This is a genomic window from Paenibacillus sp. FSL H3-0310, from assembly GCF_038002785.1.
Classification (GTDB): Bacteria; Bacillota; Bacilli; order Paenibacillales; family Paenibacillaceae; genus Paenibacillus_AQ; species Paenibacillus_AQ odorifer.
This window is the reverse complement of record NZ_JBBODC010000001.1, coordinates 1,441,079-1,556,421: the sequence shown is the minus strand read 5'-3', so window position 1 is coordinate 1,556,421 and position 115,343 is coordinate 1,441,079. Positions and strand designations below refer to the sequence as shown.

Genomic DNA, 115,343 nt, shown 5'->3' with positions numbered 1-115,343 from the left:
AGAGGTTCAAACCTTGCTGCTGCCTTTCTCCAAAATCATAACATAAATTGCGGAAGTACCCTTCCCAATAAGACTTTGTTCCTCCAATGTTAGAACAAGCTGCTTGTACAATAGGATCTAAATCTCTCAATCCCCGCATTTTACTCTCGGCAAAAGCCTCTGCAATCTCAGAAATAGCTTCCGGTTTGTCCTCCGCAGCCTTTCGATTCACTGCCCAGACCGCAAAGGTCATCCCTAAGCCCGTCCATTCCTTCCAAACCTCAGCTAGATCAGTAACGATATAACCTTGATCCTGCCATGAGGCCTTAATAGCATTATCACCAATTAATAAACAGGCATCCGCTTCATGCATCATGTCATCCAAATCAGGATTAGCGCTAATATACTCCGGTTTATTGCCAAAAGCTTTTTCCATTAAAATTTTCAGCAAATTTACTGAGGTTGCAGAAGTATTCGTAACAGCGATCTTACCGCTGCCAATCTGAGCAAATGGCACCCTGGAAAAAAGGAATATTGATCTCACAGGACCGTCCGCGCTAACCGATAAATCAGGTAGAAGTAATAATTTGTCACTGGCCTCAGCATAAGCAAAAGAGGATAAAGCACCTACATGAATAGTTCCACGGCTCATCCCCTGATTAAGAATGGCAGGTACCTCACTCACCATCTCTGCAGGATATTTCAGTGCAGAGGGATGAAAATTGTGAAATACCGGCCATGAGTTGGTATAGCTGATTTTGCCAATGATGGTGTGGCTGTTATTGTCCATCCTTTCAATCCCCCCATCTTCGAAATAAATTGTGTTCAATATTAAAGCTGTCAAGCACTTTGCCCACCATGAAATTAATCAGATCATCCATACTTTGCGGCCCAAAATAAAAAGCCGGCATTGCGGGAATCATCCGAACTCCCAGACGGGACAGCTTCAACATATTCTCTAGATGAATAGCATGCAGTGGAGTCTCACGAGGTACAAGCACCAGTGGGCGGCCTTCCTTGAGCATAACGTCAGCAGCACGTGTCATCAGATTATCAGAGGTCCCATTCGCTACCGCGGATAATGTTCCCATAGAGCAAGGCATAATAATCATCCCTTCCACACGAAACGAACCACTTGCAATGGATGCGCCGATATCCGCAACAGGATGATAAAGCAGAGAACCGGGATAGCCTTTGAACCTTTCGTTCAAAAAGCCCTCCCGGTCTGATGCGATATAGCCAAGTTCTTCTTTAAATACGCGCCAGCCCGCATTGCTAACTACCAAATGCACGGAGTAGCCTAGTGACAGCAAGGTTTCAGTTAGACGAACACCATATATCGCACCGCTTGCTCCTGTAATTCCAACCACGATGTTTTTCGGTTTAGTAAGCGTCATTAGTAGAACTGCACCACCAAGTCAATCAAAGTGAAAGAGAACACCACGATGCTCAATACGCCGTTCATAGTGAAAAAAGCAGTCTGCAGACGGCTCAGGTCACTCGGAGATACAATGTAGTGCTCATAAAAGAGAATGATATATGCGATGATCATGCCTGCTACATACCACCAGCTTAAATCCGTCATAAACAGCAACGATACGAAACCAATCGCCGTGAGAATGTGAAATACGCGGGCAATAAAGAGTGCACCTTGAACCCCGAACCGAACCGGAATGGACTTCAAGCCCTCTTTTAGATCAAACTCAACATCCTGACAAGAATAAATTACATCAAAACCTGCAGTCCAAAACACAATAGTGAAATAAAATACCATTGAAGTCCAATTCACACTACCAGTTACAGCTACCCAACCGCCTAAAGGTGCAAGCGCAATGGTCAGACCGAGGATAAGATGGCAGGCCCATGTAAAGCGCTTAGTAAATGAATAAATGACAAGAAGGAAAACTGCGATTGGCAAGAGCTTGGCCGACAAAGGATTCAGCTTAAAGGCTGCCCAAAAGAGTAAGAAAAACGAAATGCCGATAAAAATGACGACTTCACCGATCTTCAATAATCCTGCAGGAATAGCTCTTCCCGCTGTGCGTGGATTCTTAGCATCACTTATCCGGTCAATCAGTCGATTCAGACCCATAGCAGCGCTCCGTGCCCCAAACATAGCCACTACGATCCAACCAATCTGGCTCCAGGTAGGTAGTGTGCCAAACATGACAACGGAACCAAGTAAAGCGCCCATAAAAGCAAAAGGTAAAGCAAATACCGTATGTTCAAACTTGATCATTTGTAAAAAGATACCGATTTTCTTAAACATTCCCGTTCTCCTTGAGCCCAATATGTAATGCCGCGATGCCTCCGGTCAAGGGGAAGGATTCCACTTTTTGCAGTCCGGTTTCACGGAAAATAGCAGCTAATTGCTCCCGGTCAGGGAACAGCGCCAGCGATTCTGGCAACCATTTGTATTGCTCATACCTTTTAGCGAATAACTTGCCCAGCAATGGGAGTACACGCTGAAAATAAAAGAAATAGATACCTTTAAACGGTTGTTTCATCGGCTTGGAAAGCTCCAGGCAGACCACCATTCCTCCGGGCTTCACCACCCGTTTCATCTCGTTCAGCACTTGAACAAGATCCGGTACGTTGCGGAGTCCAAAACCAATCGTTGCATAATCAAATGCGTTGTCTTCAAAAGGCAACTCCATAGCGTTGCCCTGTACGAGAGAGATCCGGTCCTGAAGCTTGCGCTCCTCCACCTTACGGCGCCCCACTTCAAGCATGCCTGCACTGAAGTCGAGCCCTATCACATTCCCTGTCTGTGAGGCTTCGGCCAAGGCAATGCTCCAATCGCAAGTGCCGCAGCATAAGTCTACAGCTGAATCCCCGCGCTTCATACCCATCTTCTTCATCGTGAACTTACGCCAAGCCTTATGCCGACGAAAGCTTAAGATGTCATTCATCAAATCATATTTACCTGCAATACTCTCAAACACCGAGTGCACAAACTGTTCCTTCGGCTTGCTGTTATCACCCACAGCAGTTGTAGTTTTGTCCATAGTCATCCACTAACCCTCCACGGCTGCTTGTCCTGAGACTTTCATCTGCAGGAGAATACGATCCAGCGCTATCTCAAGCTCTCTAAGCAGGCTTTCGTCTTTAACGCTTTGTAATAGTCCCTGAATCGACTGAATCGACTGATGGAGCTTGTCCGTCAGCAGAGAATCACATTTATATTTCATCTTCAGCATCTTCCAGTCCTTCTGATCAAGGTTCTGGTCTTGAAGCTGTTTGCGTTCTTCCTCTGTCGCTGACTCCAGCATCTTCCAGTAGCAATAACCATTGCTTGCATTCTCAAGGTTATCACAACGCTGAAGCTCTATGGCAACAGTTTCGCACTGACTGAACTCTGTCAATAACTTCTCCCACAATTCCACTAAGGAATTCTCGATCATGGGCGTAAAAGAAAGGAACAGCCGCATATTGAGCTGTACCATGTGCCGCAAGTATTGTTCAGCCGAAAGACGGATTCCTCTCATCTTCACATAGAGGTTCGCTTTCAAGACATTGAAATCAGCAATCGCCTTACTCAAGATTCCAACCATCTCAATCTGATCACTCTTTGCAAGCAGATGGTAAAACCAGCTACTAAAATAATCACCAGCCAATACCTTTAATTGACGGGAACGCATAGGATCTCCACCGCGTCTATCATTCGAGCGGTCAATTACCTCATGTGTATCTAGTCCAAGTTGAATAAGTGCGGTTACGAGCGTATACAACTCACCAGTACTTCCTTTTACAGAAGATCCATGGTTTAGAAAAATATATAACAAATGACCCCGGCCATCAGAAAACGGCGGCAAATCCGTATGCTTCTGAATCATGTCGTAGTCGGTGTAGGGTTTTGCCAGTTGCGGTATGCAGTACGGTTTCATTTCAGCCTCCGAAGCCATTGACATTTATATTAATTCCTTTGTTCACAATCTTGTCTATTATATCACATGTTTTTTTGTCACGCACTGTGATACAACTGAGTTTCTTTTATTCTTCTCAAGGATAAATGAACTGCTTCTTCCAGAGCTCAGTCTCACTAATACGGAAGCCTGTCTTGAGACGCTCGGATATGGGGAGATTACCCGCAGACTGAAGTTCATTCTGGAGTTCAACGGACCACTCCGCGCGTCTGATATCCCCTGCTAGCAGCAGCCGGCGGCTATCCAGCCATTTATCCATGACCACGATGCGCAGCAGAAGCTGATCCACATTCAAGGTTTCTTGAAAAGCAAAAGAAATAGTCTGTGCCATATTTCGATAAAGCTCCTGGGGTTCATGATCATTTCCGCTCACTTTTAAATCCAGAGACAGAACGTGATCCTCCCAGCCTACGCTATCAATGGATAAGGTCAATGGAAGTGCGCCAAGAACATCAACAAGATTATCGTTGTCTAGCACCGTGTTATGGCCGCCAGTAAAAGTCTCCACTGCACCATTTCTCTGCTGTAAGGTTGAATCCATATCTGCCACTTTGGGCAATATTACAGCAGAGGTTGCAGTCAAGAGTAATACGGCTCCAACCCACCAGGCCTTGTTCATGAACACGCCCCCCTTATCCATAATTCCCACTCTTAGCGGAATACGATCATTTCTCTTTACTATATTTTGAAAAAAAGCAGGCTATGCCTGCTTTTCAGCTTTCACTTTCCAATTGTCCGTGCTTTGTCCATATTTCAGCCTTACCGCGGATCTTCATCGCTGAGGTATGATCAGTAAACTGGGCAATCAATACCTCACCCTTATCCAGCTTCTCTGTATGATGAAAACGTGTATCTGTACCTCTGGTTAACCCAATGACCTGAACGCCATTATCTTTAGCCTTAACCACAATATAGTCGCTGCCCGTTGGAAGCGGAGTAGTACCCGTATTTTTATCCATCATCACTCATCCTCCTCTAAACCTATTATACAGTTCATAGTATTTCAAAAAACAAATGCCGCCTTGGAGGGCGGCATAGTTGTTCTTAAAAAGACTATGGGATAGGTATGTAGAAATCTTTATTTGATTCCGTCTTTCAGCGCCTTACCGGGTTTGAATGCCGGTACCTTGCTTGCAGGAATTTCGATTTCTTCACCAGTTTGCGGGTTACGGCCTTTACGTGCAGAACGCTCACGCACTTCAAAGTTTCCGAATCCAACCAGTTGTACTTTATCACCGCTTTGCAGTGCTTCTGTAATTGCTTCGAAAACCGCATCTACAGCTTTAGTAGCATCCTTCTTGGGAAGTTCAGTTGCTTCTGTAACTACATTGATCAAATCTGATTTATTCATGTTTTCTCACCTCCCTGAGTAAATTCTCCGGTATCATACACTGTTTCCGTTTCAACGTAAAATATACGTGATAATCCCGTTTAAAACTTAACTTTGGCGCCCTTAGACCTTGAAGCGCAACAAACTTATAGTAATACAGCCCATCCATAAATTCAAGCTGTTACTCAAAAAAGGAGCAGAAATTATCATCTATCCTTGCATATTTATCTAAATTCAATCTAATTTGTTAGACCTATAGGAGCATTTAAGGTCTTTATTTCATCAGAATAATTGAGTCAGAATCACCGTTATTATAGGAACTAGGAATCAAGTTTTAGGATATATACAAATAAAAAGAGCAGGATTTCTCCCACTCTTTGAATTTATTTATATTCAGCTTAGAGAATAATTGCAATAAGTCCGCCGGAACCCTCATTTATAATGCGGCCAAGCGTTTCTTGCAGTTTGTAGCGCGCATTATCCGGCATCATAGCTATCTTGCCTTGAATTCCTTCTCTTACAATGGAGTGCAGGGAGCGGCCAAAAATATCGGATTCCCAAATCTTAATAGGATCATTCTCAAAGTCCTGCATCAGATAACGAACCAGCTCTTCGCTTTGCTTTTCCGTTCCGATGATTGGCGAGAATTCAGACTCCACATCCACCCGAATCATATGAATGGATGGTGCCGTAGCCTTTAAGCGAACCCCGAAGCGAGAGCCCTGACGAATCAGTTCTGGCTCGTCGAGTGCCATTTCGGCTAAAGATGGAGCCGCGATACCATAGCCAGTAGTCTTGACCATTTCCAAAGCTTCTGAGAATCGGTCGTATTCTCGTTTCGCATGTGAGAACTCCTGCATAAGCTGGAGCAAATGATCCTTACCGCGGATCTCAACCCCAACCACTTCCATCAGAACTTGATCGTACAGCTCTTCTGGAGCATACAGGTCGATCTCTGCTACACCCTGACCCATGTTCATACCACTTAGGCCAGCTTTATCAATAAAGTCATATTCGGTGAACTGAGATACGAGGCGGTCAACATCCCTCAGGCGGCGAATGTCTTTTACCGTATCGCGAACGGAGTTCTCATAACTACTACGTAGCCAGTGGTTTTCTCCAAGCACCATAACCCAGCTTGGCAGATTTACATTTACTTCATGCACTGGGAATTCATAAAGCACTTCCCGCAGCACACCAGTTACGTCATCTTCGCTCATGTTTGCGGCGCTTAGCGTCATAACTGGGATATCGTATTTGATGGCTAGCTCGTTACGGAGCTGCTGCGCTTCCTCACTGCGTGGCCGGGTGGAGTTAATGACAAGCACAAACGGCTTACCCACTTCCTTCAGCTCTGCAATGACGCGCTCTTCAGAGTCCACGTACGAGTTCCGCGGAATTTCTGCAATCGTACCATCTGTTGTTACCACTACACCTAGCGTTGAATGCTCCTGAATAACCTTACGTGTCCCGATTTCTGCCGCTTCCTGAAAAGGAATAGGCTCTTCAAACCAAGGTGTAGAGATCATACGTGGTCCATTTTCATCCTCGTAACCTTTTGCACCCTCTACAGCGTAACCTACACAGTCTACCAGACGAACATTAACCTCAAGCCCTTCCGCAACCTTGATTTGGACTGCGTTGTTTGGCACAAACTTCGGTTCTGTCGTCATAATCGTTTTGCCTGCTGCGCTTTGCGGAAGCTCATCCACAGCTCTTACTCGATCAGCCTCATTCGTGATGTTTGGCAGGACAATTGTTTCCATGAAGCGCTTGATAAATGTCGATTTCCCCGTGCGAACCGCGCCGACGACGCCAAGATAAATGTCTCCGCCGGTACGCTCGGCAATGTCCTTGAAAATATCCACTTTTTCCAAAAGAGATCCCCTCCTCATATTACTCCGAAGAAAAAATGCCTGAAGAGCATCGACTTCGCGTTCCGCCGGTAATCTGACCCTTGCAGGACATCAACCGGACTTATCGTATGCCCGCCCGAAGCCTAGCTGCTTTCGACCGGGACGTACTTGCCCCGCGCTAAACTCCGAATGCTCGGACATGCATTTGGACTAGTATCATCATATGTATCCGGAACGAATTTATGACCCGTATTCGCGCATTTCCCAATGTAATTTCAAAAAAAGTTAAGTCTGCGCGCCGCAAGGCGTCTGACGCCCGGAAGCTTACTCATCCATCTTATGAGGTAGGATTCGTTGATAGAACTATTTTTAGTGGATGCTGAGATTAAAAGGTTATAAACAAAAAACGCCTAATGCCCCGGATAAAACCGAAGCTTAGACGCTTTTAAACTATAACTCTAACTTGGAGGCTGTGGGATCGGCTGATTATTAATCCATAGATACGGCAAAGACTTTACGGGAACGTAATATGAAGCTTCCTCCAGATCCAGTCGCAAGTCCTGATTCTTGTCGTGCTCTCCACCCTTCTTATCGACGGCAGCCATGATATCAAAAACATAATCTACGTAGACAGTTCCATCCTTATCCATGATAAAGTCAAGAACTTGACCGGAATAGACGCTAGTTAAGGTTATAGAGCTTGTACCCGCCTGCTTATGATCAATGGTATACAATCCGGGGTATAGCTCATCAAGCACAGGCAGGTTGCCGCCATGAGCTGATTTATAACGGTTAACCTGTCGTTGCACGTCATTCACCTTTTGAACCGTAACAAGGTCCATCACCTTCACCACAGGATCAATTTCCTCATTCAAAATAAGAAAATAAGCACTTCCACCCTGCTCAAAAGCGGTAGCCGGTATATCATCCAAATATCCCTTATTATTCAACTTCCCCAGGTCAATACGAAACTTCTCATACCTTGGAGTAGTTTCATCCGCATTAAGAATGGGCAATACCCCTTCCTCCTGTTGATAATCATCAACGGCTGCTTGTATCCGTTTAACACTTTCCCGATAATTAACACTAGCCCGCTTCTCTTCACCTGGGTATAGACAGCCCGAAAGCGTAAGCGCGAGCGATACCATCCCTAGCAAAAGCTTGGCCCCTGCCTTCAGTTTCATTTTATATCCTATAAACTCCAACCGAGTCCCTCCCACGGTAACATTCTTACGCTACCACAGTTCATCTTCTTCCCCACGCCGCGCTGCTTCAAGCTTACGGCGCACCGCAGCCTTCAGTGGATCTTCCGGCACCTGAACGGTTACGTCGCTCCATACGGCAGCCTGACAGGCCAGACGCGTTCCTTCTTCTAAGGCCGATCCAAGCTTACGCCGCTCAATATCACCGGGAGGCCTTACTGCAGCAGCCTCTTCCTTCGCGACTGTAACCTTGCACATCAGACAGCCTGCTTTGCCTCCGCATCTAGTTGTTATTGGCACTCCTGCTTTACGAGCAGCCTCTAATAACGAAATGCCACGGTTCACAACAGCTTTACGACCTTCTGGTTGAAATACAACGGTAACTCCTTTTTGTGATTTCATGATGTTACTTCCTTCCTCAACACTATGTAACTGCTTACATAATTGAAACAACTCCGCCCAATAGGCCCACTAACATAATGACAAAAGCAAGTATAGACAGTACAGCCTTAAGCAATCCCTTGGTTTTGCTCCGAGCAAAAGTTATAAGAAATACTGATAATCCCATAATCAGCATCGCAATCAGGGATAACCACATTTTTGTCATCGGATCCATGGTCAAAGCCCCCATTCGCCTGTAATTTATTAGGGACTATTATATCATGACCTTATCCTTTTCTGTAAAAAAACATCATTTTTAATGTATTATTTTAAATAAATTACGCTTCGTGAAAATTATCAGGAATATAAAAAAAGCAAAAGACGACGGAATCATTCATTGATCCGTTTTCTTTTGCTCACCCAACATAAAGCTATTTTTTAAGCATCATTTTCATTAAAGACTCCATTGTGCTGGAACCTGCGCCGCCTTTTTTAACGGCATTGATAATCTCCTGCACAGTAGCTTCACTGACCGGCACTTTCGCCATTGATGACACCTGCTTAATTAACTGGCGGAGCTGGGCTTCATTCTGCGTAGTTCCTGGCTTTACCGTACTGGCTAGCTTTTTGACGGCACTTTCCGTAATGTTCTTGCCCGCCTTTTTGTTAATGGCGTTCAATGCATCCTTGGAAAAATCTCTGCTCACTTTTCATCCCTCCTCCGTCAATCCCCATTACAACATATGAGAATTTGCGGAAAAAGGTGACCAGGATCAGGAATGCCACTGCTCCCAAGTTTCCTGGGAGATCGACTCAAGCTCAGGCTTACGATCACGACCCATCAAGGCTTCAACCGCACTGCGTGGGCTTCTTCCTTGAAAGAGCACATGATAAATCTGATCCGTAATCGGCATCTGCACACCCAGCTTGAGCGAAATTGCATAAGCTGCTTCGGTAGTACGAATACCTTCGACTACCATCCCCATGGATTCCAGCACCTCGGCCAGCGGCTTGCCTTGACCAAGCATGGACCCAGCGCGCCAGTTACGGCTGTGCTGACTAGTAGCCGTCACAACAAGGTCGCCAATTCCGGCAAGGCCGGCAAAGGTCAAAGGATTGGCTCCAAGCTCAACTCCCACCCGAGATATCTCGGCGAGTCCACGGGTCAAAAGGGCTGCTTTAGCATTGTCCCCATATCCAAGGCCATCGGATAGACCTGCACCAAGGGCAATAATATTCTTAAGAGCTCCGGCAAGCTCTACCCCTACCTGATCACGATTCGTATATACACGGAAATCGTTGTTGATGAACAATTCCTGCGCTTCGGCGCTACGTTTGTCATCAGGTGAAGCAACTACAACGGTTGTAGGACACCGGCGTACAACTTCCTCTGCATGACTTGGACCGGAGAGGACGACGATCTGCCCTTCGTCACAGCCTAGTTCCTCTGCAATTACGATGGACATCCGCTTATTGCTTTCCGACTCAAAGCCCTTCGTAGCATGAACACATAACATGTCATCCTTCCAGAATGGCTTCAGACTGCGAGCAACCTGCCGCATTCCTGAAGACGGAGCTACAATTACAACCGCCTTAGAACCGGACACTGCCGTTTCCATATCCGTAGTTGCAATAATGTTAGCTGGCAGTGCGATGCCAGGCAGATACTTATTATTCGTATGAGAGCCATTGATCTCGGCAGCTTGATCAGAGTTGCGTGTCCACAGATAAACTTCCGAGTGGTTTGCAGCCAGCACACTAGCCAGCGCAGTTCCCCAGCTCCCCGCTACAAGTACGGTAACTTTATCAGACAACACGATTCCCTCCTTTAACTTTTGAGCCTATCTTGTTCTCACGGCCTTCTACAATCTTTACAATATTCGTCCGGTGCCGCCAGAAGGCGAAGACCGCAATAATAATACTGGTCCAGAGCACAGGTTGTGTAAATCCTGTCAACAATAAAGCCACTGGTGTCAGTGCTACAAAAATTAATGAGCCAAGGGACACGTAACGTGTGATAAAGATAGACAGGATGGCGATGATACCGGCGAGCAGCGCTGGCCATAAACAAAGCGTAGCCATAACACCGATCGTAGTAGCAATGCCTTTCCCCCCACGAAAACGAAAATAGAGCGGCCAATTATGTCCGATGATGGCCGCGATTCCGCAAAGAGCCGGAACCCAGGTTCCCCAACCGCCGACCCAGGTTCCTAACCATACAGCGGCCACCCCTTTCAGCACATCCAGCAACAGCACTAGTATTGCAGGACCTTTACCCAATACACGCAGTGTATTGGTAGCCCCCGCATTTCCGCTTCCGTATTGACGGATATCAATTCCCTTTAGCAACTTTGCAAGCAGTACACTAAAGCTGACAGAACCAAGCAAATAGCTTACAACGATAACCAGAAGTTCAAGCGCCACACTTCTTCTCCCCTAACCTTCGTTTTCGGATTTGCGCCGTGTAAAGAGACGGATTGGTGTTCCTTCGAAATTAAATGCTGCGCGAATTTTATTCTCCAGATAACGTTCATAGGAGAAGTGCATCAGCGACGGATCATTCACGAACACCACAATCGTAGGCGGCTTAACCGCAACCTGCGTTACATAGTTAATACGCAAGCGACGGCCTTTGTCAGTTGGTGGAGGGTTAATCGCGATTGCATCAGATACAACGTCGTTCACCAAATGTGTAGTAATGCGCAGTGCGTGCTGTTGAGATACATGCTGTACAACAGGCAGCAGTTTTTGCAAACGCTGTTTGGTTAAAGCCGACAAAAAGACAACCGGTGCGTAACTCATAAACAAGAAATGGTCACGAATCTTAGTCTCGAAGTTCTGCATAGTCTTATCGTCTTTCACAATGGCATCCCATTTGTTGACAACAAAAATAGATGCTTTACCAGCTTCATGTGCATAACCAGCAATATGCTTGTCCTGATCGATGATGCCCTCTTCGCCGTTAATTACAACGAGGACCACATCAGCCCGTTCAATCGCACGCATAGCTCGCATAACACTGTATTTTTCAATGTTCTCGTATACCTTGCCTTTTTTACGCATACCTGCCGTATCGATAAGCACATAACGTTGCCCATCACGTTCAAAAGGAGTATCGATAGCATCTCTTGTAGTCCCTGCAATATCGCTGACGATAACACGTTCTTCGCCCAAAATCGCGTTAACCAGAGAGGATTTACCTACATTCGGACGGCCAATCAAAGCTACACGAATGACATCCTCATCGTATTCATCATCTATTTTCTCAGGTAGGCGTTCAACTACAGCATCTAGCAAATCGCCGAGTCCGGTTCCGTGACTACCAGAAATTCCGATTGGATCGCCAAAACCAAGGCTATAGAACTCATAAATATCATCCGCACGCTTCATATTATCCACTTTGTTGATGGCAAGAACGACCGGTTTACCTGAACGGAACAGAATCTGAGCTACCTCTTCATCTGAATTCGTCACACCACTCTTCGCCTCACACATAAATACAATAACATCCGCTTCTTCAATCGCCAGCTCCGCTTGAACACGGATTGATTTCAGAATTGTATCTTCTCCATCAATTTCAATACCTCCGGTATCAATCACACTGAACGACTTACCGTTCCAATCTGAAATACCATAAATCCGGTCACGTGTAATCCCCGGCTTATCTTCTACAATGGCTAATCTATCGCCAATCAGCCGATTAAATATCGTCGATTTTCCGACGTTAGGCCTCCCAACAATTGCCACAACGGGTCTTGCCATATTCATTCCTCCTGTCATCCTTACGTTACTCATCATAGCAAAAAACATTTAAATTGGCTAACAATCATGTTAACTCTCAATAATCCGACCAGTTCCGAAAAAAAGACAATCGGCGAACCCCCGTATCGAGGGCTCGCCGATTACTTTACCCGTATATTCAAAAGCTCGTTTAGGGATTAGTTATTACCCTTAAATTTGTCCAGCTTGTCACCAAAACGTTCAGCAAGCGTAAAGCTAAGGCCTTCGTTGCTAAGGGAAACGTTAGGGTTGTTCAGAACTTCTTTAGGAGCTCTGTCTCTGCTATTGCTGCGTTCAGGTCTAGCAGATGGAGCTGGAGCTTCTTCAGTTTCTTTGATGCTCAGGCTAACACGTTTCTCGGATGGATTGAAGTCCAGAACTTTCACTTGAACTTCTTGTCCTTCTTTCAATACTTCGTGTGGAGTAGCGATGTGTTTGTGGGAGATTTGTGAGATATGCACAAGACCTTCCACACCCGGAAGCAATTCTACGAATGCTCCGAAGTTCACAAGACGTTTTACAACGCCTGTTACAACATCACCGATGTTGATTTCGCCAGCAGCAGAGTCCCAAGGACCTGGAGCAGCAGCTTTGATGCTCAGGCTGATTTTTCCTTTTTCAGGATCAACCTTCAATACTTTAACACGTACTTTATCACCTTCAGATACTACATCAGAAGGTTTCTCTACGTGACTCCAAGCGATTTCAGATACGTGTACAAGACCGTCAACTCCGCCCACATCAACAAATGCGCCGAATTGAGTCAGACGTTGTACTGTACCTTCGATGATTTGGCCTTCAGATAGTTCAGCCATAATTTTCAGCTTGTTAGCTTCGAATTCTTCTTCAAGAACTTCTTTAGCAGACAAGATTACTTTGCTGTTCTCACGGTCAAGTTCTTTCACTTTAACGCGCAAGGTACGGCCTTTGTAATCGCTGAAATCTTCAACGAAGTGACGCTCTACCATGGAAGCTGGGATAAATCCGCGAGCTCCAACATCAGCTACGAGGCCGCCTTTAACAACGTCAGCCACAGTAACTTCGAAAGCTTCTTGGGAAGCGAAGTATTTCTCAAGATCTTCCCATGATTTTTCACTATCAACAGCACGTTTGGAAAGAACAAGGCTTTCCTTGTTGTCGTTGATGCTGACAACTTTACATTCTACTTCCTGTCCAACTTCTACTGCTGCAGCAGCGTTGTCCAGTTGTACTGCGGACAATTCGCGAATTGGAATCACACCGTCGTATTTATATCCAATGCTTACATAAGCTTGGTTATCTTCGATTTTGACGATTGTTCCTTTCACGGTATCGCCTTTTTTCAGAGAAATGATTTCCAAGTCAGCTTGGTTAGTCACTTCTTCTTCGTTAACGGCAGCAACTTCTTCTACAGCTCCGTTATTTTCTGTCACAGCGGAATCCACCGCTTCTACGGATTCATTCTTTTCCGCAGCTTCCTGATTTTTAATTTCTTCAGACATGTGATTAGCCTCCTCGATTCAAAACCCCATTTATTTAAACCTGCGTATAGCAGAGTTCAAAACAAGCAATGCATAATATTTCACTTACACTTGATGATAGTATGTTCCAAAAAATAGCGGCTATGCCGTTATTTAATCAAAACATTGAGCAAAATTTGTTGTTCTGCTCATCCCTTAACTAGCACTTGGTTTACCTGTCTCTTTCATCTCACGGATGCGATCCATAATGACATCGGTAACAGCCTCGAGAGATTCGCTCCCCGCACCGGCAAATTGACTAAGGTCTACAGGAGCACCGTAGACAACGACCATGCGTCGAAAGGGTTTATACTGGCCGATAATAGCCGCTGGAATAACTGCTGCGCCACTTCGAAGTGCAAAGCTAGCAGCACCTTTCTTGGCCACTCCGGCATCAGAGTTACGCGTACCCTCCGGGAAGATACCCATGACATTACCATTACGAAGTGTGTTAAGGGCCGTTTTTATGGATTCTTTGCTTACGCCGCCACGTTTCACCGGAAAAGCACCCAATTTATTAATGAGCCAGCCAAGCACCGGAACCTCAAACAGTTCAGCCTTAGCCATATACTTTACCTGACGGTCCAGCTTAATTCCAATAGTCATTGGATCAAGCAGACTAATGTGGTTAGCGCAGAGCAGTACCCCGCCCTCCTTTGGCACATTTTCTTTCCCCACAATCTTAAGTGGGAAAAGGATTGCGTAAATCAAGCGAAGCAATCCAACACAAATTGCATAAATCATAAATGATTTCTCTCCCCGTCAACATGAGATCTACAGTGGGATACAATGGCCTCCACAACTTGATCGATATTCATTAAGGTCGTATCCAGAAGAATAGCATCTTCTGCACGGCGCAGCGGTGAAATCTCCCGTCCTTCATCCAGACGGTCCCGCTTTGCAATATCGTGTTCAAGCTGCTGAAGCGTCACCGATTCCGCGTCTCTCAGTTCCTTATAACGACGGAGAGCTCGTTCTTCCACACTTGCCGTCATAAAAATCTTTACCTCGGCATCCGGCAGCACGGTTGTACCGATATCGCGGCCATCCATTACCACGCCTTTGCGAAGCGCCATCTGACGCTGCAATTGACTCAGTCTGGATCTTACATCCTCGATCTTCGCATACTGCGACACAAGGCCGCTAACCTGAAGGCTCCGAATATGTGGGGTCACGTCTTCCCCATTAATCAGCACCTTCTGAATGTCTCGTTCCGGAATAAGTTCAATCACCATGTCGCGAACCTTCTCGTTCACTCGATGCTGATCTTCCGGTTCAATGCCTTCTTGGATCATATACCAGGTGATTGCCCGGTACATTGCACCAGTATCGACATAGATATAAGACAACTTCTGGGCTACCAATCGGGCTACAGTGCTCTTGCCTGCCCCGGCAGGTCCGTCGATGGCGACGTTTATTCTGTCATAAGTATGTGTACCCTGCCTATCCAACGGGGCATTCCTCCTCAAACTCTCTTTCATAAAAAAAGCATCTAGCGTTACGAAAACTATTCCTGCAATATCAAGGAGCACACATAGATTGTTATGCTTGATGATATTATCAAGAAAAAAGCAGGCATTGCCTGCGACTTATAAAATTATACCACAGTTTATACTTCAGTGCAAAATCAGACAGCTTAATAGAGCTGTAAAAAATGCTTATCTGTTGCGGAAATCAAACTGACGTTCGAAGCAATAACGGATAATTTTCTGGCGTTCCAAATCTGAAATAGCGACAAATTTCAACATCGCTAAAAGCCGTCCATTCTCCAGCTTTTTAATGCGCACTACTTCACCTTCAAAATTGACGTGCTCCGTGCTTCCGTTTCGATAAGGCACCAGTACCCAGCAGGACAATTTATTACCAACCTCCAGCTTAACCTGGTTATCCACCAAAAAGGAGATTCCTCCTCCACCAATATCATCTGTACGAACCAGGAACCGTTTGCCAAGGCTATCCTTCACAGCAAGCTCTAGATCTGCATTCACTCGGAAAAAGCTTCTTCTCTGGATCTTAAAAATCGAATCTGTCTCCGGCTTTTGAATCCGGACCATACGAATTACATCTTCTTTAAAGCCCAGTACATAAGTATTAAAGTAATTTTTGATGCCACCCTCAGTTAAAAAATAAACCGAAAGCTCGTCCCCCATAAAGAGCCTTTTTAGACGACCATTGCTCTCCTGCATAGGAATTTCAATCAGGAATGCGTCTTCTTCCGTCTCTGCAATTCTTGATCTATATTCAACTTCTGCTTCAGCAGCGTCACTGGAAGCAACCTGTATGTATAGATATTCGTTAATTTTAGGATACAAAGATGTCACCGCCACATCAGTTTAGTAATTATCACTACCCCTGATTATAGCATGGGAATATCAGCCAGTCAGATATATTTTATAGATATTGCAAAAAAAAGGGACGCACCCAACTGCTGGATGCGCCCTCCCTTTATTTTGCCTCAGACCCCGAAGAAGGTCTGATTTCTTCCACAGACTCTTCAATTCCATCCTCGGCGTTAATGTAAATACGATACTTTGAGCCATTAACCCCTCCACCGAACTCGTAAGTCAAGACCTCGACGGAATCATCATTTTTAATCCAGGACAAGCGATTGTATTGCTCCTTGAAATCAGAATTCAGAAATTTTCTCGCCTCTGCAAGGGTAAGCTTTGGTTTTGGAAGCTTCCGGTTGTCCTTGTGCTCATTGACGTATTCGCTGGCCTCAAAACCGATGGTATCACCTGTATCCAGCCCCATACGAATGGTCATCTTTTCAGGATAAATCAATACATCATTCTGTTTGGTTACAAAGGTCAAATTCCCGATATTATCGTAACGATCAGCGCTGACTGCAGTCATATGGGGATATCCTTTTTTCTCAAGAAACTGCTCTGCTTTGGTAACTGCTTCTTTAATAGAAACTTTGGCAGGGCCAACCTCACGGTTGTCATAATAAGAGATCAGCAACCCGCCATTTTTGGTGAAATCCATACTAATGGTGTGCTTCTTATTCGAAGCGCTAACAGTTGCTGTATAGGATGGCCATTCGGTGTTCTTCCCATTTTCTTTAACATCCACTTTAGCATTGGAGCCCGCATCCGCGAACTTCAACGCCTTACGTTTGATATCTTCGGCAGTCACGGGGGTACCTCCGAGCATTTTGACGGAACGTTTATCGTAGATGCTTGCTACTGAAGGACCCCAGTCTAGCTCAGGGTATGCCCCTACACGTTTATCCACCGTTTTGAAGCCGTCAATAATCGTGTTGTCCTCCGCTTTATTTTCTGTCGCCAACGCCGTTTCAACATCCATCCAGCGCAGCCGATTGCCAATGACTTTATTTTGTACCTCTTGCAAATCCTTAGAGATTTCTCCTGAGTTCTTGTACAATGCTTTTAGATTGCTCAGCTCTCCATCTGTCAGAGGTTTTTTAGTGAAGTCACGAATCCCGGCTTTATAAGAAAAGTTGGAGATTTTGGACAGAAACTCCTCTGTTTTGCTAAATGGCAGCAAGGTCAGCGGCAGCTGGTTAATCTCATTTTGGGCCTCACTAGTCATCCGCCACACATTCACAAGTCCTTTGCGGTGCATCCCATTAGAAGCAGAGTTAACCGCAAGCGTATTTCCAAGCTCACCATGAAGACGGTCCACATGATAGGACAAATCATGAAAGGCGCGTTGATATTGGTTCTCCGCCTTAATTAGTATTGAATTCTTCTCCTGATTCTCCTGATAACCCCACACAAGCGCACCAATCAGCAGCAGCGCGGTCAGCGGGAACATTACAGCACTTAATCTTTTGTACATAGGGCTACAAGACTCCTTTCGATAGCTTATTGGCGTTAGTTTGACAATAAACTAGGAGTCTTATGCACTGAAGTTGCTACACAATGTGACTATAACGTCCGTTCATGCTCTCTCTTCAATCTCAAAGCCACTGCTATTACTGCAAAGGCATTGTTTAAAGCCGGTTTGAATGACACCATGCTCTTTAATCCCTCTTAATATGTAGGTCTCACCGCACTGTTTGCAAACGATACGTACTTTTATACGCAAAAAAAGACACCTCTCTCCTCTCTGGAATTCCTTACTAGGAACTGCCCTTCGAATATAAGTGTGTCCATCTCGATTATAGGTTAACCTCTTCTTCACGTTTCAGAAAGCGGAAAGGAGAACGGCTGTTGGCCCTAGCAACCTTTCCCATACCTCCATACCATAGGATAGCCATCAGAGGCACAATAAACCATATCCAATAGTTGGCTGTCGTACTCAAAATAAAGTCATATATCCCATGCCACATCCATGGCAACAGGAGAGAAAACACCAGAATTCTGCGGGTATGAACTCCTTTTGAGAACTTCGCCCTTCCCATATGGTAGCCCATGATCACACCAAACATAGCGTGTCCAGAAACCGGAAGAAGTGCTCTTAGAAACATTGATCCGATTGAAGCGTTGCTATACCAAGCGTACATTACATTTTCTATTGTTGCGAAGCCGAGCGAAATCGCCACAGCGTATAGTATCCCATCATATGGCTCGTCAAATTCGGTATGATTGTAAATCATATGGTACAGCACAAACCACTTTAGACATTCTTCCACGCCAGCGGATATGAGAAACGACTCCACGTAGGGACCACCATTTAGTCCCAGCATCAGCCCTCTCTGAATGATCATTACTGGAAACACAATCAGAAGGCCGAGCAAGAATACTTTAATGACTACATGAAGCGGTTCTTGATCATACTTGTCTTTCAGATAAAAAAAGGTCAACAGAGCAAGTCCCGGCGCTACTGCCGACGTAATGACCGATAACACGAGCACCGAATAACCTCCCTACACCCCTAAACCCTATTACTGCCGTTACACAGCAAGGTAGATGATAACTTTGATACAAGAATGACCGACATATCACCAACAACAAGACTAGGGCTGATCGGCCTAAACAATGGTCATCAGCCCCTAGATCTTGCTTAATTACTCCTGACGCTTAAAATGAGTGCACAATAACTGGACCGCATTCTCCGGCATCACTGTTTTCCCGTATTCATCGAGAACAGCTTCTGTGACCGGTGAGGAATCTCCAAACTCAGCAAGTACGCCAACAAGACCTGACAACGCCGTTTCTTCAAATTCCTTTGGATCGAAATACAGATACCATTTATTGTTATAAGAATACAGTTTCCCCTGGGAAGTAATATTACCGATGAGCACATGAGCCGCTTCAACCAGAACCTCGAAATCGCGGAATGCATATACAATGGAGTCGCTTTGTTCAAGAGTAACTTCCATTTCATAAATCTCTTCTGGCAATTCTTCTTCCCCGGACGCACCGTACTGATGGTGATCATATTTTCCTCGGGTCACTATAACGACCATGCCTTGCGCGGGCAATGCGAAAACTTCTACGGCAAGCGGACCCGTGGCATCAAAACCTAGTTCACTATATGCTTGATCCATCATCTCCGTAAACAGGTCATGAACCTTAGGAACTTCCTGCCACATGTCTTCCTTCTGGATGCCCCGCTCGCTCAGGTCGTCAAAAGTGAGGAAAATCCGTATCTTATCTTGACTTAATCGCTCTATTCTCATGACAGGATCCTCCTTTTGCAAGCTCATTTATTATAATGTATGATGAGTCCCGAGTAATGAGCCAAAAATGGTTACTATGTAAGTATGTTATCATTTTGCCGAGATAAATGCACGTAAATAAATATATAAAATCCTCTCTATTGAATAAACCATTTTCAAGGCCCTGAATAATAAAAAAGAATCATTCTGCGGAATATTTCATCCCCAAAATGATTCTGATGGAGTCCTTTACGGTTACAATCCCGGTATGGTTGTATGCGTTTCTTTAAGAATCTGCTCTACTTCGCTCTTTACTTCAGGATTGCTGCGAATGAATTCCTTTAACAATTTAAGATTGGATTCCTTCGACTTCACTGGTGATTCAGTCTTATGCTCAGAGGTTGCGCTGCTTGAACCGTTACTTTGAGCATTACTGCTTGAAACAGCAGTGTTACCAAAACCAGTCGTGGCCATACCGATTATTTTTTCTTTTGCTTTATCTGCAGCCCCACTCATGGAACCACCCGATTGCCCTAGCGAAGACATTAAAGAATTCCGCTTTTTGGACATAATCATACTGGCTGCGGCGCCCATCAGCACCCCGCATAAAAATGACGAAGTATTCATATTTCCAGCCTCCTTGTATGGTAAAATCATGTTTAGTGTTCGCGGAAAGATTCCGGCTCATACAACCTAATAACAAGAAAGCGAGTTGAAAAAAGTGGGTAAAATGACATCAGTGCTCCTATTGGCTACCTTGCTGCTTACAGCCTGTGGCAACAGCGGTGCAAATGGAAATACAGCCAAGGAAACAAACACCACAAACAATCCGCCCACGGCGGCAGCTACACAAAGCGCAGAAACTACGGCGCCAGCACCTGAAGCAACAGCCAGTCCTACCCCTGAAGCAACAGCAGATGGAGGTACTACAGGAAATAGTACAGCCAGTAAGGGTGAAGCATCCGCTGAAATTCCACTGCTGTACCATATGAACAAAAATTACGACATCGTCCCTAATGAGGAAGCTACAAATAAAAAAGTGGTTCTGCTCACTTTTGACGACGGTCCTAAAGATGCTGCAATGATTAACCCTTTGATGGATATTCTGGACAAACATCAAGCTAAAGCCATCTTTTTCGTAAATGGTTATCGTGTTAAGGAGCATCCTGAGCTTCTGGAGTTAATACATAACCGCGGTGGAATTATCGGCAACCACAGCTGGGATCATATTGTATTGAAAGACAAGTCCTATACTGAGGTTAAAAAGCAAATCGAAGATGTTCAAAATATTGTCAAAGAAACATTGGGAGAAGCTCCTCACTTTTTCCGTCCGCCACATGGTGCCGGCGGGGATGTTGGCAAGAAGGTCGCGGCTGAGAATGGAATGTTATACATGACCTGGTCTGTAGGCTCACTTGACTGGGAAATGAAAGAAAAGGAAACGGGTAAGACAGAAAAATTGATCAGTAATGTTACCGATCAGCTGCATTCCGGCAGTAATATCCTGATGCATGAGCTACCATGGACCGTTGAGGGACTGGATACCTTGCTCACTACACTTGAGGGTAAAGGCTACAGCTTTGTTGATCCGCGCAGCATTGAGCTAAAAATGCGTTGATCTTCTCATCTTTACATGTCCGATAGTTGCTTCGTCAGCGCAATTGTTTTCGAATCAAACAAAAATAGAAGGGGGTTCCAAAAGCCATTTGCATGGCTTTGGAACCCCCTTTTTACGCTACCAGTTTTTCTTACTGGAAAGAGTAAGCACTATTGGGTTGATTTACGCAGTGTCAGCACATGCATTTCAGCAGGACTGCCCCAGCGAAGTGGCAGATGTGCTGTTCCAAACCCTCTGCTGATCAGCAGCAGGGCATTTTTTGCGGAACCGTCCCCTCTTGGCCAACTAAACTTTCCAGCGTCATATTTATGATAGAAATGCTCTACATGTCTTTGACCCACAAATGGAAGGATCACCTGCCCCCCATGCGTATGACCTGCGAGAATCAGGTCCGCTGGCACACTCTGGCGCTTGGATAACCAAAGCGGATCATGTACAAGAATAATACGACAGGTACCTTCAGCAGAAGGGGTTGTGGTTAATGGCGGAAAAGGACCGTATGGAGTTTTGCCCCCATTTTTCGGAAAATCAATTCCGGTTAACCAAAGTTTAGCTCCCTCACGTTCAAAAGCCACATTTTCATCCATTAACAGTTTTGCACCACTGTCCTGAATAATCTCATCTACCCTTGAAATATTAGCCCGGTAATCATGATTTCCATGCACTACATAGGTAGATGCAATAGAAGTAACTAGAGTCATATTATCGACAAGACGATTTAAAGGGCTATCTTTTTCCGTTAGATCTCCTCCCAGAAAGACAACATCTACCCCACCCTTTAATGGTGTCAGAAGCGCGGAAGGAAGGCGGCGGCGATGGATATCTGTTATAAACAAAATACGAAATCCATCGAACTCTTCAGGTAACGAATCTAGCATTATTTCCTCGGTAATAATTCTGTTTCTAAAAGCATTAATCACCATGATTATGACAACGGCCGCAGCTATCAATAGAATGACCAGAGCCATTCCCCATACCCATGTGCTCACCATAATGTACTCAGCGGAGGCGCTCCTTCAATTCCCCACCAAAGCAGCCCGATTAGCAAAATAACAAAGATAAAAATCAAAGAATTCACAAACATCTTGCTTAGACGAACTTTTTCTGAAGAATAAGTATCTGAACGAGAAGGAACAGATTCTTCGTCCTTCTCTTTACTTCCTGTGGAAGAGCGCTTTGCAGAACCTGCTGGGCGGCGAGCTTTTCTTGATAAAGTTGCCGTAGAAACCCGAGCGGTAGCATTTTTCTTTATAGGAGTAGACTTCTTTTCAGGAGTAGCCTTTTTTACAGCCTCCGAAGTCCGCTTCTCTTTTTTACTTTTGCCAGGATGTTTGCTTTCACTTTTGTGTTGTTTTTGTCGAGACTTTACCCGGCTTAATTCCTCACTCATGATTCCCTCCTATAGCGGATCACCAGACCTGAGATCAGGTCGATGAAGAAGTGACATAGTATAGGGGCCCAGAGGCTGCCCGATTGAATGTAAATATATCCAAGACCATAACTGCTTAAGAATACCCAGCCGGTAGGTACAAAGTGACGTAAATAACGGACATGAATAAGAGCAAATACTATACTCGTCCAATAAGGGCCAATGGAATATTGGATGGCTCCGCGGAATAAGAGCTCCTCACATACCGATACAATTGCTGCTATGACGATAATATGCCACACAGGGCGATTTCGAAATAAAAGGTCGTTTATTCCACCATCATCCATGCTTTCCTCAGGGACAATATGTGTCAATAAATAGTCAACAATTAGCATTGCAGCAGCAAGACCAAGGCCCCATGCCACAAAATGTACTTTTTCTGGAATAATTAATAGCTGAAAAGGATTTCTTTTCTGAAATAATATCCATATCAAACCGATAATTAATGTGAGCCCCTGAGTGATATAGAGATTGAGCAGCAGAAGACGGTCTGTCAACTGGCCTGGTTCTACCTTTTTAACCTTAATCTCGCCAAATTTGAATTTTTTCATCGTGACCTGCCTGTTCTTTATTTTTTTCGGGCCGCTCCGAGAGAGAAACCGTCCATAGTGTTGCTATCAATACATAATACATAGGATAATCCCCCCAGAAAAAGGAGCATTTATTATGAGCAAACGTAAGTCCCGCAATCAAATGTTATACACGCTAGTTTTTTTGTTTTTCTTAGTTTGCGCCTTCGCCGCATTTTTTACTGGCGTCAAGGTTGGCGCAGACAAAACTGAAGCCAAATATGACAATCAATCAAGCATGAATGGATTAGTAGAATTCACGGGCTCGTACCAACAGCAGGATCTTGTTACTTTCTATCATAACGTATTTTTGCCCTATCGGGAATTCAAGCGGAATTGGAACATTCAAGTAGATAAGTTAGCGCGCAGCACAGATGCTCGTATGAATGCGGCAGTAATGAAGAATCTAAGTATTCTAGCAGACCAGCAATATGAAAGAGTTAATCAAGATTCAATTTTCACTAACTCTCCTCTATTACATCAGTCACAGGTCAATGTACTCAAAAGCTTAACTTTATTTTCTAAGGCCTCCGGCAAAGTCTCTACTAGTGCCTCTGGTGCAGAGACAGCCAAGTTATTGAAAAATGATGAATTTACAACCGGCGCCGTGAAGTACGGTCTGTTAGCACAAAAGAACTTCTATGATTCTATGCTAAAATGGGGCTCTAAGACAAACCAGAAAATACCTTCTGCACCTGGCGAACTAAAAACGATGTCTTTCATCCAGTGGAAAAAAATGCCGCTTCTTTTGAAGAATGCTTCTATCGCTGACATGATGCTGAATCGCGGAATTTTTGCAGGTTATGATCCTCAGGACATCACTGCTAAAATAGACGATATGATTTACTCAGGCACTGCAAGCTCATTAAATCTTTCGGATATCCAGTCCTCAGTAACCTTGTTGATTTCTACAGGTGCTGTGCAGGAACAGGATTTTGTAAAATGGCGGGAACAGTATTATAACAGGGAGACACTTCCACAGCTTCCGTTCTTTTTTGAATAGAACCAGTTATTGAATCATAACGAAAAATGAAGTTCACTTCAAGAAACGCTGCTTGCAAAGCCTATTGACACAACTTGCATACCGTGTTACATTATGAAAAAATTAATCATTCAAAACCGATGATGGAACAAAGATCCTGGAAGTCTTCAGAGAGCCGGTGGTTGGTGCAAACCGGTGACGAACAGCTATCTTTAGCGCTCCTGAGATATTGTATCGAACCTTAAAGTAGGTACAATCGGATCAACTCCGTTAACAGTGTGGCCTATGCAGGCCAATGAGGCTGCTTCTTCCAAGTTGCAGTGAATTAGGGTGGTACCACGAAGATAACTCTCGTCCCTTACTACGGCAGTAGTATGGGGTTGGGAGTTTTTTTAATTCCCTAATCCCCCATAAATACTACCTTATGCCCAAAGTTACCGATTTCGCGGTACTCTTGCACGCTGTTTCTTTTGTGCGACACCGCGTTGATCTACTATTATTACATGTTTTTCTCTACTAGTTCGTGAACCTTCTGGTATTGTGGACTGCCCATCAGGGCGTCCTCGACATATAAAGCTTTTCAACTTTAAGGGGGATAAGAAACCATGTTTAAAGTATTAGTATCGGATCCAATCAGTGATTTGGGCATTCAGCAATTGATGGACGCAACAGATGTAGTTGTAGACAAAAAAACAGGTCTCAGTGAAGATGAGCTCGTTGCAATCATCGGTGAATATGATGGTCTACTCGTCCGCAGTCAAACTACAGTAACTGAAAAAATTATCGAAGCTGGAAAAAACTTAAAGGTCATTGGTCGTGCAGGTGTGGGTGTAGATAATATCAAGCTGGAAGCTGCTACTCAACGTGGGGTTGTTGTTATCAACGCTCCTGATGGAAATACCATTACAACTTGTGAGCATGCTTTTGCAATGATGATGGCTTTGGCCCGTCACATTCCACAAGCTTACGCAAAAACAATTGGTGGAACCTGGGATAGAAAAACCTTCGTGGGTGTAGAACTTCGCGGCAAAACTTTAGGTGTACTGGGAATGGGCAGAATCGGTAGCGAAGTGGCAAAACGTGCCAAAGCTTTCGGCATGGAAATCCTTGCTTTTGATCCTTTCTTAACTGCTGAGCGTGCTGAGAAACTGGAAGTAAAATTAGCTTCCGTTGACGATGTAGTCCGCGGAGCAGACTTCATTACTGTGCACACTCCACTTACTCCGGAAACACGCCATATGATTTCCCGCCCGCAATTTGAAGTGATGAAAAAGGGAATGCGCATCATCAACTGTGCCCGTGGTGGTGTAATTGATGAAATGGCGTTAGTAGAAGCTATTGATAGCGGTATTGTTGCTGGCGCTGCATTTGACGTATTCGAAAAAGAACCGCCACAAGCAGATCACCCATTCTTGTCGCATCCAAAAATTATCGTGACTCCTCACTTGGGCGCTTCTACAATTGAAGCTCAGGAGAATGTAGCGATCGATGTATCGGAACAAGTACTGCATATTCTGCGTAATGAACCGTTCATCAATGCTGTAAATATTCCTCCAGTTGCTCCAAGCGTAATGAACAAACTCCAGCCTTACTTCACACTTGGTGAGAAGCTGGGCAGCTTTGTTACCCAGATTACAGATAGTGCTATTCGTGAAATCCATGTTGAGTATGCGGGTGATCTGTCAGATGTCGATACCCAACCACTTACCCGCTATATTGTGAAAGGCGTGCTCTCCCGCCACTTCGCTGAGGATGTTAACATCGTTAACTCCATGCACTTGGCAAAAACACGCGACGTTAATGTAGTAATAACTAAAGCTTCCAAAACTAAAGGCTTCACTAATCTGATTACCGTGACCCTTAAAACAGATCACGACCAAGAACGTCTCGTAGCCGGAACATTGCTGCAAGGTTATGGAGAAAGAATTGTTCAAGTGAACAAGTTCCCGGTTGATATCGCTCCTGAAGGACATCAAATTGTAGTATCCCATAACGACAAACCAGGGATTATCGGACTTGTGGGCACATTGCTGGGCGAAAATGATGTCAATATCGCCTCCATGCAAGTGGGACGTAAAATCGTTGGTGGCGAAGCAATCATGCTGCTGACCGTTGATAAAGCTGTACCTACTCATGTGCTTGTGAAGCTTGCTGGCCTGCCAGAAATCAACACTGCCGAAGAAATCATTCTTCTGTAAGCAATACGATAGAAATCAAACAACAGAGCAGCGATCCTCCTCTTATAGGAGTTTCGCTGCTTTTGTTGTTGATCGTTGACCCGTTTCGGCTTCATTTACAATATCGAATTGAGTACCCTCGTGGAGGCTTACGTACGCCCTTGAGGTTACGGACCCAGATGACCTTATATGCAATAATTTCGCCTTTGAAGCAGGGTTTCGGACTCTGGTGCCACTATTCCTCAAAAAGAGAGCTAAATCAGGTGCTTTGCCTATCAATAGCGTCTCTGGGGACCGATAGCGTTCTAAATATACGAAAATACTGCATTATAGATCAGCTGTGTCCTATACTGCTTCACACGCACATATGGGATCAAACAGATCAAGTTTGCTGTTTAGACTAAGAATGCGGGAACAGTCCGACCATCGATGTCTGTAAATCCATACTTTTCAGCCAGCTTAGCAACCTGCTGCGGTTGTCCGGTCATAGACATGACCTTAGGATCGGCTGCTAGAGCAGCGGCTGCTCTACCGATATAGGTTGTGGATTCAGTCATCTGCAATTCTTCAACCTCATGCCAATGCTCCTCATCCGTGTTCATGCTCTCCAACACCGCCTCTGTCCTCATCCAGCCCGGAGTAAGCGGAATAACTGCAATGTTGTCCTCTTTAAGCTCATTCGATAACCCGTAGGCCATGCGGACAAGTGAGTTTTTAGAAAGATCATAATAGAAGTTTCCAAGATATTTGTAATGATCCCAAAAGGTTGTGTGGATGATTAGACCGCCAGCTTTTGCCTCACGCATTAATGGTATTGCATAATAATTTGTTATCAACTGTGCCCTCACACCCGCATTAAACATATTGTCCCAATGCGCTGTAGGAAGCTCCCAGAAAGACTTCTGCTCAATAGGTAAATCGTTGCCGCCCCATACATTATTGACTAAAATATCAAGCTTTCCTTGCTCTGAAGCAATCTGGCGAATGACCGCCTCTGTCTCCTGATCTTTTGTATGATCACATCGTATGGCGCTGCCGGACCCTCCCTCCGCTTTTATTTCCCTAAGTACGTTATCAATGCTCCGCTTGCTATGCTCTATGCCAGAAGCCTCTGTCGTTCTGCCCGTAATATAAACGAATGCACCTTTCCTTGCCAGCTCCAATGCAATTCCTCTACCAGCACCTCTGCTGCCTCCGGTGACCAATGCTACTTTTCCTTTTAAAGTCATGTTCTCAATCCTTTCTACACTTGTTTTTCTCTAAATGTTCTGTATTTAATCCTTACCTTATATAAGTATAATTCTTTAATATGACATCAACTGACATATATAATATAATAATTAATTAAGAACTAACTAACATTTATTAGGAGGAGGAATGTTCCCTTAATGAGAGCCGATCGTTTGTTATCCATCTTACTTTTGCTGCAAAATCGTGGAAAGATGACGTCCCGTGAGCTAGCCCAGACCTTAGAAGTGTCTGAACGAACTGTGTTTAGAGATATGGAAGCCTTATGTACAGCGGGAATACCGATTCTTGCCGAACGGGGACGCGAAGGGGGTTGGATGCTCACAGAAGGATACCGGACCTCCTTAACGGGTATGAAGCCCTCAGAAATTGCTACTCTGCTGCTGTCCGCAGACTCCTCAATCTTAAAAGATCTGGGTATACAAAACGACTTCTCTTCTGCCGTGCTTAAGCTGGAGGCTGCTTCCCCATCCAGGCCGAATAATCCAGCCAGTTACCTGAGCCAGCGCATTCATATAGATGGTGCCAGCTGGCACCCTTCCGACGAGACATATCCGTTCCTATCTGTCCTGCAGGAAGCTGTTTGGGAAGACCGTAAAGTAAAGATCACTTACCCACGGAATGACGAGATGAAGGAGCGTTTCATTGAACCTCTCGGGTTAGTCGCAAAACGTGGAGTTTGGTATGTAGTGGCACGAACCGAGGGTGAAATGCGGACTTTTCGCGTGTCGAGATTAATACAAGCTGACGCAACTTATGAATCATTTGTCAGACCTGAGGCTTTTGATTTAAAAAGCTACTGGGAACAATCGACTTTAGCTTTTAAAGCAGCACTGCCAAAATATGTAGTGAACTTAAAGGTGAATGAGTCTATTCTTAAAGAATTACAACGTGAAAGATATGTAACTATAACTTTAGTAGAACCCTCTGCTAATACTGGGTGGATGAACGTGGAGGCCGAGTTTAATGCTATAGAATCTGCCTGTCGTATCGTACTCTCTTTCTCTCCTTCAGTTATTGTTTTAGCTCCTATCGAACTAGTAAGGATGGTAAAGTCTGCTATTAAAACAATTTCCACAATATATGAGGAATTTTGACATGAATTCTAAATATCTACTACTTAAAGAAGATTTATGACACTTCTCTATAGACCAATGACCTATAAATCCCCTATAATAACACCATTACATAAAATTTAATAAGGGGGACATTTTACCAATGAGCTGGATGCACAAACTTCCGTTAAAACAAAGAATTGTTGCCGGATGTTACCTCGTTGCCGCACTGTTTGCTATTCCTGTCTTAGTTACGTTAATGATTCTAGGTCAATTTCTCGTAGGAATTATACTAGTAGTTGTTCTTGCAGGTCTGACTTTACCTGTTGCTCGCTTCGTGGAGAGAACGCTTACATCATCTTTTGATGATATTGCTAATGTATCTCACAGTATTTCGAAGGGTGATTTCACTAGCAGAGCGGACGAAAATGGTTCAATGGGTGACGTAAGCCGCTCCTTTAACACAATGATTGATAAGCTCAAGAAGATTTTGACCGATGCATCGCAGATCACCCGTCAAGTTATGGATGCAAGCCGCGGAATCGAAGATAAGAACCAGAACCTGAAAATTGTCATGGCACAAGTAGCCTCTTCTTCTACTGAGCTCGCTCTTGGTGCAAATGAAATATCTACGGATATCGCTGATATGACAGAATCCATTAAAGACATTGAAACTAAAGTATCCAATTATACGAACTCCACCAAAGAAATGAACAGACGTTCAATACATACCTTAGAACTTGTCGAGCAAGGGCGCCAATCCGTAGATACACAGGCTGAAGGCATGCGTAAAAACATAGAGGCTACACAAAAAGTGGCTGATACTATTGAAGCTCTCTCACAAAATGCCCGCGGGATTACGATGATCACCAAGACCATCACAGAGATCGCTGAGCAGACCAACCTGCTGTCACTGAATGCCTCCATCGAAGCTGCTCGTGCCGGAGAGCATGGTCGGGGTTTTGCCGTTGTAGCTCAAGAGGTTCGCAAGCTTGCTGAAGAATCTACGGCATCCACAAAAGAAGTATTCGGCTTGGTCCGCAGCATTGAGTCAGATATTAAACAAGCCATCGATAATATTGCCATCAATGAAGAGGTTGTGCAGGTTCAGAATGAAATGATCACTCAATCTGCCCATATTTTCGCACAAATTGTACAAAGCGTGCAGTACATTACCGAGCAAATCTCTTCATTCTCTGCGGAGAGTGATCTTATGCTAGAAAGTGCCTTGAAAATTTCCAGTGCAATTGAGAATATCTCAGCAATCACCGAAGAAACTGCTGCTGGCACGGAAGAGGTATCGGCGGCTATGAATGAACAGATTAATGCCCTGCAGTCTGTTGCAGAAGAAACGGAAAAAATGACCCAGGCCGTATTTAATCTGCAAAAAACCATTCATATCTTTAAATTCTAGTTCAAAACTATCAACTGCCACCTAAGCTGAGTCTTAGGTGGCAGTTTTTTTCGCGAGGCAAAACTTCATCTCTTGGACAAGACTTTCGTCAAATTTCGAGTTTTTTTAGCGGATTATGTTGACAAAAATTAATGAGGAATATATTGTAAAGGAAAATTATTCTTATCAACTATAAATTAATATTGGCAAAATCCTCGAAAGAGGATGACGCAAAACCATGGATCTACAGCCTCATTTTTTCGTTTGAGGCCATGATTGCCAGGTTGCAGAGGAACCAGGACGGCTGAACTATTGTTCAGTCTTAGCGGTGCCTTATGCCACCAACCTGTGCTTACTATAGAGCACAGGTTTTTACTTTTTGAGTATATTGATCTATCGTATCTATTCGGTAGATTAATAACTAATATATATCAAAAAACTTGTGAGGTGTTTCTTTTGAAGACAGTCGCAGATTACATGGCGGAAGCACTACGTAACCTTGGAGTCACCCATTCTTTTGGGATCATTGGCAAATCCATTTGTCCAATAGTTCTAAAGATGGTGGATTACGGTATTGAATTTATTCCCGGCAGACATGAAGCAAGCTCCGGATTCGAAGCAGCAGGGTATGCGCTGAAAACGGGTAACCTAGGCGTAGCATTTGGTACTTCGGGTCCTGGGGGAACTAACCTGCTTACAGCAGCAGCACATGCGAAAGCTAACAACCTACCTGTCCTATTTATTACCGGCCACCAATCCATTACAGAGCTTGGAATTCCTCAATGTCAGGACTCCACCTCTTTTCTGGCTGATTTAGCTGATATGTTCAAACCTGCCACCTTGTTCAGTAAATTGGTTGAACGTGGGGATCACTTTGGTACTATTTTTAATCATGCGATTTCTGTGGCCCTGACCAAACGGGGTCCTGTTCATCTTTGTATTCCTTTTGATGTACAAACTGAAGTATTGGAAGAATGCAATATAGTAATCCCAGAAAGAGAATCTCTAATTAGTCAAGCTAATATCGATAGAGTCATCGATGCTATTCAAGCTGCTAAGAATCCTTTGATTATTGCGGGTAAAGGAATTAACCGCTCCGGAGCACATAAAGAGCTTGTTCAACTCGCAGAAACTTTTAATATTCCTGTAGTAACATCTCCAGGTGGAAAAGGGGCTATAGTCTGGGATCACCCACTCTATCATGGTCCTATTGGCGTTGGCGGTTCGACCCACGGGGACGATTTATTGAATAAAAGCGATTTATTTATAGTGCTTGGATCACGTTTAAGTGATATGACCATCTGTAATCTTAAACGGGAGAATCATCCAGCAACTTTAATTCAATTTGATATTGATCCAACCTTTGTCGGAAAAATACTATTGTCCAAAACGATACCGGTCACTGGGGACCTGCGCGATAATTTGGTGCACTGCCTAAATCATATTGACCCAAACACAATCACCAAACGTGAGGCTTTGGCCGATGCGGATTATTCAGAAGAGCTTCCAACCCTCAAGAATCTTTCCCTTGCTTCGGTAATGAGCACTTTAAGTGATTTGATCCCTTATAATAATTCAATTTTCGTTGATGATGGAAGTCATGGATTCCACGCTGCAAAATGGTACAAGGTTAAGAAACCGGGCAGCTTTGTTTTTGATGCGTATTTTGCTTGCATGGGTAATTCGATCGGCATGGCTATTGGTGCAAAAGTTGCTGCTCCTGAAGAAACTATCCTCTGCATTACAGGTGATGGTTGTTTCATGATGCTCGGCGCTGAGATTAACACCGCTGTCTGCAAAGATATCCCTGTCATCTTTATCGTGGTCAATAATAAGCAACTAGATATGGCTCTTAAGGGTATGGAGAAAACCACAGGTCGTATCGATGGAACTCTATATGAAGTACCAATGGACGCCGTAAAATTCGCTGAATCTCTAGGTGCTAAAGGCTACAAATGTGAGAATGCGGATGAATTCACAGCTGCAATTAAAGATGCGGTAGCTCTAAACCATGTTGCCGTTATTGAACTACTAACAGACCGTGATGAAGTCCCTCCGACTGCACACCGTACTTTGAACCTAAACTAGGAGGCTAACCATGAAGGAAAATATCAACAGTGGTCTCAACCACTTCACGAATCTATCAGGAGACTATGGCGCAAAAGCACTAGCTCCAATTAAAGACCACTTCCCTGACTTGGCTGAATTTATTATGGGGAATGCCTATGGCGATATTTTTCAACGTAATACTATAGCCCCTGACTGGAAGGAAATCGCAGTCATTTCATCTTTAATTTCAATGGGTCAATTCGAACAGTTGGGCGTTCATTATGTCATGGCCCTTCGTGTTGGAGTTACCGTAGAACAGCTTAAAGGTATTCTATTACACTTAGTACCCGTTATAGGGGCACCTAGAATCATTACAGCTTTTAATATCCTGCTTGCAACCATAGAAGAAATCCAATAACCCAACAGTTCGACAACAATATACAAAATTCGACTTTATTATTGCATACACTTGAAAAATATGCCTATAATAGAGTCGGAATATCCCATTACTTGCTGTATAGTGTCGAATTTTGACTTTTATAAAACAGCTAAATGGATATACATGGCTGGATATTGCAGTCGAACTGTTTTGGACAAATTCAATCTATGGGAGAGATTTAGGCATGGGAAGTTTCGTTTTGAAGACAGACACTACAAACAAGGTTATTAACATTGAGTTAGATGGAACATTTTCTGAAGAAGATGGTCTAAAATCTATTCAAGCTTATCAACAAACTATCAATCCAATTACTCCAGCTGACTATGAACTAAAAATCGACTGCAGAAAGCTAAATGTAACTGCACCAGATGTTGTACCTCTTTTAGAAAGCTGCTTTGTAATGTTTAAGAATGATGGATTTGTAAAAGTAAATCTAACGCTTGAAAATAACCCGATCCTCAAAATGCAGCTTTCCCGTCTTGGCCGTAAAGCTGGACTCGATAACATCGAGATCATTTCTGCGGTTACAGTCTAGATCTTTTAATCTTAATATGTAGGCCACATTTTACTGCTTTCCTGGAGGCGTATTATGACCGGAATTCGTATTAAAGGCATTGATATCTATCATCCCAGCAATATAGTTGGTAACGACTTTTTCATTAAGCATTTTGACGAAAAAGGCATTGATATTCGAGGTCTATTATCCGCATTAGGTCGTATTACACGGTATAGTATTAAGGATGCGGATGAGAATTCCCTTACGATGGCTTTTGAGGCTGCCAGGAATGTTCTGGAGAAAAGTGGTCTCACAGGTGCCGATATCGACCTTATTGCCTATGCAAGTCAAACTCCTGAGTATATCTTTCCTACCAACTCATTAATGATTCACCGTTTGATCAAAGGCGCATCCCATACGATCTGCATTGACAGTAATGCTAATTGTGCGGGTATGACGGCTTCTGTGGAACAGGTTAGCCGTCAGATGCAAGCGAATCCTAGGATTAAACGAGCGTTGGTCATCGGCTCCGATTATGTAACCCCTCATGCCGATAAGAATGATCCAGTCTATTACGCTAACTTCGGTGATGCAGCGGCGGCAGTCATTCTTGAACAAGCTGAGGATGTGGTCGGTTTCATTGACTCTATCTACCAAACGGATCCTTGTGTTTGCGATAATTCCAAGTTCCCGTGCGCAGGCCTGGCTAAACTGGGTAAACAAGGTGTAGCGGCTGGAGAGTTTAATGTGAAGTTTATTCCTTTTGATAATTCCATTTGCATAGATGCTGCTTCTGAGTCTATTCGTACTCTACTGTCTAACAACAATATCGCGCCTGAAGCCATTAAAGCAGCCTGCTTCTCACAGTTTTCATTGCCTAATATCTTAGAGATGTGTGAGAAAGTCGGCATTGATCGCAATGTAGCGGTATACATAGGGGATGAATTCGGATATACCTCTACCAGCAGCCCATTTATTGCTCTACATAAAGCTGTAACTACTGGAAAGATCGAACGTGGTGATAAAGTCCTGTTCTGGACAGTGGGTGCCGGTTGGCAAAATGTAGCATTTGTTATTGAATATTAGGAGCTGTATAACAAAAAGCGGCAAGCTAGGGATTCACCTAAGCTTGCTGCTTTTTAATATAAATATGAACGCAACATCAGGACTTACTCGCAAAGGTGAGCCCCTTTTCCGCGAGAGCACTCCGTAATAGGACGATCGCCTTTGGCCCCAATCCATGTAGCTGCAGAAGCTCTGCTTCAGTAAGCTTGCTGAATTGTTGAAGCTGAACATATCCAGCCCCATGCAGGGCTCGAAGCGCCGGCTTAGATAGTCCGCCCGGCAGATCAGATTCGGTTCCGTTGACCATAGATATATACAGCTCCTTTATCACTGATATCCTTCATGCTTCTCCCAACCCATGGTACGCGCTACAGCGTCCTTCCAGGCGTTGTAACGACCTTCCCGCTCAGTTATACCCATCTCAGGCGAGAAGACCCTCTCAGCCTTGTTGAAGCTCTCTAGCTGGGCACGTGTCCAGACTCCGGACGTTAACCCGGCCAGAAGCGCCGCACCCAAAGCTGTTGTCTCCGCATAGGTTGTTCTAGTAACCTCACTGCCCAGGATATCAGACTGGAATTGCATCAGCAAATCGTTACGCACAGCTCCGCCATCCACACGAAGGCCGGTCAATGGCATGCCTGCGTCTTTTTCCATAGCTCCTATTACATCTCTAGATTGAAAGGCTAAGGACTCCAATGTAGCTCGTACCAGATGTCCTGAGGTAGTGCCTCTAGTAAGGCCAAATATGGCTCCACGGGCATACATATCCCAATAGGGTGCCCCCAGTCCGGTAAACGCAGGCACAACGATAACCCCTTCACTGTCCTCTACTTCCCGTGCTTTATCTTCTGAGCCTGCTGGCTCCTCTATAAGACCAAGACCCTCCTGCAGCCACTGAACAGCCGCTCCGGCCACGAACACACTGCCCTCTAGGGCATAATAGAGTTCATCTCCCATACCCCAAGCTACAGTGGTCAACAAGCCATGACTGGAGGCTACAGCTTCTGTGCCTGTGTTCATTAGAATAAAACAGCCTGTACCATAGGTGTTTTTGGCACTGCCGGGTTCTAGACAAGTATGTCCAAACAATGCGGCCTGTTGATCTCCAAGTACAGAGCGAATTGGAATGTCCGCCCCGAACCACTGTTTGTCTGCTACTCCAAATTCGCCGCCAGACATTCTTACTTCTGGCAGGATGGCACGCGGAATACGGAGCTCTTCCATTAGCTCTTCATCCCAGCACCGTTCATGAAGATTAAACAGCATCGTACGTGAGGCATTGGTAACATCCGTGACATGTACGGCTCCGCAAGTAAGTCTCCAAATTAACCAGCTGTCGATCGTCCCTGCTAGAAGTTCCCCACGATTCGCCCGTTCTCGGGCGCCATCCACATGATCCAGTATCCAGGAGATTTTGGTAGCTGAGAAATAAGCATCTACAACAAGGCCCGTCTTGCTCGCAATAACTTGCTCCAGCCCTTTACTTTTAAGTTCTTCACATTGCTCTGCAGTACGCCTGTCCTGCCACACAATCGCAGGGTATATCGGTTTGCCAGTTATTTTATCCCAGATTAAAGCTGTTTCTCTCTGATTGGTTATTCCGATGGCAGAGATCTCCTCAACTGCTATGCCACCCCGCGCAATCGCATCTCTTGCCGCTGCGAGCTGTGACGCCCAGATTTGCTCAGGGTCATGCTCTACCCAGCCTGGATGGGGGAAGGATTGTTTAACTTCATATTGACCTTGTGAGACCCATTTAGCCTCCGTATCGAACAATATGGCTCGTGAGCTGGTAGTACCTTGGTCTAAAGATAAAATCATTCTATGCCCTCCCAAGCAAAACCTACAAGATATGTTCCACGATGAACAAGATTAATGTGTTTGTTTCAACAAAAAGCACCTCTGCTGTCAGAGGCGCTATCACACATTGTGTTTGGAATTACTGTTTTTCGACAGGAAGTCTTAGCGTAAAGGTTGTACTTTCGCCTAGTTTGCTTGAAGCTGAGATGGTCCCGTGATGCGACTCTACAATATTTTTAACAATCGCAAGCCCAAGTCCCGTTCCACCTGATTCTCCCCGTACACGCGCCTTATCAGCTTTGTAGAAGCGGTCGAATATATACGGCAGATCCTCTGGTGGAATTCCAACCCCTTCATCCTGAATTTTAATCTCAAGATAACGACGGCCTTCTAATACACAAGTTCCTGTATGAACCGTGATTTTTTTGCCACCCTGTGTGTGGCGAAAAGCATTATCGAGTAAATTGGTTAAGACTTGTTCCAGTTTATCCTCATCCGCCGCCTTCAGAACAGCAATATCACTCTCTTGCTGTAAGTGAAGATGGATATCGCGCTCTTTCGCACGTACAGAAAATTTACGGTAGACTCGTTCCAGCAGTTCGTTCATGTCCACCTGAGCTTTCATCATATCCGTATGTCCGGCTTCCATTCGGGCAAGATCAAGCAAATCCTTAACCAGACGCCCCATACGCAGTGATTCGTCATGAATGACCTGGATCAGCTCACTGCTTTCTTCAGGGGATGAAGCCATCCCGTCCAATAAAGCCTCACTGTACCCTTGCATCATCGACAATGGAGTACGGATTTCATGGGAGACATTAGCTACGAAGTCTCTGCGCATCTTTTCCAGACGCACCTCTTCCGTCACATCCCGCAGTACAGCAACTACTCCCCGAATGCTGCCTTCAGAATATAACGGTGCCATATGAACAGACCAGACGCCCTGCCGTACATGTACATTGGAGCGGTCATCGCCACCTTGCTTCAAGGTGCTTAAAAATAAAGGACGCAAGGGAGGAGGAACACTGCTCTCAGTCGTTTCGGGATGGAGCTCAGCATCACTCGCATGTTCCCACTGCAAATCGCTCCAGCTCTCTAGCAGAGCTTGGCCATGCGGATTGGTCAAAATAATCTGCCCTTCAATGTCAAAGGTGATCACAGCATCGCTCATACTGCGCAGTACGCTAGACAGATGCCCCTTCTCATGATGCAGACTGCGAATGTTCTCTTCAAGCTCCTCAGCCATATGGTTAAAGGAAGTCGCCAACTGGCCAATTTCATCACTTGTGACAAGCGTAAGCCTTGTTCCGTATTCACCCCGGCGAATGTTATTCGCAGCTTCAATGACACGCTGCATCGGCTGAGTGATTTTGGTAAACAAAAACAACGCAAAAAATGTCGTCAAAGAAAATCCGATCATACAAGTATACATAAATAAACGTTTGATATCTCCGGAATTGGCAAAGTTACTGTCTATGTAGGGAAGCAAAAATAACCCCAAGGTAATAAGCACGACAGCGACCAGGCAGATGATCGTAACCCACAGTTTGCCGACAAGACTTCTCCAGAAGTTCACTTATTTAGGTACCTCTAGTTTGTAACCTACGCCCCATACGGTCGTAATCATCGCTGCAGATTCCGGTGATACTTTATTCAGTTTTTCACGAAGACGTTTTACGTGAGTATCTACAGTACGCAAATCTCCGAAAAATTCATAATTCCAGACATCCTTAAGCAGTTCTTCACGAGAAAATACTTTATCAGGCGAAATAGCCAAATAATGCAGAAGTTCATATTCTTTAGGTGTCAAACTTACTTCTTCACCACCAGCAGTCACACGGTGAGCATCATGTTCAATAATAAGATGAGTAAATACAATGTTATTGCTGGAATTGCTCTCCTTGGACAAGAAAGCAGTCGCCGAAGAACGGCGCATAATAGCCTTCACCCGGTAAATGACTTCACGTGGACTGAAGGGCTTCACAACATAATCGTCTGCGCCCATCTCAAAGCCTTGAACACGGTTGATCTCTTCGCCTTTAGCTGTAAGCATTAAGACCGGTGTTGACTTCACTCCTCTGAGTCTTGTCAGCACTTCCATCCCATCGATGCCAGGCAGCATAACATCCAGCAAAATTAGACCGTAGTCATTTGCTGTTGCTTTACGAAGAGCGATTTCTCCGTCTTCCGCTTCATCGATTTCATAACCTTCTTTTTCAAGATACATCTTTAGCAGGCGGCGAATACGTTCCTCATCATCCACTACCAGAATTCTGTTTAAATGATCTGCCATTTCACTACAACCCCTTCATCAATACAGTAGAACGTAACCTTTAAACCATTGTGCAACGTTAACAGGTAAACTATGCTCAGTCCGTCCCCGCGTAAGAATGAAGTCCGGCGATGACTAAATTAACGCCAACCAGAGTAAACATTACGACCAGAAAGCCAAGCACAGCCAGCCAGGCAGATTTTCTTCCTTGCCATCCACGAGCCAAACGTAAATGAAGATAAGCGCTATAGAAGAGCCAAGTGACAAGCGCCCAGACTTCCTTAGGGTCCCATCCCCAGAATCTTCCCCAAGCGATTTGCGCCCATATCATTGCAAAGATCAAAGCGCCTAATGTGAAAATAGGAAAGCCAATGGCTATCGCCCTATACGTAATCTCATCTAGATCGCCCTCATCAATTCCGTCCATCACTGGGTGTAAAGCAGTGCCCAGCGGTTTACGTACGATCAAGCGAAGAACTCCGTAGAGGATTAATCCGGAAAGGAGTGACCAAATTACAGTATTAAACTTCCGTCCAGCATTTACACCATTCATCCAAGATGGTGCCTCAAAGAGTGGTTCTTTTATGCCAAGAAACGACTGGAAGCTCTCAATTTCGCTATTGTGAGGTGCCACAATCGGCGGCATTCGATAACTCACTTTCTCTATTGTACTATTTTCCTGCCCGGGGCTGTCAATCGTAACGTTCGGACGGACAAAAACAGTTTCATAGCCTGCTCCGCGGAATGCAAAAACAGAACCCAGAAACCCAATTATAACAATGATTGAAAAGAGAGTAAATTCGACCAGCCTCTGTTGCTTGCGATCCGCCTTCTCTTTACTGGAAAAATTGACTGTTCGCAGCAGATACATCAGTCCCGCCGCAAACCCTACTGCGAAGAAGGATTCACCTAGTGCAGCCAGTGTTACGTGAATCTTTAAGTAGTTCGATTGAAGAGATGGAATCAGCGGCTGTACTTCCTGTGGAAATACTGCGGCATAAGCCATCACAATAATACTGATTGGAACTGCAAAAAGACCCAAGATTACCTTACGATAAATAGCGTACATCACAGTAAAGGCAACCATCACCATCATCGATAAAAAAGTCATGAACTCATACATGTTGCTGACCGGAATATGCCCTGAGCCCGCCCAGCGTGTAAAGAAATAAATAAGATGAAAGATAAGACCTATTGAAGAGAAAATAAAAGCAATTTTGCCCCAACGTGCGGTATGTTCCTCCGGCTTGCGGCCTGACCACTTGCGACCCATGATGGCGATAGTGAATAACATAAACGAACCGCTGTATAATAAAAATGCGGCAATAAAGACAGCGCTGCTGATGTCGAGCAAGCTCATGAAAGGCCTCCTCCATTATCTAATGATTTTTCATCGACTACCAGATCTACTTTTTCTAAAATAGAAACGATCTCACGGCGGAACCCGAACCAGTTCTTGTTCGTATGTCCTCCGAGGATAAGCTCCCCGTTAGCAACGGTAAGCCAGATACGTCTATGCTGCCAGTAGAAGCCAAGCACTAAACCCAGCATCACGATTGCTGCACCTAGCCATACAAACGGCATTGCACGATCAATACGTATATTCAAGTAAGTAGTCGATTCCGAAAAATCAACGTCGCTCATGTTGTCCACTTCAAGCTCAAGAAATCTATTGCTCCCGCCAAGCTTATCGTTAATGGCAGCCTGTTGAAACTGCGCCTTATCCACCTGTTTAGGAAAATAGAAATACTGCTGCCCTTCCACCGGGAGATCCGGACCTTGTATCAGGAACAAAAAAGCAGGTGCATTCGGATAAGGTGATTTGGAAATCGGCTGACCCTCCTCATTTAGACCAAAATCCATATACTTTTCTTTCAAAGTTAAAGTATAAGGACCCGCCTGAATTGCCCGCTGAGGGTTCTTCATGTCCAGCTTAAATTTGCCGTACGCCTCGCCAGTGGTGGAATTCTTAAGCTCAGGCTGTACCGAACGCAGCACAGGGGTCAGATCATAATCAAACTGATACGCTTTCAATCCTTTATAATCCAAAGGTGAATTTACTTGGATATCATGTTTCGTCACCTCGGATAGCTGCGGTTCCTTCGAAGGGTCTCCACAATCCGCGGTGCATTCATAAAGCACAGCTTGGGTCTGGAATAGCTTTGGAAGTATTTTTTTGCCGCGAAATTCCTCAGGCATCTCTTCCTCCGTATAAAACTCCACGGTAAATTTCTCATTTTTCAAATAATAGGTGGTGTCCGGAATCTGTGTGATCTCCCCTTGCGGGAAAGCAAGATGCTGATCCATGTTCAGTCCCGGCAATCCTCTTGCTAATACAGCAAGTAAAAAAATAATTAAGCCAATATGTATTACATAAGGTCCCCAGCGGCTGAAGCGATGTTTCTCTGCCAGCAGAGCCCCTCCATCCGTCTTCACGCGATAGCCCTTTTTACGCATAGGCTGAATTACCCGGGCTACCCAAGCTTCTGGTTCCTCTTGTACTTCAGTCACTAACACAGCTTTTTGCCGAGTTAAGAACTGACGATGTTTCCGAATCTTCTGTCTGGTTAAAGCCTTATAGAGCGGAAGTACTCGATCCAAGCTACAGATCACAAGTGAAGCGCCGATCATTACGAGTAGAGTTACAAACCACCAGGATTCGTATGTATGTGAAAGTCCAAGTTTGTGATAAATATATCCGGCTGTTCCGTACTCTTGCTTGTAATAAACTGAGGCATCAATATTAAGAAAAGTACTCTCCTGCGGGAAAATCGTCCCCAGCATAGAGCCTATAAGTGTCAACACGATCAGATAGATCGCTATTTTGACGGAAGAGAAAAAGTTCCACACCCGATCAATAATCCCCGGGTTAACGCGCTGAGATCGGCGAGCTACGCCATCGTAACGCATTTCCAAATTCTCGCCCCAGTCTGATTCCTTCCCCAACGGCTTCCCGCATGCTTCGCATAAAACAGTACCTACAGGGTTCTGGTGACCACATTCACATTTGGTATTGGTTATAAATGCCTCGCGTTCACTCATCAATCCACCAGCTTCCCAATTTGATCATCAAGTGAATTCAAATCAAGCTGGCCGATATGAATGTTGTCAATTTTACCCTTGGAATTAATGAATAAGGTAGTTGGCAGCGGAGAAATACCATAACTTCGTACAGCATCACGTCCAGTGTCCATCAAAATCGGAAAATCGATGTTTACCTGCTTCACAAAATTCTCGACAGTCATCCGGTCTTCGCCCACATTAATGCCTAAGACCACTACGTCTTTGTCCTTCCATTTCTCCCATTGCGCTTGGAGAGCCGGCATTTCTTTGACACAAGGTGCACACCAAGAGCCCCAGAAATTAAGCACAATAGTCTTGCCCTTATATTCGTCTAGGGTATGAGCCAGACCGTCAAGCCCAAGCAAATCAAAGGAAGGTGCTTTGCTCCCTTCCTCTGGTTTGCCGCTTCCCCCAAATACAGAGGAACCGATGGCATAACCGCCCACTATAACAATTAGAAACAGAATTACGATTTGAATTGGTTTTCTTGCTTTACCCACACGTAAAGCCCCCTTCTGTGACGCAACTCATACTTATGTTGTAAGGTGTGAACATCCTATGAACATTATAGCGAATTTCGTCACAGCTTTAGGGGGTTTAATTGTGAATATTCTGTGTCTTTATGACTCTTTACGTGGAGTTCTTTCTTTAAGCAATCCTGCTTTGGCAATTTGCTGCAGATGGTTAATTTCATCCTTGGTCAAATGACGGTAAGAGCCACGTTTGAGATTTTGCAGCATAATATCCCCGAATGAAATCCGTTTCAGACGGAGTACGGGGTGTGAAATCGCATCAAACATGCGTCGTACCTGACGGTTACGTCCCTCGTGAATCGTGATGCTGATAACCGCTTCCTTATTTGCCTCATCAATATCCTTGTACTCTACTTCCGCAGGCGCTGTCATGCCATCTTCCAGCTTGATGCCAGCTTTCAGCTTGTCCAATGCAGTGCCATGCGGTATACCCTTGACCGTAGCATGATACGTCTTAGGTACATGATGCTTCGGATGAGTCAGCAAGTTAGCAAAGTCCCCATCATTCGTCAGCAGCAGCAAACCTTCCGTATCGTAATCGAGCCGGCCTACAGGGTAAACCCGTTCAGTAATTCCTTTTAGGTAGTCCGTTACAACCTTACGACCCTTTGGATCGGAAGCGCTTGTGATTACTCCCTTAGGTTTGTTGAACATAATATAGATTTTGTTCTCGCCCCGGATCAGTCTACCGGAAACTTTAATAATATCTGTTGCGGGGTCCACCTTCGTGCCAAGCGTAGTTACGAGTTCCCCGTTGACTTCCACTTTACCGGCCAAAATCATTTCTTCACACTTGCGTCTGGACGCCACACCGGCCTGCGCCAAAATTTTCTGTAATCTTTCCATATTCGACTAGTCACCTCAGATCAATGATAACCATCAGAGGGATAAATCACAAGTTCATTCCAAGGAAAAAATGCTCCTGGGCAGGAATTATTGTGGGGTTCGATGATTAAAGGGGAGATTTGGTAGCGTTCTACTAATTCTAAAACAAGTTTAGCCGTTGCAAAAAGCTGCTCCTGCCTTCCGGATATTGGAGGATCGCCCACTTCCTTACCAAAATCACCTTCCAAACAAATATGAATATACTCCGGATCTGTCAGTAGCGGTGCTGCATAAATCGCGCCATCCACTCCTACCCAGAAGTCAAAACCTTTACCGTTAATGGATGTGCAGCTAGAATGATGCAGAATAAAGCCTTTATAGTTCATTGCGGAATGCCCCCCTCCACATTGCTGCAATAGCATATGTTCAGGGGGGCAATGGGGTGACTATCCAAATAATAGCAAACACACAGCGATCGCGGCGACAAAGCCGACAACATCGGAGAACAGGCCAACCTTAAGCGCATAACGGCCATTCCGTACGCCTACAGCCCCAAAGTAAACGGTCAAAACATAAAGCGTAGTATCTGTGCTCCCCTGTATGGTGGAAGCAATCATACCAATTAAAGAATCCGGACCATGCACACGGATTAGATCCGTAGTGTAAGCAAGCGACCCAGTCCCCGTAAGCGGCCGCAAAAGACCAAGCGGCAATACTTCTGCCGGAACACCAAGCCCCCGCAGGGCTGGGGATATGAAGCCCATAAAAAAGTCCAGCGCACCGGAAGCGCGAAAAACGCTGATCGCAACCAGCATCCCCACAAGATGGGGAATAATCGCAATGGCCGTGCCAAACCCATCTTTCGCACCTTCAACAAAGGATTCGTAGACTGGCACTTTGCGCGTAAAAGCATAGAGCGGGATGAACGTGATCATGACCGGAATCGCCCATGCCGATATGAGACTGATAAACTGGTACAAATCACGTTCACCCTTTCAATGAGGAATTAGGGAGTGTTGTCTTCGCCAAAGGAGGAACCCCGGACTTTGCTGAAGGGGGCTTCGGCGGTTTGCGCAATAAAGTCAACCTTCGGAAAAACCGGTCTGCCGCAATCGCTGCAAGTGTAGCCACGGCCGTTGCTGCAAGTGTTGTACCTACTATGCCTGCGGGATCGGCTGAACCATAGTTTAACCGGATGGCAATCAGTGTGGCCGGGATAAGCGTAATGCTTGCTGTGTTAAGCGCTAGAAGAGTACACATGGCTGGTGTCGCGGTCTCTTTATCAGGGTTGAGCTTTTGCAGCTCCTGCATCGCCTTGATGCCCATTGGCGTTGCGGCATTGCCTAGTCCGAGCAGATTAGCACTCATATTGGAGAGAATATATCCTATGGCAGGATGCCCTTTCGGCACATCAGGGAATAAAAAAGCTACGACAGGGCCAAGCACCTTGGCAATCTTTTTAAGCAAACCTGCATCTTCTGCTATCTTCATAATCCCAAGCCAGAACACAAGCACACTGATTAAGCCAAAACTTACCGTTACCCCACTCTTGGCTCCGTCGAATACGGCGGCTGTAAACTCATCCATTCTGCCGTTAACGGCGGCGAACAGAAAACCGATGATGATCATTCCTAGCCAAATCCCGTTAATCATGGATACGCCTCCTTCTTCATTCATCAGCCCATTTTCTTATTTCGAACTCGCTCCCATTTCAAATAGAGCCTTCAGTGCACTGCCCAGCGCCTGGAACCAATTATTTGCCGGGTAAGCCTGTGCTAGTGTTGGACTGTACTTTTTCATATAAGCAGATTGCTCAGGAGGCAGGTTCTCAGGAGTATACACCGGCACGCGACCTATTTCTTTTCCGCCCAGCTCCAGCACAAGCGCTCCTTGCAATCCAAAATTCGCTCGTGTAGCTTCGGCTGAAGCACTTTCCTTCTGATTTAAAACAAGTTTCGTGATCACTCTATTTTGTTCACCTTGTCCAAGTGGATAAGCAAAGGTTTTGGAGGTTACAAAGTTATAGCCCGTCACGGCATCACCACGTTCGATCAGTGTTTTGAGCGGATAGTGATTAAACCCGAAGTTTAGCAGGGAAGCATGATCATTCCAGTCATCGCCGTCATTTATAGTAACTGCGACAAGCTGCTGGCCGTTTCTGGTGGCAGAGCTGACAAGGCAGCGCAGTGCTTTTTTTGTATAACCTGTCTTTACACCGTCCGCTCCCTCGTATAAATACAGCATCTTATTTTTGTTTCTCCATTTGTAATCCCATTTCTCATTTGGATTGTCTGCAGTTTTCTCCTGCGTCTTCACAATTTCTTTAAATACAGGATTATGAAGAGCATAAGCGGTCAGAACAGCCAAGTCGTTAGCACTAGAATAATGCCCTTCAGCGTCAAGACCATGGGGATTAGCAAAATGAGTATGGGTTAGCCCTAGCTCCTCAGCCTTAGCGTTCATAAGGTATACAAAACCTTCCTCAGAACCACCGATATGCTCAGCGATCGCCGTTGCTGCATCATTCCCTGAGCGCAGCATCAGGCCATACAGCATATTTTCCAGCGTCATCTCTTCTCCCTGCTGCAAGTAAATAGAAGAGCCTTCTTTCGCATAGGCATTTTTTCCTACTTTGACTTTAGAGGCTAAATCACCATTCTCAATGGCGACGAGGGCGGTCATAATTTTGGTCAAGCTGGCAATAAGCATAGGCTCATCCCCACGGCTGCTGTACAAAATACGCCCAGATTCCACATCAATCAGTGCCGCTGCTCTTGCATGTGTAGAGATAGAGCTGTTCTCGGCCTGAATTGAAGATAGCGGCGCCAGAAGCAGCAGCGAAAGGCACAATATTAAGGCGAATGGCCATTTACGGGTTATTGTCTTCATGTTCATCCTCCGGCTTCTTATCGGATCTTAAGTAAAAGTGTTTATGTTGTACAAGTGTATGCGGACCAGCCTTAGGGTATGTCCACTCCTTAGGATGTTCCACACAAAATATCCCCACAACGTGAGGCTTTGCTTCGATACATTCTCAGGTAATTTGGGGATCAAAATATACTTTCTGGCACGTCAAAAAAGGGACACCGCCTGTGTATGGCGATATCCCCGAGGCTATTTGTAGAATTATGTGTACCTAATGAGTTGAAGATTGAGATGTACTTGGATCGGTTTTAACAGGTGCTGCTGCCGGTGTGGCAGGTGTTGGCGGCGTTTGAGCTGCAGCATTGCCGGTTTGGAACATCGTTTGAATTTTGTCGATGAGCCCTGGTGTTGCATCGATGATTTTTTCGAATAGGTGCGTTTGATTGTCCAGAGGGACAATATTCACTCCATCCTTACCTACCACTAAAAAAGCGATCGGTCGAATGGAGACGCCTCCCCCGCTACCTCCACCAAATGGAAGCATTTTGACTCCACCTTGGGAGCTTGAACCACTTATAGAATCTTCTACTCGATAATCACTACCACCAGCAGCAAATCCAAAGGCAACTTTACTGATAGGCAGGATAATGCTGCCGTCAGGGGTTTGTACTGGATCACCGACAATGGTATTCACATCTACCATACCCTTGATATTTTCCATCGCTGTTTGCATTAGGCCTTGAATAGGATGGTCGCTCATATTGTTTCCTCCTTTAATTGAGTACGATTTCTCTTTCTTCTACAGCGTATATCATCCCCACATCCGCCCATTTGTATGTAACTTTCATTTTAAACTTTCCCGTGTGGCTCCTGACGCATCTGTTTCAGCAGATTTCTCCAATGGCCGATCCCGCCTTTTTCACGCAAGACACGCCGAGATAGTCGCATTAAGGCATACAAAGTATAGCCGACTGACATTTTCCCCTTACAGACAAACTCCATTGCAAAACAAAGCTCATCTTCAAAAACAGGCTTAACAAAAATTCGAGGATGCTGCTGCAATTTTACCCACTGCGAAATAAAACCAACAATACTCCACTTCAGGCCCCAAACCGCTCCCGATGCGGTCGCAGTGTCTGCTGCATCACCAAGAGAGAAATCGGTGGACCAATCGAGCTTTGATATTTTGACATGAGCTACAGTCTCTTTTAACCATTCCTTCAAGCCGCGTGTAGATTTCACAGCTTGGTTAACATTGGCGCGCCAGTGCATTACTCTTTCTTTATCAAATATCTCTTCTTTTACGGTATCTACACCTGTCGTCGCAGTCCCTGTCTCTTTAAACTTTCCCCACACACCCTGCTCCAATCCCTTAAAGACCAATTGGGGAAGTTCATAGTGAAGCTTTATCAAACCAAAAAGAGAGGTAACATCTAATTCGAGCAGGTCATTTTTTCCATGTTTATAACACCGTATGCGGAAATCGATAGATGAAGACAGGACCAGGATCAGTGCCAGTACAAGCAAAACAAGGGGAATTGCAAGCCATAACGTCACGTATTTACCTCCAAGAAACCTTAATAATGGGAACCTTTGGTTTAGTATGGCAATTTAAGCTGGAAAAAATTCGGGGTTTGCATAAAAAATATGAGCTTAAATAAAATAGGGACTGTCCCAAACCACATAAATGGTTTAAGGGCAGTCCCTTCAATACAATTATTAGCGTTCTCGTACGAACTAAGGCAGCTCGACATCCTCAAAAGTCATTTGAGTATCCAGCTTATTGAACAATAGCTGTGTCTCTTCTTCCAAATTATCCGTGGACTCAAAATTTGTCGGTTCCGGCAGATCCTTTAGACTGGCAAGACCAAAGCTCTCCAAGAAGGATTTAGTCGTCCCGTACAAAATTGGCCGGCCTACCGCTTCCGCACGACCAACCTCATGAATCAAATCCTTGTTATTCAGCGTATGAATTGCGCGTTCCGACTTCACACCCCGGATCTCTTCAATCTCCACCCGCGTAATCGGTTGGCGATAAGCCACGATTGCGAGAGTCTCTAAGGCAGCCTGAGACAAGGTTGATCTGGATGGTGAATAGGCCAGACGCTCAAAATAGTGGGCATGATCAGGCAATGTAGCCAGCCGATAATTCCCGGCAATTTGCACTACCTGTAAGCCCCGCTCCTGTGCTACATAATCTTCTTTTAGTTCCTCTAAGGCTCCGGCCGCAAGCTCTGGGCGCTGTTCCGTAATTTCAGCCACTTGGCGTACGGAGATTCCTTCATCCCCTGATAGAAACAGCAGGCCTTCAATAATCGATTTCAGCGTTTTGTAATCCATTGAAGTGTTCTCCTCCTCTCCACTCCATTACGATGTCATCAAACAATTTCTCTTGGTAGCAAAAAATCGCCTTCATTTTCATCAGTTCCAGAATCGCAAGAAAAGTAACTACGATTTCGTGCCGTGCCATTTCATCGTGAAGCAGTGCCGAGAAATGCAGCTTACCGCCTGTTCCTCTGCGCTGCAGCGCATCTGATACATCACGTATACGATCTTTTACCGATATTTCATCCCGGGTGATCCGCTGGTAAGAAGACCTTCTGGCAGCCTTACTTAGCGCTTTACGAAAAGCGGCTATTAAGTCTGAGGTATGTAGTCCTTTTAGCGTTTGATCAATCTCTTCTGGCACGAATGGACCCAAATCCTCAGGCTCCTTCGTAAAAATCAAGCTCCGCTCGCTCTCCATATCCATTAAATGTACAGCAATACTCTTGAACTTACGATACTCAATCAGTCGCTGAACAAGTTCAGCTCGTGGATCAAATTCATCCTCTTCGTAATATTCAAAATCATCGATCTCAATGACCGGTGGTTTGGGCAGCAATAGCTTGCTCTTTATAGATAAAAGGGTAGCGGCCATCACGAGAAATTCACTCGTAATATCCAATTCAAGCTCCTGCATGCTACGCAGGTATTCCATATACTGTTCGGTGATCTCGGCGACCGGAATGTCCTGGATGTCGATTTCCGCCTTATCAATTAAATGCAAGAGCAGATCCAGCGGACCTTCAAACGTCTCCAGCTTGTACAATACAGTCACGAAGCATCCTCCCGCCAAAAAAAGTAAAGTGCAGCGCCCGTCTGGACGCTACACAAGTAGAAAGGGCTCTTATAATCCATGCTTTCTTCTTATACTATAAATAAGCACGAATTCGACTGATTCGTCAATAGCTGACTTACTTAAACAGCTTGTTAAGATTCGCCATTTCAATCGCAGCAGTCGCAGCATCCCAGCCTTTATTGCCTGCTTTGGTTCCTGAACGCTCGATGGCCTGTTCAATATTTTCAGTAGTAACTACACCAAAAATGGTCGGCACGCCGGTCTTAAGATTGATAGCGGCTACTCCTTTGGCAACTTCATTACATACATAATCATAGTGTGTAGTGGAACCACGGATAACCGTTCCTAAGGTGATTACAGCGTCGTATTTGCCGCTTTCAGCCATTTTTTGCGCGATCAACGGAATTTCAAATACCCCTGGAACCCAAGCAACATCCACTTCATCATCACCAACACCATGGCGTTTAAAGGCATCAAGTGCACCTGACAGAAGCTTGCTGGTAATAAATTCATTAAAACGTCCTACAACAACTCCGTATTTTAACCCCTCAGAAACTAAGTGACCTTCTAAATATTTTGGCATATCCATCATCTACCCTTCGTTTTTTATAATGTATGGTTAAGCTTTCGAATCCTCATTTTGTTCAATATCGTCAAAAGACAGCATATGACCAAGCTTCGCTTGCTTCGTGTGGAGATAATTGGTGTTGTCCTTGTTCTCCGGCATTTGTATCGGCACGCGCTCAACGACTTCCAACCCATAACCCTCCAGCCCTTTGATCTTACGCGGGTTGTTCGTGAGCAGACGGATTTGGCGCACACCCAGATCCTTCAGAATCTGTGCTCCAATTCCATAGTCACGTAAATCTGCTGGAAAACCAAGCTTTAGATTCGCATCTACAGTGTCAAGACCTTCCTCTTGCAGCTTGTAAGCCCGAAGCTTATTGATAAGGCCAATGCCTCTGCCTTCTTGGCGCATATAGAGTAACACGCCCCTACCGGCAGTTTCGATCTGCCGCAGTGCAGCTTCAAATTGCGGGCCGCAATCACAGCGATGGGAGTGGAATACATCACCAGTCAAGCATTCGGAATGTACACGTACAAGCACTGGCTCATCGCCGGAAATATCGCCTTTTACCAAAGCTACATGCTCTTTATCATCCACTTCATTTGTATAAGCAATGGTCTGGAAATCTCCAAAATCGGTAGGAAGTCGTACAGACACTTCGCGTGTGACGAGTTGTTCTTTTTCGTTGCGATAATGAATAAGATCCTTGATACTGATCAGCTTAAGATCATGCTTGCGGGCTATTTCGATTAGATCAGGTAAGCGGGCCATTGAGCCATCTTCCTTGATAATCTCGCAAATGACACTGGCTGGATAAGCGCCACACATCCGCGCTAGATCAACAGCAGCCTCCGTATGTCCGGAGCGGCGCAGAACGCCACCTTTTTTCGCAATCAGCGGGAACATATGCCCCGGTCTGCGGAAATCAGCAGGTTTCGCTTTTGGATCGATCATGGCTTTAACGGTCAAAGATCTTTCCCCCGCAGAGATTCCAGTGGTTGTATCTTTATGGTCAACAGATACGGTAAAAGCCGTACCGTGATTATCGGTATTGTGGGTTACCATAGCTTGCAGTTCAAGTTCTGCCGCACGCTCTTGGGTAATAGGCATACAAACCAATCCACGTCCCTCAGTAATCATAAAATTGATGACCTCTGGTGTCGCACGTTCAGCAAGGGCTATAAAATCCCCTTCATTCTCACGATCTTCATCATCCACTACAATGATGACTTTACCGCGCATTAAGTCATATATTGCTTCTTCAATCGGATCCAAGACACTTTCCTTTTTCGATTGCTCGCTCATGATCCTATCCTCCTAAAAGCTTTACGAAAGATTATTCCCTTCTTCGTAAGCAAACTCTTTATTTAAACAAACCCGTTCGCCGCCAAAAAATCATGACTAATCCTGGAGCGGCTCTCGCCTTCCTCATCTTGGGCGGCTGAGCCATAATGCAATAAATGATCTACATATTTGCCAAGTACATCACACTCGATATTTACACTATCCCCAGCCCGTTTGTGCGTCAGAACTGTTTCCCCTAACGTATGCGGAATAATGGACACTGCAAGCGATGTGGCTGTAGTCTTCACTACAGTTAAACTAATGCCGTCGATCGTGATCGATCCCTTGGGGATAATATATTTAAATAGTGATTTACGATCCGGTGCAATCTCGAATACAACAGCATTCTGATCACGTTTTACACTCTTAATAATGGCAGTGCCATCAACATGTCCTTGAACAATATGCCCTCCAAAACGCCCGCCGGCTGCCATCGCTCGTTCCAGATTCATCCGGCTGCCGGGCTTCAGCTCCTTCAGATTGCTATTCCGGTAGGTCTGCGGCATTACATCCACTGTAAAGGAATGATCGCCCAAAGTTGTCGCCGTGAGACAAACCCCATTGACGGACACACTGTCACCGATTTTTAGATCATCCATGATGACCGAAGCGGCAATATTCAGCACCATCATTTCCCCACCGGCGGAGACACTGCGCAAAACACCAACCTCTTCAATTAATCCGGTGAACATGATATCCCTCCTAAAAAGCATTACTTCCTAAATTCACTTCTTGCATAGCTTTTGTTAGCGTACCGGAGTACCGCTGATACATACATTATCTCCTAGCACTTTTACTTCCAATCCTTCAAGTGAGATCGCATCCTTCATCAGCTCTACACCCGGAAATACGAAAGTCCCTTTCGCTTCTGCACCACCGCCGACAATTTTTGGAGCGAAGAAGAGAATCACACGATCCACTAGCCCGCTCTCCAGCATCGCGCCATTCAGCGTCCCCCCGCCTTCCAGTAAAATAGAGCCTATCTCCATTTCGCCAAGAGATATCATGGCCGCCTTCAGATCCACTCTTGGACCTGCTCCGCACACAACGATTTGAATGCCTGCTTCCAGCAGTGCAGCCTTTTTAGCAGGATCTGCAGCATCGGTTGTTACAATAAGTGTAGGCGCTAGACCATCACATACAACTGCCGAATCCAGAGGAATACGTAGCCCGGAATCAATGATGATCCGCGTCGGGTTAATGCCAGGCACTTCTGTTCTTGTTGTCAGAGAGGGATTATCAGCAATCACTGTATTCACACCGACCATGATACCCTGATGCCGATGCCGCAGCATATGTACGATCTCCCGCGCTTCCCCATTCGAAATCCATTTACTGTCACCAGATTTGGTAGCTAGATTGCCATCAAGTGTACTTGCACTCTTCAGCGTAACAAAAGGTTGTTTTGTCAAAATATATTTGATAAAACGCTCATTCAATCGAAGCGCACGATCACGCAACAAACCGACTTCGACCTCAATCCCTTGATCACGCAGCATTTGAATTCCGCGCCCTGCCACCTGAGGGTTCGGGTCTTCACAAGCAACTACAACCCTAGCTACCCCTTCATCGATCAGCCTTTGGCTGCAAGGTGGAGTTTTTCCATAATGGCTGCACGGTTCTAGTGTGACATATGCCGTACTGCCCTGTGCCTGCCCAGCTGCCATATTCAAGGCGTGCACCTCGGCATGCCCCGTACCTCGCTGTAAATGAGTTCCGAGTCCAATCATTGCTCCATTCTTCACCACAACGCAGCCAACAACAGGGTTAATTCCCGTCTGTCCTTGGGCACGTTCGGCCATGTCCAGTGCTAGCGACATATAAAACTCATCATTCATGTTGTCCATCTCTTCCTCCTATCCACTGCTGTCAATTCTTAAGCTAAAAAAAACAGAAAAACCCATCTCATTCTCCAGGAGGAGTTCAAGATGGGTTATGCGAGAGTTCATCGGCAGTCCAAATAAAAGTGTGCTTAAATAGCCGTCAATCGACGGGCATTGTGAAATATCGCACATGATTATATGAAAACACTGCGGTCCGCCAGTCCATTGCAGACAAGCGGTTAACCTCTCCTTCTTCCATCCAGACTATACTGTCGGTCCCGGAATTTCACCAGGTCCACCGTTCGCGTCAACAACGCGAGCCGGGTAGCGGACTGAGCACTGTAGATAAACTGAATAAGTTATTTCTACAACAGCATCACCGCCGGTAGGGAATTACACCCTGCCCTGAAGGATTGATCCTTTATTTAATTGAGATTCAAGTTTTCCTTACTAACAAAATTATCACTTACACCAGCGAAATGCAAGTGCGTTTATTATATTTACTTAAAATTTGTAACTAGATTATAGATTGTACTGAGTTTATAAAAGGAAACCAAGAAGCGCCAGGACAAGGACTCCTGGCGCTTCTTGGTTATATTTCAGGATTACAAACCACGTTCTTGTTGTTTCAAAAGATCACGAATTTCCGTAAGCAGCACGATATCCTCTGCAGGTGCTGGAGTCTCTACCACTTCAACTTTAACGGCTTCTTTGCGCTGAAATTTATTGGCGAGCTTAATCACCAGAAAGATAGAGAAGGAAATAATAAAGAAATCAACAACCGATTGTAAAAATAGTCCGTAAGGTATTTTCAGGTCCGTAGTGACTTCAAGCACCCGGTCCTTTAAATCTATACCACCCGTAAGCAAACCTGCAATTGGCATAATAATGTCATTTACTAATGAAGTTACAATCTTTCCGAATGCAGCTCCAATAATGACCGCAACCGCTAAATCAAGAACATTTCCTTTTAAGGCAAAAGATTTAAATTCTTTCCACATATACCAAATAACCCCCACATATATAATTTGAAATTATTATAGCATAGTAGCTTCCTATTTCTTAAGACTTGTTAAGAAACTATTAAGTTTCCCTTTACTTTTATCTGCCACCGCTGTTAAGAAGTTTCCTGTTAAATAAAGTTTAAGAATTATTTCTTACATGATAGAGCCATGGCTGAGAATGTATTATCTACAGATCAACACATGGATTGAGGTACAGCGATCAGAGCAAACTAAAAGGAAAAACCAAACTGGCATAATGCTGTGGGGGATTTGGTCTTTTATTCCACTAATTTATTAGCTGCTATACAGTACCTTTGCCTTCACTGGTCTTCAAATGAGGCTTCCAAACAAGAAAATGTTGTATACTTCTTATAGCAAGAATTGCGCTTTACAAGCAAGAAAGGACGCTGAGAAATGCACAACGCAACGCTGCTATTGGTGGACGACGAAGCCGAGATTATTAAACTAATGCAGATCTATCTGGAGAACGAGGGTTACCGGCTGTTAACTGCCAGAGACGGGCTGGAAGCACTCGAAATTATCAATAGAGAGACTATAGACCTCATGGTTCTTGATATCATGATGCCTAATATGGACGGCATTGAGGCTTGTATTAAAATTCGTGAAACGCAAAAATTTCCGATCATCATGTTATCTGCTAAAGGGCAGGAACTTGATAAAATCACCGGACTAAGCGTAGGTGCAGATGATTATGTTACGAAACCTTTTAGTCCGCTGGAGTTAGTTGCCCGTGTTAAATCCCAGCTGCGCAGAACTCGAAATTACATGGCAGATCTAAACGCCAAACAGGATGAAATCATCATTGATGGCCTGGTTATTAATTCGGTTACGCATGAAGTAAGTGTGGATGATCACCCAGTTAAGCTTACCCCGCGAGAATTTGCGATTCTAGAGCTGCTCGCCCGTAATAAGGGACAAGTCCTAAGCATGGAGCAGATCTACGCCAAAGTATGGAAAGAACAATTCCTGGAAAGCAACAATACACTTATGGTGCATATTCGTAAAATCAGAGAAAAAATAGAAGAAAATCCGCGTAAACCACAATACTTAAAAACGGTATGGGGCGTTGGCTACAAACTGGAAAAAGGAGGTCCTTCTAGTTGAACTTTAAACGATTCGATACCCTATCCTGGAAAATAGTTGGCTTCAGCTTAACGAGCCTAGCACTCACCGCTTTAATCTTAATGGGCGGCTATTATGGCACTTCACTATTGCTGTGGTTAAATCCTTCACGCTCCTTTTGGGGAGTCAGACTCATTCTCTGGGTGATCAATACCATTGGATCAACGCCAGTTGTGATTCTTATAGGGATTCCTTTATTTATTTTTTTCATCCTAAAATTGTCCAGAAATACAACTAAGAATCTTCATAACATTACTAGCGGAGTTCAGGCCATTGCGGATGGCAATTTGTCTTTCAAGGTGCCGGTAACAGGTACGGATGAACTCGGAAAGCTCGCAGAAAATATGAACACTATGGCTGGCAAGCTAAAATCTGCTATAGAGGAAGAACGAGCCGCTGCAAAAGCCAAAAACGACCTAATCACAGGTGTGTCTCATGACCTCCGAACCCCACTAACCTCTGTTCTCGGATTCCTTGAATATGTGGAGAAGGATCGTTATAAAAATGAGGTTGAGCTGCGTTATTATGTGAATATTGCCTATGAGAAATCTTTGACTCTTAAAAAGCTAATCGACGATTTGTTTGAATACACTCGCGTCAGCAGCAGCGGATTACCGCTAAATATTGAGCCTGTAGATCTCGGCAAGCTGCTCGAACAGCTGATTGAAGAATTTGCACCCGTACTGGAACAAGCAGATATGAGCTACCGCATTCATACGGATACAGCTCCTCTGATTATCAACGGAGATGCGGACGAGCTGGTGCGATTGTATGAGAACCTATTTACCAATGCCGTAAGATACGGTAAGGAAGGGAAAATTCTAGACATTTCTGTTGTTAGAAAAGACGATAGAATAGTTGCTCTGTGTACGAATTACGGTACTCCTATCCCTGCATCCGACCTCCCCCACTTATTTAAACGCTTTTATCGTGTCGATAAATCCCGCTCCCGAGAGACAGGCGGAAGTGGCTTAGGGCTCGCCATAGCCAAGAGTATTGCAGAGCTTCACGGCGGAACCATTACAGCCAAAAGCACACGCAAACAAACTGAATTTGAAACCTCTTTCCCTGTGAGCGAATGATGCTTGCGGGGATTTTTTGTACAATCTCAACCATTAAGAAAATGATAAGAATTCATAACATAAAGCCTTAAGATCTCTGACTTATAGTGATTTCATACTAAATCTGCTATAAGTGAGGATTGTTGTTATGCTATTTAATTCGTATCCCTTTATGTTTGGTTTTCTGCCTATCGTGCTGGCCGGATATTTTATTCTGAATCGTCTTCGTCTCACACTCTGTGCTAAGGTATGGCTTACCCTCGCCTCTTTAGTTTTTTACGGGTATTGGAACATAAAATATGTCCCTCTAATCTTGATATCCATCTTATTTAACTATGTTATGAGCCATTTCATTCATACCACAACAGCTAAGCGTCGCCGGCCGCTGCTAATCTTTAGCTTAAGCACAAATATTCTATTACTCAGCTATTACAAATACACGGATTTTTTTATAGAAAATTGGAATGAGGTAACCGCAAGCAACCTTTCTCTGCACCATCTTATATTGCCTTTAGGCATAAGTTTCTTTACCTTTACACAAATCGCCTACCTCGTTGATGTTTACCGGAACCAAGCGCGTGAGTACAATCTTTTGAATTACACGCTATTTGTGACTTTTTTCCCGCATCTGATCTCCGGTCCCATCCTTCATCACAAGGATATGATGCCCCAATTCGATAAACTGCGAAATAAGGTTTGGAATTGGAACAACATACGGAAGGGGACCCTCTTCTTCAGCATCGGATTAGGAAAAAAAGTCATCCTAGCGGATACCCTAGCTGGTTATGCTGATAACGGTTTTGCAGCTGCAACATATTTTGTAGATTCATGGGTGGCTATCCTTTCCTATACCTTACAAATCTACTATGATTTCAGCGGCTATACCGATATGGCGATTGGAATAGCACTGCTGTTCAACATCCATCTGCCGCAAAATTTCAATGAACCCTACCGAGCCGTAAGCATCCGCGATTTCTGGAGACGCTGGCATATTACGCTCAGCCATTTTCTTAGAGATTATATCTACATTCCACTTGGCGGCAACCGGAAAAGCTTCTGGATTTCGATCCGAAATGTCATTATTACTTTTCTGCTCGGTGGTTTTTGGCACGGTGCGGGTTGGCTGTTCATCCTGTGGGGGCTCTTGCATGGAGTAGGACAAGCTGTAGAGAAATGTTGGGGACGCTGGGGCTTCTCCCTTCCCAAATGGTTATCATGGTTGCTGACTTTCATATTTGTGAACATCACATGGGTGTTTTTCCGTGCAGAACATATATCGCAGGCATTTCGTTTGTTGAAAGGGATGAGTGGGCTTAACGGGGTATCTTTGCAATCTATTGGATCGCTTAAATGGGCAATCATCCTGATTCTCATCTTAATGACGATCATTCTCTGGAAACCCCTTCATCTATTGAACAAACGTAATTTTCAGTATAGCTGGAAAACAGCATTTGTGATGGCATTTATCATTATGTTCTCGCTGTTATTCTTCAACCGAATTACAACCTTTTTATACTTTAACTTCTAGAACTGTAAGGAGGAATGATGATGCTTGCATCACGGCTTCAGAATAATAACAACCCACGTAAATCCCCCGGGATTCATACTAAATCGAAACGTTTCATAGGTTATTTCCTGCTTTGTTTTAGCTTGTTAGCGCTTCTAACGGCGCTGATTACTGCTTTTATCGACCCATTACAATTCTATCACCGTCCATCGTGGTATACCCCACTCTTGTCAGAAGAAGAACGTTATCAGAATCCAGGTTTAGCTAAAAATTACGACTACGACAATATTATCATCGGCACGTCTATGACAGAGAACTTTCTTCCCTCTCAAGTAGATGCCAGCTTAGGTGGGACAACCTTAAAGTTATCTATGGAAGGATCCACGGTCGATGAGCATTATAAAATTGCCAAACTTGCCTTGGAGACAGGCAAAGTAAAACAAGTGCTCTGGGGTTTGGATTATTTCTCTATGAAACTCGCCACAGCCGAAGATGAGGAAGATTTCCCTGACTATCTGTATGACGGCAAACTATGGACCGACTACAAATACTGGTTCAATTCATCTGTATTTAAACAATTAATAAGCAGCATCAAAAACAACCTGAGTGGTGAAGCTAAACAGAATTTGGAATATTTATACAACTGGGATAACAAAGTAGTGTTTGGCAAGCAATACGTTGCAGAATCTTACCTAATGGCTTGTGACAAGGAGCTGGATTACGGTACTAACGAGGAAAGCATTGAGCAAGTAAAGGGCTATTTTAATACGTATATCCGTCCTCTGCTGGAGGAATATCCCGATGTCCAGTTTTATTTCTACTACCCACCCTACAGCGTTATGCGTCAGGTCGCTTGGTTCGCCAGTAATCCCGTTCGCTTTAACAATCAGCTTGTCATGCGGCAATGGATATTCGAGCAATTTGAACAGTTTCCAAATGTGAAGCTATACGATTTCCAAGCCGAAGCGGATTGGACATTCAATCTAGACCTCTATAAGGATTTAAGCCATCATAATGGTGAGGTTAACACGTGGATAGCAGAAGCTATCGGACAGGACAATTCCAAATATCGGGTAACTTCCAGCAACATAAAGGCGCTTAATAGCTCGCTGGAATCACAGGCGGAAAGCGCCGTTATGAATAATAACGGAAAAGTTTATCGCAGCAGTGTACAAGTAAATGGATTACCACTAGCACTTAACATCCGTTTAGTGCAAGGAAATAAAGAATTATGGCTGCCCGCTAAAGATATCGGGACAGCCCTGGGTGCATCCATAACGTGGGATGCGGCCACTAAAACTGTATCGCTTACTTCCGCCGAGAACACCGTTACTATGACTGTGGGCAGTGTCAAAGCACTCGTGAACGGGAAAGCTCTCACCATTGATGCTGCGCCGCTTCTTGCAGGAGGAAAAGTTTTAGTCCCGCTAGCCTTTGTTGCGGAACAGCTCGGCTGGAATGTCTCAAGTGAAAAGGAAGGCGAATGGCTGCGGTATAACCTAAGCACCTCAGATAACGCCGGTACACTTAAGAATCAGCCATAAAATTTCCAAAAAAAAAGCACAAAAGCACCCGGCATTTATCATGCTGGGTGCTTTTGCATAAAAATCTCAAATCACACTAATCTCGATCACTCTGTTTTACCTCTACGTCTAAATACTCGGTTCATAACAAATCCTATGGTTATCAACCCTATTCCCGACAGATACAGAGGCAAAGGACTGTTCTCACCTGTCTTCGGCAGCTGAGGAGCACCTGAAGTGCTATTGTTCACCGTACTTTTTGGTACTTCTTCATCGTCGATATCAACTTCTCCTAATGGAATTTCTTCTTCGGTAATCTCTTGCTCAGGAGTTCCCTCATCGGTTGATGTCGCGGATCCTAGATCGGCCGCATTTCCAGGACCAGCAGGAACAGCTGGATCATTAATAATTACTTCGGGTACGGGCGAGCTTGTAGACGTGGGTACCACCGAACCTCCAGATGTGCTGCTTGTAGGGATTGGTGTAGGTGCAGCAGTCGCTTCTGGTGATGGAGAAACCGTCGGTGCTGGCGTTGTTGATGGTGCAGGTGTTACGGTTGGTTCTGGTGTTGTTGTTGGAGCACCGGTTGGTTCTGGCGTTACCGTAGGCGTGGGCTCCACTGCTTTTTGATTCGTAATCACCAGTTGAATCGCTGACGAGGAACGAATCTCCACTGGATGCTCGGATGTATCGAGCACGTAACCATTTGGAGCTGCTGTCTCCACCAATACATAGCTACCCAGCCATATTTTATTAAATGTAGCTGTACCCTCTGCATCTGTAGTTAGACTGTTAATCAGTACACGTTCCGTGCCATTTAGTCGATACAATGCAAAAGTCGCATCACCAAGCGCCTTTAAATTATCATCAGCATCTAACTTCTTAATATTGAGAGTGCCTCTTCCCCCGCTGCCTGTGCCAGAACCGCTGGAGACCCCGACAATAATTTCTCTAGAGGTTTCTTTACTTATTTCGCTGCCGTTAAAACCACTGAAATGTACAGTATTTATTACTTTGTCTCCAGTGTTAGCCACAATCAGGGATTGATATTCGAGAATGTAAGCCCTGCTGATTTCATAGGCAAAGCTTAACTCAAAAGATTGTTTTCCATCGGTATCCGTTGTGATAACAACGCTATAATCAATACCCTGAATCAGTTCAGGACCGCTTTTCGTGATATCTCCGTTCACAGCTACAGCCGTAGGATACAGATGGAATGAATTCTGCAGCAAAATTTGATTAGCACTAGGAGTATCTTTGATTAATGCATCCTTTATTGTGGACTGCCCCCGGTTAATTTGCAGGCTCCAGTCAATTTTATCCCCGTTTTGTGTACCGTCCTTCAGCACATAATCCTCTCCAAAAGGAATTTTTACGGAGGCGGTCAAATCTTTGGAAACCACTTTTGCTCCATCATAGAGATTAGCTTTATTATCAACAGTAGTGCCTATTATTTGCCCTTCAAGACTTGTATTAAATTCAATGTAGAAAGCGGAGTTAATCTTATCTGTAAAAATAACCTTTAATTCATTATCGCTATTTACGCTATAGGTATATTTATTAGGATTCACTTCTGTACCCTTGGTAGGGTCACCATTCTTTGCAATATTCATAGTGTAAACTTTTAGTGAACCAGGAACCAAAGTCTGGCCTGATTTTAAAATATCAACAAGCGCCGGAGCTTCGAGGGTTTTGCCATTATAATTGGCGCCTATCGACCAAGTAATTTTTTTAGTTGAAGCATCGTAGGCTCCCCCTTTAAATCCATTGCTTTTCGCCTCAGGTCTAGGAATGAATAACCCTTCTGCTTCTATCGTGCGTAAGGCTTCAGTAGTGTCCATCCAGTCTAACCGAACTTTGTTATTGAAATTTTCAGTTTTAGCCCAAATCCAATCCTTGTTAAATTCTGTAGTATAGCTAATCGTATAAAGACCAGATATCGGTGAATTAAACACTACCTTAAAGCCTTTATTAGGCTCGACAGGTGAGTTGTACACTAGATCATAGTTATTTGGATTTAAAACATTCCCATTCAGATTTCTAATCACCAGTGATTCTGGAATAAACTTTAGGCCGCCAAATGGGAAGGATTCGGTAACTGTAACATGGCTCATCGGGTAATTATCACTATTCAATGTGACCTTCCAGCCTAATGTTTTATTCTGATAATCTACGGTTGATAAAGTCTTATAAAGAATGGAAGACCGGATTAATCGGGTAGCCTGATCACTATACGTACTATCAGATACTGTATTAGTTATGGTAGCATCCTCAAACACGCGTTTTATCGCTTTTGTCTTATATTCGATTCGATATGGTGAAGTAACATCGTGTGCAAATTGCAATACAAACCCAGACTTATGAACGTCTGACGTGGAAACAACCGTGTAGTCAACATCCTTTGTCAAAACCTTGCCTAACGTTGCACCACCGGAAGAATCCAGCTGCACAGCATATACTTTTAGCGAATCGGCTACCAGCTCTTGAGAATCATCGAACAAATCTGTTAACACAGCGTTTCCTTGCGGGATGTTCTTTTCATTGTAGTTATATTCAATTGCCCAGGAAATGATCTGCTTGCCCCCATCATAGCTTGTAGAATACTTTTTCAAGCTTCCTCCACGTTCTACATTCACTGTGGCAGTCGAGCTGGTAGGCTCTTGCCCATTTCCTGAAAAAGTTGCAGTATTGGTGAAGCTTAGCTGATGGTCATTAGTAATCCCTGTGGAATATACAATACGGTAAGCCTCTTTAATCACAGGCTCCGTAAAACGGACAATCAATGACCCTCCGGAGAGCTCTGCAGAGTATTTGCTTGTGTCGAGCAATGCTCCTTCCGTTACTGAACCATCCAATTGAATGCTCAGTTGATACACGCTCACTGTGACTGGAGTATTTAATGATAAGCCTGAAGGGATGGGGTCACTCACAATGGCATTCCCCACGGCTTCCAAAGACTTATTGACATCAACAGTCCAAAATATTTGGTTCGCATTGAAGCCTTCGGGAATACCTCTCTTCTCTATAATTGATCCAACACTTGGTTTAAAATTAACTGTCACTGTCTGAATACCGCCGCTCACGGGAAATAAAATATTCTGAATAGTACTGCCCGAGATTTTCTGTTTATCGAATTTAGTATTTAACCGCAGCGTTCCCTGCACGTCATCATGTGTTTCTATGTAGTCATTAAAAGTCATTATCACTTCATGTGAAATTTGCCTCACTTCAAAGCTCCCTACATCTCCATCCTCAGAGACCAAGGGTCCGTTAAAATCATTAAATAGCTGGAACTGTTCTGGAAGCTGAAAAGTAAAAGTGTCACCTTGCTTGTAATTATGATTTTTAGGAAGAGACCAATTATAATCCAAGGTAACATTAGCATCTTGTTCGTATACGCTGTTCGTGACCGTGATTCCATCTGGCCCGTACACAGCCATTGAAACACTGGTGATGATATTTCTTTCGTCATCAATCGCAGCCGCTTTTACTTGCGGAGCAAATCCGATGCCATAGGCATATTGGGCCACAAGCATCAAAATAATGACCATTACACTTATTTTTTTCTTAAACATGTTCCTGTTGCCTCCATTTTCTTGTTCTAATTGTTTTCCACCCCTGCATGTTCAAAAGCTTCATATGTAATTCCGCGCCCTACGCCCCATCTTATGTTAATATAATGAAAAGTCTTCCTTATGCGGTGGAGTTGACAGAACATATACATATATACCCATTTTATGGATATCTAGAATCAAGATTATTAAAATTCTCAAACTTTATTTTTGATGGATGTTTTCACGTTCAAAGGAGGTTCGTCTATGCAGCTTTCATCTTTTTTTGATCGCCAGCACGCGGAGGATTTCATCATGTTCTCCTCTTCGCATTGGGTTGCGCTGTCTATCATTACGTTAAGTTGTCTACTGCTCTATGGCTTACGGTTTGAAATTCGTACAGATTCAAGACTTCGGCAAAGCGTGCGTTTGCTGCTAATCATACTACTTGTAGTCTCAGAAGCCGGGCTGCAAATGTGGTACATCTCTCAGAACATCTGGCGCTCCAGCTCCTCATTACCGTTCGAGCTCTGTGGAATCACTCTACTGCTGTCTATTATCATGTTAATTTCACGCAGTCGAACCCTTTATTCCTTTCTCTACTTTGCCGGGATCGGCGGAGCATTTATTGCGTTGCTCACCCCTAACCTAGTTTATCCGTTCCCTCATTTCCGCTTTCTCCTGTTTTTTATAGCTCATGGTTCTATTATTCTGGCGTCTCTTTACATGACCTGGATTGAGGGCTACAAGCCGACTTGGAGATCTTTACTCATCACCATGCTCGGCCTCAATATTGTGGCTGCCTGCATCTGGACTGCTAATTACTTCCTAGGCTCAAACTACATGTTCCTATCCCAGAAACCTAGTACCTATTCCGTATTGGATTATTTTGGACCTTATCCTTATTACCTGCTTGTTGAAGAGCTGTTTGCCTTCACTGTGTTTCTAGCTATGTATTTGATATTCTTCTGGCTACCAGAGCGGCGCAATTCACGGCGTAGACAGGTTAGGCGGATTCTTTAACAACACAAAAAAGCCAGCCCCGATATTCGGAGACTGGCTTTTAACTATTAAATCTTAAGCTTCGATGATTTCTACCGAAGTCATTTTGTCGCGTCCTTTAAAAGCATCAACAAGATCCATACCTTCTACTACTTTACCAAACACAGTGTGTACTCCATCCAAGTGTGGTTGTGGAGCGTAGCAGATGTAGAACTGACTTCCGCCTGTGTTCTTACCTGCATGTGCCATAGCAAGTGTTCCGCGTTCATGTTTGTTTGGGTTAATTTCGCAGTTGATTGTGTAACCTGGGCCGCCAGAGCCAGTTCCGTTAGGACATCCGCCTTGAGCAACGAAACCAGGGATAACACGGTGGAATGTCAATCCGTTGTAGAAACCTTCTTTTGCCAGCTTTTCAAAGTTGGCTACAGTGTTAGGTGCATCTTGATCGAACAAGTCCAGCAGCACTACGCCGCCATTTTCTAGAGTGATTTTCGCTTGCTTTGCCATATGTAAATGACCCCTTTCAAAATTAACAAATTTAGAATACCTCAATTATATTACTATGAAACCACGCACAAAGCAAAGCAAGCAGGAGACTTTCCTGCTTGCTCTATATGCTGCTCAACTTTACCCACCTTACAGCAGCAGGCTATTACTTAGCAACAACTGTCTGTTTGGCGATACGCTCTGGTACAATATCGTTGGCAATAAGATCCGTATAGCTTTCACGACGCACTACAAGATCGCTTTGTCCGTTCTGTACGAATACTAAAGCCGGACGGCGAAGACGGTTATAGTTGCTGGCCATGGAGTAATTATACGCACCTGTGCAGGCTACAGCCAACAAATCGCCGCTTTCAGCCTTCGGCAGCTCTACATCCCAGATCAACATATCTCCGCTCTCGCAGCATTTACCAGCGATGGAAACAGTCTCAGTTGCGTCTTCGTTAGCACGGTTAGCAAGCAATGCCTCGTATTTAGACTGATACAAAGCAGGGCGTGGATTGTCGGTCATTCCACCATCAACAGCAACGTACTTACGCACGCCAGGAATGTCCTTGTTGGATCCTACAGTGTACAATGTAGTACCTGCATCTCCAACAATACTACGGCCCGGCTCCACCCAAATTTCCGGCAAAGCACTATAAATTCCAACAAAATGAGTCTTCACTGCATCCGTAATCGCTGCAACATATTCAGAAACATGTAATGGGGTATCTCCCTCGATATAACGAATCCCGAAACCTCCACCAAGATTGACTACACGGAAGTCCACTTCCAAGCCTTCTTTAACACTGCGGGCAAAAGTTGCCACACGCTCAACAGCTAGCTGGAAACCATCGGTTTCAAAGATCTGCGAACCAATATGGGAATGCACACCAAGCAGCGTGATATTCTTTTTGCTGACTGCTGCTTTCACTGCTTCATAGGCCGATCCATTACCGATATCAAAGCCGAATTTGGAATCTGTCTGGCCCGTTGCGGTATATTCATGAGTATGCGCTTCTACACCTGGTGTCACCCGCAATAAGATGTTTACATTAACTTCTTTGCGTGCAGCAATGGACTGCAAAAGGTTAAGCTCTACCAAATTATCGACTACAAAGCAGCCGATTTTGGCATCAATCGCCATTTCGATCTCTTCAGATGTCTTATTGTTGCCATGAAAATGAATACGTTCTGCCGGGAAGCCAGCTTGCAAAGCTGTATATAGTTCGCCGTCGGATACAACATCCAGTGACAAACCTTCTTCATCAGCCAAACGAACCATTGCCATTACTGAAAATGCCTTGCTTGCGTAAGCTACTTGGAAACCAAGGCCGGAGGCTTTAAAAGCATCCATATATTCCCGGCAACGTTGTCTAACCAATTGCTCGTCCAATATATATAGCGGGGTTCCATATTCCGCTTTCAATTCAGTTACATCACATCCGCCGATCTCCAAATGCCCAGCATCGTTAATGCGGCTAGTACCGTGTAGAAACATTCTTTAGTCCTCCAATTTCTGTGGAATATCAAGGTTCCACCCTGTCTTAGTGTATTCAGTATAACAGACAGTGGGAACTCCATTGAATGGACTAATTTGCAGTAGTTTTGTATTTTCCTACGATTGTTACTCATTCTCTTGAGATGGCGGCATTCTGGTATTGTCTCTGGTTTTGTTAAAAGACGGCCTTTCCTTCGAACTTAAGACCGGTTTACGCAATAGAATTTCACTCATTGCCTTTGCATTAAAGGGTATAAACGGCCACATATATGAGGAGTTATAGGACCGATGAGTGGTTAAGAAGATAGTCAGTAACGTCGTGCCAATCATAAAGCCTGGTACCTGGAACGCCGCTACGGAAATTAATAACACAAGCCTGACTATACGGTTCGCCAGACCCAGCTCATAACTCGGAGTCGCGAACATACCGATTGAGGCTACCGCCATATACAGTACTACTTCGTTTACAAACAGACCACTCTGCACCGCTATATCACCAATCAATATGGCTGCAATCAGACCCATCGCTGAGCCTAAAGGTGTTGGGGTATGCACGGCGGCCATCCGCAGTAAATCAACCCCAAGCTCTACAATCAGAAACTGAGCGAGAATAGGAATTCTCGCTGTCTTTTGCGGCCCGATAAAATCCAGCATAGCAGGCTTTAACTCAGGATGGATAACAAGCAGCATCCATAACGGGAGCAGGAACATGGAAGCGAAGATGCCGATGAAACGGACCCACCGCAGATATGTCCCCATAAAAGGAGTCTGGCGATTCTCCTCCGCATGCTGGCAAAGATCAAAAAAGGTAGTCGGAAGAACAATTACAATGGGCGAGGTATCCACGAATAATATGACCCGTCCCTCTAATAAATTGGAGGCTACAACGTCAGGGCGTTCAGAATAACGCACCATAGGATAAGGGTTCCACCCTCCGCCGATAATCGCTTCTTCCAATTGCTTATCCGCCAGTGGAATACCATCGATATCGATGCTGTTGATTTTATCGATGACTGACGTTACTTGCGTTTTATCAACGATATCATCGATGTAAGCCACGCAGACATCTGTCCGTGTCCGCCGTCCCACTTGAAACATTTCAAGCTTCAGCCCCGGATCACGTATCCGTCTTCTTACAAGTGAAATATTACTAAGCAGGGTTTCTGTAAAACCATCGCGCGCACCACGCACCACCCGATCAATCGAGGGTTCATCAGGACTTCGCATGGGGTAAGATCGAGTATCCATTAGGATAACTTTGTTCTCACCCTCAATAAATAGTGCGCTCATTCCTTTTAATACTTTATCGAAACATTCGCTTAATACACTACCCTCTTCAACTTGAATATGAGGGATGTATTCGTTCATAAAGCTACCTAATACACCTGCGGACAAATTTTCTGAAGAAAGGTAGGTTAGTCGTTTCAGAATTTCATCCGTCACATCTTCGTTGGTGAATCCGCTTAAGCAGAGTAAAGCTGTCTTATGTCCCCCAAAGGACATTTCTCTAAACGTCACATCAAAACTTGTTCCCAGCCCCATCACTTCGGTCAGCGTGTTTTTTGTTTCTTGTAGAGAACCTGGGATATGATCATTGCCTTGCCAATAAATAACGGATTCCTTTAATGAGTTAGAATGCTCACTATCGCGTTTGTTTTGTAGCTTATCTTTACTTTTGTTCTGAGACTGCTGCTGCGCCTGCTTCTTTGAAGGCTTCGGTTGAGCTTGAGACTCCTCCCCAGTACCAGCATCGTTACCTGTTCCGCCTGCTGCCTGAGCATTCTGATCCTGTGCCTCATCATCTGATTCTGAATCCTCTGAATCCATACCAAATAACCTGGCAAAAAAACCTTTACTCGGCTCATTTGGCTCCTGATTGCCGAGCTCATCCGATGCTTCTGCATCCTGCTGCTCTGTTCCCTGCTCCGCAGTCACTTCCCCATCCTGCTGCCCTGTTCCCTGCTCCGCAGTGGCATCTGCATCCTGCTGCTCTGTTCCCTGCTCCGCAGTCGCTTGTGCATCCTGCTGCTCTGTTCCCTGCTCCGCAGTCACTTCTGCATCTTGCTGTTCTGTTCCCTGCTCCGCAGTCACTTCTGCATCCTGCTGCTCAGTGCCTAATTCGGCTGATGCCTCTGCATCCTGCTGGTCCTGGCTAGTTTCAGATGTTGTAGAATTTTCCGCTGAATCTTCACTTTCACCGATAGCTGAAGCGCCCTCAGGTTCTGTGTGATCTGCAACTAGATCCTCTGCAGTTGTCTTCATTGCTGCAGCAGCTGCAGCATTATCTTCCAGATGGTCATCTTCCGGTGCAGAATCACCGCTGTGAATAAACTTGCTCATTTCCTAACCCCCTGTTTACTGTCGGTATACAAACCAGTCGAACAAAGAACCCGCGACCTTCCCACTCACCATCGCCATTAACAGACCGAATAGATAATGTGTCATATTTAAGCGTTTAGCGAGTATCGGCAGCACATTTAATACCTCGGTCAATGCTGCAGCGAGCATCCCGACAAAAATCCCATCAAATAGTCCTACACCAAGTTCAACTAGAGGACCTGAGGTAATTTTCCAATTCCAAAAATCACTAACAGTACCTACTAAAGATCCACCTACCATCGCGCCTTCATACCAATGAACTTTATCGTAAGAAGAGGTTAATTGCGCCAGACGCGGCACCATATCCAGCACAACAAATAGAGCGATCACTCCACCGCCTACAGCAATACCACCCGCAATGCCCAGCAGCAAATTTAGTCCTAGTGCTATGGGTGCCGTCATCTTCAGTCCTCCGTATTCTCAGATTGGTTTTCACTGCGGCGCCTCATCTTGCTGTATTCCTCATTGATGACATATTGGTCGATGTTCTTCTGATACAGATACATTTCCACTTCCAGCGGAGTAGGCTCCTCATTCCACTTCTTTTTAAATAAATGGTTGAAAAAAATGACCATCCCAAACCCGATGCCCAGAGAATAAGCAATCTGAAATATATAGGGATGCTCATCCCGATGACCCGTTAGCATCTCCACAATTCGAATTTGTACCTCCAGCATATTTACATCAGCATGAAAGTTCATAATCGTCAGAGCAGACCCAAAGAAAAGCAGCAGCCACACTAAAACAAACATCGCCACCGAAGGTTTCCGTCGCTCCACCTGACTCTCAATCTGCACAATCGTCCTCCCTTCACCGATCGGTTCAATGTCCGCATTCGGTATAAGTTCATATATCCGGGGGATAACCATCAACAGATCAATCAAAATCAGATTGCCGTCACTTTGCTCCGGCTTCATTAAGAGAATTGTCTCCAACGACTCTTTCAGCTCAGGCTCCGCTATCAAAAAAGCAATATCACCCAACGTGACACCTTTACCTTTGGGAACCATCACCCGATTTTTAAGCTGTATATAGATGGTGGGAGCAGAATGTTGTTTCATCCGCATTCCTCCTAAAGGTTATGGTGAAGCTCAGGTCCAAGATAACGGTAGTATGGGAGTAAAGCCTTATTTTTACTCTTGCTGCTCTGAATCAATTTCTTGAAATACTGAAATATTGCTTGTTTATAGGTATCAGGAAAGGCTAACCCTTCTTCTGGAAATTAAAAAGAAGACAGCTCAAGGTAATTACCTTAAGCTGTCTTCTTGTTTCAATCCTAAATACGTCAGAATTCGAGCGAATCCAATTTCCCTCCCGCAAAATCAAACAGGGTCAGATTGGACCATCCATTCTCATGTCCCACGGACCATTCCTTTTGCGAAGGAACCCAGGCTGGCTCCCAATAATAAAACCCGATACCTTTACCGTTAGGTATATTCTCAATTACACTAATAAAATCTTTCATATACTTAGTCTGTCCCTCTACTGTAGCCGGATAACCTTCATGCAGCTGCTTTTCCTCACTTACTATTAAGGGGAAACCTTCAGGTGCATTCAGCGTCCAAGGATAAGCTGTTTCAACAACAATAATATCCTTATTGTACCGCACCGCCAATTCATTCAGGTTAGATCGCAAGTCATCCAGCGTGCCGTGCCACCAAGAATAAAAAGATAATCCGATCACATCAAAATTTACGCCATGCTCGAAAAACCGATCATAAAAGTTACGGCTGGCTGGATGATCAGCACCACGGTCAATATGGATCATGATGGACAAATCAGAAGCAACAGCTTTTGCGCCCGCTATTCCTGCTTGAACCAGTGTAATGAACTGTTCCCACTGCTCCGTAGTATCCCACTCACCATCCACCTTGCCTTCATTCCATAACATGCCTGGAGTAATCTCATTACCGATCTGCACCATGTCGGGCATTGTGCCTTGAGATTGCAAAAGCTCAAGAACCTCACGAGTATACTCATACACGGCTGATGTTAAACCCGTAAAATCAAGGTTCTCCCAAGCTTTTGGCTTCGATTGATTAGCAGGATCTGCCCATTTATCCGAATAATGAAAATCCAGCAGAAAGTTAAGTCCTGCTTCTTTAATTCGCTTAGCCATAATCAGCGTACGTTCTAGATTGCAGAAGCCGCCCGGAGGATCATTCCAAATCCGCAGCCGGATGGCATTCACGCCATTGTCCTTCAGAATGTAGAGCAAATCCTCAGCGTTCTCAACGGACTCTACAGCACCGCTGTAATACGCTCCTCCACCCTGCTCAATTTCATCCAGAAACGAGATATCCATTCCATTGATAAATGTGGTTGTCATCATTGCTACTCCTTTACAGAACCAAGTGTCATCCCTTTAACAAAATATTTTTGCAGGAAAGGATATACGATCAAAATTGGAGCGGCTCCGATAAATATTTGCGCGGCTCTCACCGTCGTCTGCGAGATCAGCTCCATTTCCTTTGGATTGATGCTCATGGAGCTCATATCCCGTTGAATGATAACCGTCTGCAGGAATGTCGCCAGTGGAAATTGCTTGGAATTATTCAAATACAATAGTCCATCGAACCAGGAGTTCCAATGGAATACCATGCTGAACAAGGCAATCGTAGCGATCGACGGCAGAGAAATCGGCAAGTAAATACTGAACAACGTACGGAAATGTCCGGCTCCGTCTATTAGCGAAGCCTCCTCCAGATCTTTTGGAATACCACGGAAGAAGTTCAGCATCAGAATCACCAAGAACGTATTTACCGCACCTGGCAGAACAAGTACCCAGAAGGAATCCATCAAACCAATCTTTTGAATCACAATGTAAAATGGAATCAATCCACCGTTGAACACCATACTGAAAACGAACAACCAAGAGTAAACATTACGGCCCTTGAAGGCTGAGTTTTCTTTGGACAACGGATAGGCTGCCAAAAAAGTAATTAAAAGTGTAAGTCCAGTCCCGAGTATGGTTCTTTGTACAGATACCCAGATGGAGTGTAGAAAGATCGGATTGTTTATTGTCTTTTTATAAGCTTCCAGAGAGAATTGCTTTGGCCATAACCCTACCAAATTGGCATCCGCTGCCGACTTCGCGCTAAAGGATACAGCCAGCACGTGAATCAAAGGTACAATACACATCAGTGCGAGCAGGATTAGAAAGCAAGTATTAAACACGTTGAATATACGATAACCTCTTGTTTTGTAATACATAAGTTGTCTCCCTCTTCCTTTGGTAGATTAGAAAATGCGATATCCTGCCCACTTCTTAGCCAAACTGTACGAGACGAGAATTAGGATCATACTAATGGCCGACTTAAACAGTCCGATTGCCGTACCAAAGCCCATCTCACCATTCAGAATAGCCGTGCGGTACACGAAGGTATCAATAATATCGCCTTTCTGATAGACCAGTGGATTGTAGAGGTTAAAAATCTGGTCAAACCCTGCGTTCAATACATTTCCGAGAGCCAAGGTACCTACCACCACAACCATTGGCAATAGAGATGGCATTGTGATAAAACGTGTCTGCTTCCAGCGGTTAGCGCCGTCTATTTCAGCAGCTTCATATAATGATGGATTGATTCCTGCTAGAGCAGCTAAGAAAACGATCGTATTATAACCAAATTCCTTCCACACATCTGTGAGAATAACTGTGAACCGGAACCAGTTGTTATCGCCTAAGAAAAAGATTGGTTTGAAGCCCATGCTGCCTAAGATCTGATTGACAAAACCATCTGTAGCAAGCAAATCCAGCAAGATCCCGCCGAGAATAACCCAAGATAAAAAGTGAGGCAAGTACACCAGTGTCTGAATAGTACGCTGTATGTATACCTTGCGAATCTCATTTAACAAAATGGCGAATACAAACGGTACAGCCAGATTGAAAATCATTTTTAGAACAGCAATAATCAATGTATTCCAAATGACCTGCATACTGTCATTACGTTCAAATAGATAACGGAAATTGTCCAATCCAACCCATGCCGAGCCTGAAATTTTCAGCCATGGCTTATAATCCTGAAATGCCATCACAATTCCGCCCATTGGAATAAAGCTGAAGATGATCAGGAATATCATCGCTGGCAATAACATCAAGTGAAAAGGCCATGTTTTTTTTAGTGTTCTCATCCTTGGTCCCCCATATCGTGTCAAGTTCTTCTGTAACCATACTCAAATTATAGCAACGCCCGAATTCCTCAAATAGCGGGCAAAACCAATATATATGGTACAAAAGCAATCTCTTTATCACATTGAAAAAAGAGGACTTCAAACGCAAACAGGGACCCTCCCTAAAGCCTAATGCTACGGCTGAAGAGACGGTCCCGTTTACTTCTTTTTACCTAGTCAAACTAAATCCAAACCTTATTTTACGCTGTCATACCATTCGTTAACTTCTTTAGTGATTTGATCGCCACCACCTGATTTCCAGGTTGCTACAAAGGAATCAAATGCATCCAGCGGTTTGTTGCCATAGATAATTTCATTAAACGTTTGGTTCTCAATTTTGTTCAGATAGTCCATCTTCGATTTCATAGTTTCGGTCGTAGGACCTGTGAACATATTCTTAAAGGATTTATCCTCTTGCGCCAGCAGAACTTTGGCAGCCGCAGGGGTATCTTTACCATAATTCACAGCTACGTCCTTCTCCAGACGGGTTGTTGGCTCTGCGCCATCTGCCAGGTTAAGGAGTGCTTTCATTTGGGCATCCGGGATCCGGGCACCGTCACGAACCAGCATATAACGAACACTATTCACATAACCGCCAGCAATTTTATCATTTTCGATCATCTTGCCGTTCGCGTCCAGCTCATAGTCATATCCTGCAAAAAGACCGTTATCCAGTTCACTGCCTGGCGTTGGATTAGCAAAGTTATCGAACAGATAGTTTTGATAAGTAAAGAAGGCTTCTGGATTTTTCATTTTCGTGCTGATCAAAGTTACACCGTTAGTGAATTGTGTGCCATGACGCATAACCTTTCCATCTGGACCCGCTGGAATTTCAATTGGAGCCCATACTGCATCTGGAGAGTTCTTTACGGTATCCTGAAGCGGCCAGCCGCTCATCCAGTAAGGACCCGGGAGAATACCTGCTGTACCTGCAACTGCTGGTTCGGCAGTTTTGTTCTCATCCCAAAGAGCTGCTTCCTGAGGAATATAACCTTTCGCCAACCATTCCTTCAGTTTTTCGAGCCCTTGCTTCATCCCAGCATTTACCGAGCCGTATTCTAGTTTACCATCAGCATCTAGATTCCATTGCTGTGGCAAGGTTCCGTAAGCACCAAAGATCCAAGATGGATCGCCCATCCAAGTGTTCATCGTTGTTTTGAAGCCGATACTAAGTGGAGTTACCTTGTCTGGTGCCAAACCATCAGGGTTCTGATTCTTGAACGCATCCATCACTTTTTCCAGCTCATCGATCGTCTTAGGGGCTTGCATATTCAGCTTATCCAGCCAATCTTGGCGGATCCACAGAATGTAATCATGGTTATATGCATAATCGAGAACAGGCAGGCCCATTCTTTTGCCATCACGGCTGTATTGGTTCCAAACGTTAGGATCCTGTGCCATCGCTTCTTTCCAAGTATCTGAAGCATATTTATCAAACAAAGTTCCTACATCTGCATACATGCCGGAATCGATCAAATCCTGTGCAATCGTGTTGTCGGCTGTACCGATGGTTACCACATCAGGCATGTCCTGACCTGAAGACATGGATAAACGCAGCTTCGTACCAAATGCGCCGTTCGTATCTGTGATGGACCAAAGGGACTTAATGTTGATGCCGAATTTTTCTTTAGCCCATTTTGTAGCCACGTTATTCTCAATGCTTTCACCGTTTTTGAATTTAAGCTCAGGGTCCACGCCCCATGCGGTTGTAAATGTCACCTCAGGATCGTATTTATCCTTGTAGGCGTTTTCAGAATTGGAAGCTGTATTTGCAGTCGCTTCACCAGCTGCTTTATCTCCAGCAGTGTCTTTACTATTAGCAGCGTTATTGCCTGAACAGCCCGCAAGGCTACCCGCCAAAAGCATGCTCATGCACAGGAGCGGCAGCCATCTTTTTCTCTTCATCGCGCTCATTTTGTTCCCCCTTGGATTCCATAAGTGTTGGTTACATTTTAATTATAGGGAACGACGCTGAGCCCGAATACGTCATTTAAACAAGGTTTCTGCACCTTTCTCAACCTCTATCCGTCCCGGAATTCATTTGGTGTCATATTGTAGTGTTTTTTGAACATCTTACTGAAATATTGCGGATTCTGATATCCAAGCTCAGAGGTGATTTCATAGATTTTTTTATTCGTATTTTTAAGCAGATAAAGTGCCCGTTCCATCCGCATCCGAATAATATAGTCCCCTAGTCCTTCCCCAGTCTCAGCTTTATAAATCTTGGACAAGTAGACTGGATGCAAATATACATGATCGGCAATGGTTTTGACGGACAGCTCATGCCCCGAATGGTTTCCTACCAGCTCATGCACCTGCTTGATAATATAACTTTTCGTATTCTGATCGCTTTCGGATAGCTCCTTCTGAAGCTTATCGAGCATATCAAACGCCCAATCTTTAAGCTTATCAAAAGAAACAATAATACTCTGCGTCAACAACGGATCTAAAGCGTATTGGTCGATCTTGGAGATGAACTGACCACTCTTATGCGCTATATACATAAATGCATTCGTTATCGATAGAAAGACCTCGTACAGATGTTCACTGGAAAACCGTGCATTCTCCATATCCCGGAACACGTCAGCAATTTTTTGCCTTGCTGAATCCCATTGTTTGGATTCCAGCAGATGAATGAGTGTAGGTGGACGATAAAGACACTCGAGCGATTTGATGCTGATCGTCTCCTGATGCTGGCGGTCATCCAAAAACAGCACGGAGCTGGATTCATCATGTGCTGCCAAATACATCGAGCTAAGACCGCTTCTATAGGCAGCCGTCATCCCCTCCGGAAAGGTGAACCACTCTGTTACAATCAGTGAAATCTCACCCTTGAGGTAATTGCTTACACTAATTCGGAAATTCGCGATCACCGCTTTTAGGATTTGCTGCCTTGCAGCTTCATAGTTAGCCATTTGCTCCAATTCCTGCTGTACTGCCGGCTTTAATTCAACAAGCAGAATCAAGCAATCATGCGGCGCTTTGCAGAACCAGACATGGAACTGTTCCTTAAAAAGCTCCTCGGCAATGTTGCCGATCGCATATTCCATGAGAGAGACCGAATGGTGATCCATTGCGGCATAATGTTTACCCAGCTGAATCAGCAGCATCGCCGCTTCAGCATCCGGCTGGAAGGAGATTTCATATTCCTTCAGCTTAATGGCTAGTGTCCGCTCAGACAGCACCCTGCCGAGAAGCAATTCATGCATCAGATTAGCCCGCAAAACACTGTAATCGGCTTTGCGATTATACAGCAGCAAATGATATCTATCATGAGCTTCCCATTCGTCTTTCAAAGATTCAATCGCACTGGATACGCTTTTGATAAACTCATCATCACTTACCGGCTTCAAAATATAATCAAATGCCTGCAGTTGAATAGCTTTTTTCGCATATTGAAAATCGGAATAACCTGTCAATAAAATGGACCGAATATTTGGCCATTTCTCGCTCACGGCTTCAATTAATTGCAGGCCAGTCATTCCTGGCATTGAAATATCCGTAACCATAATATCTATAGCCTGCTGTTCCATAATTTGCAGAGCTTCAGCACCCGATGCCGCTTGATGCACCTGCTTTACCCCGATTTCAGCCCATGGAATAGTACGAGCTAAACTTTCCGTAACATAGGGCTCATCATCAACTAACAACAGCTCTATCATTCTTTCCCCTCCTAGATGTCATTCCATTTCATTGTCTGTGTAGGGCAGCAACCACTGCAGTGTCACCTGTAATCCTCCAAGCGGAGAAGGCGAGATGCGCAAGCCAGACGTCTCCCCAAAACGCAGCCGCATTCTCTGATGCACATTCCATAAACCGCAGCCCATTTCTTCATCCATCGCCCTGCTTAGTTTATTTTCCAGTTCTATAATTCCCTCTGGCGTCATGCCCTGACCATCATCCTCAACCGTAAGCGTCATTTCTCTGCCTGCACAGGAACCCGTAATCCGCACCAGTCCCTCTTTGGCGACGGGCTCAATTCCATGTATAACCGCATTCTCCACCAAAGGCTGCAGTACGAGCGGCGGAAGCTCTCTTTTGCGCATTTGCGGTGGGATATTGATCTCATAACGAAGTCTGCTCATCCTCATCTTCTGGATCTCCAGATAATGATTCACAAATTCCACCTCTTCAGACAGCGCAACCAAATCACGTTCCTGACGAGTGGTGTATCTGTAATATCGGGACAAATTATGCGACATCCCAACGACTGCCCCCATATTATCTAGCTTCGCCATACTTGTAATAAAGGAGAAGCAATTATAGAAAAAATGTGGATTAATCTGTGATTGAAGCTGCTTTAAGCGGGCTTCGCGAACATGGATTTTCTCCATCAGCACATTCTCGATCAGCATCTGAATCTGTTCTACCATACTGTTAAACCGGCCGGACAGGAAGCTGAATTCATTCTTCCCTTTAATCTCCACTCGCGCAGAATAATCCCCTTGCTTCAACCGTTGAAAGCCTCCAACCAATAACCTTATAGGCACCTGCACTTGAACATATAACAGATAGGCTACGAGACAGCTCATTAACAACAAAGCACTGATCGCAAAATAAAATAAACGATTAGAGGTCAGGATTGGATGTAGGATTTCAGTCAGCGGCATATAGTCGATCAAATACCAGCCCATTTTGTCCGAATAGACGATATTTACACTGTAGGATTCACCTTCTATTTTGACCGTGCGATTCTCACTAGGCTTCAGCTGGGTCTCTTCCAGCCTGTCTACCAATTCTTTTGCTAATACCTTGTCGGCACTGCGGTTAAAAATAAGTCCTGTTCCCTGCTTATAATAAAAAGGATCTCTTCTGCCATCACTTTTGAATTTATCCAGCATATCTTCTATGTTCCGGCTGTCGAACTCTACCTTCATAACCGTTTTGACTTTTTCCGGAGCGAATTCTGACATAAAAGGTGTAAAAGAAAACCATGAGAATACGAAGCGGTCACCCTCCTGCCCTTCGATTTTCTCCACATGCCAGCCCGACTTCACTTCCCGCTTCAGATCCTCATCTTCGTATAACTTCGCATCATTTTCAGACACAATACGATGAATGGACGGGGAGTATAAATATAGCTTACTCTTCCAATTGGAGGAGCTTTCTTGAATACTGATTTTGGTCTGAATCCGTTTGATCAGGTTTATCGTATCCAGATTCAAACGCCCTTTTTCCAGATAAGTATCCTTAAGGCTGAGGATATCAGGATCATGGATCAGCAGAATCGGCCACGAAGACAATAACTCCATATTACTTTCTACCTGATTCTGAAAAAAACTAAGCTGATTATTATTCGAAGTATTTAACTCCGTACGCAGCACATCCGTGGTCGTTTTATTGGAATAGAAGTAAAGGATGGTTATCGGGATCAGCATAATGACCATGATACTCACGATTTTGGTAAATAAATTATATCTATACACGTTCCTTCACTCTCCGGCTCAAATGTCATAGCCCCTATTGTACAAACAATCCCTACTTGCGAAAAGATAAATATCTAAAAAATGTGGTAAAGACAGGCCCTAACTGCCTTTTCGAGCACAGTTATTGCCTGTCTGCCTATTATTGCTGCAAAAGATTGAGTATGATGTAAGCCGCTTCAGCGCGTGTTGTATGGGCTTGCGGGCGGAAATTGCCATCTTCGAATCCATTGATAATCCCAGCCTGCGCAAGCGCTGTTATCCCTTCACTGGCATACAACGAGATCAGGTCTTTATCTTTAAAAGAAATAACGTTCACATCCGTCTGACCGTTCACTTTCTCCGCCAACTTAAGCGCACGGTATGAAATAGCTGCCATTTCTTCACGGGACAATTTATCATTCGGGCCAAAAGTGCCATCCGCATGTCCTTGTACAACACCCAATTTCCCAGCAGTATTCACAGCAGAGCTATACCACGCATCAAGGTTCACATCTTTAAAACTGCCTGTTCCTCTTTCTGCATTTAACTCCAGCGCGGACAGCAGCATGCTGACAAATTCAGCGCGTGTAACCTCCCCTTGCGGATTAAAGATCCCGTTTCCTATTCCTTGCACGATCCCTTTAGCCGTCAAGGATTCAATCGCTAACGTGGCCCAATCTGCTGCTTTTAAATCTGTGTACCCCACCTCTGCGTACCCCGCAGCATAAATGCTGAAATGACTTGGATTAAACACAATCTGTTCCGCGGTTGGGTTGTACCGCACAGCTTTGATAACTTCGAGTTTTCCATCAGCAAGTATCGAATAAACAGCAATCCGCTGGCTCTGCTCCCCGAGCTTCAGCTTGTAGTGGAAGGCTACCGATATTGCTCCTTTTTTGAAAACATCGATAGAAGTCCCATCTACTGACACATGGATGTTATAGGCCGGGTAGTCTTTTGCTCCAGTTGCCAATGGTGAAGGCAAGGTTGGCGTAGCTACCTGAACCAGTGAGAGCGTTAGTTCCTTAGCCCCCGTCTTTATAATTCCTGCACTTGCTTCCGTAGAAACCGTAACAGATGCCGCACCATATACAATTACTATTTGAGGATGTTTGCCCTGCTCTAGTATAGAACTCAACGGTAGATGAACGACTGCTCCCTTAAGCTCTCCCGTCGATGGCAGAACAGAAATAACCAGTTTTTCATCCGCCGGAAGCGTCGACAGCGCCTTATTGATATCCTCTATACTTAGCGTGATCTCAGCTATGCCGGAAATTCCTGCTTGTGCCTTCACCTGAAGTTGTCCTGCCGCTGTATGTTCGACCACTGCTTTAATTGCTGAATTTACAACGTTTGAATCTCTGACCGTGATGACAGGATCAGGATTAACCCCCGTTCCGGGTTCTTCACCAGTGCCAGGATTTCCTCCCGTTCCGGGTTCCCCACCAGTGCCGGGATTTCCTCCCGTTCCGGGTTCCTCACCAGTGCCGGGATTTCCTCCCGTTCCGGGTTCCTCGCCAGTGCCGGGATTTCCTCCCGTTCCGGGTTCCTCACCAGTGCCAGGATTTCCTCCCGTTCCGGGTTCACCACCAGTACCGGGATTCCCTCCCGTTCCGGGTTCCTCTTCGCCCCCCTCACCGGCCACCGGGGTTTTGAAGACATTTAATGAAGAGAGTGCATTCCCTGCAAAATCGAACATTGCCTGATTCTCCCAAGCATTTCCTTCGCCTACCTTCCAGCCTACACCTTGCACTGGAATCCAAGCTGGTTCCCAATAGAACAAGCCTGTTCCTTTACCATCGGGTACTTTGGACAATACATTCATTACTGTTTTGACCTCAGCCATTTGACCTGCAACCGTAGCTGGGAAGCCACTGCCGTCTAGCTGATCTTGGCGGGCGATGTTATTCTCAAAATTGTCGCCGTCCTCCAGCGTGTAAGGATACGCGGTTTCCGTCACAATCACTTCTTTACCATATCGTTTAGAGATATCGTCCAAGTTAAACTGCAGGCTATCCATCGTTCCGCTCCAATACGGATAAAAGGACGCGCCGATCACATCATAATCAAGATTCCGCTGCGTTAATTCGTCAAAGAACCAACGAAACATATCATTTTTGCCACCTTCAGCAAGATGGATCATAATTTTGATATCCTGACCTGCACCCTCGCTGTCTCTAACTCCCTTCACTCCGCTCTCCAGAAGCGGAACAACCTTCTCAAAAGCATTCTCTTGATCATAGGATTTGCCATCTGGCCATAACAAGCCCCCATTAATCTCATTTCCGATTTGAACCATATCGGGTGAAGCTCCCTTTTCCTTTAGCTCATCCATAACATCTTTGGTATAGTCATATACCGCTTGCTTCAATTCATCATAGGAGTAATCCGCCCATGCTCCTGGCTTGTTTTGCTTTCCGGGATCAGCCCAGAAATCAGAGTAGTGGAAATCAAGCAACAGCTTAAACCCTTTGGCTTTGACACGCTGCGCCATTTCCACAACATGCTCACGGTCATTATAGCCGCCAGCTTCCTGAGGATCATTCCATAAACGCAGCCGAATGTAATTTACACCCCGGCTTTTAAGAATATCCAGCAAATCCTTTTCTACTCCATTGTCGTAATACTTTCCACCGGCATCCTCAATCGCTTCCAGTGTGGAAATGTCCGCACCTTTTATGAACCCGGATTGCAGCACAAGCGGAGTAACCTGAATATCAGCTGTGGGTTGTAGGTCTGTCCCTGCAACTTTCCCCATTACGCTGTAAGTTCCTTCAACCGCGTACTCCGCTTCAGTAAGGTCATCCCAGGTTACAGGCAGCTGTTTGCTTGACCCATCTTCGTATATAGCCGTTACCGCTGATGGCAATAAAGCAGGCACATCCGTAATTGTGCTGACATTTATACTCTCAAATCCAACAATAGGCGTGCTGCTGTCACCTACTACTGTTACCTTCGCCACTGCCTTCTGCACAGTACCTGAGATAGAACCGCTTACTGTAAAGGTTCCGGGACGGGAATACTCTGCTGGTGGGATCACATCCCAAGCAACCTGAGCATCCTCCGTGTCAGAATTGCTATATACCACAGTTACAACACTTGGAAGCTCAGGGGCTTGCCCAATTTCCGTGTCCAACCGTACTGGCAGAACAGTTTGTATTTCACCCTGTGCCGGCTCATGCGGCGCGCTGGCTGCGGGAACACCCCAGACCTTCAGATCATTAATGGCTGCCCATTTTCCGCCGTTGATGCCGGTCAGGTTGACCCTTACATAAGAAACATTCCGCAGCTTAAAAGCATTGTACTGAGTTTGCTCTACACTGCTGCTCTTACTTTTGTCCACAACTGTTGTCCATACCTTATGATCACGTGATACTTCAATCGTATATTGATTAATGTAACTCCATGCATTCCAGATGACGGTTGCGCCTGACAAGTCATATGCACCTTGCAAATCTACTTCCAGCCAATGAGGAAAGCTCCCGTCATTCGCCGTCCAATGTGTGTTCCATTCATCGGAATCTACTGCGTTACCCGCTTCATACCCTGCAAGCTCACTATCGGATATAGCAGGCTTTCCTAGGGCAATATTCTCATCTCCTGCCGCTTGAGCAGACTGCCCAAACGTAAAAGGGGAAATAAGAAAGGTCAGAATCATAAATAATACAAATGATTTCTTCAATGTCTGCTTCCTCCTAAATAATTTAATCATGGATTATGTACTCAGCAGCACAGTCATTTTGTGCGCCCCCTAATTGTAAACGCTTTATTAACTCTGCTATATGTTACGTTAGAAACATTTCAGCAGTTTTTGCAGTCGATTTGATCTAAGCAAGGAGTAAAATCACATACAAAAAAAGATGATCCGAAAGCCATACGGCTTCGAATCATCTTTATATAGGTAGAACCATTCCACTTCAATCTGCTCAGAGCGTTTGTGGTTTGGACTGTTGATTAGATAAAAAGAATAAAGCGACCCAGATCAAGGCAAATCCGAGAATCTGCGGGATAGTGACCAGCTGTTGGAACACAATCCAGTTGATGATTACTCCCGTCATAGGAAAGCTGAGTTCAGCCAATGTGGCGAAGGAAGCTTTGGTCGTGCTAAGTCCTTTGTAATACAACAACATACTAAGAAGTCCTGGCAGCAAAGCTTGCAGCAATAAATTAACCGCAATAGCTGCCGATGCACCAAACCCGCCATGAATCTGCCACGGGGCACCTTCTAGCGTAGTGATAACGAAAAGTAAAGGAAGCGCAAGGATAAACCGCAGCGAAGTCACTGTCTCATATTTCATAGAACCGAGCAGATAACGTCCCATGACTGTCGATCCCCCCCACAGTGCAGCTGCTCCCAAGGCCATCAGACTGCTAACCCCAATAAAGTTATTCACATGTCCGAAAGGGATACTCCAGCCAAAGGTCAGCAGATAGGTTCCTACCAGCGCCAACACAATGAGTGGTCCGAAATTTTTTGGCAAACGTTCTTTAAGAATTAAAGCAGCGAGACCGATAGCGAATATTGGCTGAAGCTTTTGCAGTAACAGCACTGCATTCAAATCCCCACTGGAAAGTGCCATCGTAAATAGGATCGTCGCCCCGGCAGAGCCTCCCCATGAAACAATCAATAAAGCACCAATCTGGCGAAATCCAATTCCTTTAAGCTCCGCCCGGTGACGCCAAAGAACAGGTGAAGCAGCCAAGAAAAGCACCACATGCTCCAGAAGAACAATTTGCGATGAGGTTAAGGATTTTAACAGGATGATACGAAAGAGCGGATCAACGCCCCATAATGCTGCACCAATCACAACGAGCCAAAATCCACTGCGTAGCGCTGATGTACTGCCAACCTTAGTTGATGATGAAGCTGTAACATTACTCATAATTTCCTTCTCCTTGTCGATACAAACCCTCGATAAGAGACCAAAAACCCCCGAATTACCAAATAGGTAAACTCGGGGGCATTATCAATAAAGACGTACAAGGATAGACTCCTAGCGTCTTTATCTTATGATCCTCTCCCATCCGGACTTTACCGTCGGCTCTGGATTTACACCAGATCAGTCACTTCTCTGCAAGCAGAACAAGTGAGTCGCGGGCTCAGTTCGCTTTGAACATTACCGCCGGTCGGGAATTTCACCCTACCCCGAGAATCTTGTATTCCGTTGTTTTTTTCACAATCTCAGAATAAACCTCTTCAAGCCATTCGTCCAGTACTTTATGAAAATGTACACATTACTTTCATGTTTCGCAGCATTTTATTACATGTTTGTTCGTAATTGTTCTACTGCTTCATCCAAAAAACTTCTGTATAATGAAATTATGTTGATTTTTCCATAGTTTAGTAATCATGTCGAGGAGGTTGTTATGAAAGAAGCATTCTGGACGAAATTATTGTTCTCCATTTTTGCCGTTGGAGGAATAGCTTTTTTAGGATTCATAGGTGCTATAATTACTGCGCTTTACGGAGGACTGCTGTTTTATACCCCACTTGTGGCGATCTTAGCGATCGTATTAGCCATCTATGTTGTACTCATCATATTTAATGTGTTGTCCCGAAGAACAAGCAATATTGTATTGTTATCTATCCTCGGACTTAGTCTGCTCGCGACCGCAGGATATGAGATCAAGCAAGCGTACGTCAACAGAATTGCCACTGTCGATGATCGGGAGGTTAATCTGCTACAGTATGAACCCTTTGCTGAGAAGACCAAAGCAGTGAATCTGGACGAGCCTTCTTCCTATCATATCGATAGCGATCTTCCAAGATTGGACGGCGCAACCGCACTTTATCCACTGTATTCAGCTTTCGTTCAATCTACTTATCCTGAGGGTTATTATAATCCGTATGATTTTCAAGCAAGTCAAGTAATTTGCAGCAGCACGCCTGAAGCTTACAAGAGATTAATTGAAGGAGAAACCGATATTATATTTGTAGCGGCTCCGTCAATTGCACAACAAAAAGAAGCTAAAAGAAAAGGTGTCGAACTGAAGCTTACGCCGATCGGCCGCGAGGCCTTCGTATTTTTTGTAAACAAACGAAACGACGTAACCGGACTTTCCACCGCTCAACTTAAAGATATTTACGCAGGCAAGGTCACAAATTGGAAAGATGTAGGCGGAGCTAATAACCGAATCCGTGCTTTTCAACGACCTGAAGATAGCGGAAGCCAGACGATGTTGCAAAAGTTTATGAAGGACACTCCACTCATGAAGCCGCCTCAAGAAGACGTAGCGGATATTATGAGCGGTATCATTCAACAAACCTCCAGCTATCGCAACTATAAAAATGCACTGGGCTACAGCTTCTTATTTTACGCCTCAGAAATGAATCGAAACGGGGAAATAGCCCTGCTGGCCATCGATGGTATTCAACCAGACAAGGAAAGTATTCGTAGTGGACAGTACCCTTTGGCAACAGAATTTTATGCAGTGACCGCGGGAAGCGACAACCCTAATATTCAGCCCTTTCTGGATTGGATTCAATCTGCTCAAGGTCAGAAATTGGTAGAGAAAACAGGTTATACATCGTTAAAATAAAATCTCTCTAGCAAATGAGAGCTATCCCAAATGTTTGGGAAGGCTCTTTTTCTATTTTTATACCGAAAATTTTCCTTTTTATCTGTTGTAGAGCGCAACTTTTGGAAACTATTGTCGTTTATACTTTATACGAGCCTTAAACGGCATCAAAGGAAGAAAAAGTAAGAATTGCTAGAGACCAATAAACGGGGATGGTAGGGATTGCAGATGAAAAAGTTTGGTTTTTTGGCGTTACTGCTGCTTTTGTTGGTGCTGGTTCATCCAGGAACTGGTTATGCCGGCTCTGCGGAAACACACATCAACCTAGACGGCAACGATCTTAAGATTTCAAAAGAAGCACAGGTACAAATTGTAAATGGCAGTGTAATGGTTCCTCTTCGTGTTGTTGCGGAACAGCTTGGTTATACCGTGAAATGGGATAATGTGACCAAGACGGCGATCATTGAGCAAAAGGGAACTACTTTAAAGCTGATCGTGGATAATACGATGGCAGAAGCTTCAGGGAAACAAGTCAAACTGGACAATCCTCCGTTTCTCAGTGGCAGCACAACCCTTGTTCCTTTAAGATTTGTTGGGGAACAGACAGGAACTACTGTCGGTTGGGACAATGTAACCAAAACCGTATATTTAACCTCTCCAGTACCTGAGATTGGGGGAAGCGATCCGGAAATTACGGTTCCACAACCCACTCCAACAGCACCTTCAGACAACGGATCAAACGGGAATACAGCAACTGAAGGGAATAGCTCAGTAGCTACAGTCACCAATCTTAGCTTCATCGATAACCAGCTGGTTATTGCAGTGAACGGCAGTATAAAACCTACCGTGTTCACTATGACAGACAAAGACCGAATTGTCGTGGATTTACCGAATACTGGCTTTGGAACCGACTTCCATCAGAATCTGTCCGTAGGAAAGAACCAAAGCGGACAGTTAACGGTTACTGACTATCCTAATGTCTCTGCCGTTCGCTATTCATTGTTCAGCAGTTCCCCATCTACCATTCGGATCGTCATTGATCTAAACAGCGCTAATAGCTACAGTCTGATAAATGCTAATGATGGACTTATTATTGTGGATCTTAATGGGACTAGCGTTACGCTTCCTGAAACCACCTTACCAGAAGTACCGGTTACAACTCCTCCACCTTCTACCGGCAACACAGACAAGAAGATAATCGTCATCGATGCAGGACATGGTGGGAAAGATCCAGGGAGTTCAAGTGTTAACAAGCTTAAAGAGAAAGATTTCACCTTGCCGACAGCACTGAAAATTGCAGAATTACTAAAGAAAGAACCAAATATCGAGGTTATACTCACGCGCAGTGGCGATACATACCCAACTCTACAGGACAGATCTAACCTCGCCAACAATGTAAAAGCCGATCTATTTATCTCTGTTCATGCCAATAGTATTCCGGCGGGCAGTAAAAGTAACCCTAGTGGCACAGAGACCTATTACACACGCAATGATAGCTTATTATTCGCTCAAACCGTTCACAAATACCTCGCAGGTGCTACAGGACTGCAGGACCGAGGGGTTCGTCAAGCAAACTATCATGTAACAAGAGAAACCAAAATGCCAGCAATATTATTAGAATGTGGTTACTTAAGCAATACCAAGGATGAAGCATTGCTGTTTACCCCGGACATCCAAAATAAAATAGCCGAAGCAGTAGTTTTAGGAATCAAAGAATATTTAGGTCGTTAAAAAAATGGGTGTCCCATTAGCCGTTTAGGCTGATAGGACACCCATCTTTATTCGGTAGCAGTGTTCCAAACACTCATTCGTTCCCGCAGATTCGAGGTATGCAGCTCCAGCTGTATACCATCTGGATCTAGAAAATTGACCGTCCAGCCTATTCCCCGTTTGATTGGTCCTCTAATTATGGGCACATTCTGGGTTAGCAATCCTTGGACGGCTTCCTCAAAATGTTCCTCTGCAATACTAAAAGCAATATGGTCTACCCCAACCACATTATTTGCAATCGACATATAATCAGGCTTTTCAAGAAGACATATCCAGGCACTTCCCCATTCCAGATAAGCATCAGTTTTACCTCTATGAACTAGCTGAAGGCCCAGAATTCCTGTGTAGAAATTCAGGGAATTTGCTAAATTACTGACATTTACGGTCACATGGTTAAAACCTTCTACCTGCATCTTTATTCAGCCTCTCAATCTTCTTAAGCCAGCATAGTGACAATTCTTTTGCGTTTCTCTGACTCAGGATCATAAGCTACATGCGTATCTTCATCAAAGATCAAGGTAGCCCGTTCCTCCAGATTGTATTTCGGCCATACCCTCTCTGCTGTAGCCGGATTTCCTTGATGAGCGAAAGCAATCCAAGCGTCATGCATAACTTCAGCCAACTTCTGCATCGTTGGATTAATTTCTGCCCTAAGATGGGTTAGATGAGATAGATTATTAAAGGCATAAACGATTTCTGCACTATGCACAGCTTTATTTAACAAAGGATGACCTGGGATCGTGCCGTCAAAACGGTACATCCAGACTGGTGCATAATTCAATTGGTTTTCCGCCAGAGACACCGAGGTTGTCCAGAAGTAAAGATCCGTTAGAATTTCAGCTTGTCCCTCCCAGGTGGAAGAATAATGGTTAGCAATTTCCTTCAGACTCCCAGTACCCATCATCTGCTCCAGCGCCTTGAGTGATTCGTCAAAGTCTGCCTCAGGTGATTCTTCTCTGAAGAACAAGTTGCCCTCATCACGATTGGTTCCGATCAATAGCGGAATACCATGTGCCGATCCTTCTGCCACAGCCTGTGCAGGTTCTACAGGAAGTATATCCCCATCAATGACAGGCTGAAATAACATGCCAATTGAGCCACCCGTTAACTTTTTAGTCATTCTTGCGGCTGCATCGATAATTTGTTCAGAAGAAAATGTTTGCAGAAGACTGGCATCTCCATCTGGGGCAATCCCTAATTCAGCTAGCAGTGCAGCTGCAATGTACTTTCCTTGCTCGTTAGGCAGCGTCTGAGCAGCCCCACTTTGCATAATCGCGCCAGCGAACAACCCTTTCGCTGCTGGCATAGCCAAAAGGGCTGCGATACTCATACTCCCTGCTGACTCTCCGAATACAGTTACCCGCTGCGGGTCCCCGCCAAAAGCAGCAATATTCAGTTTTACCCATTCCAGCGCGGCAATTTGATCCAATAATCCTTGATTAGAAGCAAGCCCATGGCCAAATGGAGACAAATTCATGAATCCAAATGGACCCAGCCGATAGTTAATGGTCACTAAAATTACTTTGCCTCGCTCAGCGAAGCTTGTGCCGTCAAACTGTGGCTGACTTCCAGCCCCGGTCACAAACGTCCCCCCGTGAATCCAGAACATAACAGGCAGGGGCTCATCATGAACTGCTGGCGCCCAAATATTTAAATACAGACAATCCTCGGAATGAAGCGGCGTCTTGCCACCGAACCGAGTACCTCTCGTATCCGCTGGCTGATGACTAACTGGACCAAATTCAGAAGCATCTCTAATCCCATCCCAGGCCTCTGGTGGCTGTGGTGCACGAAACCGAAGTTCTCCAACAGGTGGAGCTGCAAAAGGGATCCCGCGCCAAATGTTCACGTCCCCCTCCTGTATTCCTTGAAGCTTACCGTAAGAGGTTACTGCTATTGGTCCTCCCATTACATTTCACCCTTCCACATTATTCCTTATTCTCTTCAATCTGTTTATATAAGCCGGATCGAAACCGGAACCATTCAAAAAGATGTGTAAATACCACCTTAAGTACCGCATAACCCGGAACTGCAAGGATAATTCCCAGAATCCCAAACATTTTACCTGCGAATATAATTACAAAAATAATGGTTATCGGATGAATCTTCAACGTCTTGCCCATGATCTGTGGTGAGATGAATTTCCCTTCAATCAGCTGAACAGCTGTCCACACGATAATCATCTTCAGCAGCATAAATGGAGAAGTGACCATCGCCACAATTAGGGCAGGTGTAATCGCGATTGCCGGGCCCAGATAAGGAACAACTGCTGTACAAGCAGCAGCAATAGCCAGAACGAGAGAGTACTCCAAACCAATGATTAAATAGCCAATATAGAGCAGCAGACCAATACAGCAGCTGACTATAATTTGCCCGCGTATGTAAGAGGATACCTGACTGTTCATCTCCGACATGACCATACGAGTCTGCGGCTGCAGAGAAGTAGGTACAAACTTCAGAATATAATCCGGCAATTTTTTCCCATCGCGAAGCAAGTAGAACAAAATAAATGGCGTCGTTACAACCGCCAAGACAATCTCTGTAAGGGCTCCTACAAAGCTGCCAACACCCGTCAAGGCATTATTCAGAAAAGAACTGCCCCACGCTGTTATCTTAGATGTTATCTCACTAAGGTTCGTTCCGATACTATCTTGAACTTGCCCAAAGAACTCCGTTCCGGTCAGATCCATAAACCGTTCTTGAATTAATTCACTATACCTTGGAAAATTGTCGATCAATCCTGATAGCTGAGTCCGTATAATTGGAATGACCATAAACAAAACCAGCGTGATGATACCAGCAATCAACAAATATAGGATGATTATTGCATATACACGTTTTATTCGGGATCTTTTCTCCATCCGATCTACCAACGGATTCAGCAAATAATAAGCTATACCTGCCAGTAATAATGGTGCGGCCACGGTGTGCAGCAATACTGATATCGGCTTAAAAATAAACGGTATTTTGGAGAATACCAGAATATTAATTCCAACCAGCAGCATAATGAGCAGCACTACTACAAATTTATTATTCAGAAAAAATTTTTTGAACTTCTCTGGCCACACCTGCAGCCTCTCCATCGTACCCTCTCCCCTATAAACCATCATATATACTGTGTTATTTCATTCACTTTTTAATAGCATAGTCAACGTTAGCCCTGCAAGTCAAATTTGATGTCCTTAATTAAGCACACAGTCCTATTACGAGTCTGGTCATGATCCGATTCAATCATAATCCTCCCCTGTTTATAAATAAATAACCCTGCACGAGATATTCCTCTGTACAGGGTTAGAACCGCAACTAAACGGTACTCCCAAGCCTTGCTATTTTTTCTTTTTCCCTTTAGCGTCCTTTTCATTTGAAGCAATCAATTGTCCATCATAGGTGTATAACACGTGACCTTCAAGCTTCTCCCCCTGCAAATGTTTCCGCACTAATGATTTCGCCAGCTTAGGTGTAATCTCTTTGTACCACACACCTTCGGGATAAGCGATCACCACACAAGCATCTGAACATCTTCCATTACAACGGGTCACAGTCGTATGTATAAGACTTTGTGCGCCCAGCTTCTCAATCTCATCTTCTATCGCTTCAGCTACCTCTTCACCTTTATGTTTCTTGCAGCTGCTACCGTTACATATTAATAAGTGACTTACAGTTCCTTGTAAATTCCAGGTCGTCATGGATGACTTCAACCCCTTCCTATCAGCTAACCCTATTCCGTTCGTGGATTATTTTAAACACTATCATAAGCATCATTATAGTCAATAGTAAGAAAGACTGTTATACTATAAATGAGAATGATTATCAATGAAAAGAAGGGGATTACTACATGCAGATCCAATCCGACGGGATGCCTTATTCATCCCATCCTTTTTATATGCCCCTTCGGGTCATCAGCTTATCGGGAATAACCAACTACACAGCCTCAAACATTTCTTCTACTAATTCCAGCCTTATGATAATCTGGGATGGGAAAGGTTTTCTTGAAATAGACGGTAAGCTACACAAGGTCATGGCCGGAAGCTTAATAGCCCTTAGTAGTTCTTCTTTATTGAAGATGGAACCTGAATTACAGTTAAAGGGGATATGGATGGAGTATTCCTGTATACCCCAGAGTAAAGATGAGGACATTTTTATAAATGACAACTCCCCTGTCCACCATGCCTCTACACGTTTGACAGCCTTGGCAGGTGAGCTTTACAGTGCTTGGATAGACGCTGATAAGCAAAAGCCGTTTAGGGTCCAGCAGCTATTCACCCAGTTCCTAGTGGAGCTTCATAGTGAACTGACATCCCGTAAAGAAAGATCAAGCAGTTGGATGGAGCAAGTGACGGAGTATATAGAAGCTCATTACAATGAAGATATCACACGGGATCAAATGGCTGCTTTAGCTGAAGTGAGCCCTGAGCACTTTTCGCGAGCCTTTCGCAAATCAATAGGTCTATCCTTCAGTGCTTATATTACACTATTAAGAATCCGAAAAGCCCAGCAACGAATTCTCACCAGTTCCCCCAATCTGACTACTTTGGCACATGAGGTTGGTTACGAAGAGGGAACTTATTTGAGCCGAAAATTCAAACAGCTTGTTGGCGTTTCACCTACAGCCTACCAGAATAAGAATAAACGGGTCGTTGCCCTGAACTATAATCACACCGCTAGCCTGCGAGTACTGGAAATCATGCCTCAACTCGGGGTTTATTCCGAATGGCAGCATAGCTTGGAACAAGTTCCCGCTTCCAAGCAGCTTCAAATGAGCGAAGGTAAATTTTCATTACTCTATGACTCAGTAGCTGCGGTAAAACCAGACGTCATTATCGGCTACAGTCTACCCGACAATAAGATTCTGACTCCTGTTGCTCCGGTTATTGAGCTGCCCTTTATGCAAATGAGTTGGCGAGAGCAATTTGCTCTGATTGCCGAGGTTGTGAATCGACGACAGCGTGCTGAACAATGGTTAAGTCATTATGACAGACTTTGTCTTACCGCCAACGGGTTATTAAACCATGCAATAGGAATGGAGAGAGGTACGGCTATCGTGTGGGAGGTTAGCTCCCGATCCGCCTACTGTTTCAGTAGCAGCTTCGGCAGAGGTTGCCAAATTCTATACGGTGATCTTGGCTTCAAGCCCCCCTCCGTAATTATTGAAAAAGGGATCACAGATTCCGGGTACTTAGAGGCATCCATTGAGGATATCGTATCGTTCCCTGCTGACCATATTATTATCACCAGCATCCCTTCATCATCTGAGGGAAGACAACGTTTTACTCGCCTACTACATTCTAAGGCCTGGAAGCAATTAGATGCAGTACGTAACGGACGGGTATATATTCTGAACCAAGGTGATATGTTCTACGGATTTGACCCACTGTCCTCACAGGCACAGCTTCAAGAATTGCTACGGGTAATGACATCATAAATTTGCATAAGCTGAGATCATATCCGTCCATAGTAAATACCCGGTGAAGCTTGTAAAGTTCTTATTGAGAATGATAATCAATATACATAGGAGGAACAACAAATTGCATAATCCAGGAAAAAATAGCACCAAACAATCCCATTGGCTTCTTTTTCCCCTCATGCTGACATTAATTCTAGTCATATCCGCTTGCGGGAATTCCAATAACTCTGTGGGGAATACAGGCAGTAACACCAGCAACACATCATCGGCTACTACAGCACCTACCGAAACTAATCAACCAACAGAAACTACGGAAACAGCTGCTCTTAAAAAGGTCACTACTATAAATGGTGATATTGAAATCCCTGTTCAACCTAAAAGGATTGTCGCTGAGGAATATCTGGGCAGTCTGATTGCGCTAGATACCATCCCTGTTGGTGCTCCCGGATTAACACTGGAGAATATGTATTTTAAGGAGGCACTTACTGGAGTTGCAGACACTGGAACTTACGGCAAAATGTCACCTGAAAAAATCATCGCACTTAATCCTGATTTGATTATTTCTGGACAAGCTGAAAGCTATGAAGCACTAAGCAAAATTGCTCCAACCATCGTTGTGCCATATGGTGATCTGAAAGATGCTCATGCCGAATTAACCTATTTCGGAGAACTCCTTGGTAAGGAAGAGGAAGCCAAAAGCTGGCTTGCAGATTACGACAAACGGATAGCTGAAGCTAAAGCCAAAGTAGACAAAGCACTCCCTGCAGATGCAACGTTTTCCATCATGGAAGACGGCGGAAAATCCATTTGGGCCTATGGCGATAACTTTGGCCGAGGCGGACAGCCTGTCTATCAGGCGCTGGGTCGCAAGCCCCCTACAGCTGTGGCCGCAGAAATTATGGAGAAGCAATGGGCGGAAATCTCTACAGAGGCACTCGCTAAATACGCAGGAGATTATATTATCTTAACTTCCAATAACCGTACAGAAGCTGATTACAAAGCTGATCCAATCTGGAGTAGCCTACCTGCTGTCAAAAATGGCCATCTCTATGTATGGAAAGAAGAACGGTCCTGGTACTATGATCCAATTGCCGTGTTATCCCAGACCGAAGAGCTGGCTGCTTGGCTTACAAGATAAAATGCGCTTAAATTAGAATCCCCTACTGCTTCCAACAACATTGGAGCAGTAGGGGATTTGTTATGTCTTTTGACTACAAAAACACTCAAGAGGTAATAATACATTTAGCCTAAGGTTAATCTAGCAAATGGAGTTGATCATTATGAAATTACTATCACTATATTTCATGCTTGCTTTTATGGGGTTGCTGATGGCAGTAATCATCGACCTTTTATCAGGAGAAACCCTCACCGCTTCAATGCGGACGATCTATGACTCCTTTGCAGCTACAAGCATACAGGAATCAATAACTATGCTCGTTTTTATCTCCTTACCTTTTGTTAATACAATTACATCCTCTATCCGAAATAGAAGCAATAAATCCATTAAATAAAATAAACTAACCTATACTCCCTAATTTTCTGCGGATGTAATGAACGATACACAAGAGAATAGGTACAGCGGCACAGAAATATGGCAAAATATATTTCAGAAATATCCTTCCTTCGTCCATATGTATCGGATAATTCGCTGAACTAATAAAAGCCCCGAACAAAACAACAATACCGACGGGAACGGCGAGCTTCCTGCTGTCTTGTACCTTGAATAGATCCGCGGTGACTACCATTGCAGCGTAGCAATATACTGACATTTTAAAAAATACTCCAATGATTAAGGTTAAGAGCACAAGCGCGTCCAAACGTTGAATGAAATTGGCCAGGTTTACTAACGTTATCGTAGTGAACATCGGAAAATTGGCTCTACTGTAGATTTCTGTTCCTAGAACGGATATTTCGATGGCATGGGTAAAACTGAGTAATAATCCGCATAAAGTCATTGCGATGATTCCGGTTCTTTTTGCTACCTTGGTTTTTTTGATATGAGGTAAAATCGTAGTGAAACATACCATCTCCCCGAACGGAAATAGCCATATATTCAGATAGGCTGATTTTAATGCATTCTTCCAATCCGAGGCCTGTAACGGAAACAAGTTATCTAGTTTTACAAGTCCGGCGGCAATAACCAAAAAGCAACTGGTCAAGCCCAACAATATTATAATCAGCATATAAATCTCAGCTGTCCGCGCAAACACCTCAATCCCCTTGTTTAAGATGTAAATTACCGCAACAACCATCATTGCATAAATGATGAACACGGGTGTTCTGTCGTAAGAAGCAGCTATTAACAACTCACCTGATTCATGCAGATTTCGGGAGCCATTGAAGAGAAGGATTGGAATGTATGTTAAGCTTAACGGCCAGCCTATAACATTGCCCAGTATCTTTCTTGTATACCCGCTAATAATCATGCCCGGATATTGCCGGTATAAATAAACATAAATCAAATACAAAAGAAGTCCACCGGGCAAAGCTAACAGAATAGCAATCCAGACAGCATGGCCACTTTCAAGTCCAATCGGTACCACAAGGGCCGTTCCCAATTCAAACAAAAAAATCAAAGCAAATAATTGACTCGCGCTGATGGTTTCTTTTTTCATAAAGTGGCCTTCTCCCACCTTTCTCAACTAAACCCTGTCATTTTTCCTTTAACAATTGCGGCTCTAATCTCATTCCTACACTGCGAATATATGCCTCCACAGAAACGTCGACTTCTGCTTCCGCGAACACTGACTCCCAATCGTCCTTAACAGTCTCCCATGCTTTTGGATTTGTGCGCTTCAGTTCATTCCCAAAATTGAAAATATCGCATTTCATAGTTTGAGCAGCCTGTAAGGCTTGGGTTATTTCCTGTTTAGTTTTAAGAGCCACTTGTTGTTCCAATTGAACGATTACCTCTCTATCACTTAGCTCAATATAACTCTGAGTCTCATTAAGTGTCCCCTCTTCCACAACATTCACATGAATGACGGGTACTTTATTGCGGAGTTCAATCTTAATTTTTGTTTTTGAATAATTAATGTTCACAGCTATCGAATCTTTAGCCTCATCTGAATCTACATTAATACTGGTTTCATTAATCTCGTTCTGTACCCACAGTGCCCCCCGGGCAAGAGGTCCATCCAGCCATCCCTGAAGAACCCCTTTTTTCAATACGCTTAGCCCGCTCATTGTGACAAGTGCTTTTACTTGAGTTTGCTCCATCCCGGATTTTTTAGTTCCTTCTTCAGCGTCTCCAAGAATTCTGGCTCCGGATATTACCACTGACCCTTCCCCACTGATACCATTAATTAGCTCAAAAACATTGATATCCCGGCTTTCTCCATATATTCTAGCGGTATTTTTACTCTTTTTAATAATCCCAATTGCAGGCAGGCTTTCTACGGGAAGCAATAGTTTCAGAATAGAGGATGCTTCCGTATCTCTGGCTACAATAACATTCGTGTTGAGCCGCAGCTCATGGGACCTTTCAAAGATGTCAAAAATCCCATCAATACCGCTCTTCACTGTAGATTCGCCTAAAACTAATAGCTGCGTGTGTGCAAAAAACATCTGTCTTGCCGCCTTTTTTGAAGTCTTGCGAAAAGCGCCAAAGATCGTACGGTCCGTAGAAGAATAAATAGTGACCGTGGGTTGTCCGGTGCTAGCTCCTGCACTTGTGGCTGTTGAGGATGGATTCACAATCTGAAAAGTAACATGATATTCCTCTTTATTCGGCACTTTATCCACACCTATACCGGTCACAATGCCTAAATTGTTTAACTCCCGACTGTTCCAGCAGCTTGTCAGCAACATTAAGCAGCATATACAAATAAATGAACGCATCATCCATCCGACCTTCATTTGCCACTCCCTGGCTTTCCATCATTCACCTTAAGTCGAGTATTATTTTTTTGGCTAATAAGACGCGGCCGAGTTTTCATATATTTCAAGGGCACACGCAAGATCGCGTCCTTCTGATTCTCAGCGATAAAAGGACCAAACGGAGACATATATGGAAAACCCAACGATTTCAAGCTGCACATATGAGCAACCAAAATAAAAGTAAAGATCGTTATTCCATAAAGCCCCATAAAGGCTGCGATAAACATAATGATGAAACGCAAGATGCGTATGGAAAGAGCCATATTAAAAGCAGGAGTAGCAAAGCTGGATATTCCTGTAAGTGAAACTACAATAACCATTGCAGGAGAGACAATACCGGCTTGTACGGCTGCCTGTCCTAACACTAAGCCCCCAATGATCGATACAGTTTGACCTATAGGGGATGGCATACGAATTCCTGCTTCACGTATAATCTCAAAAGTAAATTCCATCAGCATAGCCTCAATAAAAGCCGGAAATGGAACCCCCTCCCTTTGCGAAGCAAAATTAATAAGTAGGGCTGTTGGGATCATTTCTTGATGAAAATTTAGAATCGCAATAAAGAGTGCTGGGCCAAATAACGAAATAACAAGGCAAATAAATCTCAATAATCGGATCAAAGTCGTAATATCATAACGCTGGTAATAATCTTCTACGGCATGTAAAAACATAAAAAAGGTTGTAGGTGCAATCAGCACAAACGGGGTCCCGTCCACAAAAATAGCAACTCGTCCTTCTAAAAGATTTCCTGCAACACTGTCAGGACGTTCCGTATTATATAATGTTGGGAATGGGGAAAAGGGAGTGTCTTCTAAAAATTGCTCAATGTATCCAGATTCCAGAATCCCGTCTATATCAATGCTTTGCAGCTTAGTTCTGAGCTCCTGTAAGGTATTATCATTGACGATTCCATGAATATACATAATAGATACATTCGTTTGCGTGACGTCACCTATCTTCATCGACTCTACCCAGAGATTAGGGCTTTTTATTTTCCTGCGCACCAGAGAGATATTCGTCCCAATAGATTCTGTGAAACCTTCCTTGGAGCCACGAATGGCTACTTGAGTTGTAGCGTCCGATACCGTTCTAACCTCACCGCCGCTTGTATTCCCTCTGATAGCTTCCCTTATCCCGTTGACCCAAAGAATGGTATCTCCAGAGAATAAAGCCTCAAAAAGCACATCCCAATCTTCAAGCGTCTGTTCTTCTCCGATTCCTCTCGCCACTTCTTTCATATACAAAAAGATATCTTCAGCGGATGTTACCACCGGGTGTTCTTCACTTAGTTTATCAAACGACATCGCATGCTCCACAAACTCGTTGACCCTCAATTTTTCTATTAATCCCTCAATATATACGGCAGCTACCTCAACCTGTGTGGTTATGGATTTAATTCTACGAATAACAATATCAGGGCTATGGCCAAGCCTTTCTTGAAGCTCTTTAAGATTATCGTCCAAAATAGTAGAGTTAAAGGGATCCATCATTAACACCTCCTGCTCATACTATTTGTTCTACACCGCTTTTTTATGCAACAAATGGAATCTATAACCTCGCTTAACTTTGAATATGAACACGCAAAAGGGATGTCCTTGAGCTACTATAGCTCCGCGAACATCCCCTTATACTCTTTTGAAATTAACTTATTGAAGAGACTTCAGCAACGTAACTATCTCATCCAGTTGCTTGTCCAGCGCATAAGCATCGGAGAGATAATACGTTCTAAGATCGTAGGTGAATACATGACCCGCCTTAACAGCAGGTAGGCTTTGCCAGAAGACACTGTCCAGAATGTCCAGCTTATCCTGCTCCACACCACGGCTGAAGCCTTGGAAGATATAATCAGCTTCTCCTAAGTACTCGGGCAACGCTTCGAGTGAGAGGGAAGCCCAGCCTTCTTTAAAGGCTGCCTCTTGGACAAGATCAGGTGCATGCAGCCCCAATCCGTTATATATAATCTCTCCACCACGCCCATATGACGAACCATATAAATACAGCTCTTTACCGGCAATTTCAAAGATCGCCACCTTTTTGTCAGCTGCGATCAGATCAGACAATTCCGCTTTCTTCGCTTCCAGCTTCTGATTGAAATCCTCCACCCACTTTACAGCCTGCTGCTCCTTGTTCAAGATTTTCCCGATCTCGATCAATCGTTCCTTATAGTCGTATTTGCCCCAAGGAATAAAGACCGTTGGAGCAATCTTGGAGATTTGCTCATAGGTATCTTCCTGATAAGTGATAATCAAGTCCGGTTCGAGACTCGTTATTTTCTCCAGGGACACCGTCATGTCATCGCCTACAACTTCTACACCTGTCAGCGCCTCTTTGAAATATGGATGGTTCAGGATGTCATTCCCGGCAACGGCAATGGGCGTCACGCCAAGCGTCAGAAGATCACCAATAAAGTCTTGTACCGGGATCACAACTCTTTGTGGATTGCGCGGGATCTGCACCGGGCCTTTATCGCTATCGTATGTCCAGTATTCTGCAACAGCAGCCGGCTCAGAGCTGGCAACTACAGAATCATTATTAGTGCTTTTAGCCACTTCAGCCGACGTGCTAGCTGGAGCATTCCCTTGATTAGCTGCTTGTCCACATGCGCTCAACAGCAGCACCAGCGTAAGCATAACGGCTATCATGCTTGTTTTTCCTAACGATATTATTTTGTACAATGTAAATCCCCCTTGAGACTTTATATTATCATGATATTGATAATCAATATCATTTAGATCTTTATTTAATATACCGTCTCCGCGGGAAAACATATATACACGCTAATACATCAATTTTGTTATGGACGATTGTCAGCTTAAATTATGGCCGGTTAACAAATCTGTCTGTATCTCCAATTGGCGTTCGAGCGCAAGCCCTTCGCTGCCCCAAAATTCCTCAAGCTTCAGGTAATATATGCGTCCATTCCTGAATGCTGGAAGATTGCGCCAAACCGCACTTTTACTAATCCGTTTACGCGTCCTCGACATCCAGTCCTCTTGTCCTGATACGACCACAAACATATGGTCAGCCGCATATATTGGCAATTCCGACAGTGAGATGCATAAATGATCATTCCGCTCCAGAACATCTGACCTTACCTTGTCCGGTGGAGTTAACCCCAGCATTGGATACAGATTGTACACCCCGCGGGCTGTATGATTCCAGATATAAATACTGTTATCTTGCCTAATCTCATACACCGCTACCGTTTCACCAGATTCAATTAGTGAGGACAAGCGCTGCTTGGACAAATCTATTTTCAAATGATAGTGCCTTATCCATGCCTCTGCCCGCTCCTCTTCACCCAGCAGTCTGCCGAACAAACGAATCTGTTCCAGGCGGTCCATTTTATCACACTCTACCGTAACTAGTGGCCCCAACTTCTCCATGCATTTAAGCTGACGGGGGCTCAGATAGGTTGGTGCAATAACTAAATCGGCTTCCAGCCCAGGCCATTCCGCTTCCTCCGGACATCCCTGCAGCTCAAATGATCGTACACCCGCCAGTTCCGGCAGCAAAAGCAAGGAGTAATTCATCACATCTTCTTCAACTGCGACAGGCTTCACACCCAGCGCAAGTAAATCCCCTAAAAATTGCAACGCTACTATCCGCTTCGGTTTGGGACGCAAACGGAACTCTGTTGGGGTCATCCCGGTGACTTGCTTGAATTTGCGGCTCAGATATAGTCCATCTGTATAGCCTACTTTTTGCGAAATTTCCTGTATTGTTGCTTTGCTGGACATCAAGTGTTTTTTCGCTTTATTTACTCTTAAATGAGCTACATATTCGGTGAAGCTCCAACCCGTCTGCTTGCGGAACCATACTGAGAAATAACGAGGATTGAAGCCCATTATTCGAGACATCATCTCCCGCGTAATCTCCCTTTGGAAATTCTGGTGGATATAAGAGAGCATTCTGAAATATGAACTATCCGTAATGTCTGCTTCAGCGTCAGCCTCTACGACCAGTTGATGTAGCTGATACAGCAAGGATTGAATTCTATCTGCCTGTGCTTCTAAATTATTGGCAGCAACGTCTTCCAATTCGCTGAATAAGCGAGTTATTTTATTCGTCGTACGTATAGGTAAAATCCCATTGACCGGAAAAATTTCACGGCAAAGTCCATAGACCAATTCTTGCTCCGTGCTATTGCTTAGCCCATATACCTCATAGGAAATTGCTAGAACAGAGATAACAGTCTCTAATGGAGCATTAATTTGATATGTCGCACCTGCGCTTAGAAAAAGAATTTCACCATTTTTAAGAGATACTGTCTCTCCTTCTATGGTTATTTGAATGATAGCTTCTATTGGTGTCAGGAAGAGTGGGGACTGGGCAATTTGGGGTTTACTGATGTGACCGCCACCGCATTGGCGTTTCCCTGCCTCTTTTAACAGATAAATTCTATGAACCGGGTTATTATTTGATAGCTTCATTCCTGCTCCCTTCCAGACTGCTAGACTTAATAACCCATAAAATATAAAGCAAGCGTATAAGGTTTCTCTCCGCTCGAAATGGATAAGATCCCTTATACGCCTTATATAAAACTTCAGATTTTATGGTTTGAGAAGCCTCTATCCTTAGTGGTCGTCAACGACTCCAAGCGCTTTATTCTTCTCTTTGAACCGTTCATTGTGAGAAGATACGTAAGCGACTTTGGCCGCGGTTGGGTCTATGTACAGCTTAGCGCTATTAAGCGCCAGAGCCGCATCAGTGAAAGTACCTGCGATCAAACGAACCTTGCTTGCATAATCCACAAAGTCACCTGCTGCAAATATACCCGGAAGATTGGTCTCCAGCTTATCGGTTACATTCGCACACCACTCGCCCATATCAAGACCCCATTCTTTTAACGGACCAAAATCGCTTTTCAGACCATGATTCACAATGACAGCATCCACTTCAAACTGCTCTGTTTCACCTGTCTCTATATGACTGATCGTAACCTGATCTATCGTTTCACCATTACTGCTGTGTAATTGGCTTACTGCATATGGCGCACGGACATTGACTGAGGATTCCTTCATCCGCACAATGTTTTTCTCATGCCCGCCAAACTGTTCGCGGCGATGTGCAATCGTCACACTTGCAGCGATAGGCTCCAATTCATTCGCCCAATCTACTGCGGAGTTGCCTCCACCGGAGATTAGCACTCTTTTACCGCGGAACGGCTCCAGCTCTTGAACGGTATAATGAAGATTTGTCACCTCATAACGATCTGCACCTTCAATTTCAAGCTTTGCCATCTGCAGAATTCCGTAACCAATGGCCAAAATGACTGTGCGGGTCCAATGTTGTTCCCCAGTAGAAGAGGTCAGGATGTACGTTCCATCCTCTTGTCTCTCTTGATTCATAATTTGCTGACCCAGCACAATAGTCGGATCGAAGGTTTGAGCCTGCTCCTTGAGCTGACCGATTAGTTGATGACAAAGAGTTGGGGTTACGCCTCCTACATCCCAGATCATTTTCTCGGGATAAATAAGCATTCTTCCTCCGAGCTCATCCTTCGCTTCAATTAACTTTGTCTTCAAGTCTCTCATTCCGCTATAAAAAGCTGTATACATCCCAGCAGGTCCGCCACCAATAATGGTTACATCGTATAATTCCAGTTGTTTATTCATTGTGTCCCTCCAAAATTATATTCTAGTGATCCCTTCAGCTACTTAAGCTCCAAACTGCGCTTCATGCAATCGGCTGTAAATTCCGGCAGTCTGCAGCAGTTCCTCATGCTTACCTTGTTCTGCGATGCCACCTTCCGCAACGACAACAATCCGGTCCGCATTTCTGATCGTTGCAAGGCGATGAGCAATAACAAGTGTTGTGCGTCCCTCAGACAACTCTGCGAGCGCCTCTTGTATAGCGGACTCCGTTTCAGTATCCAGTGCAGATGTAGCTTCGTCCAGAATGAGAATCGTCGGATTCTTCAAGAACATCCGGGCGATGGACAACCTCTGCTTCTGACCGCCAGAAAGCTTGACGCCTCTCTCTCCGATCATTGTATCCAGCCCGGCGGGCTGAGATTTAATCAGTTCTTCCAGCTGAGCGCGCCCTGCAGCCTCCCAGATTTCTTCATCGGAAGCTCCCAATCTGCCGTAAGCAATGTTCTCACGGATAGTTCCGTCAAACAGGAATACATCTTGTTGTACAATCCCGATATGGGAACGAAGTGATTCTAACGTCATGGAGCGAATATCTATTCCATCAATAGAGATGTTGCCTTCGCTTACATCGTAAAAGCGTGGCAGCAAGCTGCAAAGTGTTGTCTTACCAGCACCGGATGGACCCACAAGCGCAACGGTCTCTCCTGCTGAAATCGATAAGTTCACATTGGTTAGCACCTTTTCTTTATCACTATAAGCAAAAGCTACATCCTGGAAGGTTATATTCCCTGACAGATGAGACACTGGCTTAGCGTCTTTTGCGTCATCAACATCCGGCTCCGTCTCAAGCAGTTCAAGATAACGTTTGAAACCAGCGATCCCTTTAGGATAGGTCTCAATGACCGAGTTAATCTGTTGCAAAGGTCCTAAGAAGACATTAGACAACATCACAAAGGCAATAAATTCACCGTAGGTCATCTGCTTCTGGATTACAAAATAGGTTCCGCATACAAGAACGAATAACGAGACCAGCTTCATGAGCACAAAGCTAAAGGATGAATTCCAAGCCATAATTCGGTAGGTCATTAGCTTCGTAATACGGAAGCGTTCGTTATTAACTGCAAAGCGGGAAATTTCATGATTCTCATTAGCAAAAGCTTGCACAACACGGATCCCGCTTACATTGTTCTCTACGCGTGCGTTATAGTCAGCAATGTCCGCGAACATGATGTGGAACGCTTTTGACATTTTGCGACTGAAGTACATGGATAAATAAATCATCAGCGGGACAATTACAAAGGTCAGAATAGCTAATTGCCAATTAATGCTAAGCATGATACCGAATACACCCAGCAGCGTCATCACTGCTATGAATAAATCTTCAGGACCATGGTGGGCAATCTCACCGATGTCCATCAGATCATTTGTCATCCGTGAGACCAAATGGCCTGTTTTATTATTATCGAAGAAGTTGAAAGAGAGCTTCTGTACACGATCAAACAGCTTTTTTCTCATATCCGACTCGATATTAATCCCCAGCTTATGCCCCCAATAAGTGACGACAAAATGCATAAAGGCGCTGACGATATAGATCCCCAGCAAACCGAGGCAAGAATAGAGAATCCATTTCCAATTCCCACTTGGCAGCATATCATCCACTACCCGGTTAACGGCCAGCGGGAAGACTAGTTCCAGCAGTGCAGCAGCAATAGCACAGGAGAAGTCAAGAATAAACAATCCCTTATAGGGTCTATAGTAAGCAAAAAAACGACGCAACATTGTAAAAATTCGCTCCTTCCGGTGAGTGACCATCCTCTTTCATCAAGATTTAGTACGGGCTAGCAAATACAAAAAGTATGGCGCTCCAATTACAGCAACAACGATTCCAGTGGGGATCTCAGATGGCTGTAAGATCCAGCGTCCAATGGTATCCGCTATAATGACTAGCAGTGAGCCGAGCAGCGCTGAGGTTGGCAGCATGAGCTGATGTTTGGGTCCAACTAGCCGTCGCGCCAAATGGGGACCGACAAGGCCGACAAAGCCAATCCCGCCACTCACAGCAACACTTGCCGCAGCTAGACCAACCGCAGCCGCAAGAAGCCGGAATTGTTCTTTGGTTACAGCAGCCCCAAGTCCTACGGCTGTCTGTTCACCCAAATTAAGGACGTTCATTACCCTTGCTTTATAGATGACATACGGCACGAGAATTACGATCCATGGTAGTAATGAAAGTACAAACTTCCAGCTTGTGCCCCAAATACTCCCGGCAAGCCAAGTAGCCACAAACTGATACTTCTCCGGATCCAGCCGAAGAGTCAGCACGATCATCGCTGCACTCATTCCAGCTGCAACCGCTACACCAGTCAGCAACAGGCGCATGGGTTTTATTCCTTCATGCCGTTTATAAGCTAAGACATAAATCAAGGCAGCAGTAATTGCCGCACCAACAAACGCTACCATAGGCAGCAGATACACCGGAGCCGCGGTTGCCGTTGGATAAAAAGAAATTAACAGCATAACCATAATTCCTGCGCCAGCGTTAATCCCTAAGATGCCGGGGTCGGCCAAAGCATTACGAAAGACGCCCTGCATCACAGCTCCGGATACAGCCAAACCTGCGCCTATCAGAACGGAGATCACAATACGCGGTAACCGAAATTGAAACAAGATTAACTCTTGCTTATCCGTCCCTTTACCGAATAACGTATTAAGCAGCTCCATAGGTGTCAAACGTATGTATCCTGTATTCATACTAATAATAAAAGCAATAACAATCAGTACAGCTAAAATAATCATTATAACTAAGCCACGTTTATTTTTGGCGGCTTGGAAGGAATCGAATGAAGTTTTCTCTATCATTACAGTTCCCTCCTTTCTTTACGTGCAAGATAAAGGAAGAAAGGTACACCGATCAGTGCAATAATGGCTCCAAGCGGCGTTTCATTAGGGGGATTAATCATCCGTGCTGTTAAATCTGCAAATACTGCAAGCAGACTGCCGAGAATAGCTGAACATGGAATGATCCATCTGTAATCCACACCTACAAAAAAACGGGTCAAATGGGGAATAATTAGTCCAATGAACCCAACGGCTCCTACTACGGCAACTGATGATCCAGCCAGAATCAATACAATTAAAGTCCCCGCCAGCTTAACAAGCCCTGTGCGCTGGCCTAGCCCTTTAGCAACATCGTCACCTAGGCTGAGCATTGTGATCGACCGGGATAATACCATAGCCCCAATTAACGCCGCTCCTATCCAAGGGAACATGACTTTAAGCTGAATCCATTTCGTCCCAGCCACGCCTCCCGCATACCAGAAAGCCAAATCTTGCCCAATATGAAAATATAAAGCTACCCCTTCACTCAGCGCTGACAGCAGTGCACTAAAAGCAGCACCCGCCAGCACCAGACGAGCAGGAGTCAGCCCTCCCTTGGCCAATGATCCGACCCCATACACAACCCCAGCCCCTACTCCGGCACCAACGAAGGAATATAGGATCAAATACATAAACGATAAATTCGGGAAAAATGCAAAACAAAGCGCCAGCGCAAATCCTGCGCCTGAGTTAATGCCCATCAAACCTGAATCTGCGAGTGGATTTCGGGTCATCCCCTGCATAATGGCACCCGCAACTGCAAAGCTTGCCCCTATCATGGCCCCGCCAAGTACACGGGGTAATCGTAATTCTCTAATAATCTGATGATCCATGATCTCCGGATTAAAGTGAAACACGGCTGCCCACACCACAGAAAGCTTAATATCAGCCGCTCCGAAGGAGACTGAAACAGCGATACCTAGTGCTAATAGTACCAGACCGCCAACCAAGATTAACGTGGCAGCCCAAGGACGTGAACGGAACTCTTGTATGGCTGACCCTTTATTAGGTCTAATCTTGGAAGATATCTGTTGATTCATGAATGCCACCCTATTTCTATGAAATTGATTCTCATTATCACTATGCTATTGTAAATGAGCCTTCCTAGGTTTGGCAATAGATAGATTTAATAGGAGGCATTTATTTTATTGCATTGACAGGAAATCTAGGATTTGATAAAGTTCAAATTGAAAATAATAATGATAATGATTCTCATTATTATTTATAGGTACATATATATAGGGAGGTTTATCATGCTAAAAAGAAAGACCCTCTTCCCCATCCTGGCACTCATAATGTTATTGTCTGTATTTGTGACAGCTTGCGGGGGAACGAACAATGCTTCATCTAATAAATCAACAGCAACAACAGAAGCAACTACAGCACCAAGCACTGAGCCAACGGCTGCTCCTGAGGCTTCAGCTGCTGAAATGCGTAGCTATGAAACCACTAAAGGTACTGTACAGATACCTGTAAAACCACAGCGGATTATTACAGATTATTATGGTGGGGAGTTGCTCTCCGTAGGAGCAAATGTTGTAGGTGTCGAACCTAGTACCTTTGATAATCCCTTCTTGAAAGACCTGCTCACAAACACACAAGATGTCGGTGCTCCGGTTAACGCCGAGAAAGCTCTGGAACTTACACCTGACCTGATCGTCGTTATGTACGATGATAACTACGATGCTTTATCCAAAATTGCTCCAACCATTCATATTCCATACGGAACCGCTACAAATATCTATGAAACTGTTAAACTGTTCGGTGACATTGTAGGTGTGCCTGACAAAGCTGAACAATTTATTGCTGACTTTGAGAAAAAGGCTGCTGAAGGCCGCGAGAAGCTTAAAGGTGTCGTAAATGAAAATGATACTTTTGGAATCTATGAGCTGACTGATAAAGGGGAGCTATGGACCTTCGGAAATAATGCTGGCCGGGGTGGACAAGCCCTTTATAACGCACTTAAGCTAAAAATGCCTACTAAGAACAGCAACGACAACCAAACGTTGCAGCTGTCCATGGAGCTATTGCCCGAATATGCTGCTGACTACATGTTCCTCACCACTTATGATCCTGACAAAAAAGGGGATAAGCTGAAAGAACTGAAGGAATCTCCAGTTTGGAACGGACTTGATGCTGCGAAGAACGATCATCTATTTTACAATGATTTTGATACCTACTACCGCTATGATCCGATTGCGATTACCGCACAGATTGATCTGTTCGTAGATATGATTCTTGAACGCAACGGTAAGAAATAAACATAGGCACATACAAAAACACCCCTCTTTAGGCACTGTCTAAAGTGGGGTGTTTGGCTATACATAAGAAGTTTCTGTTAAATTTATATCATCTAGTATATTCATTATACTCATCGGTGTTATTTAGTTTTTTGTACATATACTCATCATTTTTAAGCTTATAGAGCTGCCCCATCCCCGCAAATACGAAAAACAGCACCAAAATTAATCCATACGCATAGGTGAATTCACCAATATAAAAGCAAGTGACTATCGCAACAAGGGTCAAGATCATTAATGCGACTGCAATTCTGGAAAAAATCTTTTTCAAATGGAATCCCCCCACGTTTTGTGCACCAATATTATCATATTTGGGATTAAATTGAAATCTCTTTTTGGTCTATTAAGGGAATATCGAGTAGCTGAATATGTGCCAGCATATTGTGAGTGTATATTTTGGTGTATATACGATAAAAGAGGACTTGAAATAAAAGATACGCTCCGCCTACTAACAAACAAAACCACATCGGCTCCAGAGCAGTAGACATTTCAACCCTGGAAGAACTAACAACATAAAAAGAAGACAACGCAATACCTAATGCATACGGGAGAAAAAACAGCACTTTTAAAGGGCCGCCTATAATGCGAGCCACGTCCTTAGAAGTAATTCCAATCTTGTTCAGCTTCCTGAATTTGATCCGCTCACGCTCTAAATCGGTCTGAATACTGAAATGCAGCACTATCCCGGAGGCGCCGAAAAATATTAAACCAACAAATGAAATTACGAAGATTCCAAATCGGCCAGACTCCTGTAACTGTAGATAGTCACTTATTCTAGACTTCGTAGAGAATACGAGGGCCTCTTGCCGTTCATTGCCATACCAGGACTCTGTATTGTCTTTGTTATATTTGGCTAAAGCGGCATTTAACTTAGCATCTATATCCGCAGTTTTTTTCCAATCCTTAAAATTCAGGAGCTGAAGATTACCGATCGCTTTTTTATTTTCCGCTTTCAGCGCCATATAATCCTCTTCGTTTACAATGATATGAAGACCATTCATTAGATTCGGCACAGGGTTAAATACCATGTCAAATAGGATACCTTGTGAATACAGCGTATGCTTCCCGGAAGCAAGCATCAGATCAAAGGTGGGCATTTCCGGTCTTTGATTCTTCCACTCTTCTCCTTGTGCAACTATGGCCAGATTTAGAAAGTGATCTTTCTCCACATGATAATCAGTGCCGATTAATGCGTTTATATTCTGGTCCAGAAATATTTTGAAATTAAACAAGTCGATATACTCCAGCTTTTGGTGTGAAAGCAGCGGCGTGGCGCCATGATCCGTGATCTCGCTTAGTATTTTTGGTGAGATGCTATTTTTTCCGAATACTTCTGAATAGGCAATATCATATGGATTGTTTGCAACCGGAATATCCTCAGCATTCCAGGTCAAATAAAAAATAATTCCGCTTAGAGAAATCGTGATGAAGACGAGGAAGGTGATAAGAGAAAGCACTATTTTGGAGCGACCAAGGGTATAGATCAAATTGGAACTAAACAGCAGGTGCTTGTGATATGCTCTGCTTGATCGCGATATAAAAAGTTTCAACCAGTCCCCAAGTCCTGACAGCAGCAAATAAACGCCTAACATACTAATTCCCAGATTTATTAACATCATGCGAGCATCGGAAGGGTTGTAATGAGTGAGCATATTATAAACGGAGATTCCCAAGAGCAAAACTCCGATGACCCCGGTGATTTTCCCATGAATCAGGTTGCGTTCTGCGGTTCTGGACTCTTTTAAAAGACGTAAAATACTGTATCGCAAAGTTAGTAGCAAATTGACTGCAATCACAACTATGTAAATCACCGCGAAGAATTTAAAGGTATACAGATAACTATCCGGCGTCAGTATAAAAGCACTGTCCCCAATATTTACAAACAGCGAAACAATCAAGAAAAAAATACCGGAGAAAACTGTCCCTGTACCTAAACCAGTGAGAATCGAGGCTAAAGCGATCATGCTATTCTCGAACAAAATGATTTTGCGGATATTGTGGCTTGTCATTCCAAGTACCATTAATAGCCCAAAGTCGCTTTTTCTGAATTTTAAAAAGGCCATTTGAGCATATACAATAAACAGAACAGCAAACACCCTTATCACCAAAAAAGGAGCATATAAATTACCTGACACCATCCCATTCACTTGATAAGGGTCATTAAAATCAGGATTACTGTACAGCGAATAAAATGTAAAAAAGATCATGACCGTAAAGCTGCTGCATAGGAAAAATAACAAATATCTTCTAAGATTCGCCTTAAATATCTGAAATGCCATTCTCCTAAAGGTCATCTTCTCCCCCTCCAATAAAGGCCAGGTTCTCCAGAATCAGATCCAAAAATGCTCTGCGCTCTTTATTCTCTCTAGCAATCTCTAGTAGAGCCTTCCCATCTTTGATAAAAAGCACCCGATTACAATAGCTGGCCGCAAAAGGATCATGCGTGACCATCACTATCGTTGCTCCTTTTAGAGTGTTGAGCTTGGCGAAGGTCTTCATCACCGTACTCGAGGTTTTGGAATCCAAATTCCCCGTCGGCTCGTCCGCAAAAATCACATCTGGATGATTTATAATCGCCCTGCTGATCGCCGCCCGCTGCTGTTGCCCCCCTGAAACCATATAAGGATATTTGTCCTTCACCTCATCCAGATCGAATAGCGATAACGTCTCATCTGTCTTGGCATTGATATCTTCTACCTCTTGATCATCCAGCACCATGGGCACCATGATATTTTCCCGTAGGGTCAGACTATCCAGCAGATTGTAATCCTGAAAAACGAATCCCATACGCTGCCGGCGAAAAATCGCAAGCTCGTTCTTGGACATCTCACTTATACTAGTATCTGCAATTCTTACAACCCCACTATACTCCGTGTCGATTCCGCTTAGTATATTTAAAAGTGTTGTTTTCCCGCTCCCCGAGGGTCCCATAATCGCCACAAACTCGCCGCTATCCACACTAAGACTAATCCCGTTCAGCGCTCGAAACCGATTCGTTTTGCCTTTGCCTTTATATTCTTTCGAGAGATTCTCTACTTGCAGTATGGACATCCTGGCACCTTCTCATTGATAGGTTTGGAGTGAGTTACATTAAATGGAATTCAATCACTCGGTATTACTATAAAGCTAAGAAGGGCGTTCGTTTGTTAGATTGCTCACAGCGCAAAAAAAGCAGGATACCTCCTCTACAATTTCCGCTCCCGCAAAAAACAAAGGCAAAGAAAACCAGTAAAAGCAAGTCCACCGATTGCTGCTAATGAGAAGGAAAACGCCCTTACATAATCCGCTAGATCTGCTTCCAAAAGAGAATGCTTTAGCGAAGCGGAGAATAAAATACCGATTAACGCCACTCCTAACGAATTTGCAAAATACATAAAGGTAGTGATCAAGCCTGAACCCGTGCCCGTGATCTTTGTGGGTACTGAACTAAGCGTAACGCTGACTAGAGGTGTAGTAGCCATTCCGAGACCGAAACCATATATCAATAATAGTAGGATATTACGAGGGTCTAGCAGCTGCGTAACGTCCACATTTAGCTCTAACATAAGCAGCAGAATACAGCTCCCCATCATCAGCGCTCCTATCTTAAGTACACTCATCCCCCATCTTTTGACCATTCGAGACGAGATTAGGGAAGTCAGAAAAAAGCCTATCCCTATAGGCAAGAAAACCATACTGGTATCTTGAACACTATAGTGCAAACCAAATTGCATATAATAGCTCAAAATAAAAAAGAAAGAGAACATACTTAGATAAAGGACAAGAGCGGTTGCCAGACCAGCGCTAAATGTTCGATCTCTGAAAATAGACAGATCGACTAACGGTAACGTCCCCTGCTTTCCCTTTCGATTTTCAACCCAGATAAAAGTAAACAACACGAAAAGAGCTAACATTAGACAGCCAAAAATCCACAACGGCCACCCTTGTTTTTGTCCCTCTGACAACGGATAGATCAACAGGAACAAACCGATCAGCAGAAGGAAGCTTCCAGTCCAATCAATACTGTGCGCCTGCTCAGCCCGGGTTTCAGGTACAATCGGCATTAACAGCAGGACGAGAAGTCCAAATGGCACATTGAAAAAAAATACTGTCCGCCAACCGAGATCGAACGGATTCCAATTCACAATAGTACCTCCGAGGATGAATCCGAATGCAAATCCAATGCCAATCATTGCGCCGTAAATGCCGAAAACAAGCCCTTTTTCCTTTGGCAGAAAGCTGACTTGCAGCGTAGATAGAACCTGAGGTTGAATAAGCGCCGCAGCCAATCCCTGCACAATCCGAATAGCAATCAGAAGTGCCGGATCTGAGGTCAGTCCGCCTAACACTGCCATGACCGTAAACCCGCTCACCCCGATCATCAACATCCGTTTTCTGCCGTATATATCCCCAAGCTTTCCGCTAATAATCAACGCCACAGCTAATCCTAGCGAGAATCCGGTAACGATAAGCTGTGCTTCCGAAAAGCTTGCGTTCAAGCTATATTGCATAGATGGAAGCGCAACTTGAATCATATAAGTATTTAATGAAATAAGTAATGTTGGCAGTAAAATAACCCCCAGCGCATACCACCTGCGTGAATCTACTTGTTGTTGTCCCATTGTATGACCACCTTTTTATCTGCAATCTATGAAATTATTATCATTTAGAGTGGTCTTTTTCTCTACCTGTTAAGGGAGGTTCACTCCTTGATAAGGGAGCAAACACAAAAAAACCTCAAGCATGCAGAAGATAACGTTCGATTCCGAACCCTATGTTCTAACACTTGAAGCTTTAAGCTTTCTGCATTTACAAATCTTCCTACAGCCTGTTTCGTTCCAAACTCTGTTGTTCGATACGTTTTAAGTATTCGCTTGGATTGCAGCCATAATGCTTACGGAAGGTCGTCGTGAAATTGCTGACATTGCTATATCCGACCGAAACAGCTGTTTTCCCTATATTCAAACCTTCAACCTCCATATACCAGAGCGCTTTCTCCATCCTTTTTATACGTACAAGCTCGAAGATCGTCATGCCAAATAATTCGCGGAAGCCTTTTTTCAGCTTGAATTCGTTGATACCTACCCGCTTAGCCAACTCACGTATAGATAACGGTTGTTCGAAATGGATTTGCACCAATTCATGTACCCGCTTCAGATTAGTAATATCATCATGCCGCAGCGTCATACTATCGCTAATAGAACCGTAACCATCAGACTCACCAAACAAAGCAATAAATTCAAGGGCTTTGCTCTCCATATATAAACGTCTCAATGTTCCATGATAGGTACAGTGGATCATTTCGGAGACACATTTTCGGATTGCCGCAGTATCTGGATAACGATCAATATTTCCACGATGATGTCTAAGCCAGGTTTCCATTTGCTGTGTCTCCGATAAATCTCCGGCGTAATTCAGCAGTTCACTAGGAGCAAACCGTATTTCCAGCAATTGATTGGGGACACCTGCTTTTTTCTCTTCATACACCTGAACATCCTCTAGAAAAAGGACATTGCCCATTTGTTTATCCGTGTAACTTTCCTTGCCGTTCCATTCGCAATAGATTTCTCCGCTTAGATTATAGCTTAGTTCAAACAACGGACAAGCTTCTTGAATGTGGAGCTTCATATCCTGTTCGTAAGTTATGTCCGTATACATAATCTCCATACCTGGACGAATCCGTGTACGGGTGACGCTTCCCTTACCAATATGTGAAGGAATAGTAAGCCGCTGTTCCCATTGGTTATGTTCAACATGCCCCTCTATCCGTTCTGTAAATTGATCAAAAAGATCATGAATTTCCATATTCAATATATTTAAAGTCATCGCAAACCTCTCCTTCTTCGCTCCTTGTATACGATGAGTTACATGATCTCTACTCTTGCTTCGTAAATGATAATTGTTATCACTTGAAAGTGTCAACATGAAACACAAAAAAGCATTGGCGTATTTTATCCTGCCAACGCTTTTTTAGTAGTAAAATAAGACCGTTCAAACCGATGGAAATGCATCCCTCCGGTATCTCAGCTCCCCCGTAACCTCCATAATCTTCGAGGCTAACAAATGCGAGGGCAGCTCGTAATCCACACAACCCAGCTTCGCGGCTGCTTCAGGCATTTCACTTTCAATAGAAGTTTCTTGCGATTCTACTAGCGTTGATTGGGCGCCAGCGTGTTTGGCAGCCAGCATCCCTTTAGCGCCATCATTTCCCATTCCGGTCATTAGGATTAAATGCTGCTGTAGACCAGTTAGTGCAGATATAGACTCAAACAAGATATCGACCGAAGGACAGTGTCCATTCACTGCAGGCTTTTTCATAAGTTTTATTCTGAGATCCTGCCCCTCCTGAATAATGGTCATATGAGAATTACCTGGAGCGATATAGACGGTTCCCCCGAGCACCGATTGCTTGTCCTTGGCTTCCACCACCCGTACACTTGAGAACCGATTCAGTCGTTCCGCCAATGCTTTTGTGTACTTGGGCGGGATATGTTGAACAACCAGCAGGGGATACGGGAAGCTCGCCGGGAGCGAGGAAATTAAGATTTCTAATGCTTTCGGCCCCCCTACTCCGCATCCAATTCCCACGATCTGCTCAATAACTTCTGTACATCCACTCTTAACGTTGTTTTGTTTCTCTTGTCGAGCTTTCACTTTGGAGATGTTTATATTGTTAAGAATAAGAGTTCTTAAAGGAATTTCAGCGGCTTTCTTAATTTTGAATAATAACTCATCTTTTATGCTGTATAGACCAGGTCCATAAGATTGAGCCGGCTTGGATATGAAATCCACTGCACCATTTTGTAAAGCAGTAATGGTTGCTGTTATTCCATCCTTTGTAGCGCCGCTCAGGATAAGTATAGGTGTTGGCCGCTGAGACATTATGCTTGTGAGTGCTACCAAACCGTTCAATTCCGGCATTTCTATATCTATAGCCACGACATCGGGCCTGAGTTTTTGAACCATGCTGATCGCTTCGGATGCATTTCGAGCTACTCCAATGACCTCGAGGCTTGAATCCTCCGAAATTAGGTTCGAGATCTGTTTACGCATGGTTACTGAAGCAGCTACAACGAGCACCTTTATTTTTTGCACTACTTCTCCTCTCCTATCAATGATAATACCCCTGACACTGTTTATTTAACTTTAAAAATAGATACCAGACTATTTAACTCTTCTGCTAGCTGAGCCAAAGCATTGGCGGTCGTTGCCGTTTCACTGCTGCTTGCCGCCATTTCTTCAGTTGCGGCGGATATGCTCTCAATTGAGAACATCACCTCAGACGATTGTGCGGCCTGTTCTTCACTGGCAGCTGCAATTTCTGTTACTTTATGAGCGGTATCGTTCACCATCGTAAGGATATGTTCAAAGGCTTCTCCATTTTTTTGTGAAAAAGCTACTCCTTCTACTACAGCATTTACACTGTGCTGCGTATTCTTCTGCATTTCTTTGATAATGCCCGTGATTTGTTTCGTAGCCCCACTGCTCCGCTCAGCTAACTTTCTTACTTCATTCGCAACAACGGCAAAACCTCGACCTTGTTCACCTGCGCGGGCCGCTTCAATCGCTGCGTTTAGGGCAAGCAGATTTGTCTGTTGGGCAATATCTTCAATCACCGCGATAATCTCACCAATCTTATCGGAGTCTTCCGCAAGTCTAGACATTTGTGTATCCAGTACTGCCATTCCTTCTACGGAGTTCTTAACCACGATCCCTCCATCTTGAGCAATACGCATCGTTTGATCTGAAAGCTCAGAGGCCTGTTCAGCACTCTGGGCTACTGAATTAATCGCCGCAGATAATTCTCGGAACAACTCATTCATCGTTTGTGCTGCACTAGCTTGACTCATACTTCCACTGGCTACTTCCTCTGTACTAGCTGAGATTTGCTGTGCAGCAGCTGAGACACTTTCCGCAGAAGACGAAATGCTGCTAACAGTGCGTCTTAGGTTCAGAACCATTTCATTAACAGAATAAGCTAGCATTCCAATCTCGTCCTTAGATTCCAGATTCGACGTTTCGCTTAAATCACCATTAGCCACTTTACCTAGCAGGCGCATTACTTGATTTAGAGGCCGTGCTATGATCTGCGATATTAGAAGACCCAGACCAATACTGATGAGCAGCGCAACAATAGTAACGCTAAACGTAATCAAACGAGAGGACTGATAAAGGTCATTGGCATTAACAATCGAACCTTGAGCCTGCTTCATATTGATGTCTATTAATTTTTGCAGAAAGTTAGTCAGCTCTGTTGTGGCTGTTTGCAAATCACTTTCGCGCAAATAATTTGTATATTTCTCATTACTAATATTTGTTTTATCAATTTCAATAGTATCATCAAGACTTGTGATATAACGTTGCCAGATCTCAGGATAATCTTTCATTATCGCCAATTCTTCTTCCCTCAACGCAGTCTTGCTATATTTACCCATGATCTCTTCAATACTTTGAACGTTTTTATGTATTTTATCTTCGTATTCTTTCTTTTCTGCCGCTGTTTTAGCCATCGTGTTTATATCACGGATATTGATTCTATTTGTTAAAAATAGTTCATTCGCTTCTCCCAGATAAGCTATAGGTGTTAAGCGATTTTCGTACATGTCCACGATAGAGCGGTCCATCTTACTCAAATTCGTAATTCCATAGAATCCTACAAAGCACAATATTGCGGATACTAACAGAAATGCGGAGATTAACTTCACTGCTGTCCTTAAATTATAAAACCACTTCATTTTCCTCAGCCCCTCATTGGCGTTAGTCATTTTTTAGTAATTCTTAGGAACTATTTCATCATATACGGTAAGCAGATTAAGGTAACCGAAAAAAAATAGCGCGACCACGCAAAAATATTGCGTCGTCCCGCAAAAAAAGCGCAGACCAAAAAATCCCGCCTCACAGCACCGTGAACGGGATTTTGATCTATTTGTTTGTTACGAATTTTCATAGTGAATTGTTGAAATCGGACTCCTTCAATATGCCCAGTCGTTTAGCTTTTATTGCCGCTTCAATTCTTGATTTCACATTTAGTTTTTGGAACAGACTCGTTAAACTGTATTCCAGCGATCGTTGACTCATAAGTACAATCTCTGCTATTTCCTTGTTGCTTTTTCCTTTTGCAATCTCTGTCAGCATTTCATGCTCTTTTTTGCTTATCTTCGGGTTTGCTTGGTCAATATTAATCTCCATTCCTTTAGGTGATACTTTTCTTAACTGTTTAACTAGGGTATGAGGCAAAATGACATCTCCCCTTAAAGCACAACGCACTGCTGCAACCAACTGCTCTCTATTGGTCGTTTTTGAAATAAATCCAAACAAACCCGATTCGATCATCAAGTTGAATTTGTTTGTAATTTCGTATCCGGTATAGATTAAGATAATCGCGTCTGCGTTTATTTTTAAGACTTCCTTCGCCAAATCAATCCCATTCCCATCAGCGATATGAAGATCAAACAGCATCACGTCAAACGTATGGCTACCCACCATGTTAAGCGCCTCATGGGCTGAATTGGCTAGGGTAACCTCCATATCTCCCTCTTGTTCCAGTATCATCTTAGTCCCTTCCATGACAGAGGGATGGTCGTCCACTAACAAAATTCGAATCATGCCTAATACACCCCTATCCCCTTATTATGCCCCATGATTAATCTGCAGGTATGGATATAAAGACAGCTAATCCCTTATTCTCTGGCGAAAGAAATCGTATGGTCCCATCCATACTGCGAACCCTTTCTTTCATCCCATAAATCCCCATGCTCTTAAGAGAATCCTCTCCTAAAAGGCTCATTCCAATTCCGTTATCTTCATAATCCAAAAGCACCTGTTGCCCTTCGCTAGCTAAGGAGATACGTACTTCTGTGGCACAAGAATGTTTAGCTGCGTTAGCCAAAAGTTCCTGCACAATACGGTACAGACCTATTAGAATCTCGTCTTTTAACTTATGCTTGAAAGCTGTTGACTCAAAATAAATCTGATAGTCGTTCCGCAGCTGAGCAAATTCAAACAACGTCTCAAGTGAGGAAGCAAGCCC

General features: G+C 44.2%; 105 protein-coding genes, 3 riboswitches and 1 other annotated feature (2 of these 109 running past the window's edge). Of the genes, 20 read left to right on the top strand and 85 right to left on the bottom strand.

The features are described from left to right. The 24 genes from MHH63_RS06955 to MHH63_RS06840 form a co-directional block, all read right to left on the bottom strand. Positions 1–769 carry the 5' portion of a menaquinone biosynthetic enzyme MqnA/MqnD family protein gene (locus MHH63_RS06955; RefSeq protein WP_076127500.1) on the bottom strand. Its footprint begins 92 nt before the window's first position, so 769 of the gene's 861 nt are visible here — the first part of the coding sequence; its start codon is at positions 767–769; the stop codon falls past the left edge of the window. A gap of 4 nt (positions 770–773) precedes the next feature. Then, positions 774–1,376, bottom strand: a complete 603-nt coding sequence (locus MHH63_RS06950; RefSeq protein WP_036676229.1) for a UbiX family flavin prenyltransferase — start codon at positions 1,374–1,376, stop codon at positions 774–776. Further along, the gene (locus tag MHH63_RS06945; RefSeq protein ID WP_076127498.1) at positions 1,376–2,248 is read right to left on the bottom strand and encodes a UbiA-like polyprenyltransferase; all 873 of its coding nucleotides are present in this window, start codon (positions 2,246–2,248) and stop codon (positions 1,376–1,378) included. Before MHH63_RS06945 ends, MHH63_RS06950 begins: the two co-directional genes overlap by 1 nt. Continuing rightward, a complete protein-coding gene (locus tag MHH63_RS06940) occupies positions 2,241–2,987 on the bottom strand; it encodes a demethylmenaquinone methyltransferase (protein ID WP_076127632.1) in 747 nt (248 codons plus the stop codon). The genes MHH63_RS06945 and MHH63_RS06940 overlap by 8 nt, the downstream gene beginning before the upstream one ends. Before the next feature lie 9 nt (positions 2,988–2,996). Next, positions 2,997–3,866 (bottom strand): heptaprenyl diphosphate synthase component 1, encoded by an 870-nt coding sequence (locus MHH63_RS06935; RefSeq protein ID WP_076127631.1) that lies wholly within the window; start codon positions 3,864–3,866, stop codon positions 2,997–2,999. A 115-nt stretch (positions 3,867–3,981) separates the two neighbouring features. Continuing rightward, positions 3,982–4,524 carry a hypothetical protein gene (locus MHH63_RS06930; protein WP_280753030.1) on the bottom strand — a complete coding sequence of 181 codons (543 nt, stop codon included), beginning with the start codon at positions 4,522–4,524 and terminating at the stop codon, positions 3,982–3,984. A 94-nt stretch (positions 4,525–4,618) separates the two neighbouring features. Beyond that, complete coding sequence (gene mtrB, locus MHH63_RS06925; RefSeq protein WP_051490908.1) at positions 4,619–4,867, bottom strand: trp RNA-binding attenuation protein MtrB; 249 nt, start codon at positions 4,865–4,867, stop codon at positions 4,619–4,621. A 116-nt stretch (positions 4,868–4,983) separates the two neighbouring features. Further along, a complete protein-coding gene (locus MHH63_RS06920) occupies positions 4,984–5,256 on the bottom strand; it encodes an HU family DNA-binding protein (RefSeq protein ID WP_036676223.1) in 273 nt (90 codons plus the stop codon). A 377-nt stretch (positions 5,257–5,633) separates the two neighbouring features. Beyond that, a complete protein-coding gene (gene spoIVA / locus MHH63_RS06915; protein ID WP_036676222.1) occupies positions 5,634–7,112 on the bottom strand; it encodes a stage IV sporulation protein A in 1,479 nt (492 codons plus the stop codon). A gap of 437 nt (positions 7,113–7,549) precedes the next feature. After that, the gene (locus MHH63_RS06910) at positions 7,550–8,296 is read right to left on the bottom strand and encodes a DUF3939 domain-containing protein (RefSeq protein WP_254847661.1); all 747 of its coding nucleotides are present in this window, start codon (positions 8,294–8,296) and stop codon (positions 7,550–7,552) included. 30 nt (positions 8,297–8,326) lie between these two features. Next, a complete protein-coding gene (locus MHH63_RS06905) occupies positions 8,327–8,695 on the bottom strand; it encodes a 2Fe-2S iron-sulfur cluster-binding protein (RefSeq protein ID WP_036676220.1) in 369 nt (122 codons plus the stop codon). A gap of 34 nt (positions 8,696–8,729) precedes the next feature. Further along, positions 8,730–8,909, bottom strand: coding sequence for a DUF2768 family protein (locus MHH63_RS06900; RefSeq protein WP_036676218.1), 180 nt, complete (start codon positions 8,907–8,909; stop codon positions 8,730–8,732). A gap of 196 nt (positions 8,910–9,105) precedes the next feature. After that, positions 9,106–9,381, bottom strand: a complete 276-nt coding sequence (locus tag MHH63_RS06895; RefSeq protein WP_038572437.1) for a stage VI sporulation protein F — start codon at positions 9,379–9,381, stop codon at positions 9,106–9,108. 66 nt (positions 9,382–9,447) lie between these two features. After that, on the bottom strand, positions 9,448–10,488 hold the full coding sequence (locus MHH63_RS06890) for an NAD(P)H-dependent glycerol-3-phosphate dehydrogenase (protein ID WP_076127494.1): 1,041 nt from the start codon (positions 10,486–10,488) through the stop codon (positions 9,448–9,450). Beyond that, positions 10,481–11,098: a glycerol-3-phosphate 1-O-acyltransferase PlsY gene (gene plsY / locus MHH63_RS06885; protein WP_036676213.1), complete on the bottom strand. Its 618-nt coding sequence runs from the start codon at positions 11,096–11,098 to the stop codon at positions 10,481–10,483. The genes MHH63_RS06890 and plsY overlap by 8 nt, the downstream gene beginning before the upstream one ends. A gap of 12 nt (positions 11,099–11,110) precedes the next feature. Continuing rightward, positions 11,111–12,436, bottom strand: coding sequence for a ribosome biogenesis GTPase Der (der, locus tag MHH63_RS06880; RefSeq protein WP_036676212.1), 1,326 nt, complete (start codon positions 12,434–12,436; stop codon positions 11,111–11,113). Positions 12,437–12,612: 176 nt separating this feature from the next. Further along, on the bottom strand, positions 12,613–13,935 hold the full coding sequence (rpsA, locus tag MHH63_RS06875) for a 30S ribosomal protein S1 (protein WP_170914203.1): 1,323 nt from the start codon (positions 13,933–13,935) through the stop codon (positions 12,613–12,615). Positions 13,936–14,109: 174 nt separating this feature from the next. Next, on the bottom strand, positions 14,110–14,697 hold the full coding sequence (locus tag MHH63_RS06870; protein WP_036676211.1) for a lysophospholipid acyltransferase family protein: 588 nt from the start codon (positions 14,695–14,697) through the stop codon (positions 14,110–14,112). Continuing rightward, positions 14,694–15,404, bottom strand: coding sequence for a (d)CMP kinase (gene cmk, locus MHH63_RS06865; protein WP_254848699.1), 711 nt, complete (start codon positions 15,402–15,404; stop codon positions 14,694–14,696). The genes MHH63_RS06870 and cmk overlap by 4 nt, the downstream gene beginning before the upstream one ends. 207 nt (positions 15,405–15,611) lie before the next feature. Continuing rightward, on the bottom strand, positions 15,612–16,265 hold the full coding sequence (locus MHH63_RS06860; RefSeq protein WP_036676209.1) for a flagellar brake protein: 654 nt from the start codon (positions 16,263–16,265) through the stop codon (positions 15,612–15,614). Positions 16,266–16,398: 133 nt separating this feature from the next. Then, positions 16,399–17,757: a germination protein YpeB gene (gene ypeB, locus MHH63_RS06855; RefSeq protein ID WP_076127490.1), complete on the bottom strand. Its 1,359-nt coding sequence runs from the start codon at positions 17,755–17,757 to the stop codon at positions 16,399–16,401. Between the two features lie 322 nt (positions 17,758–18,079). After that, positions 18,080–18,775 (bottom strand): glutamic-type intramembrane protease PrsW, encoded by a 696-nt coding sequence (gene prsW, locus MHH63_RS06850; RefSeq protein WP_076134692.1) that lies wholly within the window; start codon positions 18,773–18,775, stop codon positions 18,080–18,082. 153 nt (positions 18,776–18,928) lie between these two features. Next, complete coding sequence (locus tag MHH63_RS06845) at positions 18,929–19,543, bottom strand: genetic competence negative regulator (protein ID WP_036676203.1); 615 nt, start codon at positions 19,541–19,543, stop codon at positions 18,929–18,931. A 234-nt stretch (positions 19,544–19,777) separates the two neighbouring features. Beyond that, positions 19,778–20,149, bottom strand: a complete 372-nt coding sequence (locus tag MHH63_RS06840) for a hypothetical protein (RefSeq protein ID WP_076141316.1) — start codon at positions 20,147–20,149, stop codon at positions 19,778–19,780. Positions 20,150–20,252: 103 nt separating this feature from the next. On the opposite strand from MHH63_RS06840, the gene MHH63_RS06835 reads away from it, so the two are divergent. Next, positions 20,253–21,140 carry a polysaccharide deacetylase family protein gene (locus MHH63_RS06835; RefSeq protein ID WP_370510607.1) on the top strand — a complete coding sequence of 296 codons (888 nt, stop codon included), beginning with the start codon at positions 20,253–20,255 and terminating at the stop codon, positions 21,138–21,140. A 149-nt stretch (positions 21,141–21,289) separates the two neighbouring features. Here MHH63_RS06835 and MHH63_RS06830 read toward each other — a convergent pair whose 3' ends face one another. From MHH63_RS06830 to MHH63_RS06820, 3 genes are read right to left on the bottom strand one after another with little or no spacing between them, the layout of a single operon-like run. After that, positions 21,290–22,132 (bottom strand): metallophosphoesterase, encoded by an 843-nt coding sequence (locus tag MHH63_RS06830; protein WP_280753025.1) that lies wholly within the window; start codon positions 22,130–22,132, stop codon positions 21,290–21,292. After that, positions 22,126–22,530, bottom strand: coding sequence for a hypothetical protein (locus MHH63_RS06825; RefSeq protein WP_038572439.1), 405 nt, complete (start codon positions 22,528–22,530; stop codon positions 22,126–22,128). Before MHH63_RS06825 ends, MHH63_RS06830 begins: the two co-directional genes overlap by 7 nt. Continuing rightward, positions 22,527–23,120: a CPBP family intramembrane glutamic endopeptidase gene (locus MHH63_RS06820; protein ID WP_036676197.1), complete on the bottom strand. Its 594-nt coding sequence runs from the start codon at positions 23,118–23,120 to the stop codon at positions 22,527–22,529. Before MHH63_RS06820 ends, MHH63_RS06825 begins: the two co-directional genes overlap by 4 nt. Positions 23,121–23,235: 115 nt before the next feature. Here MHH63_RS06820 and MHH63_RS06815 point away from each other — a divergent pair, with 115 nt between their 5' ends. Together MHH63_RS06815 and serA are read left to right on the top strand one after the other, a co-directional pair. Continuing rightward, positions 23,236–24,141 (top strand): hypothetical protein, encoded by a 906-nt coding sequence (locus tag MHH63_RS06815; protein WP_076127483.1) that lies wholly within the window; start codon positions 23,236–23,238, stop codon positions 24,139–24,141. A 110-nt stretch (positions 24,142–24,251) separates the two neighbouring features. Continuing rightward, positions 24,252–24,482, top strand: a binding site (T-box leader). Between the two features lie 243 nt (positions 24,483–24,725). Continuing rightward, the gene (gene serA, locus MHH63_RS06810) at positions 24,726–26,318 is read left to right on the top strand and encodes a phosphoglycerate dehydrogenase (RefSeq protein ID WP_036676193.1); all 1,593 of its coding nucleotides are present in this window, start codon (positions 24,726–24,728) and stop codon (positions 26,316–26,318) included. Between the two features lie 374 nt (positions 26,319–26,692). On the opposite strand, the gene MHH63_RS06805 is transcribed toward serA, so the two are convergent. Continuing rightward, positions 26,693–27,526: an SDR family NAD(P)-dependent oxidoreductase gene (locus MHH63_RS06805; protein WP_076127482.1), complete on the bottom strand. Its 834-nt coding sequence runs from the start codon at positions 27,524–27,526 to the stop codon at positions 26,693–26,695. 159 nt (positions 27,527–27,685) lie between these two features. Here MHH63_RS06805 and MHH63_RS06800 point away from each other — a divergent pair, with 159 nt between their 5' ends. The 6 genes from MHH63_RS06800 (at position 27,686) to MHH63_RS06775 (ending at position 34,063) form a co-directional block, all read left to right on the top strand. Further along, complete coding sequence (locus MHH63_RS06800) at positions 27,686–28,642, top strand: helix-turn-helix transcriptional regulator (RefSeq protein WP_076184026.1); 957 nt, start codon at positions 27,686–27,688, stop codon at positions 28,640–28,642. 121 nt (positions 28,643–28,763) lie between these two features. After that, positions 28,764–30,014 carry a methyl-accepting chemotaxis protein gene (locus MHH63_RS06795; RefSeq protein ID WP_036676188.1) on the top strand — a complete coding sequence of 417 codons (1,251 nt, stop codon included), beginning with the start codon at positions 28,764–28,766 and terminating at the stop codon, positions 30,012–30,014. A gap of 174 nt (positions 30,015–30,188) precedes the next feature. After that, a riboswitch (cyclic di-GMP riboswitch) is annotated at positions 30,189–30,285 on the top strand. Between the two features lie 155 nt (positions 30,286–30,440). After that, positions 30,441–32,081, top strand: a complete 1,641-nt coding sequence (locus tag MHH63_RS06790) for a thiamine pyrophosphate-binding protein (RefSeq protein ID WP_143760464.1) — start codon at positions 30,441–30,443, stop codon at positions 32,079–32,081. A 10-nt stretch (positions 32,082–32,091) separates the two neighbouring features. Then, entirely contained in the window at positions 32,092–32,460 is a 369-nt protein-coding gene (locus MHH63_RS06785) for a carboxymuconolactone decarboxylase family protein (protein WP_036676184.1), read from the top strand. Between the two features lie 112 nt (positions 32,461–32,572). Next, positions 32,573–33,016 carry a hypothetical protein gene (locus MHH63_RS06780; RefSeq protein ID WP_248548483.1) on the top strand — a complete coding sequence of 148 codons (444 nt, stop codon included), beginning with the start codon at positions 32,573–32,575 and terminating at the stop codon, positions 33,014–33,016. A 54-nt stretch (positions 33,017–33,070) separates the two neighbouring features. Beyond that, a complete protein-coding gene (locus MHH63_RS06775) occupies positions 33,071–34,063 on the top strand; it encodes a ketoacyl-ACP synthase III (RefSeq protein WP_076127476.1) in 993 nt (330 codons plus the stop codon). Positions 34,064–34,139: 76 nt separating this feature from the next. On the opposite strand, the gene MHH63_RS06770 is transcribed toward MHH63_RS06775, so the two are convergent. The 21 genes from MHH63_RS06770 to mscL form a co-directional block, all read right to left on the bottom strand. Continuing rightward, entirely contained in the window at positions 34,140–34,349 is a 210-nt protein-coding gene (locus MHH63_RS06770) for a DNA-binding protein (RefSeq protein ID WP_076127474.1), read from the bottom strand. Positions 34,350–34,369: 20 nt separating this feature from the next. Further along, on the bottom strand, positions 34,370–35,863 hold the full coding sequence (gene glpK / locus MHH63_RS06765) for a glycerol kinase GlpK (RefSeq protein ID WP_076213562.1): 1,494 nt from the start codon (positions 35,861–35,863) through the stop codon (positions 34,370–34,372). 118 nt (positions 35,864–35,981) lie between these two features. Beyond that, complete coding sequence (locus MHH63_RS06760; protein WP_341171335.1) at positions 35,982–37,418, bottom strand: ATP-binding protein; 1,437 nt, start codon at positions 37,416–37,418, stop codon at positions 35,982–35,984. Continuing rightward, positions 37,419–38,135, bottom strand: a complete 717-nt coding sequence (locus MHH63_RS06755) for a response regulator transcription factor (RefSeq protein ID WP_036676174.1) — start codon at positions 38,133–38,135, stop codon at positions 37,419–37,421. 76 nt (positions 38,136–38,211) lie between these two features. Next, the gene (ccsA, locus tag MHH63_RS06750) at positions 38,212–39,474 is read right to left on the bottom strand and encodes a cytochrome c biogenesis protein CcsA (protein WP_036676173.1); all 1,263 of its coding nucleotides are present in this window, start codon (positions 39,472–39,474) and stop codon (positions 38,212–38,214) included. Further along, on the bottom strand, positions 39,471–41,156 hold the full coding sequence (resB, locus tag MHH63_RS06745) for a cytochrome c biogenesis protein ResB (RefSeq protein ID WP_076192222.1): 1,686 nt from the start codon (positions 41,154–41,156) through the stop codon (positions 39,471–39,473). Before resB ends, ccsA begins: the two co-directional genes overlap by 4 nt. Next, a complete protein-coding gene (locus MHH63_RS06740; RefSeq protein ID WP_038572444.1) occupies positions 41,156–41,677 on the bottom strand; it encodes a redoxin domain-containing protein in 522 nt (173 codons plus the stop codon). The genes resB and MHH63_RS06740 overlap by 1 nt, the downstream gene beginning before the upstream one ends. A 120-nt stretch (positions 41,678–41,797) precedes the next feature. Then, entirely contained in the window at positions 41,798–42,556 is a 759-nt protein-coding gene (locus MHH63_RS06735) for a pseudouridine synthase (protein WP_036676166.1), read from the bottom strand. A gap of 20 nt (positions 42,557–42,576) precedes the next feature. Then, a complete protein-coding gene (locus MHH63_RS06730) occupies positions 42,577–42,921 on the bottom strand; it encodes an N-acetylmuramoyl-L-alanine amidase (protein ID WP_038572446.1) in 345 nt (114 codons plus the stop codon). A gap of 60 nt (positions 42,922–42,981) precedes the next feature. Next, positions 42,982–43,515, bottom strand: a complete 534-nt coding sequence (locus MHH63_RS06725) for a spore maturation protein (RefSeq protein ID WP_036676158.1) — start codon at positions 43,513–43,515, stop codon at positions 42,982–42,984. Positions 43,516–43,522: 7 nt separating this feature from the next. Beyond that, the gene (locus MHH63_RS06720) at positions 43,523–44,188 is read right to left on the bottom strand and encodes a nucleoside recognition domain-containing protein (protein WP_076127464.1); all 666 of its coding nucleotides are present in this window, start codon (positions 44,186–44,188) and stop codon (positions 43,523–43,525) included. A gap of 36 nt (positions 44,189–44,224) precedes the next feature. Next, a complete protein-coding gene (locus MHH63_RS06715; protein ID WP_076192224.1) occupies positions 44,225–45,430 on the bottom strand; it encodes a D-alanyl-D-alanine carboxypeptidase family protein in 1,206 nt (401 codons plus the stop codon). Between the two features lie 241 nt (positions 45,431–45,671). Then, positions 45,672–46,160 (bottom strand): GerW family sporulation protein, encoded by a 489-nt coding sequence (gene ytfJ / locus MHH63_RS06710; RefSeq protein WP_076127461.1) that lies wholly within the window; start codon positions 46,158–46,160, stop codon positions 45,672–45,674. A gap of 89 nt (positions 46,161–46,249) precedes the next feature. Continuing rightward, positions 46,250–46,957: a DUF2953 domain-containing protein gene (locus MHH63_RS06705; RefSeq protein WP_076127459.1), complete on the bottom strand. Its 708-nt coding sequence runs from the start codon at positions 46,955–46,957 to the stop codon at positions 46,250–46,252. Between the two features lie 180 nt (positions 46,958–47,137). After that, positions 47,138–47,740, bottom strand: a complete 603-nt coding sequence (scpB, locus tag MHH63_RS06700) for an SMC-Scp complex subunit ScpB (protein ID WP_036676149.1) — start codon at positions 47,738–47,740, stop codon at positions 47,138–47,140. Then, on the bottom strand, positions 47,709–48,500 hold the full coding sequence (locus tag MHH63_RS06695; protein WP_036676147.1) for a segregation and condensation protein A: 792 nt from the start codon (positions 48,498–48,500) through the stop codon (positions 47,709–47,711). Before MHH63_RS06695 ends, scpB begins: the two co-directional genes overlap by 32 nt. A gap of 136 nt (positions 48,501–48,636) precedes the next feature. After that, on the bottom strand, positions 48,637–49,104 hold the full coding sequence (gene ribH, locus MHH63_RS06690; protein ID WP_036676377.1) for a 6,7-dimethyl-8-ribityllumazine synthase: 468 nt from the start codon (positions 49,102–49,104) through the stop codon (positions 48,637–48,639). 36 nt (positions 49,105–49,140) lie between these two features. Continuing rightward, a complete protein-coding gene (locus MHH63_RS06685) occupies positions 49,141–50,394 on the bottom strand; it encodes a bifunctional 3,4-dihydroxy-2-butanone-4-phosphate synthase/GTP cyclohydrolase II (protein WP_076127453.1) in 1,254 nt (417 codons plus the stop codon). A gap of 62 nt (positions 50,395–50,456) precedes the next feature. Then, positions 50,457–51,125 (bottom strand): riboflavin synthase, encoded by a 669-nt coding sequence (gene ribE, locus MHH63_RS06680; protein ID WP_076192226.1) that lies wholly within the window; start codon positions 51,123–51,125, stop codon positions 50,457–50,459. 54 nt (positions 51,126–51,179) lie between these two features. Then, complete coding sequence (gene ribD / locus MHH63_RS06675) at positions 51,180–52,280, bottom strand: bifunctional diaminohydroxyphosphoribosylaminopyrimidine deaminase/5-amino-6-(5-phosphoribosylamino)uracil reductase RibD (RefSeq protein ID WP_341171334.1); 1,101 nt, start codon at positions 52,278–52,280, stop codon at positions 51,180–51,182. A gap of 219 nt (positions 52,281–52,499) precedes the next feature. Continuing rightward, positions 52,500–52,673, bottom strand: a riboswitch (FMN riboswitch). Positions 52,674–52,861: 188 nt separating this feature from the next. Continuing rightward, positions 52,862–53,257 carry a large conductance mechanosensitive channel protein MscL gene (gene mscL, locus MHH63_RS06670; RefSeq protein ID WP_340394232.1) on the bottom strand — a complete coding sequence of 132 codons (396 nt, stop codon included), beginning with the start codon at positions 53,255–53,257 and terminating at the stop codon, positions 52,862–52,864. A gap of 417 nt (positions 53,258–53,674) precedes the next feature. Here mscL and MHH63_RS06665 point away from each other — a divergent pair, with 417 nt between their 5' ends. The 4 genes from MHH63_RS06665 (at position 53,675) to MHH63_RS06650 (ending at position 58,515) form a co-directional block, all read left to right on the top strand. Then, complete coding sequence (locus tag MHH63_RS06665; protein WP_076302771.1) at positions 53,675–54,385, top strand: response regulator transcription factor; 711 nt, start codon at positions 53,675–53,677, stop codon at positions 54,383–54,385. Beyond that, a complete protein-coding gene (locus MHH63_RS06660) occupies positions 54,382–55,485 on the top strand; it encodes a sensor histidine kinase (RefSeq protein WP_076127442.1) in 1,104 nt (367 codons plus the stop codon). The genes MHH63_RS06665 and MHH63_RS06660 overlap by 4 nt, the downstream gene beginning before the upstream one ends. Positions 55,486–55,612: 127 nt before the next feature. Beyond that, entirely contained in the window at positions 55,613–56,992 is a 1,380-nt protein-coding gene (locus MHH63_RS06655) for an MBOAT family O-acyltransferase (protein WP_341171333.1), read from the top strand. A gap of 20 nt (positions 56,993–57,012) precedes the next feature. Beyond that, positions 57,013–58,515, top strand: coding sequence for a stalk domain-containing protein (locus tag MHH63_RS06650; protein ID WP_341171332.1), 1,503 nt, complete (start codon positions 57,013–57,015; stop codon positions 58,513–58,515). A gap of 86 nt (positions 58,516–58,601) precedes the next feature. Here MHH63_RS06650 and MHH63_RS06645 read toward each other — a convergent pair whose 3' ends face one another. Continuing rightward, positions 58,602–62,069, bottom strand: coding sequence for a collagen binding domain-containing protein (locus MHH63_RS06645; RefSeq protein ID WP_341171331.1), 3,468 nt, complete (start codon positions 62,067–62,069; stop codon positions 58,602–58,604). Positions 62,070–62,312: 243 nt separating this feature from the next. Here MHH63_RS06645 and MHH63_RS06640 point away from each other — a divergent pair, with 243 nt between their 5' ends. Beyond that, on the top strand, positions 62,313–63,068 hold the full coding sequence (locus MHH63_RS06640; protein WP_076127434.1) for a YwaF family protein: 756 nt from the start codon (positions 62,313–62,315) through the stop codon (positions 63,066–63,068). A 54-nt stretch (positions 63,069–63,122) separates the two neighbouring features. Here MHH63_RS06640 and MHH63_RS06635 read toward each other — a convergent pair whose 3' ends face one another. The 13 genes from MHH63_RS06635 to MHH63_RS06575 all read right to left on the bottom strand — a co-directional run bounded on the left by MHH63_RS06635 (position 63,123) and on the right by MHH63_RS06575 (position 81,871). Beyond that, positions 63,123–63,554, bottom strand: coding sequence for a peptidylprolyl isomerase (locus tag MHH63_RS06635; RefSeq protein ID WP_036676135.1), 432 nt, complete (start codon positions 63,552–63,554; stop codon positions 63,123–63,125). A 145-nt stretch (positions 63,555–63,699) separates the two neighbouring features. Beyond that, positions 63,700–65,034 carry a diaminopimelate decarboxylase gene (gene lysA / locus MHH63_RS06630; protein WP_340394241.1) on the bottom strand — a complete coding sequence of 445 codons (1,335 nt, stop codon included), beginning with the start codon at positions 65,032–65,034 and terminating at the stop codon, positions 63,700–63,702. 126 nt (positions 65,035–65,160) lie between these two features. Beyond that, the gene (locus tag MHH63_RS06625) at positions 65,161–66,861 is read right to left on the bottom strand and encodes a spore germination protein (RefSeq protein ID WP_076302799.1); all 1,701 of its coding nucleotides are present in this window, start codon (positions 66,859–66,861) and stop codon (positions 65,161–65,163) included. A 528-nt stretch (positions 66,862–67,389) separates the two neighbouring features. After that, positions 67,390–67,815: a stage V sporulation protein AB gene (locus tag MHH63_RS06620; RefSeq protein ID WP_036676132.1), complete on the bottom strand. Its 426-nt coding sequence runs from the start codon at positions 67,813–67,815 to the stop codon at positions 67,390–67,392. Between the two features lie 2 nt (positions 67,816–67,817). Further along, a complete protein-coding gene (locus MHH63_RS06615; protein WP_036676129.1) occupies positions 67,818–68,474 on the bottom strand; it encodes a stage V sporulation protein AA in 657 nt (218 codons plus the stop codon). A gap of 224 nt (positions 68,475–68,698) precedes the next feature. Then, positions 68,699–69,745, bottom strand: coding sequence for a glycoside hydrolase family 53 protein (locus MHH63_RS06610; RefSeq protein ID WP_305954155.1), 1,047 nt, complete (start codon positions 69,743–69,745; stop codon positions 68,699–68,701). A 2-nt stretch (positions 69,746–69,747) separates the two neighbouring features. Continuing rightward, on the bottom strand, positions 69,748–70,626 hold the full coding sequence (locus MHH63_RS06605; protein WP_036676128.1) for a carbohydrate ABC transporter permease: 879 nt from the start codon (positions 70,624–70,626) through the stop codon (positions 69,748–69,750). Between the two features lie 27 nt (positions 70,627–70,653). Next, positions 70,654–71,544, bottom strand: a complete 891-nt coding sequence (locus MHH63_RS06600) for an ABC transporter permease (protein ID WP_036676126.1) — start codon at positions 71,542–71,544, stop codon at positions 70,654–70,656. 234 nt (positions 71,545–71,778) lie between these two features. Further along, positions 71,779–73,497: an extracellular solute-binding protein gene (locus tag MHH63_RS06595; protein WP_076127426.1), complete on the bottom strand. Its 1,719-nt coding sequence runs from the start codon at positions 73,495–73,497 to the stop codon at positions 71,779–71,781. 107 nt (positions 73,498–73,604) lie between these two features. Continuing rightward, positions 73,605–75,245 carry a response regulator gene (locus MHH63_RS06590; protein ID WP_076192254.1) on the bottom strand — a complete coding sequence of 547 codons (1,641 nt, stop codon included), beginning with the start codon at positions 75,243–75,245 and terminating at the stop codon, positions 73,605–73,607. A gap of 18 nt (positions 75,246–75,263) precedes the next feature. Further along, positions 75,264–77,009 carry a sensor histidine kinase gene (locus MHH63_RS06585; RefSeq protein WP_340394245.1) on the bottom strand — a complete coding sequence of 582 codons (1,746 nt, stop codon included), beginning with the start codon at positions 77,007–77,009 and terminating at the stop codon, positions 75,264–75,266. A 139-nt stretch (positions 77,010–77,148) separates the two neighbouring features. Next, on the bottom strand, positions 77,149–80,670 hold the full coding sequence (locus MHH63_RS06580; RefSeq protein ID WP_341171330.1) for a glycosyl hydrolase 53 family protein: 3,522 nt from the start codon (positions 80,668–80,670) through the stop codon (positions 77,149–77,151). 244 nt (positions 80,671–80,914) lie between these two features. Next, positions 80,915–81,871 (bottom strand): DMT family transporter, encoded by a 957-nt coding sequence (locus MHH63_RS06575; RefSeq protein ID WP_076104422.1) that lies wholly within the window; start codon positions 81,869–81,871, stop codon positions 80,915–80,917. 126 nt (positions 81,872–81,997) lie between these two features. After that, a riboswitch (FMN riboswitch) is annotated at positions 81,998–82,146 on the bottom strand. Positions 82,147–82,355: 209 nt separating this feature from the next. Here MHH63_RS06575 and MHH63_RS06570 point away from each other — a divergent pair. Both MHH63_RS06570 and MHH63_RS06565 read left to right on the top strand, forming a co-directional pair. Next, a complete protein-coding gene (locus MHH63_RS06570; RefSeq protein ID WP_076192262.1) occupies positions 82,356–83,528 on the top strand; it encodes a substrate-binding domain-containing protein in 1,173 nt (390 codons plus the stop codon). Positions 83,529–83,735: 207 nt separating this feature from the next. Further along, entirely contained in the window at positions 83,736–85,238 is a 1,503-nt protein-coding gene (locus tag MHH63_RS06565) for an N-acetylmuramoyl-L-alanine amidase family protein (protein ID WP_339248793.1), read from the top strand. A gap of 47 nt (positions 85,239–85,285) precedes the next feature. Here the strand turns inward: MHH63_RS06565 and MHH63_RS06560 are convergent, their stop codons facing one another. From MHH63_RS06560 to MHH63_RS06545, 4 genes are all read right to left on the bottom strand, one after another. Beyond that, on the bottom strand, positions 85,286–85,690 hold the full coding sequence (locus MHH63_RS06560; RefSeq protein ID WP_076127416.1) for a VOC family protein: 405 nt from the start codon (positions 85,688–85,690) through the stop codon (positions 85,286–85,288). A gap of 23 nt (positions 85,691–85,713) precedes the next feature. Further along, positions 85,714–87,186 (bottom strand): carboxylesterase/lipase family protein, encoded by a 1,473-nt coding sequence (locus tag MHH63_RS06555; RefSeq protein WP_076278362.1) that lies wholly within the window; start codon positions 87,184–87,186, stop codon positions 85,714–85,716. A 19-nt stretch (positions 87,187–87,205) separates the two neighbouring features. Continuing rightward, on the bottom strand, positions 87,206–88,360 hold the full coding sequence (locus tag MHH63_RS06550; protein ID WP_076127413.1) for an AI-2E family transporter: 1,155 nt from the start codon (positions 88,358–88,360) through the stop codon (positions 87,206–87,208). A 243-nt stretch (positions 88,361–88,603) separates the two neighbouring features. After that, positions 88,604–88,963: a (2Fe-2S) ferredoxin domain-containing protein gene (locus tag MHH63_RS06545; RefSeq protein WP_339244255.1), complete on the bottom strand. Its 360-nt coding sequence runs from the start codon at positions 88,961–88,963 to the stop codon at positions 88,604–88,606. Positions 88,964–89,112: 149 nt separating this feature from the next. Here MHH63_RS06545 and MHH63_RS06540 point away from each other — a divergent pair, with 149 nt between their 5' ends. The 3 genes from MHH63_RS06540 (at position 89,113) to MHH63_RS06530 (ending at position 92,192) form a co-directional block, all read left to right on the top strand. After that, positions 89,113–90,699 carry an AraC family transcriptional regulator gene (locus MHH63_RS06540; RefSeq protein WP_339244256.1) on the top strand — a complete coding sequence of 529 codons (1,587 nt, stop codon included), beginning with the start codon at positions 89,113–89,115 and terminating at the stop codon, positions 90,697–90,699. A 160-nt stretch (positions 90,700–90,859) separates the two neighbouring features. After that, positions 90,860–91,819 carry an ABC transporter substrate-binding protein gene (locus MHH63_RS06535; protein ID WP_341171329.1) on the top strand — a complete coding sequence of 320 codons (960 nt, stop codon included), beginning with the start codon at positions 90,860–90,862 and terminating at the stop codon, positions 91,817–91,819. A gap of 142 nt (positions 91,820–91,961) precedes the next feature. Next, the gene (locus MHH63_RS06530; RefSeq protein ID WP_076127617.1) at positions 91,962–92,192 is read left to right on the top strand and encodes a hypothetical protein; all 231 of its coding nucleotides are present in this window, start codon (positions 91,962–91,964) and stop codon (positions 92,190–92,192) included. Between the two features lie 6 nt (positions 92,193–92,198). Here the strand turns inward: MHH63_RS06530 and MHH63_RS06525 are convergent, their stop codons facing one another. The 9 genes from MHH63_RS06525 to MHH63_RS06485 all read right to left on the bottom strand — a co-directional run bounded on the left by MHH63_RS06525 (position 92,199) and on the right by MHH63_RS06485 (position 104,074). Then, complete coding sequence (locus MHH63_RS06525; protein WP_076281415.1) at positions 92,199–93,296, bottom strand: GerAB/ArcD/ProY family transporter; 1,098 nt, start codon at positions 93,294–93,296, stop codon at positions 92,199–92,201. A gap of 37 nt (positions 93,297–93,333) precedes the next feature. Beyond that, complete coding sequence (locus tag MHH63_RS06520) at positions 93,334–94,539, bottom strand: Ger(x)C family spore germination protein (RefSeq protein ID WP_076184080.1); 1,206 nt, start codon at positions 94,537–94,539, stop codon at positions 93,334–93,336. Beyond that, positions 94,536–96,047: a spore germination protein gene (locus MHH63_RS06515; protein ID WP_341171328.1), complete on the bottom strand. Its 1,512-nt coding sequence runs from the start codon at positions 96,045–96,047 to the stop codon at positions 94,536–94,538. The genes MHH63_RS06520 and MHH63_RS06515 overlap by 4 nt, the downstream gene beginning before the upstream one ends. Positions 96,048–96,206: 159 nt before the next feature. Continuing rightward, on the bottom strand, positions 96,207–97,235 hold the full coding sequence (locus MHH63_RS06510; protein ID WP_341171327.1) for an iron-hydroxamate ABC transporter substrate-binding protein: 1,029 nt from the start codon (positions 97,233–97,235) through the stop codon (positions 96,207–96,209). Positions 97,236–97,367: 132 nt separating this feature from the next. Then, a complete protein-coding gene (locus tag MHH63_RS06505) occupies positions 97,368–98,993 on the bottom strand; it encodes a helix-turn-helix domain-containing protein (RefSeq protein ID WP_341171326.1) in 1,626 nt (541 codons plus the stop codon). Positions 98,994–99,137: 144 nt separating this feature from the next. After that, on the bottom strand, positions 99,138–100,178 hold the full coding sequence (locus tag MHH63_RS06500; protein ID WP_076129508.1) for an NAD(P)/FAD-dependent oxidoreductase: 1,041 nt from the start codon (positions 100,176–100,178) through the stop codon (positions 99,138–99,140). Between the two features lie 42 nt (positions 100,179–100,220). Further along, positions 100,221–101,936 (bottom strand): ABC transporter ATP-binding protein, encoded by a 1,716-nt coding sequence (locus tag MHH63_RS06495; RefSeq protein ID WP_076104415.1) that lies wholly within the window; start codon positions 101,934–101,936, stop codon positions 100,221–100,223. A gap of 42 nt (positions 101,937–101,978) precedes the next feature. Continuing rightward, positions 101,979–102,953 carry a FecCD family ABC transporter permease gene (locus tag MHH63_RS06490; RefSeq protein ID WP_370510750.1) on the bottom strand — a complete coding sequence of 325 codons (975 nt, stop codon included), beginning with the start codon at positions 102,951–102,953 and terminating at the stop codon, positions 101,979–101,981. Positions 102,954–103,015: 62 nt separating this feature from the next. Further along, positions 103,016–104,074, bottom strand: a complete 1,059-nt coding sequence (locus MHH63_RS06485) for a FecCD family ABC transporter permease (RefSeq protein WP_076129506.1) — start codon at positions 104,072–104,074, stop codon at positions 103,016–103,018. 213 nt (positions 104,075–104,287) lie between these two features. Between MHH63_RS06485 and MHH63_RS06480 the strand changes: the two genes are divergently transcribed. After that, entirely contained in the window at positions 104,288–105,295 is a 1,008-nt protein-coding gene (locus tag MHH63_RS06480) for an ABC transporter substrate-binding protein (protein WP_076184088.1), read from the top strand. A gap of 88 nt (positions 105,296–105,383) precedes the next feature. On the opposite strand, the gene MHH63_RS06475 is transcribed toward MHH63_RS06480, so the two are convergent. The 9 genes from MHH63_RS06475 to MHH63_RS06435 form a co-directional block, all read right to left on the bottom strand. After that, positions 105,384–105,605, bottom strand: coding sequence for a hypothetical protein (locus MHH63_RS06475; RefSeq protein ID WP_042190339.1), 222 nt, complete (start codon positions 105,603–105,605; stop codon positions 105,384–105,386). A gap of 46 nt (positions 105,606–105,651) precedes the next feature. Then, positions 105,652–107,613, bottom strand: a complete 1,962-nt coding sequence (locus MHH63_RS06470) for an ABC transporter permease (protein ID WP_341171325.1) — start codon at positions 107,611–107,613, stop codon at positions 105,652–105,654. Between the two features lie 4 nt (positions 107,614–107,617). Further along, positions 107,618–108,385, bottom strand: a complete 768-nt coding sequence (locus tag MHH63_RS06465; protein WP_339168934.1) for an ABC transporter ATP-binding protein — start codon at positions 108,383–108,385, stop codon at positions 107,618–107,620. A 134-nt stretch (positions 108,386–108,519) separates the two neighbouring features. After that, on the bottom strand, positions 108,520–109,935 hold the full coding sequence (locus MHH63_RS06460; protein ID WP_341171324.1) for an MFS transporter: 1,416 nt from the start codon (positions 109,933–109,935) through the stop codon (positions 108,520–108,522). 199 nt (positions 109,936–110,134) lie between these two features. Continuing rightward, positions 110,135–111,139, bottom strand: coding sequence for an AraC family transcriptional regulator (locus MHH63_RS06455; protein ID WP_076129500.1), 1,005 nt, complete (start codon positions 111,137–111,139; stop codon positions 110,135–110,137). A gap of 165 nt (positions 111,140–111,304) precedes the next feature. Then, positions 111,305–112,408, bottom strand: coding sequence for a chemotaxis-specific protein-glutamate methyltransferase CheB (gene cheB, locus MHH63_RS06450; protein WP_280753011.1), 1,104 nt, complete (start codon positions 112,406–112,408; stop codon positions 111,305–111,307). Positions 112,409–112,449: 41 nt separating this feature from the next. Continuing rightward, positions 112,450–114,048, bottom strand: a complete 1,599-nt coding sequence (locus tag MHH63_RS06445; RefSeq protein ID WP_280753010.1) for a methyl-accepting chemotaxis protein — start codon at positions 114,046–114,048, stop codon at positions 112,450–112,452. Positions 114,049–114,256: 208 nt separating this feature from the next. Continuing rightward, positions 114,257–114,919, bottom strand: coding sequence for a response regulator transcription factor (locus tag MHH63_RS06440; RefSeq protein ID WP_076219667.1), 663 nt, complete (start codon positions 114,917–114,919; stop codon positions 114,257–114,259). 37 nt (positions 114,920–114,956) lie between these two features. Beyond that, positions 114,957–115,343, bottom strand: the end of a protein-coding gene (locus MHH63_RS06435) for a sensor histidine kinase (RefSeq protein WP_280753009.1). It continues 2,544 nt past the right edge of the window; only the last 387 of its 2,931 coding nucleotides appear in the window; the start codon falls outside the window, past its right edge — the gene reads right to left on this strand; it ends in the stop codon at positions 114,957–114,959.

Excerpts from the sequence above, each read along its gene's own strand:
- MHH63_RS06950 (WP_036676229.1), bottom strand. The coding sequence starts at position 1,376 with ATGACGCTTACTAAACCGAAAAACATCGTGGTTGGAATTACAGGAGCA.
- MHH63_RS06945 (WP_076127498.1), bottom strand. The coding sequence starts at position 2,248 with ATGTTTAAGAAAATCGGTATCTTTTTACAAATGATCAAGTTTGAACAT.
- MHH63_RS06940 (WP_076127632.1), bottom strand. The coding sequence starts at position 2,987 with ATGGACAAAACTACAACTGCTGTGGGTGATAACAGCAAGCCGAAGGAA.
- MHH63_RS06935 (WP_076127631.1), bottom strand. The coding sequence starts at position 3,866 with ATGAAACCGTACTGCATACCGCAACTGGCAAAACCCTACACCGACTAC.
- MHH63_RS06930 (WP_280753030.1), bottom strand. The coding sequence starts at position 4,524 with ATGAACAAGGCCTGGTGGGTTGGAGCCGTATTACTCTTGACTGCAACC.
- mtrB (WP_051490908.1), bottom strand. The coding sequence starts at position 4,867 with ATGATGGATAAAAATACGGGTACTACTCCGCTTCCAACGGGCAGCGAC.
- MHH63_RS06920 (WP_036676223.1), bottom strand. The coding sequence starts at position 5,256 with ATGAATAAATCAGATTTGATCAATGTAGTTACAGAAGCAACTGAACTT.
- MHH63_RS06905 (WP_036676220.1), bottom strand. The coding sequence starts at position 8,695 with ATGAAATCACAAAAAGGAGTTACCGTTGTATTTCAACCAGAAGGTCGT.
- MHH63_RS06900 (WP_036676218.1), bottom strand. The coding sequence starts at position 8,909 with ATGGATCCGATGACAAAAATGTGGTTATCCCTGATTGCGATGCTGATT.
- der (WP_036676212.1), bottom strand. The coding sequence starts at position 12,436 with ATGGCAAGACCCGTTGTGGCAATTGTTGGGAGGCCTAACGTCGGAAAA.
- rpsA (WP_170914203.1), bottom strand. The coding sequence starts at position 13,935 with ATGTCTGAAGAAATTAAAAATCAGGAAGCTGCGGAAAAGAATGAATCC.
- MHH63_RS06870 (WP_036676211.1), bottom strand. The coding sequence starts at position 14,697 with ATGATTTATGCAATTTGTGTTGGATTGCTTCGCTTGATTTACGCAATC.
- ypeB (WP_076127490.1), bottom strand. The coding sequence starts at position 17,757 with ATGTACAAAAGATTAAGTGCTGTAATGTTCCCGCTGACCGCGCTGCTG.
- MHH63_RS06845 (WP_036676203.1), bottom strand. The coding sequence starts at position 19,543 with ATGAGAATAGAGCGATTAAGTCAAGATAAGATACGGATTTTCCTCACT.
- MHH63_RS06840 (WP_076141316.1), bottom strand. The coding sequence starts at position 20,149 with ATGAATACTTCGTCATTTTTATGCGGGGTGCTGATGGGCGCCGCAGCC.
- MHH63_RS06835 (WP_370510607.1), top strand. The coding sequence starts at position 20,253 with ATGACATCAGTGCTCCTATTGGCTACCTTGCTGCTTACAGCCTGTGGC.
- MHH63_RS06830 (WP_280753025.1), bottom strand. The coding sequence starts at position 22,132 with ATGGTGAGCACATGGGTATGGGGAATGGCTCTGGTCATTCTATTGATA.
- MHH63_RS06825 (WP_038572439.1), bottom strand. The coding sequence starts at position 22,530 with ATGAGTGAGGAATTAAGCCGGGTAAAGTCTCGACAAAAACAACACAAA.
- MHH63_RS06820 (WP_036676197.1), bottom strand. The coding sequence starts at position 23,120 with ATGAAAAAATTCAAATTTGGCGAGATTAAGGTTAAAAAGGTAGAACCA.
- MHH63_RS06815 (WP_076127483.1), top strand. The coding sequence starts at position 23,236 with ATGAGCAAACGTAAGTCCCGCAATCAAATGTTATACACGCTAGTTTTT.
- serA (WP_036676193.1), top strand. The coding sequence starts at position 24,726 with ATGTTTAAAGTATTAGTATCGGATCCAATCAGTGATTTGGGCATTCAG.
- MHH63_RS06805 (WP_076127482.1), bottom strand. The coding sequence starts at position 27,526 with ATGACTTTAAAAGGAAAAGTAGCATTGGTCACCGGAGGCAGCAGAGGT.
- MHH63_RS06800 (WP_076184026.1), top strand. The coding sequence starts at position 27,686 with ATGAGAGCCGATCGTTTGTTATCCATCTTACTTTTGCTGCAAAATCGT.
- MHH63_RS06795 (WP_036676188.1), top strand. The coding sequence starts at position 28,764 with ATGAGCTGGATGCACAAACTTCCGTTAAAACAAAGAATTGTTGCCGGA.
- MHH63_RS06785 (WP_036676184.1), top strand. The coding sequence starts at position 32,092 with ATGAAGGAAAATATCAACAGTGGTCTCAACCACTTCACGAATCTATCA.
- MHH63_RS06775 (WP_076127476.1), top strand. The coding sequence starts at position 33,071 with ATGACCGGAATTCGTATTAAAGGCATTGATATCTATCATCCCAGCAAT.
- MHH63_RS06770 (WP_076127474.1), bottom strand. The coding sequence starts at position 34,349 with ATGGTCAACGGAACCGAATCTGATCTGCCGGGCGGACTATCTAAGCCG.
- glpK (WP_076213562.1), bottom strand. The coding sequence starts at position 35,863 with ATGATTTTATCTTTAGACCAAGGTACTACCAGCTCACGAGCCATATTG.
- MHH63_RS06755 (WP_036676174.1), bottom strand. The coding sequence starts at position 38,135 with ATGGCAGATCATTTAAACAGAATTCTGGTAGTGGATGATGAGGAACGT.
- ccsA (WP_036676173.1), bottom strand. The coding sequence starts at position 39,474 with ATGAGCTTGCTCGACATCAGCAGCGCTGTCTTTATTGCCGCATTTTTA.
- resB (WP_076192222.1), bottom strand. The coding sequence starts at position 41,156 with ATGAGTGAACGCGAGGCATTTATAACCAATACCAAATGTGAATGTGGT.
- MHH63_RS06735 (WP_036676166.1), bottom strand. The coding sequence starts at position 42,556 with ATGGAAAGATTACAGAAAATTTTGGCGCAGGCCGGTGTGGCGTCCAGA.
- MHH63_RS06730 (WP_038572446.1), bottom strand. The coding sequence starts at position 42,921 with ATGAACTATAAAGGCTTTATTCTGCATCATTCTAGCTGCACATCCATT.
- MHH63_RS06720 (WP_076127464.1), bottom strand. The coding sequence starts at position 44,188 with ATGATTAACGGGATTTGGCTAGGAATGATCATCATCGGTTTTCTGTTC.
- MHH63_RS06715 (WP_076192224.1), bottom strand. The coding sequence starts at position 45,430 with ATGAACATGAAGACAATAACCCGTAAATGGCCATTCGCCTTAATATTG.
- ytfJ (WP_076127461.1), bottom strand. The coding sequence starts at position 46,160 with ATGAGCGACCATCCTATTCAAGGCCTAATGCAAACAGCGATGGAAAAT.
- scpB (WP_036676149.1), bottom strand. The coding sequence starts at position 47,740 with ATGGATTACAAAACGCTGAAATCGATTATTGAAGGCCTGCTGTTTCTA.
- ribH (WP_036676377.1), bottom strand. The coding sequence starts at position 49,104 with ATGCCAAAATATTTAGAAGGTCACTTAGTTTCTGAGGGGTTAAAATAC.
- MHH63_RS06685 (WP_076127453.1), bottom strand. The coding sequence starts at position 50,394 with ATGAGCGAGCAATCGAAAAAGGAAAGTGTCTTGGATCCGATTGAAGAA.
- ribE (WP_076192226.1), bottom strand. The coding sequence starts at position 51,125 with ATGTTCACCGGATTAATTGAAGAGGTTGGTGTTTTGCGCAGTGTCTCC.
- ribD (WP_341171334.1), bottom strand. The coding sequence starts at position 52,280 with ATGGACAACATGAATGATGAGTTTTATATGTCGCTAGCACTGGACATG.
- mscL (WP_340394232.1), bottom strand. The coding sequence starts at position 53,257 with ATGTGGAAAGAATTTAAATCTTTTGCCTTAAAAGGAAATGTTCTTGAT.
- MHH63_RS06665 (WP_076302771.1), top strand. The coding sequence starts at position 53,675 with ATGCACAACGCAACGCTGCTATTGGTGGACGACGAAGCCGAGATTATT.
- MHH63_RS06655 (WP_341171333.1), top strand. The coding sequence starts at position 55,613 with ATGCTATTTAATTCGTATCCCTTTATGTTTGGTTTTCTGCCTATCGTG.
- MHH63_RS06650 (WP_341171332.1), top strand. The coding sequence starts at position 57,013 with ATGCTTGCATCACGGCTTCAGAATAATAACAACCCACGTAAATCCCCC.
- MHH63_RS06645 (WP_341171331.1), bottom strand. The coding sequence starts at position 62,069 with ATGTTTAAGAAAAAAATAAGTGTAATGGTCATTATTTTGATGCTTGTG.
- MHH63_RS06640 (WP_076127434.1), top strand. The coding sequence starts at position 62,313 with ATGCAGCTTTCATCTTTTTTTGATCGCCAGCACGCGGAGGATTTCATC.
- MHH63_RS06635 (WP_036676135.1), bottom strand. The coding sequence starts at position 63,554 with ATGGCAAAGCAAGCGAAAATCACTCTAGAAAATGGCGGCGTAGTGCTG.
- lysA (WP_340394241.1), bottom strand. The coding sequence starts at position 65,034 with ATGTTTCTACACGGTACTAGCCGCATTAACGATGCTGGGCATTTGGAG.
- MHH63_RS06625 (WP_076302799.1), bottom strand. The coding sequence starts at position 66,861 with ATGGATTCAGAGGATTCAGAATCAGATGATGAGGCACAGGATCAGAAT.
- MHH63_RS06620 (WP_036676132.1), bottom strand. The coding sequence starts at position 67,815 with ATGACGGCACCCATAGCACTAGGACTAAATTTGCTGCTGGGCATTGCG.
- MHH63_RS06615 (WP_036676129.1), bottom strand. The coding sequence starts at position 68,474 with ATGAAACAACATTCTGCTCCCACCATCTATATACAGCTTAAAAATCGG.
- MHH63_RS06610 (WP_305954155.1), bottom strand. The coding sequence starts at position 69,745 with ATGATGACAACCACATTTATCAATGGAATGGATATCTCGTTTCTGGAT.
- MHH63_RS06605 (WP_036676128.1), bottom strand. The coding sequence starts at position 70,626 with ATGTATTACAAAACAAGAGGTTATCGTATATTCAACGTGTTTAATACT.
- MHH63_RS06600 (WP_036676126.1), bottom strand. The coding sequence starts at position 71,544 with ATGAGAACACTAAAAAAAACATGGCCTTTTCACTTGATGTTATTGCCA.
- MHH63_RS06595 (WP_076127426.1), bottom strand. The coding sequence starts at position 73,497 with ATGAGCGCGATGAAGAGAAAAAGATGGCTGCCGCTCCTGTGCATGAGC.
- MHH63_RS06590 (WP_076192254.1), bottom strand. The coding sequence starts at position 75,245 with ATGATAGAGCTGTTGTTAGTTGATGATGAGCCCTATGTTACGGAAAGT.
- MHH63_RS06575 (WP_076104422.1), bottom strand. The coding sequence starts at position 81,871 with ATGAGTAATGTTACAGCTTCATCATCAACTAAGGTTGGCAGTACATCA.
- MHH63_RS06570 (WP_076192262.1), top strand. The coding sequence starts at position 82,356 with ATGAAAGAAGCATTCTGGACGAAATTATTGTTCTCCATTTTTGCCGTT.
- MHH63_RS06565 (WP_339248793.1), top strand. The coding sequence starts at position 83,736 with ATGAAAAAGTTTGGTTTTTTGGCGTTACTGCTGCTTTTGTTGGTGCTG.
- MHH63_RS06560 (WP_076127416.1), bottom strand. The coding sequence starts at position 85,690 with ATGCAGGTAGAAGGTTTTAACCATGTGACCGTAAATGTCAGTAATTTA.
- MHH63_RS06555 (WP_076278362.1), bottom strand. The coding sequence starts at position 87,186 with ATGGGAGGACCAATAGCAGTAACCTCTTACGGTAAGCTTCAAGGAATA.
- MHH63_RS06550 (WP_076127413.1), bottom strand. The coding sequence starts at position 88,360 with ATGGAGAGGCTGCAGGTGTGGCCAGAGAAGTTCAAAAAATTTTTTCTG.
- MHH63_RS06545 (WP_339244255.1), bottom strand. The coding sequence starts at position 88,963 with ATGACGACCTGGAATTTACAAGGAACTGTAAGTCACTTATTAATATGT.
- MHH63_RS06540 (WP_339244256.1), top strand. The coding sequence starts at position 89,113 with ATGCAGATCCAATCCGACGGGATGCCTTATTCATCCCATCCTTTTTAT.
- MHH63_RS06535 (WP_341171329.1), top strand. The coding sequence starts at position 90,860 with ATGCTGACATTAATTCTAGTCATATCCGCTTGCGGGAATTCCAATAAC.
- MHH63_RS06530 (WP_076127617.1), top strand. The coding sequence starts at position 91,962 with ATGAAATTACTATCACTATATTTCATGCTTGCTTTTATGGGGTTGCTG.
- MHH63_RS06525 (WP_076281415.1), bottom strand. The coding sequence starts at position 93,296 with ATGAAAAAAGAAACCATCAGCGCGAGTCAATTATTTGCTTTGATTTTT.
- MHH63_RS06520 (WP_076184080.1), bottom strand. The coding sequence starts at position 94,539 with ATGAAGGTCGGATGGATGATGCGTTCATTTATTTGTATATGCTGCTTA.
- MHH63_RS06515 (WP_341171328.1), bottom strand. The coding sequence starts at position 96,047 with ATGGATCCCTTTAACTCTACTATTTTGGACGATAATCTTAAAGAGCTT.
- MHH63_RS06505 (WP_341171326.1), bottom strand. The coding sequence starts at position 98,993 with ATGAAGCTATCAAATAATAACCCGGTTCATAGAATTTATCTGTTAAAA.
- MHH63_RS06500 (WP_076129508.1), bottom strand. The coding sequence starts at position 100,178 with ATGAATAAACAACTGGAATTATACGATGTAACCATTATTGGTGGCGGA.
- MHH63_RS06495 (WP_076104415.1), bottom strand. The coding sequence starts at position 101,936 with ATGTTGCGTCGTTTTTTTGCTTACTATAGACCCTATAAGGGATTGTTT.
- MHH63_RS06490 (WP_370510750.1), bottom strand. The coding sequence starts at position 102,953 with ATGATTATTTTAGCTGTACTGATTGTTATTGCTTTTATTATTAGTATG.
- MHH63_RS06485 (WP_076129506.1), bottom strand. The coding sequence starts at position 104,074 with ATGAATCAACAGATATCTTCCAAGATTAGACCTAATAAAGGGTCAGCC.
- MHH63_RS06480 (WP_076184088.1), top strand. The coding sequence starts at position 104,288 with ATGCTAAAAAGAAAGACCCTCTTCCCCATCCTGGCACTCATAATGTTA.
- MHH63_RS06470 (WP_341171325.1), bottom strand. The coding sequence starts at position 107,613 with ATGGCATTTCAGATATTTAAGGCGAATCTTAGAAGATATTTGTTATTT.
- MHH63_RS06465 (WP_339168934.1), bottom strand. The coding sequence starts at position 108,385 with ATGTCCATACTGCAAGTAGAGAATCTCTCGAAAGAATATAAAGGCAAA.
- MHH63_RS06460 (WP_341171324.1), bottom strand. The coding sequence starts at position 109,935 with ATGGGACAACAACAAGTAGATTCACGCAGGTGGTATGCGCTGGGGGTT.
- MHH63_RS06455 (WP_076129500.1), bottom strand. The coding sequence starts at position 111,139 with ATGACTTTAAATATATTGAATATGGAAATTCATGATCTTTTTGATCAA.
- MHH63_RS06445 (WP_280753010.1), bottom strand. The coding sequence starts at position 114,048 with ATGAAGTGGTTTTATAATTTAAGGACAGCAGTGAAGTTAATCTCCGCA.
- MHH63_RS06440 (WP_076219667.1), bottom strand. The coding sequence starts at position 114,919 with ATGATTCGAATTTTGTTAGTGGACGACCATCCCTCTGTCATGGAAGGG.